At 69.5% G+C, this 114344-nt stretch carries 100 protein-coding genes and 1 pseudogene (1 of these 101 running past the window's edge); 56 read left to right on the top strand and 45 right to left on the bottom strand.

Annotation, left to right across the window (positions count from 1 at the left end; translation table 11 throughout):
- The 3 genes from OK345_RS14725 to OK345_RS17775 form a co-directional block, all read right to left on the bottom strand.
- A protein-coding gene (locus tag OK345_RS14725; protein WP_265128741.1) for a ribonuclease H-like domain-containing protein crosses the window boundary here: on the bottom strand, positions 1-512 show its beginning. The gene continues 745 nt to the left of window position 1, outside the view; 512 of the gene's 1257 nt are visible here — the first part of the coding sequence; it begins with the start codon at positions 510-512; the stop codon falls past the left edge of the window.
- A complete protein-coding gene (locus OK345_RS14720; RefSeq protein WP_265128740.1) occupies positions 509-3007 on the bottom strand; it encodes a DEAD/DEAH box helicase in 2499 nt (832 codons plus the stop codon). Before OK345_RS14720 ends, OK345_RS14725 begins: the two co-directional genes overlap by 4 nt.
- 134 nt (positions 3008-3141) lie before the next feature.
- The gene (locus OK345_RS17775; RefSeq protein WP_265155134.1) at positions 3142-3369 is read right to left on the bottom strand and encodes a hypothetical protein; all 228 of its coding nucleotides are present in this window, start codon (positions 3367-3369) and stop codon (positions 3142-3144) included.
- A gap of 359 nt (positions 3370-3728) precedes the next feature.
- On the opposite strand from OK345_RS17775, the gene OK345_RS14715 reads away from it, so the two are divergent.
- On the top strand, positions 3729-4160 hold the full coding sequence (locus OK345_RS14715) for a hypothetical protein (RefSeq protein WP_265128757.1): 432 nt from the start codon (positions 3729-3731) through the stop codon (positions 4158-4160).
- Between the two features lie 251 nt (positions 4161-4411).
- Here the strand turns inward: OK345_RS14715 and OK345_RS14710 are convergent, their stop codons facing one another.
- The 3 genes from OK345_RS14710 to OK345_RS14700 all read right to left on the bottom strand — a co-directional run bounded on the left by OK345_RS14710 (position 4412) and on the right by OK345_RS14700 (position 6396).
- Positions 4412-5122 (bottom strand): hypothetical protein, encoded by a 711-nt coding sequence (locus OK345_RS14710; protein ID WP_265128739.1) that lies wholly within the window; start codon positions 5120-5122, stop codon positions 4412-4414.
- A 249-nt stretch (positions 5123-5371) separates the two neighbouring features.
- Positions 5372-5860, bottom strand: coding sequence for a hypothetical protein (locus OK345_RS14705; RefSeq protein ID WP_265128738.1), 489 nt, complete (start codon positions 5858-5860; stop codon positions 5372-5374).
- A 35-nt stretch (positions 5861-5895) separates the two neighbouring features.
- Positions 5896-6396 (bottom strand): hypothetical protein, encoded by a 501-nt coding sequence (locus OK345_RS14700; RefSeq protein ID WP_265128737.1) that lies wholly within the window; start codon positions 6394-6396, stop codon positions 5896-5898.
- 638 nt (positions 6397-7034) lie between these two features.
- Here OK345_RS14700 and OK345_RS14695 point away from each other — a divergent pair.
- The gene (locus OK345_RS14695) at positions 7035-7403 is read left to right on the top strand and encodes a hypothetical protein (RefSeq protein WP_265128736.1); all 369 of its coding nucleotides are present in this window, start codon (positions 7035-7037) and stop codon (positions 7401-7403) included.
- A 99-nt stretch (positions 7404-7502) separates the two neighbouring features.
- On the opposite strand, the gene OK345_RS14690 is transcribed toward OK345_RS14695, so the two are convergent.
- Positions 7503-8924, bottom strand: coding sequence for a short-chain fatty acid transporter (locus OK345_RS14690; protein WP_265128735.1), 1422 nt, complete (start codon positions 8922-8924; stop codon positions 7503-7505).
- A 576-nt stretch (positions 8925-9500) separates the two neighbouring features.
- Here OK345_RS14690 and OK345_RS14685 point away from each other — a divergent pair.
- Positions 9501-11375 (top strand): XVIPCD domain-containing protein, encoded by a 1875-nt coding sequence (locus tag OK345_RS14685; protein WP_265128734.1) that lies wholly within the window; start codon positions 9501-9503, stop codon positions 11373-11375.
- 386 nt (positions 11376-11761) lie between these two features.
- Here OK345_RS14685 and OK345_RS14680 read toward each other — a convergent pair whose 3' ends face one another.
- Positions 11762-13735 (bottom strand): N-acetylmuramoyl-L-alanine amidase, encoded by a 1974-nt coding sequence (locus OK345_RS14680; RefSeq protein ID WP_265128733.1) that lies wholly within the window; start codon positions 13733-13735, stop codon positions 11762-11764.
- 359 nt (positions 13736-14094) lie between these two features.
- Complete coding sequence (locus tag OK345_RS14675) at positions 14095-16491, bottom strand: Tle-like phospholipase domain-containing protein (RefSeq protein ID WP_265128732.1); 2397 nt, start codon at positions 16489-16491, stop codon at positions 14095-14097.
- A gap of 112 nt (positions 16492-16603) precedes the next feature.
- Between OK345_RS14675 and OK345_RS14670 the strand changes: the two genes are divergently transcribed.
- A complete protein-coding gene (locus OK345_RS14670) occupies positions 16604-17521 on the top strand; it encodes an ankyrin repeat domain-containing protein (protein WP_265128731.1) in 918 nt (305 codons plus the stop codon).
- Positions 17522-17563: 42 nt separating this feature from the next.
- On the top strand, positions 17564-18478 hold the full coding sequence (locus OK345_RS14665; protein ID WP_265128730.1) for an ankyrin repeat domain-containing protein: 915 nt from the start codon (positions 17564-17566) through the stop codon (positions 18476-18478).
- Positions 18479-18713: 235 nt separating this feature from the next.
- On the opposite strand, the gene OK345_RS14660 is transcribed toward OK345_RS14665, so the two are convergent.
- The 9 genes from OK345_RS14660 to OK345_RS14620 all read right to left on the bottom strand — a co-directional run bounded on the left by OK345_RS14660 (position 18714) and on the right by OK345_RS14620 (position 31607).
- Positions 18714-20489, bottom strand: a complete 1776-nt coding sequence (locus OK345_RS14660) for a hypothetical protein (RefSeq protein ID WP_265128729.1) — start codon at positions 20487-20489, stop codon at positions 18714-18716.
- Complete coding sequence (locus tag OK345_RS14655) at positions 20486-22636, bottom strand: DUF4175 domain-containing protein (protein ID WP_265128728.1); 2151 nt, start codon at positions 22634-22636, stop codon at positions 20486-20488. The genes OK345_RS14660 and OK345_RS14655 overlap by 4 nt, the downstream gene beginning before the upstream one ends.
- Positions 22633-23859, bottom strand: a complete 1227-nt coding sequence (locus tag OK345_RS14650) for a BatA domain-containing protein (protein WP_265128727.1) — start codon at positions 23857-23859, stop codon at positions 22633-22635. Before OK345_RS14650 ends, OK345_RS14655 begins: the two co-directional genes overlap by 4 nt.
- Positions 23856-24752, bottom strand: a complete 897-nt coding sequence (locus tag OK345_RS14645) for a DUF58 domain-containing protein (RefSeq protein ID WP_265128726.1) — start codon at positions 24750-24752, stop codon at positions 23856-23858. The genes OK345_RS14650 and OK345_RS14645 overlap by 4 nt, the downstream gene beginning before the upstream one ends.
- Positions 24753-24772: 20 nt before the next feature.
- Positions 24773-25765, bottom strand: a complete 993-nt coding sequence (locus OK345_RS14640; RefSeq protein WP_265128725.1) for an AAA family ATPase — start codon at positions 25763-25765, stop codon at positions 24773-24775.
- A gap of 21 nt (positions 25766-25786) precedes the next feature.
- Positions 25787-26461 carry a DUF4159 domain-containing protein gene (locus OK345_RS14635; protein ID WP_306332101.1) on the bottom strand — a complete coding sequence of 225 codons (675 nt, stop codon included), beginning with the start codon at positions 26459-26461 and terminating at the stop codon, positions 25787-25789.
- A 189-nt stretch (positions 26462-26650) separates the two neighbouring features.
- A complete protein-coding gene (locus OK345_RS14630; RefSeq protein ID WP_265128723.1) occupies positions 26651-27985 on the bottom strand; it encodes a TldD/PmbA family protein in 1335 nt (444 codons plus the stop codon).
- A 99-nt stretch (positions 27986-28084) separates the two neighbouring features.
- Positions 28085-29719 (bottom strand): TldD/PmbA family protein, encoded by a 1635-nt coding sequence (locus OK345_RS14625; protein ID WP_265128722.1) that lies wholly within the window; start codon positions 29717-29719, stop codon positions 28085-28087.
- Between the two features lie 259 nt (positions 29720-29978).
- Positions 29979-31607, bottom strand: coding sequence for a TldD/PmbA family protein (locus OK345_RS14620; RefSeq protein ID WP_265128721.1), 1629 nt, complete (start codon positions 31605-31607; stop codon positions 29979-29981).
- A gap of 145 nt (positions 31608-31752) precedes the next feature.
- Here OK345_RS14620 and OK345_RS14615 point away from each other — a divergent pair.
- Positions 31753-32367, top strand: a pseudogene (locus OK345_RS14615) (DUF938 domain-containing protein); the annotation flags it as partial.
- A 6-nt stretch (positions 32368-32373) separates the two neighbouring features.
- Here OK345_RS14615 and OK345_RS14610 read toward each other — a convergent pair.
- The 3 genes from OK345_RS14610 to OK345_RS14600 all read right to left on the bottom strand — a co-directional run bounded on the left by OK345_RS14610 (position 32374) and on the right by OK345_RS14600 (position 37824).
- Positions 32374-33699, bottom strand: a complete 1326-nt coding sequence (locus tag OK345_RS14610; RefSeq protein WP_265128720.1) for a type II toxin-antitoxin system HipA family toxin — start codon at positions 33697-33699, stop codon at positions 32374-32376.
- Between the two features lie 2 nt (positions 33700-33701).
- Positions 33702-33962 carry a helix-turn-helix domain-containing protein gene (locus OK345_RS14605; protein WP_265128719.1) on the bottom strand — a complete coding sequence of 87 codons (261 nt, stop codon included), beginning with the start codon at positions 33960-33962 and terminating at the stop codon, positions 33702-33704.
- A gap of 148 nt (positions 33963-34110) precedes the next feature.
- Positions 34111-37824, bottom strand: coding sequence for an indolepyruvate ferredoxin oxidoreductase family protein (locus tag OK345_RS14600; protein ID WP_265128718.1), 3714 nt, complete (start codon positions 37822-37824; stop codon positions 34111-34113).
- 169 nt (positions 37825-37993) lie between these two features.
- Between OK345_RS14600 and OK345_RS14595 the strand changes: the two genes are divergently transcribed.
- The 3 genes from OK345_RS14595 to OK345_RS14585 all read left to right on the top strand — a co-directional run bounded on the left by OK345_RS14595 (position 37994) and on the right by OK345_RS14585 (position 41007).
- Positions 37994-38629, top strand: coding sequence for a tetratricopeptide repeat protein (locus tag OK345_RS14595; RefSeq protein ID WP_265128717.1), 636 nt, complete (start codon positions 37994-37996; stop codon positions 38627-38629).
- Between the two features lie 352 nt (positions 38630-38981).
- Positions 38982-39896: an AEC family transporter gene (locus tag OK345_RS14590; RefSeq protein ID WP_265128716.1), complete on the top strand. Its 915-nt coding sequence runs from the start codon at positions 38982-38984 to the stop codon at positions 39894-39896.
- 199 nt (positions 39897-40095) lie between these two features.
- Complete coding sequence (locus OK345_RS14585) at positions 40096-41007, top strand: hypothetical protein (protein ID WP_265128715.1); 912 nt, start codon at positions 40096-40098, stop codon at positions 41005-41007.
- A gap of 216 nt (positions 41008-41223) precedes the next feature.
- Here OK345_RS14585 and OK345_RS14580 read toward each other — a convergent pair whose 3' ends face one another.
- A complete protein-coding gene (locus tag OK345_RS14580) occupies positions 41224-42705 on the bottom strand; it encodes an AAA family ATPase (protein ID WP_265128714.1) in 1482 nt (493 codons plus the stop codon).
- A gap of 134 nt (positions 42706-42839) precedes the next feature.
- Here OK345_RS14580 and OK345_RS14575 point away from each other — a divergent pair, with 134 nt between their 5' ends.
- From OK345_RS14575 to OK345_RS14535, 9 genes are all read left to right on the top strand, one after another.
- The gene (locus OK345_RS14575; RefSeq protein WP_265128713.1) at positions 42840-43472 is read left to right on the top strand and encodes a nucleotide-binding protein; all 633 of its coding nucleotides are present in this window, start codon (positions 42840-42842) and stop codon (positions 43470-43472) included.
- Between the two features lie 18 nt (positions 43473-43490).
- The gene (locus OK345_RS14570; RefSeq protein ID WP_265128712.1) at positions 43491-43967 is read left to right on the top strand and encodes a SixA phosphatase family protein; all 477 of its coding nucleotides are present in this window, start codon (positions 43491-43493) and stop codon (positions 43965-43967) included.
- 39 nt (positions 43968-44006) lie between these two features.
- Positions 44007-44576, top strand: coding sequence for a YceI family protein (locus OK345_RS14565; RefSeq protein ID WP_265128711.1), 570 nt, complete (start codon positions 44007-44009; stop codon positions 44574-44576).
- The gene (locus tag OK345_RS14560) at positions 44573-46540 is read left to right on the top strand and encodes a phospholipase D family protein (RefSeq protein WP_265128710.1); all 1968 of its coding nucleotides are present in this window, start codon (positions 44573-44575) and stop codon (positions 46538-46540) included. The genes OK345_RS14565 and OK345_RS14560 overlap by 4 nt, the downstream gene beginning before the upstream one ends.
- A 43-nt stretch (positions 46541-46583) precedes the next feature.
- Positions 46584-47021: a hotdog fold thioesterase gene (locus OK345_RS14555; protein ID WP_265128709.1), complete on the top strand. Its 438-nt coding sequence runs from the start codon at positions 46584-46586 to the stop codon at positions 47019-47021.
- 156 nt (positions 47022-47177) lie between these two features.
- Positions 47178-47969 carry a lysophospholipid acyltransferase family protein gene (locus OK345_RS14550; protein ID WP_265128708.1) on the top strand — a complete coding sequence of 264 codons (792 nt, stop codon included), beginning with the start codon at positions 47178-47180 and terminating at the stop codon, positions 47967-47969.
- 57 nt (positions 47970-48026) lie between these two features.
- On the top strand, positions 48027-49016 hold the full coding sequence (locus OK345_RS14545; protein WP_265128756.1) for a YheT family hydrolase: 990 nt from the start codon (positions 48027-48029) through the stop codon (positions 49014-49016).
- 58 nt (positions 49017-49074) lie between these two features.
- Positions 49075-51144 carry a tetratricopeptide repeat protein gene (locus OK345_RS14540; protein ID WP_265128707.1) on the top strand — a complete coding sequence of 690 codons (2070 nt, stop codon included), beginning with the start codon at positions 49075-49077 and terminating at the stop codon, positions 51142-51144.
- A 17-nt stretch (positions 51145-51161) separates the two neighbouring features.
- Entirely contained in the window at positions 51162-51773 is a 612-nt protein-coding gene (locus OK345_RS14535; RefSeq protein WP_265128706.1) for a YbhB/YbcL family Raf kinase inhibitor-like protein, read from the top strand.
- 386 nt (positions 51774-52159) lie between these two features.
- On the opposite strand, the gene OK345_RS14530 is transcribed toward OK345_RS14535, so the two are convergent.
- A complete protein-coding gene (locus OK345_RS14530; RefSeq protein WP_265128705.1) occupies positions 52160-52975 on the bottom strand; it encodes an META and DUF4377 domain-containing protein in 816 nt (271 codons plus the stop codon).
- Positions 52976-53048: 73 nt separating this feature from the next.
- Positions 53049-53843, bottom strand: coding sequence for an undecaprenyl-diphosphate phosphatase (locus tag OK345_RS14525; RefSeq protein ID WP_265128704.1), 795 nt, complete (start codon positions 53841-53843; stop codon positions 53049-53051).
- A 215-nt stretch (positions 53844-54058) separates the two neighbouring features.
- Here OK345_RS14525 and glnA point away from each other — a divergent pair, with 215 nt between their 5' ends.
- From glnA to OK345_RS14485, 8 genes are all read left to right on the top strand, one after another.
- A complete protein-coding gene (gene glnA / locus OK345_RS14520; protein WP_265128703.1) occupies positions 54059-55468 on the top strand; it encodes a type I glutamate--ammonia ligase in 1410 nt (469 codons plus the stop codon).
- A 368-nt stretch (positions 55469-55836) separates the two neighbouring features.
- The gene (locus OK345_RS14515; protein WP_265128702.1) at positions 55837-56175 is read left to right on the top strand and encodes a P-II family nitrogen regulator; all 339 of its coding nucleotides are present in this window, start codon (positions 55837-55839) and stop codon (positions 56173-56175) included.
- A gap of 19 nt (positions 56176-56194) precedes the next feature.
- Complete coding sequence (locus tag OK345_RS14510) at positions 56195-57586, top strand: ammonium transporter (protein WP_265128701.1); 1392 nt, start codon at positions 56195-56197, stop codon at positions 57584-57586.
- Between the two features lie 220 nt (positions 57587-57806).
- A complete protein-coding gene (locus tag OK345_RS14505; RefSeq protein WP_265128700.1) occupies positions 57807-58541 on the top strand; it encodes an N-acetylmuramoyl-L-alanine amidase in 735 nt (244 codons plus the stop codon).
- Positions 58542-58578: 37 nt separating this feature from the next.
- Positions 58579-59634 (top strand): two-component system sensor histidine kinase NtrB, encoded by a 1056-nt coding sequence (locus OK345_RS14500; protein ID WP_265128699.1) that lies wholly within the window; start codon positions 58579-58581, stop codon positions 59632-59634.
- Entirely contained in the window at positions 59627-61066 is a 1440-nt protein-coding gene (gene ntrC / locus OK345_RS14495) for a nitrogen regulation protein NR(I) (protein WP_265128698.1), read from the top strand. The genes OK345_RS14500 and ntrC overlap by 8 nt, the downstream gene beginning before the upstream one ends.
- 87 nt (positions 61067-61153) lie before the next feature.
- Positions 61154-61729 (top strand): superoxide dismutase family protein, encoded by a 576-nt coding sequence (locus OK345_RS14490; RefSeq protein WP_265128697.1) that lies wholly within the window; start codon positions 61154-61156, stop codon positions 61727-61729.
- A 35-nt stretch (positions 61730-61764) separates the two neighbouring features.
- A complete protein-coding gene (locus tag OK345_RS14485) occupies positions 61765-62352 on the top strand; it encodes a superoxide dismutase family protein (protein ID WP_265128696.1) in 588 nt (195 codons plus the stop codon).
- 214 nt (positions 62353-62566) lie between these two features.
- On the opposite strand, the gene OK345_RS14480 is transcribed toward OK345_RS14485, so the two are convergent.
- Positions 62567-62992, bottom strand: a complete 426-nt coding sequence (locus OK345_RS14480) for a VOC family protein (RefSeq protein ID WP_265128695.1) — start codon at positions 62990-62992, stop codon at positions 62567-62569.
- Positions 62993-63441: 449 nt separating this feature from the next.
- Positions 63442-64329 carry a hypothetical protein gene (locus tag OK345_RS14475; protein ID WP_265128694.1) on the bottom strand — a complete coding sequence of 296 codons (888 nt, stop codon included), beginning with the start codon at positions 64327-64329 and terminating at the stop codon, positions 63442-63444.
- Between the two features lie 107 nt (positions 64330-64436).
- Here OK345_RS14475 and OK345_RS14470 point away from each other — a divergent pair, with 107 nt between their 5' ends.
- Both OK345_RS14470 and OK345_RS14465 read left to right on the top strand, forming a co-directional pair.
- Positions 64437-65717 carry an acetyl-CoA C-acetyltransferase gene (locus OK345_RS14470; protein ID WP_265128693.1) on the top strand — a complete coding sequence of 427 codons (1281 nt, stop codon included), beginning with the start codon at positions 64437-64439 and terminating at the stop codon, positions 65715-65717.
- A gap of 128 nt (positions 65718-65845) precedes the next feature.
- Positions 65846-66511, top strand: coding sequence for an SGNH/GDSL hydrolase family protein (locus OK345_RS14465; protein ID WP_265128692.1), 666 nt, complete (start codon positions 65846-65848; stop codon positions 66509-66511).
- A 111-nt stretch (positions 66512-66622) separates the two neighbouring features.
- Here OK345_RS14465 and OK345_RS14460 read toward each other — a convergent pair whose 3' ends face one another.
- From OK345_RS14460 to OK345_RS14450, 3 genes are all read right to left on the bottom strand, one after another.
- Entirely contained in the window at positions 66623-67885 is a 1263-nt protein-coding gene (locus tag OK345_RS14460) for a heme biosynthesis protein HemY (RefSeq protein ID WP_265128691.1), read from the bottom strand.
- The gene (locus OK345_RS14455; RefSeq protein ID WP_265128690.1) at positions 67882-68856 is read right to left on the bottom strand and encodes a uroporphyrinogen-III C-methyltransferase; all 975 of its coding nucleotides are present in this window, start codon (positions 68854-68856) and stop codon (positions 67882-67884) included. Before OK345_RS14455 ends, OK345_RS14460 begins: the two co-directional genes overlap by 4 nt.
- 115 nt (positions 68857-68971) lie before the next feature.
- Positions 68972-69769 carry a uroporphyrinogen-III synthase gene (locus OK345_RS14450; RefSeq protein ID WP_425510976.1) on the bottom strand — a complete coding sequence of 266 codons (798 nt, stop codon included), beginning with the start codon at positions 69767-69769 and terminating at the stop codon, positions 68972-68974.
- A 34-nt stretch (positions 69770-69803) separates the two neighbouring features.
- On the opposite strand from OK345_RS14450, the gene OK345_RS14445 reads away from it, so the two are divergent.
- The 5 genes from OK345_RS14445 (at position 69804) to OK345_RS14425 (ending at position 73123) form a co-directional block, all read left to right on the top strand.
- Positions 69804-70277, top strand: coding sequence for a YiiD C-terminal domain-containing protein (locus tag OK345_RS14445; protein ID WP_265128688.1), 474 nt, complete (start codon positions 69804-69806; stop codon positions 70275-70277).
- 27 nt (positions 70278-70304) lie between these two features.
- Entirely contained in the window at positions 70305-70733 is a 429-nt protein-coding gene (locus OK345_RS14440) for a hypothetical protein (protein WP_265128687.1), read from the top strand.
- A gap of 283 nt (positions 70734-71016) precedes the next feature.
- On the top strand, positions 71017-71454 hold the full coding sequence (locus OK345_RS14435) for a rhodanese-like domain-containing protein (RefSeq protein WP_265128686.1): 438 nt from the start codon (positions 71017-71019) through the stop codon (positions 71452-71454).
- A gap of 102 nt (positions 71455-71556) precedes the next feature.
- The gene (gene secB / locus OK345_RS14430; protein WP_265128685.1) at positions 71557-72075 is read left to right on the top strand and encodes a protein-export chaperone SecB; all 519 of its coding nucleotides are present in this window, start codon (positions 71557-71559) and stop codon (positions 72073-72075) included.
- Positions 72076-72097: 22 nt separating this feature from the next.
- Positions 72098-73123, top strand: a complete 1026-nt coding sequence (locus OK345_RS14425; protein ID WP_265128684.1) for an NAD(P)H-dependent glycerol-3-phosphate dehydrogenase — start codon at positions 72098-72100, stop codon at positions 73121-73123.
- A 66-nt stretch (positions 73124-73189) separates the two neighbouring features.
- On the opposite strand, the gene OK345_RS14420 is transcribed toward OK345_RS14425, so the two are convergent.
- From OK345_RS14420 to OK345_RS14400, 5 genes are all read right to left on the bottom strand, one after another.
- Positions 73190-73690, bottom strand: a complete 501-nt coding sequence (locus OK345_RS14420) for a hypothetical protein (RefSeq protein ID WP_265128683.1) — start codon at positions 73688-73690, stop codon at positions 73190-73192.
- A gap of 166 nt (positions 73691-73856) precedes the next feature.
- Positions 73857-74429 (bottom strand): OmpO family porin, encoded by a 573-nt coding sequence (locus OK345_RS14415; protein ID WP_265128682.1) that lies wholly within the window; start codon positions 74427-74429, stop codon positions 73857-73859.
- Positions 74430-74674: 245 nt separating this feature from the next.
- On the bottom strand, positions 74675-75067 hold the full coding sequence (locus OK345_RS14410) for a c-type cytochrome (protein ID WP_265128681.1): 393 nt from the start codon (positions 75065-75067) through the stop codon (positions 74675-74677).
- Between the two features lie 396 nt (positions 75068-75463).
- Positions 75464-77143 carry an electron transfer flavoprotein-ubiquinone oxidoreductase gene (locus tag OK345_RS14405; protein WP_265128680.1) on the bottom strand — a complete coding sequence of 560 codons (1680 nt, stop codon included), beginning with the start codon at positions 77141-77143 and terminating at the stop codon, positions 75464-75466.
- 253 nt (positions 77144-77396) lie between these two features.
- Positions 77397-77897, bottom strand: a complete 501-nt coding sequence (locus tag OK345_RS14400) for a GNAT family N-acetyltransferase (protein WP_265128679.1) — start codon at positions 77895-77897, stop codon at positions 77397-77399.
- Between the two features lie 119 nt (positions 77898-78016).
- On the opposite strand from OK345_RS14400, the gene OK345_RS14395 reads away from it, so the two are divergent.
- Positions 78017-79180: an acyl-CoA dehydrogenase family protein gene (locus tag OK345_RS14395; RefSeq protein ID WP_265128678.1), complete on the top strand. Its 1164-nt coding sequence runs from the start codon at positions 78017-78019 to the stop codon at positions 79178-79180.
- Positions 79181-79231: 51 nt separating this feature from the next.
- Here OK345_RS14395 and OK345_RS14390 read toward each other — a convergent pair whose 3' ends face one another.
- From OK345_RS14390 to OK345_RS14380, 3 genes are all read right to left on the bottom strand, one after another.
- Positions 79232-79972, bottom strand: coding sequence for a GntR family transcriptional regulator (locus OK345_RS14390; protein WP_265128677.1), 741 nt, complete (start codon positions 79970-79972; stop codon positions 79232-79234).
- Positions 79973-80199: 227 nt separating this feature from the next.
- Positions 80200-80679, bottom strand: coding sequence for a tRNA (uridine(34)/cytosine(34)/5-carboxymethylaminomethyluridine(34)-2'-O)-methyltransferase TrmL (gene trmL, locus OK345_RS14385; protein WP_265128676.1), 480 nt, complete (start codon positions 80677-80679; stop codon positions 80200-80202).
- A 53-nt stretch (positions 80680-80732) separates the two neighbouring features.
- Positions 80733-81191: an XAC0231 family protein gene (locus tag OK345_RS14380; RefSeq protein WP_265128675.1), complete on the bottom strand. Its 459-nt coding sequence runs from the start codon at positions 81189-81191 to the stop codon at positions 80733-80735.
- Between the two features lie 394 nt (positions 81192-81585).
- Here OK345_RS14380 and OK345_RS14375 point away from each other — a divergent pair, with 394 nt between their 5' ends.
- From OK345_RS14375 to OK345_RS14345, 7 genes are all read left to right on the top strand, one after another.
- Positions 81586-84441, top strand: a complete 2856-nt coding sequence (locus OK345_RS14375) for a M16 family metallopeptidase (protein ID WP_265128674.1) — start codon at positions 81586-81588, stop codon at positions 84439-84441.
- A 99-nt stretch (positions 84442-84540) separates the two neighbouring features.
- On the top strand, positions 84541-84858 hold the full coding sequence (locus OK345_RS14370; RefSeq protein WP_265128673.1) for a DUF4156 domain-containing protein: 318 nt from the start codon (positions 84541-84543) through the stop codon (positions 84856-84858).
- A gap of 101 nt (positions 84859-84959) precedes the next feature.
- The gene (locus OK345_RS14365) at positions 84960-85976 is read left to right on the top strand and encodes a 3-oxoacyl-ACP synthase III (protein ID WP_265128672.1); all 1017 of its coding nucleotides are present in this window, start codon (positions 84960-84962) and stop codon (positions 85974-85976) included.
- Between the two features lie 276 nt (positions 85977-86252).
- Positions 86253-87413, top strand: a complete 1161-nt coding sequence (locus OK345_RS14360; RefSeq protein ID WP_265128671.1) for a Fic family protein — start codon at positions 86253-86255, stop codon at positions 87411-87413.
- Positions 87414-87439: 26 nt separating this feature from the next.
- Positions 87440-89200: a site-specific DNA-methyltransferase gene (locus OK345_RS14355; protein WP_265128755.1), complete on the top strand. Its 1761-nt coding sequence runs from the start codon at positions 87440-87442 to the stop codon at positions 89198-89200.
- Position 89201: 1 nt separating this feature from the next.
- Positions 89202-91709, top strand: a complete 2508-nt coding sequence (locus tag OK345_RS14350) for a DEAD/DEAH box helicase family protein (protein ID WP_265128670.1) — start codon at positions 89202-89204, stop codon at positions 91707-91709.
- A 681-nt stretch (positions 91710-92390) separates the two neighbouring features.
- The gene (locus tag OK345_RS14345; protein ID WP_265128669.1) at positions 92391-93281 is read left to right on the top strand and encodes an alpha/beta fold hydrolase; all 891 of its coding nucleotides are present in this window, start codon (positions 92391-92393) and stop codon (positions 93279-93281) included.
- A 95-nt stretch (positions 93282-93376) separates the two neighbouring features.
- Here the strand turns inward: OK345_RS14345 and OK345_RS14340 are convergent, their stop codons facing one another.
- Positions 93377-93808, bottom strand: coding sequence for a YkgJ family cysteine cluster protein (locus OK345_RS14340; RefSeq protein ID WP_265128668.1), 432 nt, complete (start codon positions 93806-93808; stop codon positions 93377-93379).
- 102 nt (positions 93809-93910) lie between these two features.
- Between OK345_RS14340 and oleC the strand changes: the two genes are divergently transcribed.
- The 3 genes from oleC to OK345_RS14325 all read left to right on the top strand — a co-directional run bounded on the left by oleC (position 93911) and on the right by OK345_RS14325 (position 96793).
- Positions 93911-95566, top strand: a complete 1656-nt coding sequence (gene oleC, locus OK345_RS14335; RefSeq protein WP_265128667.1) for an olefin beta-lactone synthetase — start codon at positions 93911-93913, stop codon at positions 95564-95566.
- The gene (gene oleD / locus OK345_RS14330; RefSeq protein WP_265128666.1) at positions 95563-96573 is read left to right on the top strand and encodes a 2-alkyl-3-oxoalkanoate reductase; all 1011 of its coding nucleotides are present in this window, start codon (positions 95563-95565) and stop codon (positions 96571-96573) included. Before oleC ends, oleD begins: the two co-directional genes overlap by 4 nt.
- Positions 96574-96637: 64 nt before the next feature.
- Positions 96638-96793 (top strand): DUF1328 domain-containing protein, encoded by a 156-nt coding sequence (locus OK345_RS14325; protein WP_265128665.1) that lies wholly within the window; start codon positions 96638-96640, stop codon positions 96791-96793.
- Positions 96794-96908: 115 nt separating this feature from the next.
- Here the strand turns inward: OK345_RS14325 and ddlA are convergent, their stop codons facing one another.
- Positions 96909-98009, bottom strand: coding sequence for a D-alanine--D-alanine ligase (gene ddlA, locus OK345_RS14320; RefSeq protein WP_265128664.1), 1101 nt, complete (start codon positions 98007-98009; stop codon positions 96909-96911).
- Between the two features lie 184 nt (positions 98010-98193).
- On the opposite strand from ddlA, the gene OK345_RS14315 reads away from it, so the two are divergent.
- The 4 genes from OK345_RS14315 (at position 98194) to OK345_RS14300 (ending at position 102360) form a co-directional block, all read left to right on the top strand.
- A complete protein-coding gene (locus OK345_RS14315) occupies positions 98194-98841 on the top strand; it encodes a ubiquinone biosynthesis accessory factor UbiJ (RefSeq protein ID WP_265128663.1) in 648 nt (215 codons plus the stop codon).
- Positions 98838-100496 (top strand): ubiquinone biosynthesis regulatory protein kinase UbiB, encoded by a 1659-nt coding sequence (ubiB, locus tag OK345_RS14310; protein WP_265128662.1) that lies wholly within the window; start codon positions 98838-98840, stop codon positions 100494-100496. Before OK345_RS14315 ends, ubiB begins: the two co-directional genes overlap by 4 nt.
- Before the next feature lie 260 nt (positions 100497-100756).
- Complete coding sequence (locus OK345_RS14305; protein ID WP_265128661.1) at positions 100757-101218, top strand: GNAT family N-acetyltransferase; 462 nt, start codon at positions 100757-100759, stop codon at positions 101216-101218.
- A 59-nt stretch (positions 101219-101277) separates the two neighbouring features.
- Positions 101278-102360 carry an MBL fold metallo-hydrolase gene (locus OK345_RS14300; RefSeq protein WP_265128660.1) on the top strand — a complete coding sequence of 361 codons (1083 nt, stop codon included), beginning with the start codon at positions 101278-101280 and terminating at the stop codon, positions 102358-102360.
- On the opposite strand, the gene OK345_RS14295 is transcribed toward OK345_RS14300, so the two are convergent.
- Both OK345_RS14295 and OK345_RS14290 read right to left on the bottom strand, forming a co-directional pair.
- Positions 102323-103702, bottom strand: a complete 1380-nt coding sequence (locus OK345_RS14295; RefSeq protein WP_265128659.1) for an ATP-binding protein — start codon at positions 103700-103702, stop codon at positions 102323-102325. The two genes, OK345_RS14300 and OK345_RS14295, sit on opposite strands and share 38 nt — an antisense overlap.
- A gap of 1 nt (position 103703) precedes the next feature.
- Complete coding sequence (locus OK345_RS14290) at positions 103704-104360, bottom strand: response regulator transcription factor (protein WP_265128658.1); 657 nt, start codon at positions 104358-104360, stop codon at positions 103704-103706.
- A gap of 60 nt (positions 104361-104420) precedes the next feature.
- Here OK345_RS14290 and OK345_RS14285 point away from each other — a divergent pair, with 60 nt between their 5' ends.
- Positions 104421-105188, top strand: coding sequence for a pseudouridine synthase (locus tag OK345_RS14285; protein WP_306332100.1), 768 nt, complete (start codon positions 104421-104423; stop codon positions 105186-105188).
- 260 nt (positions 105189-105448) lie between these two features.
- Here OK345_RS14285 and OK345_RS14280 read toward each other — a convergent pair whose 3' ends face one another.
- The 3 genes from OK345_RS14280 to OK345_RS14270 form a co-directional block, all read right to left on the bottom strand.
- Positions 105449-105886, bottom strand: a complete 438-nt coding sequence (locus OK345_RS14280; RefSeq protein ID WP_265128656.1) for a VOC family protein — start codon at positions 105884-105886, stop codon at positions 105449-105451.
- Positions 105883-106227: a hypothetical protein gene (locus OK345_RS14275; protein ID WP_265128655.1), complete on the bottom strand. Its 345-nt coding sequence runs from the start codon at positions 106225-106227 to the stop codon at positions 105883-105885. The genes OK345_RS14280 and OK345_RS14275 overlap by 4 nt, the downstream gene beginning before the upstream one ends.
- Before the next feature lie 89 nt (positions 106228-106316).
- Positions 106317-106847 carry a DUF2059 domain-containing protein gene (locus OK345_RS14270; protein ID WP_265128654.1) on the bottom strand — a complete coding sequence of 177 codons (531 nt, stop codon included), beginning with the start codon at positions 106845-106847 and terminating at the stop codon, positions 106317-106319.
- A gap of 75 nt (positions 106848-106922) precedes the next feature.
- Between OK345_RS14270 and arfB the strand changes: the two genes are divergently transcribed.
- The 5 genes from arfB to lepB all read left to right on the top strand — a co-directional run bounded on the left by arfB (position 106923) and on the right by lepB (position 111906).
- The gene (gene arfB / locus OK345_RS14265) at positions 106923-107354 is read left to right on the top strand and encodes an alternative ribosome rescue aminoacyl-tRNA hydrolase ArfB (protein ID WP_265128653.1); all 432 of its coding nucleotides are present in this window, start codon (positions 106923-106925) and stop codon (positions 107352-107354) included.
- A 4-nt stretch (positions 107355-107358) separates the two neighbouring features.
- Positions 107359-107961 carry a lysophospholipid acyltransferase family protein gene (locus OK345_RS14260; protein WP_425510975.1) on the top strand — a complete coding sequence of 201 codons (603 nt, stop codon included), beginning with the start codon at positions 107359-107361 and terminating at the stop codon, positions 107959-107961.
- Positions 107962-108128: 167 nt separating this feature from the next.
- Entirely contained in the window at positions 108129-110300 is a 2172-nt protein-coding gene (gene dcp, locus OK345_RS14255; protein WP_265128652.1) for a peptidyl-dipeptidase Dcp, read from the top strand.
- 239 nt (positions 110301-110539) lie between these two features.
- Positions 110540-111205 (top strand): hypothetical protein, encoded by a 666-nt coding sequence (locus OK345_RS14250; protein ID WP_265128651.1) that lies wholly within the window; start codon positions 110540-110542, stop codon positions 111203-111205.
- Positions 111206-111285: 80 nt separating this feature from the next.
- Positions 111286-111906, top strand: a complete 621-nt coding sequence (gene lepB, locus OK345_RS14245) for a signal peptidase I (RefSeq protein ID WP_265128650.1) — start codon at positions 111286-111288, stop codon at positions 111904-111906.
- A gap of 27 nt (positions 111907-111933) precedes the next feature.
- Here lepB and OK345_RS14240 read toward each other — a convergent pair whose 3' ends face one another.
- On the bottom strand, positions 111934-112830 hold the full coding sequence (locus tag OK345_RS14240; RefSeq protein WP_265128649.1) for a LysR substrate-binding domain-containing protein: 897 nt from the start codon (positions 112828-112830) through the stop codon (positions 111934-111936).
- A gap of 114 nt (positions 112831-112944) precedes the next feature.
- On the opposite strand from OK345_RS14240, the gene OK345_RS14235 reads away from it, so the two are divergent.
- Entirely contained in the window at positions 112945-113547 is a 603-nt protein-coding gene (locus OK345_RS14235) for a LysE family translocator (protein ID WP_265128648.1), read from the top strand.
- A gap of 36 nt (positions 113548-113583) precedes the next feature.
- A complete protein-coding gene (locus OK345_RS14230) occupies positions 113584-114171 on the top strand; it encodes an NADPH-dependent FMN reductase (RefSeq protein ID WP_265128647.1) in 588 nt (195 codons plus the stop codon).
- The last annotated feature ends 173 nt before the right edge of the window (positions 114172-114344 follow it).

Below are 114344 nucleotides of genomic sequence, written 5' to 3'. Positions count from 1 at the left end.
GACGCCGGTGCCACCGCGCGGTTGCGCGTGGCCAACAGGCGCCGCAACGCGTCGCCATCGTGCACGCGGCGGGTGGGACGCGCGGCCGGTACGGGTGCAGGTGTCGCTGTCTTATGTTGTATCTGCTCGACCCAGCCGAATACCGAATTCTCGCGGATGGGTTCGACCGTTCGCGGGATGGGGCGGCCACCTTGTAGGAGCGACGTCAGTCGCGAAGCCGCAGATGCTTCCGCAGCCGGCAAAGAACCGGACGTAGCCGAAGGCAATGCCTCGACATCCGCCCGCGCCGGCTTCGCGACTGACGTCGCTCCTACAACGGCTGGATCATGCGCAGGCGCGAACGGTACGGGTCGCGAAAGCGCAGGGGCATCCGAAGCGGCAGAACCTGCTGCATCCGAAACCCGCGCATCCTCGTTCGAAGGCGCCGGTATCGCGCTCGAAGGTTTTGCCGTCGCATCCGCATGTCCGGCCTGCTTCCGCAGCGCCTTCAACTTGTCCAGGCTGATGCTCATGGCAGCAGGTCGAGCGCCTCTTCGGCCGGCGCCGGCGCCACGCTCTGGCAACGCTCGTCGGACAGCAGCGACAGCACCTTCAACGCCAGCGAACGCGGCGTCTCGCCACCGCCTTCTTCCTGTGCCGCCAGCACCGGGCCAACGCAGGCCGGGCAGCCGGCGCTGCAGTCGCAGCGCTCCACCAGTTCCAGCGCGCGCTGTACCAGTTCGCCCTGGCGCTGCCACAGCGGCTCGCTCAAACCCACGCCACCGGGGAAGTTGTCGTACAGATAGACGGTGGGCACGAAGCTCTGCATCAGCTCCACCGTACCTTCGCCGCCCTCGTTGCCGCGCAGCTGGCCGCGTCCGCTCTGGTCGGCCACCGCGAACCACGCGCCGTCGCCGTTGCCCACTGCTTTTTGCAAATCGCGCGCATCGGCCATCACCGCCACGGTGGCGACGATGTGCAGCGCATAGGCCGCGCCGAGGAAGCCATCCAGCGCGTCCTGCTTCTGCGCGAAGCTGCGCAGCAGCGTGGCCTGCGGCAGCTGCCACCACACCGCGGTGGTGTGCAGTTCCTGGTCGGGCAGGTTGACCGGGCCGTAGCCGATGTTCTCGTGGGTGTAGTAGCGGATCTTCTTGTAGCCGGCCACGCGCCGCACCACGTGCACCTCGCCGTGGTGCGAATCGCCGCGCCCGGCGCCGTTGCCGTCGAAGCGGTCCAGCACCTTGAGCTTGGTGAAGTCGATGCTGTCGGTGTAGTAGTCCACGTGGGTGCGGGTGACGTAGGCCTTGCGGCCTTCCCAGTCCAACCGCTCAACTTGATATGGCGTGCTCTGCACCATGTGGATCGCGCCTTCGTACAAGGTGAGCGCGGCAGCGGAATAGTCCACCTCGGCGATGATCTGCTGCTTGCCGTCGCTGCGGTCCACCACCACGAAGTTGCCGTCGGCCACCGCGCGCAGGCTCACCGCGTTGGCCGGGTAGCTGTCGGCGATCCATTCCCAGCGGTCGCCTTCCTGGTGGATCACCTCGGTTTCGGCCAGCGCCTGCAGGAACACCAGCGGGTCGATCGGCCCGAACGGCTCGCCGCTCAGGAACGGCAGTTCGAACGCGGCGCAGCGGATGTGGTCGAACAGGATCAGCGGCTGGTCGGGCGCGGTACGCGCGTGTTCCGGCGTGGCGTTGGCGAAGAAGTCCGGGTGCCGCACCACGTACTGGTCCAGCGGCTGGCTGCTGGCAACCATCACCCCGAGCGCGGCCTGCTGGCGGCGGCCGGCGCGGCCGAAGCGCTGCCAGGTCGCCGCCACACTGCCGGGATAGCCGTTGAGCACCACCACGTCGAGCGCGCCGATATCCACGCCCAGTTCCAGCGCCGAGGTACTGACGATGCCGTCGATGTTGCCGGCCCGCATCGCCCGCTCCACCTCGCGGCGCTCGGTGGGCAGGTAGCCGCCGCGGTAGGCGCGGATGCGCGCCGGCTTGCGCGGGTCGTTGTCGAAGATGTCCTTCAGATACTTGGTCAGCACCTCGACCATCAGCCGGGTCTGCGCGAACACCAGCGTTTTCAAGCCGGATTTGATCGCGATGCGGGCGATGCGGTTGGCCTGCGAACGCGCCGAGGCACGCAGGCCCAGGTCCGGATTGATGACCGGCGGGTTCCACAACAGCACGTGCTTCGGCCCGCTGGGTGCGCCGGATTCGGTGATCGCATGCACGCGCTCCTCGACCAGCGCCTGCGCATGCGCGTGCGGGTTGCCGATGGTGGCCGAGCACAGGATGAACTGCGGTTGCACGCCGTAGAACGCGCAGATGCGCTTGAGCCGGCGGATCACGTTGGTGACGTGGCTGCCGAACACGCCGCGATAGGTGTGGATCTCGTCGATCACCACGTAGCGCAGGTTCTCGAAGAACTGCGCCCACTTGGTGTGGTGCGGCAGGATCGCCTGGTGCAGCATGTCCGGGTTGCTGACCACGATGTCGCCGTGCAGGCGGATCGCCTGCCGCGCATCGCCCGGCGTATCGCCGTCGAAGGTGAAGGCCTTTACGCCCAGCTCGCCGGCGCGGTTGAGTTCCAGCAGCTCGGCCACCTGGTCCTGCGCCAGCGCCTTGGTCGGGAACAGGAAGAGTGCCTTTGAAGCCGGCGCCCCGGCCTTGCCCTGCATCGCCGCGCTCACCACCGGCAGCGTGTAGCACAGCGACTTGCCCGAGGCGGTGGGGGTGACGATGGCGACGTTCTCGCCGCGCTGCGTCGCCGCCCACGCCTCGGCCTGGTGCGAATACAACTGCTCGATGCCGCGTGCCTGCAGCGCCGCCTTCAGCGCGTCGGGCACGTCGTCGGGGATCGGCGCGTAGCTGCCCTCGCGGCCGGGAATGGTGAAGCTGCCGGTGATCCGGTCGCGGTAGCGCCGCGCCAGCCGCTGGCCGAGCAGCGCACCATCGCGCGAGGGCAGGCCATCGGTGGTCGCCAGCGCCCGTTCGCTGGCTTCGGTGCGGGGAGCGAGGGAAAACGCCATGCGCGTACTGCCGATCAAAGGGCGACATGGAAGCACATCGGCGTCTCAACCCATGAGACAGGACAGGATGGGATTCCACCGCATCGTCCCGTCCCGCGCTGCGGGACAGGGAGCGGGCAATGCCCCGTCCCGGTTCAGGCCGGAAGTTCCGGCGGCAAAGCCTTGCCGTTGCCGCAGCCCAGGCAGCTGTCCTGCTGGGCCGGGTTGGCGTTGCCACAGCCATCGCATCTCCACGGCGAGACCGCCGCCAGGATCTGCTCCCGGGAGTAGCCCAGTACCGAGTCGTTGAACCGGCTGTCGCAGCTTCCGCATTGCATGTGGGTGGACAGCGTTTCTGTCGGAAACAGCGGTATGAAGTGCAAGGTGAAATACCGCGACTACTTGACCTGGGTGCAGCTCCGGTCGTCCCGGCATTCCGGGCAGAAGAACGAACCGGTCTCGCCCTTGCTCTGCCGGGCCTTCGGTCCCCAAATAATCAAGACGCCTCTCCTTTCGTTGGTGTACGGATACGGCTTCGTATGCCTGGCCGTTCCTTGCCATGGAGAGGCTTGGTGTCCCCGATTCCCCCGGGGCAGCGTGTGTCCACGCGCCGCAACATTATCAACCGCCGGTAATGGACGTCACTGCGCGATCAACGAAAATTGAAGGAGCGATGCGTAAGCTGCCGCTCCCGGGTAATCGCCAAGGTCGGGCAGTGACAAAGTACGGATGGCTGGGGGTAATGGCGGTCGGCCTGATGCCGACCGGTCCGGTACAGGCACAGGAAGCGCTACCGGCGTTGGAGTTGCCGGATACGGCCGGGGACGAGGTCAAGACCCTGGACGAAGTGCGTGCGCTCAAGCCCGAGGACGACCAGCCGCTGGACCTGTATCGTTTCAGGAATCCGATCCGGGTGGAGTCCAACCGCTTCAGCCGCTCGTGGAGCGAGCCGCCCACGCCCGAGCAGGTCAGCATGAGCGGCGGCTACATCTTCCTTGGCATCAACTACGGGCTGATGGCCGCCGGCAAGGGCGTGCACAAGCTCACCGGCGGCCGCGACCAGATCCAGTCCGCGCTTGCCCGGCCGCCGCCGCTCAGCGAGGACCAGTTGCGGCGGGCGGCGGAGAACTGCGAGGGGCCGGATTGCGACGTGGATCGGCAGGGAGAGGAGTGAGGCTCGCCGCGCCGCGGCGGCCTTGTCAGCGACTCTCGGGCTTGTTCCGGGGCTTGTCCTGCGGGACCTGCTCCCGCTTCTGCCGGGGGGGGTCGGAAGTGTCCTTCTTCTCGCGGCGTAGGCCGCCGGCGCCTCTTAAGCTGGCGAAGACATATTCGACCAAGCCTCTGAGCTTTTCGGCCAAGGAGGATTTCGGTCGCTGCGCTCCCGGATGCATCGTACTCATGCCACGCTCCTGGTGAGTCTTGTCGTCAGTTGTCCGACCGGGCGTTCTCCATGGGGGGCGGATCGCCCTGTGGTCGGCTTTCCGGTGGGGCCGGCATCCGGTGGCCATGGTTTGCGCTGCCATCCTCGTCGGGTCGTTGAGGGGCGGGTACGGGAACCGGATCTCCGGCGGATGGCTTTTCAGCTGCGGAAACGGGCTCGGAGGGGAGCAGCGGCGCCTGTGGCGGGCGGTGGGTCGAATATGCGATTACCCCACCCAGTACCGCCGATAGGCTTGCGCCGATCAGGAACAGCACATTCGCGGCAAGATCGAGTCTCTTGAGGCGGGCATCGTCCATTCCGCCGTCGTCCTCATCGGGGGAGTCCTCGCTCCTGATGATCCGTTCCAGATAGGACTTGTTGACGTGATAGATCCGCAGCACCAGCAGGATGGTCAATAGGAACGCGATCATCCCACCGACCAGCAGCCAGAATGGCAGCATGCCCCCCGCTGCCCTGGACGACATGAAACCGACAAGCAGTCCGATGCCGGCAGTGGACAAGGTCAGCAGACTCTTGTCGTGCTCCATCGCCGATGCGTACCACGCCGAAAGGGTGGCGCCATAGAAGATTCCACGCTCCGGATCGACGGGTGGAGAGGGGGGAGGAGCATCCAGGCGAACGTTCACCTGCGGCCTGGATCGTGCAAGGGCGACGATGGATAGCAGTACCGCGAACGTGGCCGGAATTCCCTTCATGCGGATCACCGTGGCTGGTGGGGTTCCAGTTGAGGAGCCGAATGCCGCAAGCCCGCACATTGGCGGCGACTGCTGGATGATGCACCGCGAAAAGCATTGACGGAAGGTGGGTTGGCCACCTTCCGTCATCGGCCGCCATCTCCGCCCCCGATTGGGCGACAACCGAGGTCCACGGCTATGGAAGGGTCGGCCTGGCCTCCTGCCTTGCTGGTCGGATCCTTCCTTGCAGCGGGGGTAGTGCCTTGCGCGTCATTGCGCCCGATGGATCGTCGCCTCGTCGCCCCGGCCTTCCACCAGGATGCGATCGCCCACCTTCATGCCGCTGATCTGCCCGCTCAGCTGGGGCAGCGACATCACCCGGCCGCTGTCCAGCCGCACCTTGACCATGTAGCGGACGCTTTCGCCGGGGCCCGCGACTTTGGCGCCCAGTTCCTCGCCGGCTTGCGCCGCATAGGTCGGGGCCGCCCGCACGACGGAACTGGCCACGACATTGTCGCCGGCACCGGATTTGGCCACTCCGGCATTCGCCAGCACGCCGGCTGCCGATCCGGTGACCCGACCAATGGCACGTCCGAATTTCGTCTTCCTGCCCTCGTCATCGCCCTTGTTCTCGATGGGCTGGATGTCCTCGATCACACCCGGCCGGGATTTGCTCTGGGCGTGCAGGGAGGGAGCCGCGAGCATGAAGAGCGCGGCGAACGAAAGGGCAAGGAATTTCTTGGCAGCAGTGTCGAGCATGTGAGTGTCCTTACAGGTGGATTGGGTGATGTGCGTTACTTCGCCTTGGGCTTGTCGATATCGTTGGCGCACCGGGAACCGGTATAGCGCCAGCTGCGAATGATCCCCTCCATGTCCGCGATGAAGGTGATGTTGCAGCGGTGGGTGGCGGGGTGATGGGTCTTCACCGTTGTGCCTTGTCCGAAGATCGGGGTCGACGGCCCGCCCTTGGCCCCCGGGGTCATGCCGATCACATCGCCCTGGTAGGTGGTGGTTTCCGTCCAGGCGGGGTTCCAGGTCGACCACGTGTACCGGGTCTCGCCCTTCTCGTCGTCTTCCTCGATGTTGACGCGGCCGCCGTCAACGCGCATCTGCAGCAGCAGTTCGCTGGCGTCCCGTCCTATCCAGGCATCGGCCTTGCGATCGGCCCGTTTGTCGCCTTCCGATGCCAGCGCCGTGCCGGTCATGAGGGCCATCAGTACGAGCAGGGATGAAAGGGTGCTGCGGGAAATCCCCTGGAAATACCTGCGTGCGATTGCATCGATCATGAATGCCATCAACCTCCGTCGCTGTGAACTGTCCTTGAGGGCGATCTCGAAGGCTCCATGACAAGGAGCATGCCGGGTCGACCCGGGCCTATCATATCGCCATGCGTGCCGATGCATGGCCTCGCCGTATGGGTCGTTGCCTGAAGTTCGTTCGACCGTTCTTGAGTGAGGGCTCAGGCGGAAGAAATGGCAACCAGCGGCCGACCGAAGGGAAAAGCCGGGGTCAGATTCACGGCCGGTGATGCCTTGGCAGCCAGTGGCCTGGCACCGAGCCCAACCCACCGCGGCCGGATGCGCCGGACTCGAGGGCTTATTGGGAAGTACAGCAGGACAAGATAGACATCGTGCTTGGCATGAATAGCGAGCAGACGCACATTGTCCAGATTTCCATCCGCCAACGCTAAAGCTCATACCTTGCGCAGCGCACATAGGGGTACGGCTCGATGGGTAACCTTGAGGCAAAACCCGCCCCGGTATCGGGGCATGGCACACCTGCTGCAACCGCCGCGCGAGCGGCAAATCCTCTCAGCGATCCTACGTTAACCCCACTGCTGGGGAAGTCGCCAACGCTACGTCGGGATCTGGAGCAGTTGCGTCGCGATGGGGTCAGCGTCGAATGGGGAGCCGTCGGCGGTGGAACCTAACGGGTGCCGTGGCTGCGCAGCACGGGCCGGTTGCCAGAGGCGCTTACCGAACAGCAGGATCCGGATCACGGGCATCCGGCAGCCCCGATGTTCAAGGCCATCCGTGACCAATTCCCTAATGATGTTTCCGATGCGCATGTGCTGGATGCGGCAGCGAAGGCGCATGCTGAAGGCATCCGCCCGGACCAGGCCAAGGTGCTGATACAGGAAGACCGTGCTTGGGTAGCTTCCACCCAAGTACCGGGCTTTCGCGTGCATGTGGGTCTTTCGGCAGCTGCACCGGCGCTCGTTGATTCATTGGAACGCAGTAACCAACTCGAAACCCAGCAGCAAGAACAACAGCGGCACGATACGCTGGCGATGGGGCGCTGAGGCGAGCCAGAACCGGCAGCTCTCCTTATCCCGGGAGGCATGCAGAGACGCCACACAAGTGTGGTGTCCCCCAGTGTGACTTGGGTTCCGTTGTAATCATCACGGCATCACTGGCGGCACATACGCCAGCGTGGTGCCCAGCAGCCACAGCAGGATCAGCACCAGCGGGGTGTGCACCAGCAGCTGCACGAAGGTGAAGCCGATCAGGTCGCGCGCCTTCAGCCCCAGCACGCCGAGCAGCGGCAGCATGTAGAACGGGTTGATCAGGTTCGGCAGCGCCTCGGCGGCGTTGTAGATCTGCACCGCCCAGCCCAGGTGGTACTGCAGGTCGTTGGCCACCAGCATCACGTAGGGCGCCTCGATGATCCACTTGCCGCCGCCGGACGGGATGAAGAAACCCAGTACCGCCGAATAGCTGCCCATCAGCAGGGCATAGGTGTCGTGGCTGGCCACGGTGGTGAACGCATGGGAGATCAGGTGCGCCACGCTGTGGCCGTCGTTGCCGGTGACGTTGGTCATGATCGCGGCGATGGAGCCGTACAGCGGGAACTGGATCAGCACGCCGGCGGTGGACGGCACCGCGCGCGACACCGCGTCCAGGAAGCTGCGCGGGCGCCAGTGCAGCAGGGCGCCGGCCATCAGGAACAGCAGGTTGTAGGTGTTGAGGCCGGAGATGGCCTGGATGGCCGGCTTGGTGGAGAACTCGTGCACCAGCCAGCCGCCGGCCAGCGCCACCAGCATCAGGATCAGCAACGGGCTGTATTCCAGCCATTCGCCCGGACGCGACGCCTTCCTGGCGGCCGGTACCGCCGTGGGCTGCACGTCCACGCCGCAGTCGGCCGCGCTTTTGGCCGAGGCCTCGCTGGGCGCGGTGACATAGGCCACGATCAGCGAGGCCACGATCAGCGCGCCCAGCAGCACGCCGGACTGCCACAGGAAGATGGTCTCGGTGAAAGGGATGACGCCGGTGATCGACAGGATCGAAGGCGGCAGGCTGGCCGGGTTGGCCTGCAGCTGCGCGGCCGAAGACGACAGGCCCAGGGCCCAGGTCGCGCCCAGGCCCAGATAGCCGGCGGCACCGGCGGCGCGGTAGTCCATCTTCAGGTCGGTGCGCCGCGCCAGTGCGCGTACCAGCAGGCCGGCGAACACCAGGCTCAGGCCCCAGTTGAGCAGCGAGGAGATCATCGACACCGCCGCCACCCAGCACACCGCGCTGCGGCCGGTCCGGGGCATGCGTGCCAGCCGGTCGATCAGTTTCGACGCCGGTCCGGAACTGGCCACCACGTAGCCGCCGATCACCACGAACGCCATCTGCATGGTGAAGGGGATCAGGCTCCAGAAGCCGTCACCGAAGGCCTTGGCCGTTTCCGTCGGCGCGCCGCCGTTGATCATCGCCGCCGCGCTGACCACGCCCAGCGCCAGCGCCGCGAATACCCAGGAATCGGGAAACCAGCGTTCGGAGAAGCGGGCGCAGCGCAGCGCGAAGCGCGCGGAAAGGCTGTCTTGGGGGGAGTGGTTCATGCGGGACGACCGTGGGGAAAGCAATCTGCGACGGTAGCAATCCCGTACCCGCGCCAACACTGTACTTTTGTAGGGAGTGGCGGTGGCTGGAAGCGGAAGAACCGCCATCGGCGACGCGTCCGGCCTGCTTCGCCCACCGGCGGAAACGGGAAGCCGCGGGCCGGCCCGTACTGTTCTTCCGGCGACACGGGCAGGCGCGCGCCGCCCTTCCGGCATGGACCGGCGGGCCACCCGTCATGGGGACGGGAGAGCGTGGCCGGGCGGACGGCCCCGGCCTGCCCCGGCGATGGCGTGCCGACGTCCAGCCCGCAGCCACGACGGCGGCTGCGGGCGCACCCGTTGCCGTGGCGGGAAGCCGCCGGCCCTGTCGCGGCGTGCCGGTCGGCGCCGTTGTCGAAATCCCCCGGATCCCGTCGATTGCGGTCAAGGCCGTGGCCGTACGCCGGGCAGGTTCCCGAGCGGCCTCGGCCACCGCCTGGACCGGGTGGCCCGATGGTCGGAATCGCACACCGGTGCCCGGTTTGGCCCGGGGGGCACAGTTACAATCGCTGCGTTCAAGCTCAGGGAGGTCATGGCATGAATGCCCAGGTCAGGGAAGCAGGCGCGGACGCCATCGCACGGCACCGCAATGCGGCGGAAGTCGCGTTCAATCCGGATTACGGTTCGTCCAGCAGCGAGTACCGCGCCGCCCTCGGCGGCCGCTCGATCACCTGGAACCCCGGCGATGGTTCGGTCCGGGGCACGAGCCAGCAGGACGTGCTGAAGGCCGGCGGTACCTCGCTGTTCCAGGCGCGTTCGGTGACCTTCGCCAGCAGCAGCGCCGACGGCCTGGTGAACTACCAGGTCGGGATGGAGCTGGCCTCCGGCATGCGGCTCGAGCGCGAGGGCCGTGCCGGGCGTGCCGGCGCGTTCGAGGCCTCCGCCAGCGGCGGCGTACGTGGCCGCTACCAGGTCGGCCTGCCCGCCGGCGGCGACGCGGCCGATGCGGCACGGGTCAATCCGTTCGATCCCACCACGATCCCGGTGGGCGGGCGCGTCACCCTCGATGCCCAGGCCTTCCAGGGCACCGCGATGGAAGGCAGCTTCCGCCACATCGCCATGCAGACCCAGACCAACGAGGCGGCCGGTGTCAGCTACCGGGTGGACCGCATCGACGCCGAGCGGGTGCGGGTGACGATGGGGCCGAACGAGGCGGTGTCCGCGTTCAATGGCGTGGGCGTGTCCACCGGCCTGGCCACCGCGATGCTCGGCCGCCAGGACGCGCTGGGGCAGTCCACGGTGCGCACGGCGACGTTCGACCTGGGCAATGCCGACGGCCAGGCGGCCTATGCGCATTTCGTCGGTACCGGCGAGATCGCGGCGCAGACGCCGGGGGTCGAGGCGGTGGCCACGGTGGAGCGGCTGGGCATGAGTTCGCAGACGCGGCTGCGGCTGGGCGTCGGCGAAACCGCCGGCGTGGACCTGGCCGGCGCGCGCAATGCCGGCGAGGTGGTGCGCACGCGCTTCGAGGACGGCAGCTACGTCGATGCCCGGCGCGTGGAGTACAGCGGCAACGTGCCGATGACGCGGCTCAGCGTCCACGATGCCGACGGCCGCGAGAACGTCGACGCGCGCCGCTACGAGTTCCAGTTCGACCTGCGCAACGAACAGCATGGCGAGCAGATCGCCGGGATGCTCAACACCGCATTGGCCGGCGATCCGGGCGCGCAGCGGCAGGGACCGGTGCAGGCGGGCGACAACTTCACCCTGAGCTTCAGCGAGCCGCAGATGCGCGCGCTGATGCAGCAGACCCAGGCCATGGTGCAGGCCAATCCGATGATGGATACCCGCTGGCGCCTGCTGGCCGAGGATGGCCGCGGCCAGCCGCAGCAGGACGTGGACGCCTTCGCCGCGACGCTGGCGCGGATGCAGGGGCAGTCCGCCTACGGCATGGCCGAGCGGATGTTCCGCATTTCCAGTTCGGCCGATGGCGACCCGCGGCAGGGTTTCGAACCGATCGGCGCCAGCGTGGACAGTCCGCGCCTGCGCAACCTGCCGCCGCCTTCGCCGCTGCTGCCGCAGGATCCGCGCCATTCCGGCAACCCCGATCACGGCCTGCTGCTGCAGAGCCAGGCGGCGGTATGCCGGCTGGACGAAAGCATGGGGCGCCAGCCCGACGCGATGAGCGAGCGCCTGGGCATGGGCCTGCTGGTGGCGGCGCGGCGCGAGGGATTGCAGCGCATCGACCAGGCGGTGCTGGGCAACGAAGGGCGATACGCCTTCGCGGTGCAGGGCGAAGCGCATTCGCCGGACCGGCAGATCGCGCGCACGGACACGGCCGAGGCCGTGGCGACGCCGGTCAGCGGCCACGTCCGCGCGCTGCAGGAAGTGGTCGAGCGGACACCGGCGCCGGTGCCGCAGCCGGACGAGCCCGCGCAGGAGCAGGCCCGGACCCAGGCGATGATGCGCTGACGGATCTGCTTGGTTCTTCCGGGGCGCCGATTTGGGGGCGGGTCCTCTCCCTGTCAGGAGACGCTGCCCCGGGGATTGGATGAGGGGATGGGCCAGGCTTCGCCTTGCCGAACATCGCAAGGTGCTGTCCCCGGTGGCCCCGCCCTGGCCCGTTCCGCAGCACCGTCCTTGCAAAGGTATTCGAAGGGCCGCGAACCGGGGGTTCGTCGCCCCCTTGTCCCGCGCCAGGGGAACATGAAAGCCGGAACCCGACATTGGTCGGGGTCCGGCCAGGGGCGCGGCCATCCGCGGGCATTCCCGCTGCCGTTTCCCCAGGGGCGTCGTATTCGTTGCGCGACCCGAGGCGCAACGGGGGTACCCGTACCGGACGGGTACCCCGGCCTTGCTCAGTTCCGGACCTGCACGTCGTCGATGTAGACGTTGACGTCGTAGGCGGTGTTGGCGCGGTACAGCCAGATGGCGTCGAGGGTGACGGTGCCGGCGGTGATGGCGCCGTTGCCGTTGACCCAGGCGTTCCACTGCGCCGCGTCGGTGAGCGACCACGACACGTAGGTCCAGGTATTGGCGGCGATGGCCTTGCTGGTGGAGCGCTCGGTGCCGTCGCTGTCGTCGATGCCCACGCCCACGCTCATGCCGGTGCCGCCGGTCCACACCCAGAAGCCGATGCTGCCGTTGGCGCGGGTGAGGGCGGTGTTGCTGCCCGGATTGCCGGTGCCCGACAGCAGGCGCACCGCCCAGCTGGCGGTGGTGGCGGTGTTGTCCTTGAGCAGCACGCGCAGCGAGCAGTTGCCGTTGCGGCGGGTGCCGCAGTCGCGGGTGGCGGTGGAGGCGGTGGAGATGCCGGTGGTGCTGCCGGAATAGGCCGGGCTGGTGTTGAAGTGGCCGACGCTGCTTTCGAAGCTGTCCAGGATCCGGGTGGTGCCGCCGCCGCCGCCCGGGTTGAGCAGGTTGTAGTAGCTGGCCCAGTTCCAGTTGATGCCGGGGTCGGTGTGGGTCTGGCCGCTGAAGTGCTGGTGGCCCTTGATCTTGACGCTGTCGGGCAGCACGTTGATGCCGCTGCTGGGCGCGCCCTTGTAGGCGCTGGCGCAGGAGATGGCGCTGTACTTGGCGCAGAAGTGGCGCACCAGCGCGGCCGAGGCGTTGTACATCGCGCTGGTGTACCAGGAGCTGTTGTTGACGTAGCCCTCGTGCTCGATGCCCAGGGTGTAGCTGTTCTGGTTGCCCACGTGCCAGGCGGTGTGGGCGTCGCGCACCATCTGCGTCACCTGGCCGTCGGAGCTGCGGATCACGTAATGCGCGCTGACCCGCGCGCTGGCGTTCTTGAACCAGGAGATGGTGCCGGCATAGCTGCCCTGCGCGGTATGGATGGTGACCGCGCTCACCGCCGCGCTGCGCGAGGCGGTGTAGTTGGAGGTCGACGCCGGGTCCCAGATGGCCGGGCCGTAGTCGGTGCTCTGGACCGTGGCATCGGTGGCAGGCGCGGCATCGCCGGCAATGGTCGCGGTCCCGGCGCCCGGTACGGTACGCGCCTGCAGTGTTTCGCTGACCGGGTCGATCACGTAGGCATCGGTTTCGACGCGGTCGTTGGCCACGTCCAGCCGCAGCATCGGCGCGCGCAGCTGTACCAGCTGCCGGGCGTCGAACGCGTCTTCCCAGGCGATGGCACGCTCGGGGACGACGATGCCGCGGTCGTCGACGCCGCGGTCCTGCGCCAGCAGCACGTCATAGGCGAAGCTGGTGCGGGCGTAGTCGCCGACGGCGCTGGCGCGTGCGGCCTCCACCGGCGACGGCGAGAAGCCGGCATAGCGCATCAGCGCCGGGCGGATCGCCTCGGGCGTGGCGATGGCAGCCTTGCCGAGGCGGTCGGCCTTGCCGGCGACCGGCAGGTCCCCGCGGATCTCAGCGTCCAGCAGCGCCGCGGCGGCCAGCACGTTGGTGAGCGGATCGTTGCGGACCCGTTCGGCGGTCGTGCCCAGCAGGCGGGCGCCCTCGCTCACCTGGTCGGCGAAGCCGTCGCCGGCATACAGGCCCATCACGCCGTGGGCGGCGGGCATGTGGTGGTGGGCTTCGCCCTGCATCTCCTGTGGATCGGGCTGCAGATGCTGCCAGCGCGACTGCACGAAGGCGATGGCCTCCAGCGTGCCGGCGGGGATGGACGGGTAGCGGGCATAGGCCTGGCGGAAATGGCGCTGGAAGGCCTGGCGTTGCGGCCGCAGTTCGGCCTCTTCCTGCTGCAGGTGCGTTGCGAGCGCGTCCTGGGCGGTGAGGGCGGCGGTGTCCTGCACCTGCCCGGCGAAGACGGGCGAGGCCAATAGCGCGACGATCACGGCAGCCGGGGCTGCCACGGTGCGACGTTTCATGTTCTGCGGTCCCTACAGTCGGAGTGCCCCCTGCAGCGCGGTTCTACGCCAATGCCGCTGGCGTCGGAGGAGCGATGTACCGATGTGTGACGGGGATGGCGGGGGAAGCGCGATGGCGGTCTTTGCCATCCGTATTCATGGAAGTGAATACGAGGTTCGGGAACGGTGGAAAACGGTGCGAATGCGCTGGTTTCGCAGTGGGAAGTTGATCAGGTAATCCCGGGTGTCATGTCGAGGCCTGCCGACCCCGGCAAACTTGCTTCATCGACGGGCATGACGGTGCCGGTGCCGACCTGCTCCAAGCGTGGAGGCGTCCATGCCGGAAAGCGATGGCCATCTGCGGGCAGCGCGCGTCCATCTCAGGCCATCCGCATGGCGTTGCTGCGGACCTGTTCCTGATCCTGCAGCTGCTGCGAGATCGCATCGGCCTGGGGCTGCAGCGATGCAGCCACCCGCTCGCTGCTCTGTTCCAGTGGAGTCTGCATGGCGGTGACGGTATCGACGCTCACCCTCAGGTTTCCGGGGTCCTCCAGCCTGCCTTGGACGCCGAAGATGCGACTGGCGTCATTGCCGAGCACCACATGATCGACCCGCTGTCCTCCGGCCATGGCCATTTCGGCGGCGATGGCGCCTGCGATCTGGCGACTGTGCAGATCCGGCGTGCGTGCGACCTGGGCGTCGATCGCGAACACGCCGCGTTCGCAGTCGCAATAAAGGGGAAACAACGGATGGCGTGCGTCATCCAGCTGAAGCGCCTGGGGTGGTGCGTTGACATCGTGCGCCGGGAACCGGGATCGGGCTTCCTGCAGGCTCCTGATCGCGTTCTGTTCGAGTGCACGGGTTTCGGCGTCCATCGAAGGCTCCACCGAATACTCCTGGCTGTGGCGGAAGGCGGCTTCCGCACCTCCTTCCTTCGCAAGGACCGCGCCTGCAAGGACCCCCGGTTGGGCGGTAGCCAGGGATGCGGACGTGCCGCCTGCCAGCCCCACCGAAGCGCCGGCAAGCGGTGCCTTGGCGGTGATGCCACGCACGGCATCCCCGGCTTCCGCGTAGGCCGAGCCGATGGCCTCGCCGGTCTGGCGGCTGGCGTCCTGGAGGCGGTCGCCGATAGCTGCGCCGGTTGCGGCGATGCGCGCTTCGAGCGTGGTACCCATCTGCCGCACACGGGCGGCATCTACAGCGGCATCGTCCCGTGCATCCTGCGCGTTCGCCCTATGCAGCGATACGGCTTCCTCGTTGTGCCTGTGCCGCGAGTCAGCCCAGTTGTCCAGGCCGCCAAGTCCCGGAAGCTTCGCGACACCGTGGGCCAACGAACGGGAAAGGTCGTTGTTCCATGACAGGAGGGTGGCCTGCAGTTCTTCGCTGCCCGCCTTCAGTCGCCCATGGGCCAGGCGGGCGCCGGCAATGACCTCGCCCTGGTAGCGTACGACTGCGCCGGAAATCTGGCCCGCATTGCGTGCTCCCGCATTGGCGACGTTGCCGGTGATCTCCCAGGTTGCACGCGATGCTTCCCCGGCGGCCTGCAATGCACGATCCACCTGGGTGCCGGCTGCGGCCACGACCTCGCCCCCGCGCTTTCCGGCAACACCCATCGTCGTGGCAGTGGCCGCCGCCGCGATCAGCGGTGCAGCGGCAAGGCTGCTGGCTGCCAGGTCGGGGCGCGCCGGACGATCGACCAGTTCGCCCTCGGCGTTGCGGCTCTTGGGATCGAGCGCGATCAATTGCTCGCTGCCTGCATGCCCGGGGATCTGCTGCAGGGTACCGGCGCGGCTGTGCTGAGCGAGATGATCCAGCAGGTTGACCGCCCCCTCCCGCATCTTCGGGTCGTAGGAAAAGGCGGTTTCAAGGCTTTTGATGATCTGTTCCCGGGCTTCGGGAATCTGCGAAAGCTCGCCGGCATTGCGCAGCAGCGTGGTCACCTGCGTCGCTTGCGCCTTGCCCATGCCATGCATCAGGTTGATGCCGTCGTGAAGCACCTCGCCCTTGACGTAGTAACCATTGGACAGATGATCGATGTCGTACACCTGCCCGCCGTTCTTCTCTGCGTAGTGGAGCGCGGTTTTCGGGTGCAGGGTTGCCGCATTGAAGGTGAAGGCGGATTGCCCGGTGACCGCCGCCGCCGCCAACGCCTTTCCGCCGCCCTTGGAATGCCCGTTGGTCTCGAAACTGCTTTTGAAATCATCTTGGAATGCGGTGGCGAGCCTCATCGCGCGATTGTAGTGGTCGCTCTCCAGCCCCAACCCCTGGCGGAAGTTCTCGATCCAGTCGGAAGCGGCGGATTCGCGCAGATGGCGCATACCGTTTTCGTCGTAAGCGACAACAGGCCCATTGGAGCCCTTGAAGGAAATCACCGGCTTTCTGTCGGGGCCGAAAACGGCAGGGTCCGGGAGATAGATCTCGGCGCGGAAATCGGAATCGTCCGGTTTCAGGAATTCCTGTACATCGTCGTCGCTCCAGGTGGCGCCCAGGGCACGCAGCTTTTCCGGGTGTTCGCTGGCGCGGAAATAGCCCAGCGATGGCGACGCCGGCTCCCCGGCTGCGGAGCGGTAGACATCGCCGGCGAGGCGGGCGTGGTCGGCGGCGTGATACTGCTCGGCCAGCGCCTGCGCTTCCGCCAGCAGTTCGGGGGCGCCGAGTTCGCGGGCGGATGCGGTGAGGGTGGCGACCAAAGCCCGTTGATCCCGGACCTGCTCCATCCGGGCCTGCCGGGAATGCACGTTCTGTTCGGGCAGCTTTATCTCGTTGCTGTCACGCATGGCGGTACCCCTGTCCCTGGAGCCGATCGTGTGCGGCCAAGAGTAACGGAAATCACGGTCCTGCCTGAGAATGCCGACTAGACTCAAGTGCGATGGAGTTCAAGGATTGAATATGAACAGGCTATTCCTGCTGTGCAGTCTTGCCCTGTGTGCCATCGGCAGCCCACTGCTGGCGGGATGCCAGGCTCCGGAATCCGCGGGTAGGCTGGGTTTCAACGCCCGTCACTACTACCAGGGCAAGGCGCTCGAGCTGGCACGGGCGGTGGACCGGAAGGACGCCGCCGCCATCCAGCGGTTGATCAAGGAGGAGGGGGTCGACCCGGACACGCTGTTCGACGGGAAAGGCATGCCCCTGGTGGCGTGGCCGCTGGTGACCCACAACCTGGAGGGACTACGCCTGCTGCTGGAAGCCGGTGCGGACCCGAATGCGCGCCACCGGCCGGTGGTGCGGGACGATCTGCCGGGGGCGAACAATGCGATGGTATTCGCGGCGGGGATGGAGGACCGGCGCTACCTGGAACTGCTGCTGGATCACGGCGGCGATCCCAACACGCGCACCATGGGAAGGAATCCGCTGACCTATGCCGCCTGGCTGGCCAATCGTTGGCCGAATGTCCAGTTGCTGATCGAGCGTGGCGCGGATGTGAATTATCGGAAGCAGGGGAACAAGAACAACAGGCCGATCGACTGGTACGCCGGCTTGGGAAATTTCGAGCAGGTGTACTGGTTGTTGCAGCATGGGGCCGACCCCACGACGGCGACGGAATCTTCGGAGTACCTCCAGGGCGATGCGACCAGCCCCACGTTGCTGCACATCTTCTACAAGCCGGTACAGGACTGGGCGCGTCCCTGGCAGGAAAAGTGCCAGGTCTGGGTGCTGGAGCGGGGGATAAAGCGGCCCCCGATGCTGGAATACATCCGCGAGAATCGCGAACAGTTGGGCCTGCCGACGCGGGAGGAGGACATTCCGCTGCCGGCGTATGAGCTGCTGCCCGAATTCGCGGCGGAGCCAACGGCCGTGCACAACTGAACCCCTTGGGGCGGATCGCGGTTTCGACACAGGGTTCAGAATGTGAACAGATTTTTCCTGCTGTGCTGCATTGCCTCGTGTGCGCTGGCCTGTTTACTGCTGGCGGGATGCCAGGCTCCGGAATCCGCGGGTAGGCTGGGTTTCAACGCCCGTCACTACTACCAGGGCAAGGCGCTCGAGCTGGCACGGGCGGTGGACCGGAAGGACGCCGCCGCCATCCAGCGGTTGATCAAGGAGGAGGGGGTCGACCCGGACACGCTGTTCGACGGGAAAGGCATGCCCCTGGTGGCGTGGCCGCTGGTGACCCACAACCTGGAGGGACTACGCCTGCTGCTGGAAGCCGGTGCGGACCCGAATGCGCGCCACCGGCCGGTGGTGCGGGACGATCTGCCGGGGGCGAACAATGCGATGGTATTCGCGGCGGGGATGGAGGACCGGCGCTACCTGGAACTGCTGCTGGATCACGGCGGCGATCCCAACACGCGCACCATGGGAGATAGCCCGCTGACTTATGCCGCGCGATTGAGTGATTGGTGGCCGAATGTCCAGTTGCTGATCGAGCGTGGCGCGGATGTGAACCATCGGATGTATGGGAACAAGAACAACAAGCCGATCGACTGGTACGCCGGTTTGGGGAACTTCGAGCAGGTGTACTGGCTGTTGCAGCATGGGGCCGATCCCACGACGGCGATAGAAGCACCGGGTTTTCCCCAGGATGGTACGTTGCCGACCTTGCAGGACATCTTCTACAAGCCGGTACAGGACTGGGCGCGCCCCTGGCAGGAAAAGTGCCAGGTCTGGGTGCTGGAGCGGGGGATAAAGCGGCCCCCGATGCTGGAGTACATCCGTAAGGATCGGGAGCAGTTGGGCCTGCCGACGCGGGAGGAGGACATTCCGCTGCCGGCGTACGAGTTGCTGCCCGAATTCGGGGCGGAGCCAACGGCCGCGCACAACTGAACCCCTTGGGGCGGATCGCGGTTTCGATCCGGAAGCAGGCTCTGCCTTCGTACTGGACGGGCCACGGCGCGGTTGCACTTCGCAGTTGCCGATGTCGACGACAGAGATAGCGCCAGGAGTTTCCGGAACGTACCGCAACGACCATACGGCAGGGCGGTACCTCGTCCTGTTGCAAAGCAGGTTGGTGCGCGAAGCGGTCGCCGCACGACCTGCACTTCGGCATCGATGCGGAGGGCTACACCGGGTTTGCGGGACGCCGCCGCTCCAGCCACCACAACAGGCCTGCGACCAGCGCGAACGCCAGCAGCCACGGCCAGCGCCGGCCCGGCACGCCGGGAGCGGTGGCGGGTGAAGCGGTCGCGCGCTGCGCCAGTGCGGCGGTGGCGCGGGCGGTGTCGGCGCGGTGCAGGGTGGCCGCGGAGGAGGGATCGAAGACGAAGAACGCGCTGCCGTCGTCGCGTACCTGCCAGCCGGCCAGCGCGGGCCACAGCGCGGCGCAGCCGGGCGCGGCCGGGTCCGCGCGCAGGGTGGACAGGCTGTTGTCCGGCGCGGCGAGGGTGGCGCCGTCCTCCACGCCGCACAGCACGGTGCGTTCGCCGGCCCACGCGCGTTCGAGCGGCTGCAGGGTGCCGGCGTCGTCGTCGCGGGGACGGGCCAGCGTGGCCAGCGCCTCGCTCCACAGTGTGGCGTGCAGGTCGTCGCGGCCGCCGAGCACCAGCCGGAAGCTGTCGCTGACGGCGAGCAGGCCGACCCGGCCCTGGCCGAGCGCGCGCCAGTGACCCAGCGCGTTGCCGGCGGCATCGTGCAGCAGCGGCACGGTAGCGGCATCGGCGCTGTCCAGTTGCAGCCGTTCCAGCGCCGGCGCGGTCTCCGCGTTGCCGGCGCGCGCGCGCGGGCCGCGCAGGGCGGCCAGTCGTTGCGGATCGGTCTTGCCCGACTCCATCGATATGACCCTGACCTGCGCGTTGCCGCGGACCGGCAGGCCCAGCTGCGCCAGCGCGGCGCGGGCGCCGGCATCGGGGGCGGCGGACAGCCGCACCAGCACGCCCAGCCCCTGCTCGATGGCCTGGCGCAGCGTCGCGCGCTGGCCGGCACCGAGCGCGGCCAGGCTGCGTTCGTCGAGCAGCAGCAGGTCGGTCCGCGCCAGTGTGGCGGCGGTCACCGCGCGCGGTGCATCGCCCAGCACGATGCCACCGCCGGTGCCGACCTGGCTGTGCACGGACAGCCCTGCGTCCTGCGCCCAGCGCTGCAGGTACTTGGTCTCGGGGTTGGGCGCGCTGCCCAGCAGCCACAGCCGCGGTGCGGCGGCATCGACCACCTGCACCGGCACCGGCACGGTTTCCACCGGTGCCTGCGCCGCATCGTGCAGCCGCAGCTGGAACAGGGTTCGGCCGGCGCCGCGCGCGCTGCCATGCAGCCGGAAGTAACCGCGGGCGCCGGCGCCGGTGCTGTCCACCACGCGCCCGGCCGGGTCCAGCAGTGCCAGCTGCGCATCGTCGATGCCCTGCACCCGGCCGCCGACGGCGAAGCGGTTGCCGGGCGCGACCGCGTGCGGCGGCTGCAGTTCGACCAGGCCGCGCAGCGCGGGGGCGCGGTAGTCCAGCGCCAGGCCGGCGATGTCGCGGTCGCGGGTGGGCAGGCCGTCGCCGATCAGCTGCGCGGTGGCCAGTTGCGGATGCCGGCGCAGGGCGGTGGCCAGATCGACGACCGGCTGCGCATCGGCCACCGCTGGCGCCTCGGGCAGTCGCAGCAGGCGTTGGCCGCGCACGCGGGCGGCGTCGATGGCGTCCGCGTCCGCGCCGGGGCCGATCAGTGCGTATTCCACCGCCGGGGCCGGACGCTGCGGCGGATGCAGGCCGAGATAGAGCAGCGCGCCGGCGCCGGCCTGCAGCACCAGCAGCAGGGCGAGCCGCCACGGCGCGCGCCGCTGCGCCGGTTGCCGCAGCCAGCGCAGGCTGCCCAGCAGCACGGCCAGGACGAGGATCGCCGCGGGCAGTTGCGCGATGGTCATGGCGATGGCTCCCGCAGGGCGTCCAGATAGCGGCGGCCGTCGGCGTCGGCGGGGGAACGGCGTTCGACCGCGGCCGCCGGCCGGGCCAGCGCCACCCACAGCGCCGCGCGCAGGCGGGCGCGGCAGTCGCCGCAGTCCGGGGCCGCGCGCAGCTCCTCGATGGCCGCGGCCAGCGCCAGCGGGTCGCCCAGTTCGCTTTCGTGCTGGCCCAGCCAGCGGGTCAGTGCGGCCAGGTCGGGTTCGCCGGCCGGCTCGCCCAGCGCCTGCCAGGCCTGCAGCGCGGTGTCGTCGCCGGCGCTGCGTGGCGGCACCGCCAGCCGCCGCGAGGCGATGCCTTCGCGCTTGCCGGCCATGCGCCGGGCCGGGTCGATCGGCGGCAGCTCCGGCCCCAGCCGCGCCAGGTAGATGCGTTCGGCCTGCTGCACCTGCTTGATGTAGCCCAGCGCCTTGTAGGCGTAGGGCAGCGCCCTGTCGGGATGGCCCTGGCGCAGCTCGCCTTCGGACAGCCACATCTGGTCCAGCGCGGCCTTGAGCGTGGCCCGGGTCTGCGGATCGAGCAGGGTCGCGGCCTCGGCATGGTCGTGGGTGTGGCCGTACTCGGCCAGCACGTCGCTGGCCGAGCCGAACACCGGCGTGGCTTCGCTGCCGGGTTCGCCGCCATGGTCGTGCCCGTGGTCGTGGCCATGCTCCGTGGAGGCGTGGTCATGATCGTCGTGGTCGTCGTCGTGTCCGCCGGCATCGGCGGTCGGCGGCGGCTTGGCGCCGCCCTCGGCCTCCTCGCCGAGGAACTGGCCGTAGCGCAGGCGCAGGATGCGCTGGTCCGCGCCGATGGCGTCGGAGCGCTTGACGAAGCCGTCGGCATCGAGCGCGCGGCGCTGCTTCAGCAACGCCTCGGCGTCGATGATGATCTGCCGCTGGCTGCGGAAATAGGCCGGCATGACCTTCTTGATCGCGCCTTCCAGGTCGCTGGCCTGTTGCTGCTGTTCGGTCGGCATGCGCAGGATCAGGCTGGCGCTGCGCGCGGACTGCGGCGTCGGCGCGCGGTTGTCGTGCACGGTGAGCTGGGCGATCAGGTCGTCGCCGGGGCCGACGCCGAACGCCGCCAGCTCCAGGGTGCGGGCGAAGCGGCGCGCGTTGGCCGGGCCGCTGCCGGACAGCTCGAAGCGCTGTTCGCGGAAGCGGATGTTCTCGCCGCTGCCCTGGGCCACGGTGACCCGCAGCTGCGCGGTGGCGGCCACGCCGTAGTCGTCGCTGGCCTCGAACTGCAGCGCCCATTGCCGTTGTCCGGGGCGGCCCGGGGTGAGCGTCTGTTCCGGCTGCAAAACCTGCACCTGCGGCGGCAGGTCGGGGATCGCGTCGAGCCGGTGCAGGGCGCTGTCGGCCAGCGCCGGCTCGGTGACGATGCGGTACAGCGTCGAGCGTTCCAGCACGGTATCGGCCTGCCAGCGGTCGCCGTCGCGCGCCAGCGCCCGCGTGCGGCCATCGTGGAACTGCAGCGACACCGCCTGCGGTTGCGGGTCGAAGCGCAGCTGCCAGCGCAGGCGGCTGCCCTGCGGCGCCTTGGCGTCGAGCGCGTCCTGCGTGCGCGGCGCCTGCCCGGTATAGGCCGGGGCGTCGATCGCCAGCGTGGCCGCGCCCAGCACGGGGGCGCCGGGCGCGACGCGGGCGGTATCGGCGGAACCGTGCGACGGCGGGGGCGCGGTGGACGTCGTCGCCGGCCATTCCAGCAGCGCGGCCGCGAGCGCCAGCGCGACGGCCCAGGTCGCCAGCAGCCGGCGCCAGCGCCACGCCGGGCGCAGGTCCGGCGGCTGCCGTTGCAGCACCTGGCCCACGTATGCCTGCTGGCGCCGCTGCAGTGGATTGAGGCCGTGGCTGTCGGCCAGCAACAGGTCGGCGCTGTCCTGCAGCGGCCGATGGGCGTTGAGCGCGCCGACCAGCCAGCGCCGGTCCAGCCGCCGCGCATGGGCGGTGGCGATGCCCGCGGCGGCGAGCAGGGCGAGCGTGACGGCGACGACACAGGCGTCGATGCCGCCCCAGCGCCATGCGGCGACGGCAGCGACCGGCAGCGCGGCCAGCACGAGTACCAGCGTGGCCGCGAACCGGCGCCGTCGCGCGCGCCGCCACAGCGGATGCAGCGTCGCGCTCATGCCGCTGCCTGCCGCCGCGGGCGGGTGGCCAGCCAGCGTTCCAGCGCGAACAGCAGCGCGATCGCCAGGATCAGCCACGGCGCCAGTTCGATCGGCGCGGGGGGCGGCAAGGCCGCTCCGGTCCGTGGGGCATGGTCGACGGCATCGGCCACGCGCGGCACCGGTGGCGGTTGCAGCAGGGTGCGCAGCCGATGCGGAAACGAAGGGTCGAGCAGCAGCGGCGCCGCGGCCGGCTGCAGCGGGGCGGTGAAGCGCAGGCGCAGGCCAGTCGTGCCCGCGGTGTCCTGCTGTTCGATCAGCGCGCTGCCGCGCGCGTCGTGCAGGCGCGGCAGTGCCGGGACGTTTTCGTCGTGCGGCTGGCGCGCGTCCAGCACGACGCTGCCGCCAGCGTGCAGGTGCTGCAACGCCGCGGCCGGCAGCGGCGCCGCCGACAGCCATACCAGCACCTGATCCCGCCGCAGGGCGGGCAGCGGCATGCTGTCCGCCGCCACGTCGGCCTCGTGGCCGGGGGTCCACGCGCGCTGCACCGCGCGCAGGTAGCGCACGCCCCCGGCGCCTTCGTCGTCGTGGCGGATCACCAGCGCGGGGGCGGCGTCGGTGGCCTGTCCACGGATGCTGCCGGACGTGTCGCCATCGCAGTCGTCGCGATCCGGACCGCTTCCGCAATCGTTGCCGGGATGGAGGCCCGGGTCGGGCAGCACCTGCCAGTCCACCGCGCGCGCCAATCGCGGCACCTCGCCGTCGGTGCCGGACAGCCGCGCCGGCACCATCACGGTCAGCGACGTGCCGGCCGGCAGCTGCGCGTCGAGTTCGCGCAGCAGGCTGGACAGCGGCTGTGCGCGGCCGGGTGCGGGGCCTTCATCGACACTGGGGAAGCCCGGCGCCAGCCACACGCGGCGGGCAGCGGGCGGCGTCGCCGGCAGCGTGGAGGCTTCCAGCCCGGGGGCGACGGCGACGACCGGAGTGGTGTCCGGCTTCCCGCCCAGCAATTGCGGCCGCGCCAGCAGCAGCGCCAGCAGCGCGAACAGCAGCAGGCGGACGAGCAGCAGCGGCCATTCGGACAGGCGGATGCGCCGGCGCGGGCGGGCGTGCATCCGCAGCCAGCGCAGCGCGGCGAACGGCAACGGCGCGTGCTCCTCGCGCCGCGCCAGGTGGACCAGCAGCGGCAACAGCAGTGCGGCCAGGGCTGCCAGTGCGGCGGGAAACAGCAGCGTCAGGCTCATGCGCCGCTCCGACGGCCGTACAGCGCCTGCAGCGCGGTATCGATCGGCTGGTCGAGATACGCCGTGGCCCGGGCGATGCCGGCCGCGTGCAGCCGCGCGTGCAGCTGCTGCTGGGCCGCGGCGAAACGCTGCAGGTAGTCGCGGCGCAGGGCGCGGCCATCGCCGAGCAGCTCGGTGCCGGTTTCCGGGTCGATGAAGCGGTGGCCGCCATCGAACGGGAAGTCGCGTTCCTCCGCGGTCAGCAGCTGCGCGAACACCACCTCGCGGCGCGCCGCCGCCAGCCGTTCCAGCAGGGTGATGGCGCCGTCGTCGAAACCGTCGCCGATGGCGAACACCAGGTCGCCGGCGGCCACGCGTTCCCACAGCGGCCGCAGCCGTTCCGGCGTCGGCCACTGGCCGCCGGCGCGCAGGCGCCGCAGCTGCAGGTGCAGCAGGTCGCGCTGGCGCAGGCCATGGCCGGTGGGAAGCAGCGACAGGCCGTCGCCGCCCGCCGCCACCAGCCCGAAACGGTCGCCCTGGGCCAGCGCCAGTTCGGCCACGCAGGCGGCCAGCGAACGCGCGGCATCGAGCCGGCTCCAGTCCGCGCGCGCGCGGTCGCTCTGCTGCATCGAGGCGCTGGTGTCGAGCAGCAGCCACACGGTGACCGGGCTCTCGCGTTCGGACTCGCGCACGAAGAAGCGGTCCGAGCGCGCGTACAGCTTCCAGTCCACCTGGCGCAGTTCGTCGCCGGGTTCGTAGGCGCGGTACTGGGCGAACTCCAGCCCGCTGCCACGGCTGCGGCTGGCATGCTGGCCGATGCCGTGCTGGCCGGTCGCGCGCCGCGGCAGCAGCCGCAGCTGCCCGAGACGGTTGCGCACGTCCGGCGGGATCAGCGGGGGCAGGGCGGCAGCCATGAGGGAGGGCGGATGTCCGCTCAGGCCGGATAGGGCACGGCGGCCAGCAGCGCGGCGACCACGTCGTCGGCCGAGGCCTGTTCGGCTTCGGCGTTGAACGAGAGCAGCAGGCGGTGGCGCATCACCGGCGCGGCCAGCGCGACGACGTCCTCGCGGGTGGCGGCAAAGCGCCCGGCCAGCAGTGCGCGCGCCTTGGCCGCCAGCACCAGCGACTGCCCGGCACGGGGACCGGCGCCCCACTTGACCCAGTGGTTGATCGCCGGCGGCGCGGCTTCGCCGGGGCGGCTGGCGCGCACCAGCCGGGTGATCCAGGCGAGCAGGTCGGGGCCGACGTGCACCTGCCGCACCGCGGCCTGCAGAGTCTTCACCGCATCGGCGTCCATCACCTGCGGCACCGTGCCGCCGCCGCTGCCGGTGGTTTGCAGCAGGATGTCCTGCTCTTCCTGTTCGCTGGGATAGCCCACGCGCACGTGCAGCAGGAAGCGGTCCAGCTGCGCCTCGGGCAGCGGATAGGTGCCGGCCTGTTCGATCGGATTCTGCGTGGCCAGCACGAAGAACGGCGACGGCAGCGGGTAGGTGGTGCCGGCATAGCTCACCGTGCGCTCGGCCATCGCCTCCAGCAGCGCGGCCTGGGTCTTGGGCGGGGTGCGGTTGAGCTCGTCGGCCAGCAGCAGGTTGGTGAACACCGGGCCCTGCTGGAAGCGGAAATGGCGGTGGCCGGTGCCGTGGTCCTCCTCCAGCAGTTCGGTGCCGAGGATGTCGCTGGGCATCAGGTCCGGGGTGAACTGCACGCGCCGGAACTGCAGTTCCAGCGCCTGCCCGAGCGAGCGCACCAGCAGCGTCTTGCCCAGCCCGGGCGCGCCTTCGAGCAGGCAGTGGCCGCCGGCCAGCAGGCCGATCAGCAACTGCTCGACCACCTCGGCCTGGCCGACCACGGCCTGGGCCAGCGCGCTGCGCAGCTCGCCCAGCCGCGGCAGCAGGGCATCGAGGTCGTCGGAAATGGGGGCATTCATGCGGTCACCTGTGGGGGAAGGTCAGTGGGTCAGCGCGTACATCACGATGTTCACGCCGAACTTCGTGTTGTCCTCGGCCAGGAAGCGCTTGTTGCGCCAGTCGTAGTCCCATTCGCAGCCGTAGTCCTTGTTGCTGTAGAGCACGCCCAGCCGGCCGTCGATGGCGATGCCCTTGAGGTAGTCGTGGACCAGGTCGTCGCCCCAGCCGTTGAGCTCGAAGCCGGTGGCCGGCGGGCCGTCGGGGAAATGGAAGAAGCTGCGGTACAGGGCATGGTCGTTGGGCAGCTTCTTCAGCGCGTCCCTGCCGAAGATCGAGGCCATCTGCGCCTCGAACGAGGTAGCGAACAGGCCGTCGATGTCGTGGTTGCAGTCGTCGACGAAGACGAAACCGCCGTTGCGCACGTAGCGCTCGAAGTTGCGGCGCTCGTCCGGGTTGAATTCCACCAGCTTGTGCCCGGCCAGGTAGCAGAACGGCGCGCCGAGCATCTTCGGGTCGGCCAGTGCGACGACGTGTTCGTCGGGGTCCACGCGCAGCGTGGTGTAGTCGATCAGCGAGGTGATCAGGTTGGACGGCATGCGCGCGTCCACGTCCCAGTCGCCGGAGTCGTATTTGAGGCGGGTGAACCAGAAGTCGTAGCGCGAGGCCTGCGCGCGCGCGGGCCAGGGCAACGCGGCGGCGGCGGCGCTGCCGAGCAGCAGCTTCAGGAAATCTGCACGCGTTAGCTGACGACTGGACAAGGACCTGTGTGCTTCAGGGTTGGAGCCCCCCCCTGGATGAAGAGGGCACTGCAGAACCGCGGGAAACCGGAAAGCCCGGAGCCGGGGCCCAGGGTTCTGCAGGCAGAACCCTGGGGAGTGATCGTGCGCAACGGGAACGCCGTATTGCTACACCGCATCCGACAACGAGGTGAAGGTGAAATCGCGCAGCCGCATCGGCGGGATCATCATCACGAAGTTGGATTCGTCGCCGGCCACGCGCACCGGCTTGCCCAGCTCGTCGATGTTGTTGAGCATGATCACCGGCGATTCGTTGAAGCGGAAGTTCTTCACCGGGTGCCTGATCTGGCCGTTCTCGATGTAGAAGGTGCCGTCGCGGGTCAGGCCGGTCAGCAGCACGGTCTGCGGATCGACCATGCGGATGTACCAGGTGCGGGTGACCAGGATGCCCTTCTGGGTGCCGCGCACCAGTTCGGCGGTGGACTTGTCGCCGCCGGCCATCAGCAGGTTGCCGGGCCGCGCGGTGGCGGTCTTGCCCTGCTTCTGCGCCCAGTAGCGCGAATAGTCGAGGTTGGCGACCTTGCCGTTCTCGATGATGGCCAGGCGCTCGCGCGGCAGGCCCTCGCCGTCCCACGGCAGCACCGGCGCCTCCGGGTGCCAGGGGTCGGCGATGAGGTTCACGCGCGGGTCGTACACCTGTTCGCCGAGCTTGTTGCCGCCGCCCTTCTTCGACAGGAAGCTGCGGCCCTCGTCGGCGGAGCGGGCATCGAAGAACCGCATCATGAAGCTGATCAGGCCGGCGGCCGCGGCCGGCTCCAGGATCACCGTGTACTTGCCCGGCTCCAGTGCCTTGGCCTCGGCCGACTCGGTGGCCTTGCGCATCGCCACCTGGATGTCGTCGCCGGCGTCGAACTCGGATGCGTCCTTCAGGTTGCGGCCGACCCAGCCCGAACCGCGGCCGTCCTCGGTGCGCACGGTGCAGGTGTAGTTGAAGTTGGTGGACTTCTGGTAGCCGAAGTTGCCGTTGCTGTTGGCGGTGGCGAAGAAGCTGTGGCCGTCGTCGAGGAAGCCGGCGGCGATCAGGCCCTTGTCGCGGCAGGGGCCGATCGAGTCGGCCGCCACCTTGGCGCGGAAGTCCGGGTCGATGGCGGCGGTGGATGCGCTGAAGGTCGGGCTGGCGCGGTAGGTCTGCTTGCCGATGGCCGGCATGAATTCCGGGTTCTCCGGCGCCAGCCGCGCCAGGTCCTCGGCGCGGCGCACCACGCGCTCGAGCGAGGCGTCGTCGAACTCGTTGATCGAGGCGGTGCCCACGCGCTTGCCGAAGGCCACCTGCACGGCCAGTTCGGCGTTGCTGACGATGCCGCTGGTGGAAACGTTGTTCAGCGCGAAGCGGATGTTGCCGTCGACCGAGCCGGCCAGCGTGGCGGTGCATTCATCGGCCTTGGACAGCGCGATGACCTTGTCCAGGATGGCCTTGGCTTCCTGTTCGGTGAAGATGCTCATGAGGTGGTTCTCCCGGTAGAGCGGGGCTTGCCCCGCTGCTCTGTCTTTGTATTGGCGAACACGGTCCGAAGCAGCCGGGCGGGCCCGGCTCTACAGGTATCAGCCGAGGCTGCGGGCGGTGTTGATGACGTTGATGCCGTTGAAACGGGCGGTGGACGAACCGTGCGAGACCGCCGAGACCTGGCCCGGCTGGCCCTTGCCGTCGAAGAACGAGCCGCCCAGGCGGTAGTCGCGCTCGTCGGCCACGGCCACGCAGGCGTTCCAGAACTCCGGGGTGCGGATCTGGTAGGCCACGTCCTCGAGCATGCCGGTGATCTTGCCGTCCTTGATCTCGTAGAACAGCTGGCCGCCGAACTGGGCGTTGTAGCGCTGCTGGTCGATCGAGAACGAGCCGTCGCCGATGATGTAGATGCCGTTCTCCACGTCCTTGATCAGGTCGGCCACGCTCAGCGGGGCCTTGCCCGGCGCCAGCGAGACGTTGGCCATGCGCTGGAACTGCACGCTGGACCACGAGTCGGCGTAGCAGCAGCCGTCGGACTCGGTCTTGCCGAGGATGTGCGCCTGGTCGCGGATGGTCTGGTAGTCCACCAGCTTGCCTTCGCGGATCAGGTCCCAGCGCTTGCACTTGACGCCTTCGTCGTCGTAGGCGACCGCGCCGAGGCTGCCGGGCTGGGTCTTGTCGGCGAAGATGTTGACGTGTTCGCTGCCGTACTGGAACTGCTGCTCGCGCTTGTCCAGGGTGGCGAAGCTGGTGCCGGCGTAGTTGGCCTCGTAGCCGAGCACGCGGTCCAGCTCCAGCGGGTGGCCGACCGATTCGTGGATGGTCAGCCAGGTGTGCGACGGGTCCAGCACCAGGTCGTACTTGCCCGGCTTCACGGAAGGTGCCTTGAGCTTCTCCTGTGCCTGCCGGGCTGCGGCGATGGCGTCTTCGGTCATGTCGTAGGACGAGCTGTAGTTGACCACGCCGTTGGGGGTGACCACCTTGCCGGCGCTGTCGCCGTCCAGGTACTCGAAGCCCAGCCCCATCGGCGCCGACAGGCCGTCGCGGGTGCGGAACTTGCCGGTGGCCTTGTCGATCGCGGTGACCGTCATCGGCGCCCAGATGCGGTGCACGTCCTGGTCGATGTAGGAACCGTCGGTGGAGGCGAAGTACTTCTGCTCGTTGACCAGGAACAGCATCGAGTTGACGAAGCTGGCCCCGGCGTTGATCGCCGCGGCGTTGACGCCCAGCAGCAGGTCGGCCTTGTCCTTGAGCGGCACCGCCATCGCGTTCTTGCGGATCGGCGTCTTCCATGACACCTCGCCGTATCCCGGCGCCTTGGCCAGCCGCACCGGCTCGGTCTGGATCTTCGCGTTGGCGCGGGCGATGGCGGCGGCCTGCTGCGCGGCCTTGACCACGCCGGCACTGCTGAGCTCGTTGGTGGCGGCGAAGCCCCACGCACCGTCGACGATCACGCGGATGCCGGCGCCGGTGGATTCGGTGTTCACCACGTTCTGCACCTTGTCTTCGCGGGTGATCACGAACTGGCGCAGGTAGCGGCCGATGCGCACGTCGCAGTAGCTGGCGCCGGCCTGGCGCGCGGCGGTCAGGGCGGTATCGGCCAGGGTCTTCTTCAGTGCCGGGTCGAGCACCGTCTGCAGCTGCTCGGCGGCGATCGCCCTGCCGAAGAACGACGGCACCAGCAGGCCGCCCGCGGTGAGCCCGGTCAGGGCGAGGAAGTCACGTCTTTGCAAGGCAGCTCTCCACATGGCAATGCCCGCGGGCGGGCAAGGGGCAGGAAACGGCGAGGATTCCGCGGTGCTTTGCGAACTTCCCGATTCTTGCGGCGGTGTCGATCCAGCGTCAAATGACTTTAGGCATAGAAACGCGACGGAATGCCCGAATATCGAGACTGTAGGAGCGACGTCAGTCGCGACGCTTTTGCCTGCCGGTGGGGATAAAGCAAAAAAGCGTCGCGACTGACGTCGCTCCTACAAGTGCCTTGGGGGCGGGTCAGCCCAGGCTGCGTGCGGTGTTGATGATGTTGATGCCGTCGAAGCGGGTGGTGGCCGAGCCGTGCGAGACCGCCGACACCTGCGCCGGCTGGCCCTTGCCGTCGAAGAACGAGCCGCCGAGGCGGAAATCGCGCTCGTCGCAGATCGCGCTGCAGGCGTTCCAGAACTCCGGCGTGCGGATCTGGTAGGCGGCGTCCTCGACCATGCCGGCGATCTCGCCATTCCTGATCTGGTAGTACAGCTGCCCGCCGAACTGGGCGTTGTAGCGCTGCTGGTCGATCGAGTACGAGCCGCGGCCATGGATGTAGATGCCGTTCTCCACGTCCTTGATCATCTGCGCCGGGGTCAGCGGCGCCTTGCCCGGCGCCAGCGAGACGTTGGCCATGCGCTGGAACTGCACGCTGGACCACGAATCGGCGTAGCTGCAGCCGTGCGAGGCGTCCTCGCCGAGGATGTGCACCTCGTCGCGGGTGGCCTGGTAGTTGACCAGGATGCCGTCCTTGACCAGGTCCCAGCGCCGCGTCTTCACGCCCTCGTCGTCGTAGCCGACCGCGCCCAGGCTGCCGGGCTGGGTCTTGTCGGCGAAGAAGTTGACGATCCCGCTGCCCCACTGGAAGCCGGCGTCGCGCTTGTCCAGGGTGGCGAAGCTGGTGCCGGCGTAGTTGGCCTCGTAGCCGAGCACGCGATCCAGCTCCAACGGGTGGCCGACGTTCTCGTGGATGGTCAGGAACAGGTTGGACGGGTCCAGCACCAGGTCGTACTTGCCCGGCTTGACCGATGGTGCGGCGAGCTTCTCGCGCGCCTGCTTCGCCGCGGCGACCGCATCGGCGACCGGGTCGTAGGAACGGCCATAGCCGATCACGCCGCCGGGCAGTTCGTAGCGGCCCGCCGGGTCGGCATCGAGGAACTCCCAGCCCATGCCCATCGGCGCCGCCAACCCGGCGCGGGTGCGGAACTTGCCGCTGGCCTTGTCGATGGCGGTGGCGGTGAACGGCAGCCAGATCCGGTGCACGTCCTGGTCGATCCAGGAACCGTCGGAGGAGGCGAAGTACTTCTGCTCGTTGACCAGGAACAGCTGCGAGTTGATGAAGTCGGCGCCGGCGTCGAGCGCCGCGGCGTTGACCGCCAGCAGCAGCTCGACCTTGTCCTTGACCGGTATCGCCATCGCGTTCTTGCGGATCGGCGTCTTCCACGACACCTCGCCGGTGCCGGCGACCGGCGCCAGCTGCACCGGCCGGGTCTGGATCTTGGCGTTGGCGCGGGCGATGGCCACGGCCTGGGCGACGGCAGCGACCACCGCGTCGGTGGCCGGACGATGGGTGGCGGCGAAGCCCCAGGCACCGTCGACGATCACGCGGACGCCGACGCCGGCCGATTCGCTGTTGGCGACGTTCTGGACCTTGTCCTCGCGGGTGACGATGGCCTGGTTGAGGTAGCGGCCGATACGCACGTCGCAGTAGCTGGCGCCGGCCTGGCGCGCGGCAGCCAGCGCGGCATCGGCCAGTGCCTTCTTGCCGGCCACGTCGGCGGGCGCCAGCAGTTCCTCGGCGGCGATCAGGCGCGAATGCGGCAGCATCAGCCCGGCCAGACCCAGGCCGGAAAGCGTCAGGAACTCACGGCGTTGCACAGCGGACGACCCCCGTTGTTGGCAGCGGCCTTGCGCGCGCTGCGATGGACGATCCCCGACTGTCGGCGTTGCCGCCGGTGCATGCAAGTGACTGCGGTCATGGTCGCTTGCGGGCACAATCGGTGCCATCCCACGGTGGTTCCCGATGAGCGACAAACGTCATTCCGAGGCCTGCGAGCGCAACCGCGGGCCGATCCTGGCGGTGCTGCGGCGGCAGCTGGCCGGGGCCCGCCTGGTGCTGGAGATCGGCAGCGGCAGCGGCCAGCATGCGGTGCATTTCGCCGCGGCGATGCCATGGCTGAATTGGCAGGCCAGCGATCATCCGGATTGCCTGCCCGGCATCGCGCAATGGATCGCAGAGGCGGCATTGCCGAACACGCCGTCGCCGCTGCCATTGCAGGCGGTGCTGCAACCGCGGCCGGGGCTGGCGCCGTTGCCGGTCGCTGCCGGCCGCTACGACGCGGTGTTCTCCGCCAACACCCTGCACATCATGAGCTGGATGCACGTGCAGGCGCTGTTCGCCGGCCTGCCGCAGGTGCTGGCGCCCGAGGCATTGCTGTGCGTCTACGGACCGTTCAACTACGGCGGCCGCCACACCAGCGACAGCAACCGCCAGTTCGACGCCTGGTTGAAGGCGCGCGATCCCGCATCGGCCATCCGCGACTTCGAAGCGGTCGATGCGCTGGCACGGGAACAGGGTTTCGCGCTGCGCGACGACGTGGCGATGCCGGCCAACAATCGCTTGCTGGTGTGGCGGCGGAACTTATCAGGCGTCGACCGGCATCGCCGCGATGCGGTCCCGGGCCCTTCGCAGTCCGGTGAATATGGATTCGGCGACGTGGTCGGGAAAGTCGGGGGGCAGCGTCGGCTGCACGCTGGCGATGGCCGGCTCCACCTTGTCCAGCAGTTCGCCGATCCAGGGCTCGGCACCGGCCGCGATCCCGCAGATGCGCGCGGTCTCGTTCCAGTGACGGCGGCGTATGCGCTGCAACCGGCGGTGGCGGTTTTTCCCGAGGACCGACATGGCGAGTTGTGCACTGAACGGACTCAGCTGCTGTGGCCCTCGTCCCAGAATCGGGTAGACGGACAACACGTCGTAGATCGGCGTCAGGCGAAAGCGCCCGGCCGGCTCGATGTGCAGGCTGAAGTTCTTGGCGTGCCCGTCGGTCGCCGCCAGCATCCAGAACAGGAGCTGGGTCTTGAAGAAGATCGCGCGGTCCTCGGTCCGTTCGGATTGCCGCAACAGCTCCATGATCCGCACGATGCCGGGACCGCCGTCGCTTTCGTACTTCTTCGATGCGGGCAGCCCGAAGACCTGGCACATGTCTTCCTGCGGAAGGCGCAACCACCACCGGCCGTCCCGGGCCAGCCGGCGATCGAATCGCTCCACGATCAGGGCGCGCTGGTCCTCGAAGCGACCCATGCTGGTGTTCGCCACCGGGATACCGAACGCCCCCAGCAGTTGCATGCACAACCACTCGTTCTCCACCGACTGGTGCATGTCCGCGCGCATGTTGCCGACGAGCCCCAGCGGCAGCTTGAAGATATGCGTACTGGGGGTACTGCCGGCCGGGATGCACCATTGTCCCCGATGCCTGAGCAGGCCCGTCTTTTCCTGCGCGCCGGCGATGGAAATGCGGAACTCCTCCGTCCGGCGGGCAGTGGTTCCGGGCATGGGAGTCGCAGTGACGCCGCGCAGCAGGTCTGCGACTTCCGCGTCGGTCAGGGCACGGTACCGGATGCTGTGCACATCGTCGGGAACCACGCCCTTGGGCAATAGCTGGACGGCGCCGACGCAATCGCGCCCTATGGCCTGCAGCAGGTCGAAAGTCCCGGTGGATCGCGTGCCGAACCGGTCGCGGATGCGATTGCGGATGCTGTCGTTGTCCGGCAGGAGATTGTCGAAATAATCGGCAACGACCTGTCCGCGGTGGCTTTCGCCTGCCGGCAGGAGCGGCAGCGACAGCGACAGCGGGCGTGGCAGCGGGGATTCCAGCCACGAGGGGAGGTATGTCAGCCGCGAGGTCGTGTGGGGGCCTTCCTCCCAGGAAGCGACCTCCACGCCGTTCATCCAGACCTGTAATTCCGCCACGGCTACCACTCCAGCGGGGTGGCGGCTGCGGTGTCATGTCCGTTGTGCCGCAGGGAGACTTCCAGGCCGAGGACGGCCCATACCTTCATCAGCCTCTCGAAGGTAGCGGCTTCGGGCTCGCGCTCCAGCGCGGTTATCGCCTGGCGCGAGATGCCCAGTTGTTCGGCCAGTTGTGCCTGGCTGAGTCCGGCCTGCTTGCGGAATGCGCGCATCAGCGGTGCCAGCTGTTGCGGGGTGCGGACGGTGTAGGTGGCGCTTTCCATACCGAATCCCTCTCTTGACGCTCCGCAATGTATACGTTGCATGCTGGAAATGCACACTATAGATTGCATTTCCGAAATGCAACCTATGACTTGCATTCTGGGAGTGCAACCTATAGGTTGCTCTTGGCCGCAATCTGCTTGCAAGGCATCACGCCGCCTGCACGATATGCAGCGCCTTCGGGTTGCGCCATTGCGCCAGCAGGGCCGCCTCGCGGGCCTTGGCGGCGTGCAGGTGCTTTTCCTTGACGTGGCCGTAGCCGCGGATGTGCTCGGGAATGCTGGCGATCTCCACCGCCAGCGACAGCCGCTCGCCGGACAGGCCCTCCAGCAGCAGCTGCACGGTCCGCTCGTAGTCGGCGATCAGCTGGCGTTCGCCGCGGCGCTCGACGGTGTAGCCGAAGACGTCGAAGCGGCCGCCGCGCAGGAACTTCAGCCTGGCCAGCAGCCCGAACGCCTTGAGCACCCACGGGCCGTATTCCTTCTTGAGCAGCCGGCCCTGTTCGTCCTTTTTGGCGAACAGCGGCGGCGCCAGGTGGAAGCGCAGGGTGTAGTCGCCCTCGAACTGCTGCTGCAGGCGGCGCTGGAATTCGCCGCTGGTATACAGCCGCGCCACTTCGTACTCGTCCTTGTAGGCCAGCAGCTTGAAGTAGTAGCGCGCCACCGCCTCGGTGAGCGCGGTGCAGCCGGGGGCATGGCGCTGCTCGGCCTCGCGCACCTTCGCCACCAGCGCGCGGTAGCGCTCGGCATAGGCGGCGTCCTGGTAGCCGGTGAGGAACGCGGCGCGGCGCGCGACCAGTTCGTCCAGCGAGCGCGACAGGCGCGCGTCGTCCAGCGGCAGGAAGGCGACGTCGCCCTCGTGGCGGCTGCCGGCATCGGGCAGGCCACGCAGCTCGCGCTCGTCGCCGGTATCGCGCGGCGCGGTGTTGGCGCCCCATTCGTGGCCCTCCCACTCGCCGGGCGGCAGGTCGCGCAACGGGCCGGGGGTGCTTTCGGCATCGGTGGGGACGTTGTGGACCAGCCCGGCGGCCTGCTGCACCGCCTGCGGATCGATCGCGGCCAGCCGGCCCCAGGCGAATGCCTGCTTGTTCATCTCGATGGCGGCGCCGTTGAGCTCGACCGCGCGCATCAGCGCCTCGAACGAGACCGGCACCAGTCCCTGCTGCCAGGCGTAGCCGAGGATGAACAGGTTGGCGGCGATGGCGTCGCCCAGCAGCGCGGTGGCCAGCTGGGTGGCGTCGAGCAGCAGCGGTTCGCGCCCGCCCAGCGCCTTGCGCACGCCGGCGACGATGTCGGCGGCCGGGAACTGCATGTCCGGGTGCATGGTGAAGGTGCCGGGCATGGCCTGGTAGGTGTTGAGCACCACCTGCGAGCGTTCGCCGCGCACCTTGGACAGCGCCCAGTAGTCGTTGACCACCACCATGTCGCAACCCAGCACCAGGTCGGCCTCGCCGGCGGCGATGCGCACGGCATGGATGTCGGCGGGCGTGCGCGCGATGCGGATGTGGGTGGTGACCGCGCCGCCCTTCTGCGCCAGGCCGGTCTGGTCGAGCACGGTCGCGCCCTTGCCTTCCAGGTGCCCGGCCATGCCCAGCAGCGCGCCGATGGTGACCACGCCGGTGCCGCCGACGCCGGTGATCAGGATGTTCCAGGGCTGCTCCAGCGCGCTGCGGAACTGCGGCGCCGGCAGGTCGTCGAGCAGGCTGGCGGCGTCGCTGCGGCGGCCCTTGCGTGGCTTGCCGCCGTGCACGGTGACGAAGCTCGGGCAGAACCCGGTGGTGCAGGTGAAGTCCTTGTTGCAGTTGGACTGGTCGATCTCGCGCTTGCGGCCGAACTCGGTCTCCTTCGGCAGCACCGACACGCAGAAGCTCTTCTCGCCGCAGTCGCCGCAGCCCTCGCACACCAGCGAGTTGATCATGGTGCGCTTGGGCGGGTCGATCAGCTTGCCGCGCTTGCGGCGGCGGCGCTTCTCGGTGGCGCAGGTCTGCTCGTAGATCAGGATGCTGGTGCCCTTCACCTTGCGCAGCTGCTTCTGCACGGCCTCCAGCTCGGCGCGGTCGTGGAATTCGACGTCGGACGGGAACAGGTGGCGTTGCGCGGTCCATTTGCCGATGTCGTCGGACACCAGCACGATCGTGTACACGCCCTCGGCGCGCATCTGCTGGGCGATCTGCGGCACGCTCAGGGTACCGTCCACCGGCTGGCCGCCGGTCATCGCCACCGCGTCGTTGTAGAGGATCTTGTAGGTGATGTTGACCCCGGCGGCGATCGCCTGGCGGATCGCCAGCGAACCGCTGTGGAAGTAGGTGCCGTCGCCCAGGTTCTGGAACACGTGCTCGGTGTCGGTGAACGCCGCCTGCCCGGCCCAGGTGACGCCTTCGCCGCCCATGTGGGTGAAGGTGTCGGTGCTGCGGTCCATCCACGTCACCATGTAGTGGCAGCCGATGCCGGCCAGCGCGCGCGAGCCGTCGGGCACCTTGGTCGAGGTGTTGTGCGGGCAGCCGGAGCAGTAGTGCGGCACCCGCGGGAAGCTGGCGCGCGGCAATGCCAGCTCGGCTTCCTTCTCGTCCATCCAGCGCAGCCGCTGCTCGATCGATTCGTTGCTGAAGAAACGCTGGATGCGGCGGCCGATCACGCCGGCGATGGTGGCCGGGGTCAGTTCGCCGGTGGAGGGCAGGATCCATTCGCCGGCCTCGTCGTACTTGCCGACGATGGATGGGCGCGGACCGGCGCTGGCCGGCCAGTTGTAGAACTGCTCCTTCATCTGCCGCTCGATGAAGGCGCGCTTCTCCTCCACCACCACGATGTCTTCCAGTCCGCGCGCGAAGTTGGCGATGCCCACCGGCTCCAGCGGCCAGGTCATGCCGACCTTGTACACGCGGATGCCGATGTCGGCGCAGGCCTGCTCGTCCAGGCCCAGGTATTCCAGCGCCTGCAGCACGTCCAGGTAGCTCTTGCCGGTGGTGACGATGCCCAGCCGCGCGCGCGGCGAGTCCAGCACCACGCGGTCGATGCCGTTGGCGCGGGCGAACGCCTGCGCGGCCTTGACCGCATAGCGGTGCAGGCGCATCTCCTGCTCCAGCGGCGGGTCCGGCCAGCGGATGTTGAGGCCGGCCGGCGGCATCTCGAAGTCTTCGGGCAGCACGATCCGGCGTGCGAACGGGTCCACGTCCACCGAGGCCGAGGACTCCACCGTCTCGGCGATCGTCTTGAAGCCGATCCAGCGCCCGGTGTAGCGGCTCATCGCCCAGCCGACCAGGCCCAGGTCGAGGATGTCCTGCACCCCGGCCGGGTTCAGCACCGGCATCATCGCGCTGACGAATTCGTCTTCCGACCCATGCGGCAGGGTCGAGCTGCGGCAGGCGTGGTCGTCGGCGGCCAGCGCCAGCACGCCGCCGTGCCTGGAGGTGCCGGCGGCGTTGGCGTGCTTGAACACGTCGCCGCAGCGGTCCACGCCCGGACCCTTGCCGTACCACATGCCGAACACGCCATCGACCTTTGCCCCGGGGAACAGGTTGGTCTGCTGGGTGCCCCAGACCATGGTCGCGCCCAGGTCCTCGTTCAGGCCGGGGACGAACTTCACCTGCGCCGCTTCCAGGTGCCTGCGCGCGCGCCACAGCTCCAGGTCGAAGCCGCCCAGCGGGCTGCCGCGGTAGCCGCTGACGAAGCCGGCGCTGTCGATGCCCTCGGCCTGGTCGCGCAGCCGCTGCATCAGCGGCAGCCGCACCAGCGCCTGGACCCCGCTCAGGTAGATGCGGCCGTCGGTGCGGGTGTACTTGTGCTCCAGGGTGTAGTCGTTGTCCCTGACCCCGATCGATGGCGTGTTGGCGGAGGAGGGGGAGGTGAGTTCGGCGGTGCTGGTCATGGCTGGCCCGGAAAAGTCGGCTGGCAGCGCTGCCGGCAGACCCGGGCGCGCGGAGGGGGCGGATTGTAGCAGCGGGGCCTCAAGGCCCCTGTTTGCTCGCCCCGCGGGCGGCGAGCGGTTACGATCTGTGACGGGAGGCACTGCGGCAGAACCCAAGGGGGAAAAGTTCATGGCAGTAAGATATGTATTGGCCGGCGTATTGCTGTTGGCTGGTCTGGGCGCTTTCGGGGCACAGGCGCAAAGCCTGCCGAAGATCGAAGAGTTCTATTTCGACAGCGACAGCGCGGCCGCACCGCTGGTCGCGATCCAGGGCGAAGGCGACGGGCTGGTAGACCAGCTGATGAAGCAGCGCGAGCGCGGCCGCAAGGCGATCGAAGCGACCTCGCAGCTGGCCAGCCTGGCCGTGGCCCAGGGGCGGGGCGACCTCGGCAGGACCCTGCACCAGGAAGCCATTGCCGCCGGGCCGGCGAGCACGGTGGTGGGGCGCGCGGCGCGCTGGAACTATGCGTGGGACCTGTACCGGCTGGGCGAGCCCGAGGCGGCGCTGGAGCAGTGGAAGATGGTCCAGGCCAGCATGCGCGGCAACCCCGGATGGGTTCCGCCGACCTATGCGCTGGCGCTGTGGACCTTGGGCCGCAAGGCCGAGGCCGTGCAGTGGTACGCGGCGGCGGTGCGTACCGAGCCGCAACTGTGGCGCAATGCCGACAACTACCCGCAGCTGTTGCCGACCTGGCGCGAGCAGGATCGCGCGGCCCTGGCCGAAGTCCTGCAGGCCTGGTCGGCCGATCCGCCGGCCTGGCCCTAAGCGGCGGGCAAAGCCGGGACCGGAGTCGTTCCGGCGACCTGTTCATGACCCGGCCGGCGCCTTGCCGGCCGTCGTGTTGCGGCGCACAATCAGGGCGTGACCGCTCGTTCCATCCCCGCGTTGACCCCGTCCCGGCCCTGCATGCGCCGACCCGAAGGCGGCAAGTCGCCCGTCCCCAGGGTCCGCGCACAGGATGGCGCCGCCCGGTTACACGCCGATGTCAGTGCGGCCGCCCGTCGCCGGCACCCCGCGCCGTCCGCCCGGTGCAGCCGGCCCCGGACCTGCGTTCGTCCCGGCACCCGGATGCTTCGGCCACATCCTGCGACACCTTGGAAACCGGCAGCGGCCACCCATGGCATTTGATGCCTTCGCGCTGATCCTGGCCATGCTCGCGCTGGGCATGCTGTTCGCCCGCCTGCGCGCGCTGCCCGACAGCGCCGCCGAGGTGCTCAACAAGGTGGTGCTGTACGTCTGCCTGCCGGCGGCAGTGCTCATTTACGTGCCGCGGTTGCGGCTGGACGTGGCGCTGATCGGGCTGGTGGCCACGCCGTGGCTGCTGATGCTGGCCACGCTGGCGCTGGTGAGCCTGGCCACGCGCCTGCTCGGCTTCAGCCGGCAGGTGCATGCAGTGCTGCTGCTGTGCGTGGCGCTGTGCAATTCCAGCTTCATCGGCTACCCGATGGTGCGCGCGCTGCTGGGCGACCACGCCCTGCCGTACGCGGTGGTGTACGACCAGTTCGGCACCTTCGTGCTGCTGTCCACCTTCGGCCTGTACGTGCTGGCCCGCTACAGCGGCGACACCCCTCCGAACGTGCGCCAGATGGGAGCGCGCATCGCCCGCTTCCCGCCGCTGTGGGCGCTGGTGTTCGCGCTGGCGGTGATGCCGGAACAGCCGCCGCACTGGATCGGCGCGGCGCTCAAGAGCCTGTCCGACGCGATGCTGCCGCTGGTGATGCTGGCGGTGGGGCTGTCGATCCAGTTGCGGCTGCCGCGCGAGGAGCTGGCGCCGCTGGGCGTGGGCCTGCTGCTGAAGCTGGTGCTGATGCCGGCGCTGGCGTTGCCGCTGTCGTGGATGTTCGGGCTGCAGGGCGAGATGCTGCAGGCCAACGTGCTCGAATCGGCGATGCCGACCATGGTCACGGCCGCGGCGCTGGCGATCTCGCACCGGCTGGCGCCACGGCTGGCGGCCGCGCTGGTCGGCTACGGCATCCTGCTGTCGCTGGTGACGTTGCCGGCGTGGATGTGGGTGTTGCAGCGGCTGAGCTGATTGGAAGCCGGTCGGCGCCTGTGGCAGAGTCGACCCTCCAACGGCAGCAAGGATGAATGCGATGACCCGGATCCGGATACTGGGATGTGCATGGGCGATGCTGGCGGGTAGTGCCCTTGCGGCACCTGCCGCGCCAACGCCTTCCGCACCGAGCATCGAAGCGCAGGAGCGCGCGTGGCAGCAGGGGTACCGGCAGGCCATGGCGACGCATCTGCAGCGGCTGGCCGCCAGCGGCGATCCGCGCCAGCTCTATGCCGCGGCGCTGCTGGTGCCGGTGGCGCTGCAGGACGCGGACGACGAGCGCACCGCGGAACTGGATGGCTGGCGGCAGGAGTGGTTGGACGCTGCGTTGCGGCGGGGAGCGGACAATCCGCTGCTCGCCCGGGCGGCGGTGGCCCGGTGCCTTTCGGCGGACCCGTGTGATGCCTCGGAGGCAGTGCGTACCCTGCAGGAGGCGGCACAGGCAGACCTGGCCGCACAGCTGCAGCTGATGGTCTATGGCCAGCGCCACATGCGGACGGAACTGGCCGACCAGGCCTGGCAGGCTGCGGCGCGCGCGACCCGCTATGGGGACGGCTTCAGCGAAGTGTTGGCGCTGCTGAATGCGGCCACTGCCGATGTCGAACTGCCGCCGATGACGCCGGAGCTGGCCGTTGCCCTGAAGCAGGGTGAGGACCCGGCCACGCCGCAAGGTGTCCTGCAGGTTCACCTGTTCGCCATCGCCGCCGCCCACTGGAACCCCGGGCTGAAGACGGCACTGGACGCCTGCCCGGACTCGCGCATGGACGACGACCCGGTACTGGCGCGGCAATGCCGCGCAGTATTCGGGCTGATGGCTGAAAGCGGTTCGTTGCTGGGGTCTAGGCTGGGCACCAACAAGATGATCGGGCTTGCCGCCGACGAGGCCGGGCAGGCGCGGTGGCTGCACCGGCAACGCGAGCTGCAATGGCTCACCCAGCAGACACTGGCGATCCTGCAGCGGCAGGCCGTGCCACCGGGTTACCTGCAGTGGGTGGCCGAAGCCGGGGAAGTCGGGGCGATGCGGCAGCTGCTGGCGCAGCATGGCATCGCCCCCAAGCCGGCCGCCGACTGGTCGCCGCCGGCGGGATAAGGCAGCCAGCAGCTTGCCGCCGTTATCGCGGCGGTCCCGATCCGCTCCACGCCGGGCGATTCCAGCGGCAGATCCGCCAGTCGTGGCCCGACCCACCACGCAGCCGACGTTTCGGGCCGGTTGCGAGGCGCTGCTGGCGGACACGCTTCCGGCGTGGACGCGTCCCACCCGGTATCGGAAACGCTGCGCGTGGCCATGCCGTCGCGCCGTCGCGGGTCACTCCGCCGGCACCGTGCGTTCGCGCGCCCAGTCGCGCAGGGCGTGGACCTGCTCGGCCATCAGCACCGACAGCGGGCGGGTGGTGCGGATCTCGGCCATCAGCAGCTCGGTATCCAGCGGCCGTTGCTCGGCGTGGGCGGCGTACAGCCCGGCGACCACCGCCTGCTCGATCTCGGCGCCGGAAAAGCCGTCGCCGGCCGCCGCCAGCGCCGGCAGCGCGAAGTCGTCGGCATTGAGCCCGCGCTTGCCCAGGTGCAGCCGCAGCAGTTCCACCCGGGTGTCGGGCGAGGGCAGGTCGACGAAGAAGATCTCGTCGAAGCGGCCCTTGCGTAGCAGTTCGGCCGGCAGCTCGTGCACCTGGTTGGCGGTGGCGACGATGAACACCGCGCCCTTGCGCTCGGCCATCCAGGTCAGCAGGTAGCCCAGCACCCGGCGCGAGACGCCGCCGTCCTCGCCGCCGCTGGCCAGGCCCTTCTCGATCTCGTCGATCCACAGCACGCACGGCGCCAGCTGCTCGGCCGAGGCCAGCGCGTCGCGCAGGTTCTTCTCGGTCTCGCCGTGGTATTTGTTGTACAGCGTGCCGAAGTCCAGCCGCAGCAGCGGCACGCCGAAGCCGGCGGCGGTGGCCTTGGCCAGCATCGACTTGCCGCAACCCTGCACGCCCAGCAGCAGCATGCCCTTGGGCGGGTCCAGCCCGGGCGGGGCGTTGCCGGAGACGAACACCGCGCGGCGCTGGTTGATCCAGCGCTTGAGCCGGTTGGCGCCGGCCACGTCGCCGAAGCGCGCGCTGTCGTATTCGTAGTGCAGGTGGCCGCTGCGGTTGAGCAGCTCGAACTTCAGCTTCGCCAGCTGCGGCAGGTCGTCCTGGCCCAGCGCGCCGTCGGCGTAGATCAACTGGCGGGCGATGCGGCGGGCGTCGGTCAGGCTCAGGCCCTGCAGGTTTCGCAGGATCTGCTGCACCGCCTCGCTGTCCACCTCCACGCGCTTGCCGCCATGCTCGCGGGCATAGCCGGCCGCTTCCTCGCGCAGCATCTTCAGCAGCGCGTTGGCGTCGGGCAGGCGCGGGTTGAAGCGGGTGGCCAGCGCTTCCAGCTCGGCCGGCAGCTCGACCTTGGCGCCGACCAGCACCAGCACGTGCGGCTGGCTGTGGCGGCGCTGGATCAGGTCGCGCAACAGCCGCTGGTGGCTGGCGTAGCCCAGGTAGGGATGGAAGTCGAGCAACAGGTAGATGCCGCGCTGGTCGGCCTCCTGGATCATGCGCAGCGCGGCGCTGGCATCGGGCGGGCCGACGGCATCGTCCTCGCGGTCCATGTCGATGCGGCGCAGGCCCTCGGTGATCGACCAGCGGTAGAGCGCGCGCCATACGTGCATCAACGCCTGCCGGAACAGCTCGATGATGCGCGCCTCGTCCTGGGTCTCGACCACGATCAGCGGCGTGTTGGCGCGGATCAGCGCGGTCAGGTCCTGCAGTTCGCTCATGGCTGTTCCATCGCGTGGGGGCGCCACGATAGCAAAGCCGCTGCGGCTCCCGGCAGGGGGCGCGGCACCGCCGGCTACCTGTTGCGGCGCGGCGCGGTGTACGCTGCGACCGTTCCCGCGGAAACGAGGCGTGCATGAAGACGATCCTGGTGGCCGGTTCCAAGGGCGGTGTGGGCAAGACCACCATCGCCACCCATCTGGCGGCGCATTCGGCGCTCGAGGGCAAGGCGACGGTGCTGGCCGATGCCGATCCACAGGGGTCCAGCACGCGCTGGGCGCAGCGCCGCTCGGTGCTGGCCAGCGCGGTATTGCCGATCGATGCGTACCGCAAGCGGTCCTGGGAGAAGCAGCTGCCCGGCGGCACCGAGCGGGTGATCATCGATGCCCCGGCCGGCGCCTATGCCGACGATCTGGGCTCTTTCCTCGACGTTGCCGACGCGGTGGTGGTGCCGGTGTTGCCCTCGGCGCTGGACATCGAGGCCATCGTCGGCTTCCTCAACAGCCTGTCCAAGGTGCCGCGGGTGCATTCGCGCAAGCTGCCGGTGGGGCTGGTGCTCAACCGCACCAAGGCCTGGACCCAGACCTCGCAGCAGGCGCAGCAGATGCTGTCGCAATGGCCCTACGAGGTGGTGGCGCAGCTGCGCGACAGCCAGGGCTACGTGGTGATGGTGGGGCTGGGCCGCAGCCTGTTCGACTACCACTCGGCCCAGGTGCGCGAGCACCAGCAGGACTGGGAACCGTTGCTCAAATGGCTCAAGAAAGCCTGACAGGAGTAGAAGCCGACCATGCGTGAACTGATCCTGCTGCGCCATGCCCATGCCGAACCGGCCGATACCGGCCAGGCCGATATCGACCGGCCGCTGTCCCCGCACGGACTGGCCGAAGCCGAGGCCGCCGGCCGCTGGCTGATGGAGCAGCGGCTGATACCGGACCGGGTGCTGTGCTCGCCGGCACGGCGCGCGCGCGAGACCCTGGAGGCGGTGCTGGAGCTGACCGGCTACGTCGAACAACGGCTGGAGGGGCGCATCTACGACGCCACCCCGGGCACCCTGGCGGCGCTGGTGGACGACCACCGCGAGGTCGAACGGCTGCTGCTGGTGGGCCACAACCCCGGCCTGGAGCGGCTGGCGGCGTTGATGCACAGCGGCCAGACCGGCGACTACCGCGGCATGCCCACCGCCTCGGTGGCGCTGCTCGCATTGCCGATGACCGCGGCCATCGAGCCGGGGATCGCGCGCCTGACCGCCTTCTGGTGGCCGTAGCCATGCCACCGGTTGCCGGCTAGGGCGCGTCCCGGTCCCATGTCCGCGATCCGAGGCGGGCTGCTGCTGGTCCTGCTGCTGGCATTGGCGCCGGCCGGCGCGCAGTCGCACTACCCGCTGGACCCGGCGCATTCGCGCTTCGGCTTCGAGATCCGTACCCGCTTCGGCCAGCGGATCGAAGGCCTGTTCCCGCATTTCGAGGGCCGCATCGAGGTGTTGCCCGACGGCCGCCACCAGGTGCGGTTGCGGATGTTCAGCGAATACGTCGAAATCCCCGACAAGCCGCGCTATACCGCCTGGATGCGCGGCGAGGACTTCTTCGACGTGCGCCGCTATCCGGTGGTGGAATTCGACTCGCTGCCCTATGTGCCGGGACTGGTGGAGCGCGGTGGCGACCTCGAGGGCACCTTGACCCTGCGCGGTATCAGCCACCGCGAGACGCTGCGGGTGATGCCGCCGCAATGCGCCCGTCCCGGCTATGATTGCGACGTGATCAGCCGCGGTACCGTCCTGCGAGGGCGCTATGGCATGGACGGCTGGCAAATAGCCCTGAGTGATCGAGTGACTTTTGTATTGCGTGGACGCCTGAGCGGGGCGCCGACACCGTGAATCCGTTGTTGCGTTTGCTGGTACTGGCGATGCTGGTGCTGGGCAGTGGCTGCGCGTCGCTGTCCAATATCGAGCGCGACCGCGCCACGGCCATCGCCGTGCAGGCGCGCGACAGCGCGGTCGACTGCCGGCAGCCGGACCGCTGCGCGCTGGATTCGCCGCTGCGCGCGCTCGGCGGCCGCGCCTTCGCCGAATCCACGGAAACGGCGCCGCAGCACTACGCCACCATCCTCGACGAGGGCGAGCTGTCGCTGGTGGCGCGGCTGAACCTGATCCGCAGCGCCACCCGCAGCATCGACCTGCAGACCTACATCTTCGACAAGGACGACAGCGCGCGGCTGGTCATCGACGAACTGCTGGCCGCCGCCCGCCGCGGGGTGCGGGTGCGGGTGCTGATCGACCAGCTGTCGGCGATCTCGGACCTGCAGATCCTCGGCGCGCTGGCCGGCGCCCACGAGAACTTCGCGTTGCGCGTGTACAACCCCACCTTCGGCAAGGCGCGGCTGAACTACTTCGACTACGCCGGCAGCGTGCTGTGCTGCTTCCGCCGCTTCAACCAGCGCATGCACAACAAGCTGCTGGTGATCGACGACGCGCTGGGCGTGGTCGGCGGGCGCAACTACCAGGACGACTATTACGACTGGGACAGCGAATACAACTTCCGCGACCGCGACGTGGTGGTGGCCGGGCCGGAGGTGCGGCAGATGGCCGCCAGCTTCGACGCGTTCTGGGAGGCGCGGCGCAGCGTGCCGGCCGAGCGCCTGAACGACGTTGGCCGGGTCCTGCTGCGCGAGGGCGTACCGGCGCTGCCGGCACCGGCGTTCCTGCGCCCGGAGCGGATCGAGCGGGTCAGCGCCGAGGCCAGCGACAGCGCGTTCGTCGAGCGCGCGTTCGTCGATACCGCGCTGCCGGTGCGCTCGGTCAACTACATCGCCGACCCGCCGCGCAAGCACCGGCGCGACCGCTCGGCGGTGCCGGCCGGATCGCAGGACATGGAACTGCGGCTGGATGCGCTGATCGCCGGCGCCGAGCAGGAAGTGCTGCTGCAGACCCCGTACCTGGTGTTGTCCAAGGCCGCCCAGCAGCTGTTCCGCGACCTGCGCCAGCGCCCCGAGCCGCCGCGGGTGGTGGTGTCGACCAACAGCCTGGCCGCCACCGACAACCCGATCGTCTACGCGCTGTCCTACAAGTACAAGCGCCGCAACATGCGCGAGCTGGGCTTCAACATCTACGAATACAAACCGTTCCCGCTGGACGCGCCGGTGGACTACGCCAACCTGCTGCCGGCGCCGCTGGCCGCCGAGGGCGGCGGCGACGGCAGGCGCAACCGGCTGATCGGCGGCAGCGCGGCCGGCAGCAACGCCCATGGCAGCGGCAGCGGGCGCCGGCCCGGCGGCAGCGAGGTCGAGCGCGACGTGCTGCGCACCGAGACCCGGCCTTCGTTCCTGGGCAGCAAGGCGGTCAACCGGCCGCTGCCGGTGACGCGCAAGGGCGCGCGCATGGGCCTGCACGCCAAGTCGCTGGTGGTGGACCGGCGGGTCGGCGTGATCGGCACCCACAACTTCGACCCGCGCAGCGAGAACTACAACACCGAGGGCATGGTGGTCATCGACGACCCGGCCTTCGCCGAGGCGCTGGCGCGCAGCATCGAGCGCGACATCGCCCCGGAGAACTCGTGGACGGTGGCGCCGCGGCAGAAGCCACCGGTGCTGTCGGGCCTGAACTACAGCGTCGGCAAAGCCTCCGAAGCGCTGCCGGTGCTGGACTTCTGGCCGTGGCGCTACGCCACCGACTACGAATTCCAGCCCGGCGAGGACTGCCCCGAGCCGCTGCGGCGGCAGGATCCGGGTTTCTTCAAGTGCTACACCGCGGTCGGCGATTTCCCCGAGGTCAACCTCGGCCCCAAGTGGCTGCTGGTGCGGATGCTGACCGCGTTCGGCGCCGGCCTGGTGCCGATCCTCTAGCCGCCGTCCGCCCCGCCCTCCTTTTTTCCTGCGAGTTCCCGCCATGTCCCAGGTCTTCCGCCAGCCCGTCGATATCGATTCGCTCAACGCGCTCGGCCGCGGCACCCTGATCGAGCACCTGGGCATCGTCTTCACCGGTGCCGGCGACGACTGGCTGCGGGCGACGATGCCGGTGGATGCGCGCACCCGGCAGCCCTACGGCCTGCTGCATGGCGGCGCCTCGGTGGTGCTGGCCGAGACCCTGGGCAGCAGCGCCGGCAACCTGTGCGTGGACCCGGCCAGCCACGTCTGCGTGGGACTGGAGATCAATGCCAACCACCTGCGTGCGGTGCGCGCCGGCGTGGTCGTGGGCACCGCGCGCGCGCTGCACGTGGGCCGCAGCACCCAGGTGTGGGAGATCGGCATCGAGAACGAAGCCGGCAAGCCGGTCTGCGTCTCGCGCCTGACCCTGGCCGTGGTGCCGCTGGCGGTGGGCAGCTGAGCTCCGCCTGGGCGCCGGCCGGGCGGCCCTTCGTGCCGTGCGGGCATGGCCGGCGACGGCACCGGCATGGTGCCTTGCGCGCCGGCTGGCGATGACGCCGGGACGGCATCATCGCGCCGCTAGCCGGCAAGGCGGAGCATCCGGTATCGTGCGCGGATGACTTCCCCCTCTCCCGCCTCCCGTGGCGGCGTGGCGCGTGTGTTCCGCTACCTGTACCGCGTTCCGCTGTTGCTGATCCACCTCCTGCTGTTCCTGCCGTTGACCCTGCTGGCGATGCTGCCGCCGTGGGGCGGAATGCGCGTGGCCGGCGAACGGCTGGAGTACCGCGCGGTGCGCTGCTGGTCCGGCGGACTGATGTGGATCTTCGGCTTCCGCCTGCACCGCTACGGCCGGCCGCTGGACGGGGCGGTGCTGTTCGTCGCCAACCATGTCAGCTGGGTCGACATCGAGATGCTGCACAGCCAGAAGATGATGGGCTTCGTCGCCAAGCGCGAGATCGCCGGCTGGCCGGTGGTCGGCTGGCTGGCCGCGCGCGGACAGACCATCTTCCACCAGCGCGGCAGCACCGAATCGCTGGGCGGGGTGCTGCAGGAGATGCTGGTGCGCCTGCGCGAAGGCAAGGCGGTAGGGGTGTTCCCGGAAGGCCGCACCCGCGGCGGCCACGAGGTCGGCCCGTTCCATGCGCGGATCTTCCAGGCCGCGGTCGAGGCCGGGGTGCCGGTGCAGCCGGTGGCGCTGCGCTACGGCGAACGCGGCGCCGCCCAGACCGTGGTCGCGTTCGGCCCCGGCGAAAGCTTCTTCGGCAACTTCCTGCGCCTGCTGGGCGAGCCGGCCCGCCGTGCCGAAGTGCATTTTCTCGAGCCGATCGCCAGCCACGATCTGGAAGGCCGCCGCCGTATCGCCGAGACCTCGCGCGCGCGCATCGTCGCCGCCATGACCGGCGGGTGAGGCGATGGCGGTTCTTCACGCCCTCGCCCGAACCGCGCGCGGAGCATGCCGCCCATGCTGACCGCCGCCGACTACCGCCCGCCGCGCTGGCTGCGCAATCCGCACCTGCAGTCGATGCTGGGTTCCAGCGCGGTGCGCCGGCGCCGCGGCGAACGCCTGCTGGCCGATAGCGGCGCGATCACTTCCGAACTGATCCTGGACGGCGGCGACGGCGTGCGCCTGCAGGGCTGGCACAGCCGCGTCGACGGCCGCGACCCGCGGGGCATGGCACTGCTGCTGCACGGCTGGGAAGGCAGCGCCGAATCCAGCTACATGCGCATGACCGCGGCGCAGATGCTGGCGCGCGGCTTCGACGTGGTGCGGCTGAACTTCCGCGACCATGGCGATACCCACCACCTCAACCCCGGCATCTTCCACTCCAACCGCATCGACGAAGTGGTGCATGCCGCCGGCGACGTGGCCCGGCGCTTCCCGCAGTTGCCGCTGCTGGCGGCCGGCTATTCGCTGGGCGGCAACTTCGCGCTGCGGCTGGCGCTGCGCGCGCCGGCCGCCGGGGTGCCGCTGCAGAAGGTGGCCTCGGTATGCCCGGTGCTGGACCCGGCGGTGACGATGGACAGCATCGAGCGCGGGCCGGCGATGTACGACTGGTATTTCCGCCGCAAGTGGGCCGGCTCGCTGCGGCGCAAGCGCGAGCTGTTCCCGGAACTGGCCGAGTGCGACGACGCGGTGCTCAGGCTCGACATCCGCGCGCTGACCGGCTGGCTGGTCGAGCGGCACACCGAGTTCGAATCGCTGCAGGCCTACTTCGACGGCTATTCGATCGCCGGCGAACGCCTGGCCGGCCTGCAGGTGCCGGCCGACATCCTGATGGCGCAGGACGATCCGGTGATCCCGTTCGCCACCTTCGAGAATTGGCGCCTGCCGGACGATGCGCGGCTGGAGATCGCGCCCTGGGGCGGGCACTGCGGCTTCCTGGAGAACGCCCGCGGCGACGGTTTCGCCGAGCGCTGGGTGGCCGAGCGGCTGGCGGCGGTGGTCGCGCGCTGACGCCGGCACTCCCCGGTGCGGCGGCTACAATGCCGGTTTGCCCTGAAGCCGGACCGCCATGCAAGACAAGATCATCGAAGCCCTGCGTCGCAATGCAGCCGAAGACGCCGTGACGCTGGCCCGCCAGTGGGTCGAGACGGAACCGCAGCTGCCGCAGGCGCATCGCTGGCTGGCGCTGGCATTGCAGCAGCAGGGCCAGCACCCGGCGGCACTGGCCAGCCTCGAGCAGGCGCTGGCGCTGGCCCCGGAAGACGCCGACCTGCACCTGCAGCGCGCCGGCCTGCTGCTGGCCGCACGCCAGCTGCAGGACGCCGATTCGGCGCTGGCGCGCAGCACCGAGCTGGACCCCAACCAGTTCAGCGCCTACCTGATGCAGGCGCACCTGGCGCTGGCCCGCGGCGACCTGGAGGAGGCCGAGCGGCTCAGCCGCACCGCCGCCCGGCTCGAACCCGACCATGCCCAGCTGGCCACCATCGACGGCCTGCTGGCGCTGCGCCGCGGCGATGCCGACCGTGCGCTGGCGCTGCTGTCGGCGGCCAGCGAGCAGCTGCCCGACGACCCGCGCGTGCTGTACGCGCTCGGCTTCGCCTACCTGCACAAGCAGCACCTGGCCTTCGCCGAGCGCGCCTTCCGCCGCGTGATCGAACTGGCGCCGGTGGCCGCGACCACGCTGTGGGCGCTGGTCGCGCAGCTGGCGCAGCGCCAGGGCCACATCGAAGAAGCCATCGAGGCGATGGGCCACGTGCTGGCCGATCCGGCCGGCGACGTCCCGGCGATGCGGCGGCTGGCCGGCGAGTTCCAGCTGCAGGCCGGGCGTCCGGCCGAAGCGCTGGAGCATCTGCGGCCGGTACTGGCGGCAGCGCCGGAGGATCGCCGCAGCCTGCAGGCCGCGTTGATCGCCTGGGAGCGCCTGGGCGCGGCCGACGATGCCCGCGGCACCCTGGATGCGGCGCTGGCGACCACGACCGACGTGCACGAGCTGTGGCTGGCGCGGCTGGCGGTGGAGCCGGTCGGCAGCGAACAGGCGCTGGCGGTGATCGAACGCTGGGTGGCGGCGATGCCCGAGCACCTGCCGGCGCTGGAAGCGCAGATGCGCATCAGCGACATGCGCGACGACCCCGCCGCCGCCGAAGCGGTGGCGCGGCGCATCGTCGCGCTGGAGCCGGGCCGCATCAGCGGCGAACAGCGCATCGTCGATGCGCTGCTGCTGCGCGACCCGCCGGCCGCGGTCAAGCATGTGGAGAAGCTGATCGAGGCCGCGCCGGAGCAGGTGCGGCCGGAACTGCAGCAGTGGCTGGGGCTGGTACAGGACCGCGCCGGGTGCCAGTCCGAGGCGGTCAGCAGCTGGCTGGCGTTCCACCGCGAGCAGGCGCCCAACCGCTTGCCGCTGCCGCCGCAGGGACAAGCGGCGCAGGAATGGCCGCCGCTGGCCGAGGTCGGCGAGCAGATGCAGACCCGGCCGCTGCTGCTGTGGGGCGCCCCCGGTGCCGGCGTCGAACGGGTGGCGGCGGTGCTGGGCGTCAGCCCGCGCTTCCGTGCCGACCGCTTCGGCCCGAATCCGCCGGACGATGCCTTCCAGAAATACACCACGGTCGATGCGCTGGCGTCCGGCACGCTGGAGCCGGCCACGCTGGTGGCGCAGTGGCGCGAGCGCATGCCCGCCCGCGGCCTGGACAACGACAACATGATCGACTGGCTGCTGTGGTGGGACAACACCCTGCTGCAGGCGCTGCGTCCGCAGCTGCCCGAAGGCCGGCTGCTGATCGCGCTGCGCGACCCGCGCGACATGCTGCTGGACTGGCTGGCCTACGGTGCGCCGATGCCGCTGGCGGTGACCTCGGTCAACGACGCGGCCAACTGGCTGGCCGGCGTGCTGGCGCAGGTGGCGGTGCTGCACGAGCAGGACCTGTACCCGCACCGGCTGGTGCGCCTGGACGGCATCGAAAGCGATCCGCAGGCGGTGGCCCAGGCCGTGGGCCAGGCGCTCGGCTTCACCGTGCAGGTGCCGCCCTCGGTCGGCCTGCCGCGCCTGGCTTCCGGGCGCTGGCGCCACTTTGCGCAGGTGCTGGCGATGCCGTTCTCGCGGCTGGCGCCGGTGGCCGTGCGGCTGGGTTATCCCGAAGTCTGATCCGCAGGAGAGCATCGATGGAACTGAGCAGCCAGAGTTTCCAGAACGGGCAGCCGATCGCGGCCGCCTTCGCCGCCGGCGACGCCAACGGCTTTGCCGGCAACCGCAATCCGCAGCTGGCCTGGAGCGCGGTGCCGGAAGGCACCCGCTCGTTCGCGCTGCTGTGCGTGGACCCGGACGTGCCGACCGTGCCGGAACTGGTGGGTCGCGACGACGTGACCATCCCGCGCGACCAGCCGCGCTGCGACTTCTCGCACTGGGTGATGGTCGACATTCCCGGCGACGTGCGCGAGATCGCCGCCGGCAGCTGCAGCGACGGCTTCACCGTACGCGGCAAGCAGCAGCCGGCCGGCCCGGCCGGTTCGCGCCAGGGCAGCAACGACTACACCGGCTGGTTCGCCGGCAACCCGGACATGGCCGGCGACTACCTCGGTTACGACGGCCCGTACCCGCCGTTCAACGACGAGCGCCTGCACCGCTATTTCTTCCGGTTGTTCGCGCTGGACGTGGACAGGCTGGAGCTGCCGCCGCGCTTCACCGCCGCCGACGTGCACCGGGCGATGCAGGGCCATGTGCTGGCCGAGGCGGGCATCCACGGCACCTATACGCTCAACCCCGCGCTGGGTTGAGCCGTCCGGCCGGTTCGCCCGCGCCTGCGCGCGGGCGATGTCGCGGGCGTCGAACAGGTGGGTATCAAAAGGCTCTTCGCCCATCTGCGGGGGGAATACATTCCAGAGACCTGATCCGGAAAGCTCGCGACTGACGTCGCTCCCACGGTAGGAGCGACGTCAGTCGCGAGCTTTCCGGACCGCAGCAAGGCCCTGTCCCTCCCGCAGATGGGCGAAGAACCTGTCGAAAGCGGGGCTGGGGGCCGCGGACGGGCCCCGTGGCGGGAGCATCCAGCATGCGCGGCCGGCGGCGGCCGGTCCTTGATCCAGACCGGCTGCCGGCGCATCGGCCGCCCCGGCGCAGCGCATGCGCGGCACGGGGCCGCAGCCCGTGCCGGGCGGCCTCGTTACTTCACCGTTTCCGATTCCACCACCATGTCCAGCACCCAGGCGTTGGACGAGCCATCGGCCGGCGGATTGGCGATGGTGTAGCGCTTGACCCGCAGCACGTTGCGCACGCCGTCCTCGTGGCTGTAGCCCTCGATGTCGTCGTAGAAGTGCTCGAAGGCGCCGTCGCTGCCCTGCTTGATGCCGTTGTCGTCGTAGCGGAGCTGGCGGGTCTGCAGGCATTGCTTGTCGCCGATCAACGGGTGCGGGCAGGGCTTGGTCTGCGCGGCGACCTCGATGAACACGGTTTCGCCTTCGCCGCCGTAGCGGGTTTCGGCGGTGGGCTCGGGAGCGAATACCAGCACGTCGCCCCGTGCGTTGCGCAGGGTGAGCGGACCGTCGCCGGCCAGCTCCACCTTGGAGGTGCCGACCAGCACGCGCTTGGCGGCTTCTTCCTGTTCGCCGCGCGCGTCCATGCAGCCGATCAGGGTCTGCATCGGCTGTTCGAAGGTGATCTCGCCGTCCTTCAGCGCGTAACGGCCGCTGGCGCTGTTGCACAGGTTCAACAGGCCGAAACGGTCGCCGCGGAACGTCAGGCTCAGTGGCGGCTGGCCTTCCACGAACAGGGCCTCCAGGCGCTTGCCGTCCGCATCGGCGGCCTCGGACAGGCGCCAGTACTGGCCCTCCAGGTGCTGTGCGTCCAGGTCGGCGAGGGCCGGTTGCGTGGCGGCCGGCGCCGGGGCGTGGTCATCGTCGCCAGCGCTGGGGGCGGGGGTGTTGCTGCATGCGGCGGCCAGCAGCGCCAGCGGAAGCAGCAGGGTGAGCTTGCGGTTCATGCGGATCTCCTTGGGGAACCGGGGGAAAAACGGCGGAGCGTCGGGAACGGGGTTGCGGCGGCGGTGGCGCCGTTCAGTTGCTGGCCGGCAACCACAGCAGCAGCGCCGCGCCCAGCGCGATGCGGTAGAACGCGAACGCGGTGAAACGGTGCGACTTGATGTAGCCCAGCAGCCACTTCACTACGACGAAGCCGGTGACGACCGCGGCAACGAAGGCCACCGCCACGTCCGTCCAGTTCTCGCTGGCCAGCCCGCCGTCCCTGGCCAGTTCCAGGAAGGCGTAGCCGCTGGCGGCGAACATGGTCGGGATGCCGACCAGGAACACGAATTCGGTCGCCGCGCCGCGCCGGCTCAGCCCCAGCAGCATGGCCAGGAAGATCGCCGAGGCCGAGCGCGAGGTGCCGGGGAACACGCCGGCCACCACCTGCGCCAGGCCCACGCCGATGGCCACCGTCCAGGTCACCCGGTCGCGGTCGGGCAGGCGCGCGGTATGGGCCTCCACCAGCAGCATCCAGATGCCGCCGATGATCAGCGCCCAGGCCACCGGGGTGACGGTTTCCGGCAGCTCCCAGCCGGCCAGCCGGACGGGGAGGCCGACCACCGCGGTGACCAGGAAGGCGACGCCCAGCTTGAGCACGTAGTCGCGGTTGTCGCGCTGGTCCAGGCCGGTGGCCAGCGACCACAGCCGCTGCCGGAACACCAGGGTGATGGCCAGGATCGCGCCGGCCTGGATGACGATGTTGAAGAAGTCCGAGCGCGCGCCCAGCCAGTGCTGGGCGATCAGCAGGTGGCCGGTGCTGGAAACGGGGAGGAATTCGGTGAGGCCTTCGAGGATGCCCAGCAGCAGGGCGGAAAGCAGGTCGGACATCGGGCGGCGGGCCGGAAAGAGGGCGTGGCAAGGATAAGGCATCGCTGCGCGCACCTGTCTGGTGCGACCGCATGGAAATGCACCATACAGGTGCGTGCGATTCCAGGGAATTTGCCCTGCTCCCTTGGCGAATCAATGGGTTGCGGGTTGCGTGAAGTTGGCATGACGTTTGCTCCCTACCTCGCACGCAATCACCATCCTCCGAGGTTCACCCGATGTCCGTGGAAAACGTTGAGAAGCTGATCAAGGACAACCAGGTCGAGTTCGTCGACCTGCGATTCGTCGATATGCGCGGCGTGGAACAGCACGTCACCTTCCCGGCCCGCATCGTCGAGCCGTCGCTGTTCGAGGAAGGCAAGATGTTCGACGGCAGCTCGATCGCCGGCTGGAAGGGCATCAACGAGTCGGACATGGTGCTGCTGCCGGATCCGGACACCGCCTACCTCGATCCGTTCATGGCCGACCCGACCCTGGTCATCACCTGCGACGTGCTCGACCCGGCCACCATGCAGGGCTACGGCCGCTGCCCGCGCGGCATCGCCAAGCGCGCCGAGGCCTACCTCAAGTCCAGCGGCATCGCCGACCAGGCGTTCTTCGGCCCGGAGCCGGAATTCTTCATCTTCGACTCGGTCCGCTTCGCCAACGAGATGGGCAACACCTTCTTCAAGGTCGAATCCGAAGAGGCGGCCTGGAACAGCGGCGCCAAGTACGACGGCGCCAACAGCGGCTACCGCCCGGGCGTGAAGGGCGGCTACTTCCCGGTGCCGCCGACCGACTCGCTGCACGACCTGCGCGCGGAAATGTGCAAGGTGCTCGAGCAGGTGGGCATCGAGGTGGAGGTGCACCACCACGAGGTGGCCACCGCCGGCCAGTGCGAGATCGGCACCAAGTTCAACTCGCTGGTGAGGAAGGCCGACGAACTGGCGATGACCAAGTACGTCGTCCGCAACGTCGCCCACCGCAACGGCAAGACCGTCACCTTCATGCCCAAGCCGATCGTCGGCGACAACGGCAGCGGCATGCACGTGCACCAGTCGCTGTCCAAGGGCGGGGTGAACCTGTTCTCCGGCGACGGCTACGGCGGCCTGTCGCAGCTGGCGCTGTGGTACATCGGCGGCATCTTCAAGCACGCCCGCGCCATCAACGCGTTCGCCAACTCCGGCACCAACAGCTACAAGCGCCTGGTGCCGGGCTTCGAGGCGCCGGTGATGCTGGCCTACTCGGCGCGCAACCGCTCGGCCTCGTGCCGCATCCCGTACGTCTCCAACCCGAAGGCGCGCCGCATCGAGATGCGCTTCCCCGATCCGCTGCAGTCCGGCTACCTGACCTTCACCGCGCTGATGATGGCCGGCCTGGACGGCATCAAGAACCAGATCGACCCGGGCGCTCCTTCCGACAAGGACCTGTACGACCTGCCGCCGGAAGAAGAGAAGCTGATCCCGCAGGTGTGCTCCAGCCTGGACCAGGCGCTGGAAGCGCTGGACAAGGACCGCGAGTTCCTCAAGGCCGGCGGCGTGATGAGCGACGACTTCATCGACGGCTACATCGCGCTGAAGATGCAGGAGGTGACCAAGTTCCGCGCGGCCACCCACCCGCTGGAGTACCAGCTGTACTACGGCAACTGAGCAAGCGCGGCGATGACGAAGGACCTCCCTCCCACCTTCGTCATCGCCGCGCGCTGCGGTGGCATCGATGCACCGCGGCGATGACTGCGTCGCCACGCGCCCGCGACCCGGCATGGTCGACGGGCGTGCGCATCGCGGCTGGGGAGCCGCGGTGACGGCAGGCGGCAAGGGGCAACACCAGGGGCAAGAGAGACCGGACGCGCCATGGGCCAGCCCTCCCTCCCGCGTCACCGCAGTCCCGGCCGCTCGCCGGGGCTGTGGCGGACCCATGGATCGTTCGGTGCGACAACCGCGGAGCCGTCGGCCGCGGTTGGCATGAGCCCGGCCGGCAATCGCCGGCCGGTTCCATCCACCATCGGGATATGCGCATGAAACTGATCTCCGCCATCATCCGGCCGTTCAAGCTCGACGAGGTCCGCGAGGCCCTCTCCGAAGCGGGCGTGTCGGGCATCACCGTGACCGAAGTGAAAGGCTTCGGTCGGCAGAAGGGCCATACCGAGCTGTACCGCGGCGCCGAATACGTCGTCGACTTCCTGCCCAAGATCAAGATCGAAACCGCCGTGACCGACGAGCGTCTGGACGCGGTGGTCGAAGCCATCCGCACCGCCGCCGGCACCGGCAAGATCGGCGACGGCAAGATCTTCGTCACCGCGGTCGAACAGGTCATCCGCATCCGCACCGGTGAAATCGGCGCAGACGCGCTCTAACCCCCACTCGGAGCCCACAATGAAGACTCGATTTTTCACCGGGTGGCAAGCCCGGTTTCATGGCGTGTGCCTGTTGATGCTGCTCAGCGCGCTGGCCGTCGGAGTGTTGCCCGGCGCGGCGCAGGCGCAGGAAACCGCGGCCGCGGCGGCCGAGGTGGTGGAACAAGTGGCGGAGGCGGCGGAAACCGCCGCGCCGGCCTTCGACAGCGGCAACGTCGCGTGGATGCTCACCTCCACCCTGCTGGTGCTGCTGATGGTGGTGCCGGGCCTGGCGCTGTTCTACGGCGGCATGGTGCGCGCCAAGAACGTGCTGTCGGTACTGATGCAGGTGCTGGTGGTGTTCTCGGCCGTGGTCATCCTGTGGGTGTGCTACGGCTACAGCGCCGCGTTCACCGACGGCAACGCGTTCTTCGGCTCGTTCACCGAGAAGGCGTTCCTCAAGGGCATCACCGCCGACACCGACGCCGATGGCCTGCCGGAATTCCTGTTCATCGTGTTCCAGTCGACCTTCGCCGGCATCACCACCGCGCTGATCGTCGGCGCCTTCGCCGAGCGCATCAAGTTCACCGCGGCGCTGCTGTTCTCGCTGATCTGGGTCACCTTCTCCTACCTGCCGATGGTGCACATGGTGTGGAGCGGCGAGGCGGGCTTCCTGGCGCACAAGGGCGTGATCGACTTCGCCGGCGGCACCGTGGTGCACATCAACGCCGGCGTCGCCGGCCTGGTCGCCGCCTGGTTCGTCGGCAAGCGCCTGGGCTACGGCAAGGAGGCGCTGAAGCCGCACAGCGTGCCGTTCACCTTCATCGGCGCCTCGCTGCTGTGGGTCGGCTGGTTCGGCTTCAACGCCGGCTCGGCGCTGGCCGCCGACGCCTCGGCGTCGCTGGCGATGATCAACACGATGGTGGCCACGTCCGCCGGCGTGGTGGCCTGGAGCCTGGTCGAGGCGATCGCCCGCGGCCGTCCCTCGGCGCTGGGCGCGGCGTCCGGCGCGGTGGCGGGCCTGGTCGGCATCACCCCGGCCGCCGGCAGCGTCGGCCCGATGGGCGCACTGGTGATCGGCCTGGCCGCCGGCGCGATCTGCGTGTGGGGCGTGACCGGGTTGAAGAAGCTGCTGCGGGTGGACGACACCGCCGACGTGTTCGGCGTGCATGCCATCGGCGGCATCGTCGGTGCGGTGCTGACCGGCGTGTTCAGCGATGCCTCGCTGGGCGGTACCGGCATCGACATGTCGATCGGTGCGCAGGTCTGGGCGCAGACCTTCAGCGTGCTGTTCACCATCGGCTGGTGCGCGGTGGTGACCGCGGTCGCGATCCTGGTCACCAAGGTCGTGGTCGGCCTGCGCGTGAGCGAAGAGGCCGAGCGCGAGGGCTTGGACATCACCTCGCACGGCGAATCGGCCTACGAGAGCTGATCCCGCATCGCCCGGCGGCCCGGTGGCCGCCGGGCAGGACCGGTCCGCAGGTTGCGGCCGGTCCGCTCGCCGGTAGCGCCGGGCGCCGCGGCCGCGCAGGCCCGGGGCACCCGGCAGGAGACCCGCCGCATGCACTCCCGTTCCGCATCCGCGCCGTTGCGCATCGCGCAATGGCCTGGCGCAGGCTTGCAATGCCAGGCCGCTGCCGCTGCAATGGGCCATGACCCTGCGATTCCCGATCACGCTGGCGCTGGTCGCCGCGCTCGCCGCCTGCACCCACACGGCCCGCAACCCGCTGGCGCAGTGGGTGCCTTCGCCCAACCACAACGAGCGCAAGCCGATGGTGATCGTGCTGCACCACACCGACCAGGATTCGGTGCAGCAGAGCCTGGACACCCTGCGCAGCGCCAACAGCGGCGGCAAGGTCAGCGCGCACTACCTGGTCGGCGCGGATGGCGCGCTCTACCAGCTGGTGGCCGACGAGCGCCGCGCCTGGCATGCCGGGCCGGGCCGCTGGGGCACGATCAGCGACCTCAACTCGGCCTCGATCGGCATCGAGATCGACAACGATGGCGACAGTCCGTTCGCGCCGGCGCAGATCGACGGGTTGCTGCGGCTGCTCGAGGACCTGTGCACGCGGCTGGGCATCCCGCGCCGGCAGATCATCGCCCACGCCGACCTGGCGCCGTCGCGCAAGCAGGACCCGAGCCGCTTCTTCCCCTGGCAGCAGCTGGCCGCCGCCGGTTTCGGCGAATGGCCGGACCCGGCCCACGGCCCGGCACCGGAGGGTTTCGACGCCTGGCTGGCATTGCAGGCGTTCGGCTACCCGATGGAGGCGCCGCAGGATGCGGTGCGCGCCTTCCACCGCCGCTTCCGCGGCAGCGACGAACTGCCCGCCGAGCTCGACGCCGAGGACGCGCGCATCCTACATTCGCTGCTGCTGCAGCGCCGCTGAGGCAGCGTTTGCGAGCGCTTTGCACTACATTGGTGCAATGACCATGACTGCAGCGCCCCCCTCGCTCGACATGCTCGGCACCCCGGTGGCCTGGGCCGGTCCGGACGGACGCATCCAGGGCGCCAACCCGGCATTCGCGCGCTGGCTGGGGGTCAGCGTGCGGCGGTTGCTCGGGCAGCCGCTGGCCTCGCTGGAAGCGCAGGGCGCGGCGCTGGCGCATTTCCTGGAAAAGGACGAGCGTGACGAACTGCGCCTGCACCGGCTGGCGATGGCATTGCCGGGCGAGGCGTCGCGCTTCGCCGAAGGCTGGCTGAGCCGGCTCGATGGTGGCGGCTGGTTGCTGGAGGCCTACCCGGTCGATGAATTCCCGGTATCGGACCCGGCCCAGGCCTTGCCCGGCGCGCTCAGCGCCGCGCTCAAGGGACTGGCGCACGAACTGCGCAATCCGCTGGCCGGGCTGAAGGGCGCCGCGCAGCTGCTGGCGCGCCGCGCCGGCCAGCGCGATGCCGACGAGCGCGAGCTGATCGACCTGATCGGCGCCGAGATCGAACGCCTCAACGCGCTGCTGGAACAACTGCTGTCGCCGGCGCCGGCGCGCCCGCACGCGCTGTTGAACATCCATGCGTCGCTGGAGCGGGTGCTGCGGCTGGCCGAGAACGAGGCCGGCTGGTCGGTGCGGCTGCAGCGCGACTACGACCCCAGCATTCCCGAATTCCCGGGCGACGCCGACCGCCTGACCCAGGCCGCCTGGAACCTGGTGCGCAACGCGATCCAGGCCGGCGCGGTCAGCGTCACCCTGCGTACCCGGGTCGAGCACGGTCTGCGCATCGCCGACCAGGTGCATACCCTGGCGCTGCGGCTGGAGATCGTCGACGACGGCCGCGGCGTGCCCGAGGAACTGGCCGAGCACCTGTTCCTGCCGCTGGTCAGCGGCCGCGCCGAGGGCACCGGCCTGGGCCTGGCGCTGGCGCAGCAGGTGGCGCGCGAGCACCGCGGCAACCTGACTTACCGTTCGCGCCCGGGCCACACCGTTTTCACCCTGCTGCTGCCGTTGCCGGCCGGCGAGCCGGAACCGGAGCTGCGCGATGGCTGATAACCGCGATCCTTCCCACCGCGTCTGGGTGGTCGACGACGACCGTTCGGTGCGCTTCGTGCTGTCCACCGCGTTGCGCGACGCCGGTTACGCGGTGGAGGGCTTCGACAGCGCCGCCGCCGCGCTGCAGGCGCTGGCGCAGCGGCCGGCGCCGGACCTGCTGTTCACGGACGTGCGCATGCCCGGCGACGACGGCCTGGTGCTGCTGGAAAAGCTCAAGAGCGCCCAGCCGCAGCTGCCGGTGATCGTGATGTCGGCCTACACCGACGTGGCCAGCACCGCCGGCGCGTTCCGCGGCGGCGCCCACGAGTTCCTGTCCAAGCCGTTCGACCTGGACGATGCGGTGGAACTGGCGCGGCGCGCGCTGCCCGAAGCCGACGCCGACGGCACCGAAGATGCGCTGCCGGTAGCGCCGGGCAAGGCCGCCGACAGCCCGCAACTGATCGGCGATACCCCGGCGATGCGCGCGCTGTTCCGCGCCATCGGGCGGCTGGCGCAGGCGCCGCTGTCGGTGCTGATCAACGGCGAGACCGGCACCGGCAAGGAACTGGTGGCCAATGCGCTGCACCGCGAATCGCCGCGCGCCAAGGGGCCGTTCGTGGCGCTCAACACCGCCGCGATTCCGGCCGAACTGCTGGAAAGCGAGCTGTTCGGGCACGAGGCCGGCGCCTTCACCGGCGCCCAGCGCCGCCACGTCGGCCGCTTCGAACAGGCCAACGGCGGCACCTTGTTCCTGGACGAGATCGGCGACATGCCGTTGCCGCTGCAGACGCGGTTGCTGCGGGTGCTGGCCGAAGGCGAATTCTTCCGCGTCGGCGGCCGCGAACTGATCCGGGTCGACGTGCGGGTGATCGCCGCCACCCACCAGGACCTGGAAACGCTGGTGGAGCAGGGGCGTTTCCGCGCCGACCTGCTGCACCGGCTGGACGTGGTGCGGCTGCAGCTGCCGCCGCTGCGCGAGCGCCGCGCCGACGTGCCGCGACTGGCCGAGAACTTCCTGGCGACGGCCGCGCGCAAGCTTGACACTCCCCCCAAGCGGCTCACCCCGGCGGCACTGCAGGCGCTGCGCGAGCACGACTGGCCGGGCAACGTGCGCGAACTGGAGAACGTGTGCTGGCGGCTGGCGGCACTGGCGGTGGCCGACACCATCGATGCGGCCGATGTCGCCATGGCGTTGGCCCGCGGCGGCCGCAGTGTCCGCCGCGCGGTCGATCCCGGCCATTGGGACCAGCAACTGGCGGCGTGGGCGCGGCAGCGCCTGGCCACGGGCGCCGAGGGCCTGCATGCCGAGGCGCGCGAGCGGCTGGATGCGGTGCTGCTGGAAGCGGCGCTGCAGTTCACCCACGGCCGTCGTGCCGAAGCCGCCGCACGGCTGGGGCTGGGCCGCAACACCGTGACCCGCAAGCTGGGACCGGGCCGCCGCCGCAGCTGATACTGTCCGCCGACCGCGGTGCCGCGCCGGCTTCATGGCGCGTGGACACCGCCGCGGTTAGCGTCCCCCCGTTACATGGAGCCATCGATGCGTCGTTCTTCGTCATTCCTGCTGCCGCTGTCGTCCGTGCTGCTGGTGCTGGGAGCGTGCAGCTCGGCGCCACCGCCGGCGCCGCCCGCACCGCCGCCGCCGGTCGCCGTCAGCACCGCGCAGCAGGCCGAAGCCAATCTCGCCCCGGCCTCGGCCAGCCTGGTCAGCGGCCGCCTGGTGCTGGTGCCCGTGGTCGGCGGCGTGCGCATCAGCGGCGTGGTCGGCGGCCTGCAACCACACCGGCTGGCCGCCTTCCACGTGCACGAGCGTGGCGACTGCAGCGCCATCGACGCCGCCAGCGCCGGCGACCACTTCAATCCCACGGCGATGCCGCACGGCCGCGCCGGCAGCGGCGCCCACCATGCCGGCGACATGGACAACCTGGTCGTCGATGGCGAAGGCGTGGCCAACGTCGACGTGCAACTGCGCGGCGTCACCCTCGGCGGCGGCGCGGCCAACGACATCGCCGGCCGTGCGCTGGTGGTGCATGCGCAGGCCGACGACTACCGCAGCCAGCCGGCCGGCAACGCCGGCGCGCGGATCGCCTGCGGCGTGATCCGGGTCACCCGTTGATATCCCCACACAGACAACACACCAAGGAGTTTCCGATGCGTTCGATCCATACCCCGCTGTTCGCCGCCATCGCCGTGCTGGGCCTGGGCGCCTGCCAGCCGCAGGACACCACCCCGGCGCCGGAGGCCGCGGCGCCGGCCCCGACGGCCGAGGCCGAACCCGCCGCAGTGGTGGCACGCGCCACCCTGGCACCGCTGGGCGACAGCCAGGTCAGCGGCCAGGTCGAGTTCACCGTGGTGGACGGCCGCCTGCATGCCAGCGGCCAGGTCAGCGGCCTGCAGCCGGACAGCGAGCACGGCTTCCACATCCACGAGAAGGGCGACTGCAGCGCGGCGGACGGCAGCAGCGCCGGCGGTCACTTCAACCCGGCGCAGGTCGAGCACGGCAGCGTGACCGGCGAGGTCCACCACGGCGGCGACATGCCCAACATCGCCGCCGACGCGCAGGGCAACGCCCGCATCGACGGCCCGGTGTCGGCCAACGTCAACGTCGGCAACGGCGACGATTTCGACATCATCGGCCGCGGCCTGATCGTGCATGCCGATCCGGACGACTACACCAGCCAGCCCACCGGCAATGCCGGCGGCCGCCTGGCCTGCGCGGTGATCGAACGCGCCGAGTGAGGCCGCGCGCGGCGACGGCAGGCGCCGTTGCCGCGACCGCGGGGACAGAACCGGAACGGCTGACAGAACCGTTAGGCGGGAGAAGCTTCACGGCGGTGCAAGGCGCCGGTCCCCGGAGGCGTTCGCCTGGATCCCCGCCCAGAACATTGGGTGAGCGGTCGTTCGCCTGTTGAAAAGCGCCTCGTTGGGGGCTGGCGTGTTCTGTCGGATGCTTTCAGTAGTTGTGCCACAGCCCCGGCGTGGCCAGCTCCAGCAGGTGCCGGTCCGGATCGCGGAAATACAGGCTGTGGCCCCCGGCCGGCCAGTCGGTGCGGCCTTCGATGGCGACGCCGTGGCCGGCAAGGCGGCGTTCCCAGCCCGCCAGCGCATCGCTGGCGATGGCGAAGGCGATGTGCTGCTCGCCACTGCCGCCATGCGCCGGGATGGTGCCGAACGGCAGCCGCACGGTCTGCTCGCTGCCGCCGCGCTGGAACAGCAGCAGCACCTGCGCCGGCGCCAGCGGGTAGGCCAGCAGCCGCGCGTCGGCATGCATCGGCGCCAGGCCCAGCACGTCTTCGTAGAAGCGCCCGGCGGTCGCCAGGTCGGCGACGTACAGCGCGGTTTCCAGGATGCCCTGCAGATGCGGCGGGGATGGCGGCATGGACGGCTCCGGCGTGGGTCCATGCCGAGTCTGCCCGCCGTCGCGTGTAGCGCCGATGAGGCGCCGGTCGCAGCGCCGGGTAGCCGGAGTTACCGGGGGCGGCTCAGGGCCGGTGGCATCCCGGGCCGCGACTCACCTCGCTCCTACAACGCCTGTTTGCTGCTGGTAGGAGCGATGTCAGTCGCGAGCTTTCGAGTGGCAACAATGCAGCCTGGAGGGGTGCCTGGAAAGGAAGAATTTCCGTCGCGGCCCTGCCGGTGGGCGGCACCAGCCGGCTGACAGCTGACCGGGTCGCACATCCCCCGACGATGGTCCAAGGCCACGCAGCGTCGCAGGGATACGTTGCAGGAGCGACGTCAGTCGCGAGCTTTTCGAGCGGCAACGAGGCAGCCCGGGAAGGCTGCCTGGAAGGGAGGAATTTCCGTGGCGGCCCTGCCCGCCGGGCGGCGTCAGCCGGCCAGCAGCTGCCTGGGGTCCTGGCCGGGCTCGCAGTGCACGTACAGCACCGGCACGCCATGGGCTTCCAGCACCGCGGCCAGCTGCCGCTGGCGCATCAGGTACTGGTCGTACACCCGCTGCAGGCGCTGGCAGTCGTTCTTGTCGTGGGCGTAGTACGCGCACCAGCCGGCCGGGTCGAACAGCGCCATGCGCACTTCGCCGCCGGCGTAGCGCAGCAGCGGTTCGGGGGCGGCCTGCAGCCATTCCTCGTCCGCCGGCGCCAGCAACGCGGCTTCCAGCAGCGGCCACAGCACGGCCAGCCCCTGGTTGTCGTACTGCATCGACATCATCGCCAGCAGGTCGTTGATCGTCAGGTAACGGGCGTGCTCGATCTGCGCGCCGAACGCCTGCTGCGCCAGCAGTGCGGTGTCGGCATGGGCCATGCCCTGCGCCAGCAGCACCTCTTCCAGCGCCTCGGTCACCGCCTGCAGCGGTTGCGGGTCGTCGCCGGCCAGCAGGAACGGCAGCACCCGCAGGCCGCCGCCGGTCAGCGTGGCATCGGCCTGCAGCGGCAGCGGGATCTCGCCCTTGGCGTCGCTGCCGAACGCCAGCAGGCGCGGGCCCTGGTGGCGGCCGGGCGCGCGCTGGTGCAGTTCCTGCAGCCGCCGGTGGATCGGCCAGCCCGGACGCAGCACCTCGGCCGGGTCGAAATGGGCACCGGCCAGGACCAGTTCCATCTCGCCGACCTGCGGCACCAGCTTGGCCAGGTCGCGGCCGATGCGCTCGGCCAGCTGCCCGGCCTGTTCGGAGGACAGCGCGGCGTGCTGCGGGGTCGCGCCGCCGGCCAGTTCCAGTGCCAGTACGCCGAGGGCATTCATGCCGGGGAAGGGATTGCTCATGTTTCGCGGTTGGCCCGTCACGGGGTCGAAGCTACACTTTGCCCCATTATGCCTGCCCGTTGCGTGCAGGTTGCGTTGCAGCCCCTCCCTCCCTGTCAGGTATCCGCATGTCCAGCGCTCGTCCCGTCGCCATCCTCGGTGGTGTCCGCATTCCGTTCTGCCGCCAGAACACGGCCTATTCGGACGTCGGCAACCTCGGAATGTCGGTGCGCACGCTCGGCGCGCTGGTCGAGCGTTTCGGCCTGCACGGCCAGCAGCTGGGCGAAGTGGCGATGGGCGCGGTGATCAAGCATCCCAGCGACTGGAACCTGGGCCGCGAGGCCGCGCTGTCCTCCGGGCTGTCGCCGCTGACCCCGGGCATCACCCTGCAGCGCGCCTGCGGCACCTCGCTGGACACGCTCATCACCGTCGCCAACAAGATCGCGCTGGGGCAGATCGAATCGGGCATCGGCGGCGGCTCGGACACCACTTCCGACGTGCCGATCGTCTACGGCAAGAAGCTGCGCGCGCGCCTGCTGGCGGCCAACCGCGCCAAGAGCACCGGCGACAAGCTCAAGGCGCTGGTGTCCGGCTTCAGGTTCTCCGAGCTCAAGCCCGAGTTCCCCGGCGTGGCCGAGCCGCGCACCGGCAAGAGCATGGGCGACCACTGCGAGGACATGGCCAAGCAGTGGAACATCTCGCGCGACTCGCAGGACGAGTGGGCGGTGTCCTCGCACAAGAAGCTGGCCGCGGCCTACGAGCGCGGTTTCTTCACCGACCTGATCGCGCCGTTCCGCGGCGTGGAGCGCGACAACATCCTGCGTGCGGACACCTCGCTGGAAAAGCTGGCCACGCTGAAGCCGGCCTTCGACAAGACCTCCGGGCGCGGCACCCTGACCGCCGCCAACTCGACCCCGCTGACCGACGGCGCCTCGGCGGTGCTGCTGGCGTCTGACGAGTGGGCGCGTGCGCACGGCCACGAACCGCTGGCGTACCTGCGCGATTCGCAGGTCGCCGCGGTCGACTTCGTGCACGGCGAAGGCCTGCTGATGGCCCCGACCGTGGCGGTGGCGGAAATCCTCAAGCGCAACAACCTGGCCCTGCAGGATTTCGACATCTACGAGATCCACGAGGCGTTCGCCGCGCAGGTGCTGTGCACGCTGCGCGCGTGGGAGAGCGAGGACTACTGCCGCAGCCGCCTGGGCCTGGACGCGCCGCTGGGCCGGATCGATCCGGAGAAGATCAACCCGGTCGGTTCCTCGCTGGCCACCGGCCATCCGTTCGCCGCCACCGGCGCGCGGGTGATCGCCACCGCCGCCAAGCAGCTGGCCGAACGCGGCGGCGGCCGTGCGCTGGTGTCGATCTGCACCGCCGGCGGCATGGGCGTGGTGGCGATCGTCGAGCGCTGATGGCCACCGGGCCGGCAGCAGGGAACGCTGGCCGGCCATCGATCCGCGCCTGGCTGTGGCGGCTGGCGGGTTGCGCACTCCTGCTGTGGCCGGCTGTGCGTCCGGCATGGGCGCAGCAGGAGCCGCCGTTGCGGGTGCTGCTGGTGGGCAACAGCTACCTCTACAGCAACGACCTGCCGCGCGAACTGACCCGGCAGGCGACCGGCCGGCACGCACGGCTGGAGGTGACCCTGCTGGCGAAGCCGGACTACGCGCTGTCCGACCACCTGCGCGACGGCCGCCTGCAGCGCCTGCTCGGCCAGCGTTGGGACTGGGTGGTGCTGCAGCAGGGGCCATCGGCATTGCCGGCCAGCCGCGACGCGCTGCGCGCCAGCGTGCAGCGCATCGACCGGCTGTTGCCGGCCACCTCGCACACGCGGCTGGTACTGCTCTCGGCATGGCCGCAACGGCAGCATGCGCATAGGTCGAAGGAGGCCGAAACCAGCTACCGGCTGGCGGCGCAGGCGGTGGGCGCATGCGTGGCCCCGGTCGCCAGCGCCTGGCGGCTGGCGCGGGAACAGGCGCCGGAAACCCCGCTGTACCAGCGCGACGGCATGCACCCGACCCGGCTGGGAACGCAGTTGGTGGCGATGACGCTGCTCGATGCACTGGCCATCGGCAGCGCCCGGCCGCCTGCGCCGCTGCAAGGAAAGGCCGACGCACCCGCGCTGGAAGACTGGTCGAGCGCGGCAGTCGCCGGAGAAGCCGCCAGCTGCGTCTCCGTGCCGCAGGCACGGCCCTGGCCGGCGGGATGATTCCCGTAGGAGCGACGTCAGTCGCGACAGGGCCGTGCCGATGAACCTAGCCGGTGGGATTTCGCGGGCGAGCCCCTGTCGCGACTGACGTCGCTCCTACGGGGTTCGCCTTCAATCCGGCAACCGCGGCAAGCCGTGCTCGTCGCGTTCTTCCGGCACCGCCTGGTCGTGGATCTGCTGCTGCAGGTCGCGGCCGCCCAGCGCGTCCACCGGTTCGCCGCGGCGCAGGCGCAGCGCGTTGAGCAGGCATTGGCGGGCCAGCGCGTCGTCGCCGTTGGCCGCAAATCCCTCGCCCAGTTCCTCCCAGGCATCGGCGCCGGCATCCTGGGCGATGGCCCGGTGCAGGAACTCCTCGGCCTGCGCCCATTGCCCCTGCCGCCGCGCCAGCCGCGCGAGGGTCAGCAGCAGCGCCGGGCTGGCCGGATGGGCCTGCAGCCAGCGCTGGGCACTGGCCCGGCGCGAATCGAACCGCTCCACCGGCAGCGTGCCGTACAACGCGGCCAGCGATTCGTCCCAGCGCGCCTCCAGTGCCTGTTCCAGGCTGCGCAATGCCGGCTCTTCCCAGTTCAGCGCCACGGCGCGCCGCGCGTAGACGGAAACCACCGCCGGATCGTGGCGCAAGGCCTTGGGCAGCACTTCCCAGTGCGCGGCCAGGGCGTTGACGTCGTCGGCCTCGGCCAGCGCCTGCGCGGCCAGGCGGGTTTCCAGCGCGGCCAGTGCGTCGGCGGTGAGCGCCTGCTGCTGGCGCAGGGCGCCGAGCTGGCCGTAGGCTTCGGCGGCGCGGCCGGCCTGCGCCAGCGCTTCGGTGCGCAGCCACAACCCGCGCGGCGGCAGCGGCTGGATGCCGGCCACGTCCAGCGCGTTGATCGCCTCCAGCGGGCGCTGCTGCGCCAGCCAGCGTTCGGCGCTGTGCAGCGCATGGCTGGTCGCGTCGACGGCGCCGAGCTGCTGCAGGTACTGGCCGGCGGCCGCGGTATCGCCGCGCGCCTCGGCGGCGCGGATGGCTGCGGCCAGCGCGACCGTGCCGACTTCCGGATCCTTGGCTGCCGCCTGCAGCAGCCGTTCGGCGCGCTGCCACTGGCCCTGTTCCAGCGCCTGCAGGCCTTCGAAGAGCCGGGTCCGGCCCTGGCGGCGCCGGTAGCGGGCCCAGGCGCGGAACGGCGCACTGGCCAGCGTCCACAGCAGCCACAGCAGCAGCACGGCGATCAGCAGGGCCAGCGCGGCCTGCGGCAGGGTGGCGACGTAGTCGTTGCCGCCGACCTGGACGATGACCTCGCCCAGGTCGCGCAGCTGCTGCTGGGCCAGCCATTGCGCGCCGAGGATGCCCAGCGCGGCGACCAGCAGCAGGATCAGCAGGGAGCGGAACGGTTTCATGGCGAGGTCCTCCCGTCGCGCATCGCGCGCAGTTGCTGCAGGGTGCTGCCCAGTTCCGGCAGCGTCGGCTTCAACTCGGTGTCGCGCAGGGCGTCCAGCTCCGCCCGGTGTTGCCGCCGTGCCGGGGAATCGGGCCACAGCCGCAGCAGCCAGCCGTCGACCCGCGTCAACGCGCGCCGGTAGCTGCCGCTGTCGCCGCGCGCCAGCGCCGCCCGCGCCAGACTCAGTTCGACCTGCAGCGAATCCTGCGCGGCGATGCGTTCGGAGCGGGACACCAGCACGTCGCCCTGGGTGGGGCGGATCTGCACCAGCGGCGACAGCAACTGGTGCCACCATGGGCCGGCGTCGCCGTTGGCCGGCGCCTGGTCGGGCAGCTGTTGCAGGGCGTCGGCGAACTGCAGCAGCTTCGCGTCCAGCGCGGGCACGATGCCCGGGCCCAGCGCGTCGAGCGCGTTGCGCTCCTGCATCAGCGCCTGGCGCAGGTCGAGGTAGCCGGGCAGGTCGATGCTTTCCAGCGCCCCGGCGGCCAATGCATACAGCCGCCGGGCGCCTTCCACGTCGCCGGCGAATTCCAGCCGCTGCTGGGCCTGGCTCAGCAGCAGCTCGGCCTCCTCCCGGCGCAGCGAGGGCACGTTGCTGCGCGAACTGTCGGCCAGCTGCGCCAGGTTGGCCTCCAGCAACGCGTTGCGTTGGCCCAGGCCGAGTATTTCGTCGCGCAGCACGCGGTTGGTGGCGGCCGCATCCTGGATGGCGCGGGCATTGGCGCGCTGGTCGCGGCGCAGGGCGTCGACGCTCCGCTGCAATGCCGCCAGCTGCTGCGCGGCGGCGGCACGGGCTTCCGCGGCCTCGGCCGCGCGGGCCTGCCATTGCCGGTGGCCGAACCAGATCGCGGCCGTTGCCAGCACGATCAGGACAATCACGGCGATCCAGCGCCATCTGCGGCGCGGAGAGGACGGAAGCGATTCGTTCATGGGGGACTGCGTCCTTGTCGGTCACGCCATCGTCGCGCACGTCGCGGCGGTCGGCGATGCCCGGCAAGGATCACCTGTCGCGCGGTGGTGCTGCAAGCGTGATCGCGCGCACGGTTCAGCCCTGCATTGCCTCGATCGCGGCACGCGCGGCGTCGGCCAGCTGCCGCGGCATCGGCCCGGCGGCCGTGTGCACGCGGGAGAAACCCGACTGCCGGGCGTGGTCGGCCAGGCGCGGTCCGGCGGCGACCACCGGCATCCGCCGCCAACGCGCCAGCAGCTCCGGCGTCAGCTGCGGCAGCACCCGCTCCAGCGCCTCGCCACTGCTCAGCGCCAGCACCGCCGGCGCGCGCAGGTGGGCCAGGCGATGCAGGCTGGCCGCCGGCAGCGGTACCGCGATGCGTTCGTAGACATCGGCGCGGATCAGGGTCGCGCCGCGCGCCTGCAGTTGCGCGGCGATCAGGCCACGGCCGCCGGGGGCGGTGACCAGCCCGGCGCGCAGGCCGTGCAGTGCCGCCAGCGCCGGCAACGCCAGCAGTCCCTCGCTGTCCATCCGCGAGGGTGCCAGTACCTGGCCGGCGCCATGCCGGTGCAGGGCACCGGCGGTGCCGGCGCCGACCGCCAGCAGCGTGCCGCCGGCGGTGGCCCGCAGCGGCGCCAGCGCGGCCGCCGCACGCACCGCCGCCGGGCTGGTGAAGATGATGCGCTCGGCGTCCAGCGCCAGCGCCAGTTGCCGGCGGGTGAGGTCATCGTCGCGTGGCTGCAGCCGCCACGGCGACAGTGCGAGCACGCGGCCCCCGACCCGGGTCGCTGCGCGCCGCATCGCCGCGTGGCCACCGCGCGGCCGCAGCGAAAGCAGATACCAGGGCGGACAATGCGCTGCCGTATTTTCGCAACTGTCATTCATTGCGGGCATTATGCGGGCCCTTTGTCGTTGCGCAGCGAGTCCGATGTCCGAAGTCCGTTCTTCCCCGCAGCCGTTGCTGGACCGCCTGCAGGCGACGCTGTGCGCCATGCCGCCGGTGGCGGCGATGGGCATCCGCCTCGATGGTTATGGCGACGGTCGGCTGCGCCTGCATGCGCCGCTGGCGGCCAACGTCAACGACAAGGGCAACGCCTTCGGCGGCAGCCTGGCGTCGGTGATGACCCTGGCCGGCTGGGCGCTGGTGACGCTGCGCCTGCAGTTGGCCGGGTTCGATGCCGAGGTATATGTCGCCGACAGCCATATCCGCTACCGCGCGCCGGTCTACGACGACCTGCAGGCCAGCGCGGGCGCGCTGGAGGATGCCGACTGGGAAACCTTCCTCGCCACCTTCTCCCGGCGCGGTCGCGCCCGCATCGGGGTGGGGGCCTGGCTGGGCGGCGAAGCCGGCGCCGCGGCGGCCGAACTGGATGGACGTTTCGTCGCCATCGCCAAGGGTTAGGATGGGCGACCGTACCCGGGGAAAGACATGCGCCACGCCTTCCAGATTGTCCTGCTGATCCTGCTGGTGGCCTGCACCGGCCTGGCCGCCGCCGCCGGTCCCAGCCGCAGCCAGCGCGCCAAGCTGGTCCAGACCCAGGACGCCTACACGGCGGCGATCCGCTGGAGCGACTTCGACAGCGCGCAGGAATATCTGGATCCGGAGTACCGCCTGGCGCACCCGATGACCGACCTGGAGCGCGAGCGCTATCGCCAGCTGCAGGTGTCCGGCTACCGCGTGCGCGGTAGCGGCCAGCTGGCCGACGGCTCCATCGAGCGCCGCGTCGAACTGGGCGTGGTCAACCGCAATACCCAGGCCGAGCGCATCGTGCAGGGTCGCGAGCGCTGGCGCTGGGACCCGCAGGCCAAGCGCTGGTGGCAGGCGGAAGGACTGCCGGACCTGTGGCAGGGCCAGTAGCGCCGGCCACCGACCCATCGCCGGTCGCCGCCGCGGTTGCCTGCGGCGGAGCCTGAACCCGCGCCGGAAGGGACGCCCGCCTGCGCCGGGGTGACCACGCGGCGAGGGACATGCATGGCTGCGGTCGCGCCGATCCGCTCCGGAACCGGCCGTGCAACCGCGGTGGGCGCCCGGCTGAACCTGCGTGGCGCTCCGGGAGCCGGCACCGCACCCGGGCCCGCGCTGGTCGCCGCCCGGCCGGCTTGTGCGACAATCGCCGCCCGCTTATCGACCCGTGACCTGAGTGAACTACGAAGAGTTGCTGGCCTTCGCTGGCCGAAACCCGATGCTGTCGCTGGCCCTGGTGGGCCTGACCGTCGCCCTGATCGCCACCGAGATCGCACGCCTGTTCCGCGGCTACAAGTCGCTCAAGCCGGCCGAACTGACCCGGCTGATCAACAGCGGCGACGCCATCGTGATCGACCTGTCGGCCGCCGCCGAATTCGAGAAGGGCCACATCGCCGGCAGCCGCAACGTGCTGCCGAGCCAGCTCAATCCCGGGCACAAGCTGCTGGCCTCGGCCAGGCAGTCGCCGGTGGTGCTGGTGTGTCGCAGCGGCAACGCCTCCAACACGGCCGCCAAGTCGTTGAAGAAGGCCGGTTTCGAGCAGGTGCATGTGCTCGAAGGCGGCATTCCCGCCTGGCAGGCGGCCGAGCTGCCGCTGGTCAAGGGCCGCGGCTGAGCGTTGTTTTCGCGTTAAGGCCTTGTGCAGGCAACGTCCTGCCCCCATCGCTTGGCATGTAACAATCCCAATCATCTGAAATTCGTTCTGGAGTCCTGAGAAATGTCCGAAGAGAACACCAACGGCGCCGTTGCCCCGGCAGAAGCCGCCACCGGTCCCGCGTTCACCATCGAGAAGATCTACGTCAAGGACGTTTCTTTCGAATCCCCGAACTCGCCGGCCGTGTTCAACGAAGCCGTGCAGCCGGAACTGCAGCTCAACCTCAACCAGCGCGTGCAGCGCCTGGCCGAGAATGCGTTCGAGGTGGTGCTGGCGGTGACCCTGACCTGCAAGGCCGGCGACAAGACCGCCTACGTGGCCGAAGTGCAGCAGGCCGGCGTGTTCGGCCTGGTCGGCCTGGAGCCGCAGGCGATCGACGTGCTGCTCGGCACCCAGTGCCCGAGCATCCTGTTCCCGTACGTGCGCTCGCTGGTCAGCGACCTGATCCAGGCCGGCGGCTTCCCGCCGTTCTACCTGCAGCCGATCAACTTCGAAGGCCTGTACGCCGAGACCCTGCGCCAGCGTCAGCAGCAGGCCGAAGGCGCCTCGCTGGCCGATTCCGAGCCGGCCGGCAACGCCTGATCGGCGCCGCCTTTTGCAACGGATGAGCAGCAGTCCGGAAAAGATCGCCGTCCTCGGTGCCGGTTCCTGGGGCACCGCGCTGGCATCGCTGGTCGCCCGGCACGGTCATCCGACCGTGCTGTGGGGGCGCGATCCGGCGATGGTGGAAGCCATCGACCGGCGGCACGAGAACACCCGCTACCTGCCGGGCATTCCGCTGCCCGAATCGTTGCGTGCGACCACCGAGCTGGCCGCCGCAGTCGAGGGGGCGGCCTGGATCCTGGTGGTGGTGCCTTCGCATGCCTTCGCCGAGACGGTGCGCGCGCTGGCGCCGCTGCGTCCGGCCGCGGCCGGGGTGGCGTGGGCGACCAAGGGTTTCGAGCCCGGTTCGGGCCGTTTCCTGCACGAGGTCGCCCGCGAGGTGCTGGGCCCGGAGGTGCCGCTGGCGGTGGTCACCGGGCCTTCGTTCGCCAAGGAAGTCACCCAGGGCCTGCCGACGGCGCTCACCGTGCACGGTGACGACGCCGGATTCGCCCAGCAGGTGGCCGAGGCCCTGCACGGTCCGGCGTTCCGTGCCTATACCGGCGACGACATGGTCGGCGCCGAGCTGGGCGGGGCGATGAAGAACGTGCTGGCGGTGGCCACCGGCGTGGCCGACGGCATGCAGCTGGGCCTCAACGCCCGCGCCGGCCTGATCACCCGCGGCCTGAACGAAATGCTGCGGCTGGCCGCGGCGATCGGCGCCAAGCCGGAAACCCTGATGGGGCTGGCCGGCCTGGGCGACCTGGTGCTGACCTGCACCGGCGACCTGTCGCGCAACCGCCGGCTGGGGTTGGCGCTGGGACGTGGCCAAAGCCTGCCGGAGGCGGTGAAGGAAATCGGCCAGGTGGTGGAATCGGTACAGACGGCCGACGAGGTCATGCGCCAGGCCGAGCGCCACGGCATCGACCTGCCGATCTCCAACGCGGTGCGCGCCGTCCTGCACGGCGAGCTGAGCCCGGCCGACGGCCTGCAGCAACTGCTGGCACGCGAACAGAAACCGGAATACCCGGACACGCTGTTCAAGTAGGCACCGGCGGGAATGGCCGGAGTCGAAACCAGGAGCCCGGCATTGCCGGGCTCTTTCATGTGCCGACTATCGTTCCGGACCCGGTGAGGCGCCTTCGGGTTGCTGCAGCCTGGAGATGGTGGTCATGCCCTGGTGCAGCAGGTACCAGAAGTAGACGCTGAAACCGAAGAATCCGGCATAGCTGACCAGGTCGAAGGCGCGCCCGGGGTCGCGGAAGGTCACGTGGTCGAAAAGCGTGGCGGCATTGAAGTGCAGGGCGAGGCCCAGGACCAGGCTGAGCGCGAATACCCTGACGCCGCAGGGGACCGAGAGGCAGACGATGCGCAGGGCGAAATCCCTGCCGTTGCCGGCGCTCCCGCATTGGACGCAGCCGATGCAGGCGATCGTGGCCAGGGCCAGCAACTCGAAATGGAACAGCCAGCCCGAGCGTGGTCCCCACCAGAGCGCGTAATGCGTCTGCGCGAGGATCAGCAACGTGGATGCCAGGAAGTAGTGCATCGCCTTGCGGTCGGTCACGCGCCCGGAGGCCAGTTCTCCGGCAAGTGCAGGGATCGACCAGAAGTGCATGGGATCTGCCTGTTGGCTGGATGATCGCGCAGTGTAGGCGTGGAACGGGGCCGCGGTCGCGATGCCGCCGTTTTCCGCGCCCCGGAAAAAGAAGAAGCCCGGTCGGGGGACCGGGCTTCGGTGGCGCGGGGGGAGAGAGAACGCGCGCCGGTGAAACGTCTTGCCTTTACCAGGTGAAGCGCGGGCCGACGAACCACTCCTTGTCGCCGCCCTTGGCCAGCTTGACCTCGCCGCTCACGCCCCAGTTGGCGTTGAACTTGGCCAGGCCACCGACGCGACCGTAGAACTCGCCGTCCGGGTTGATGCCGTGCTTCTTGCTGTAGTCCTCGTAGCCGGCCAGCGCGTAGCCTTCGAACATCGGGGTGAAGGCGGTGCGCACGCCGACCTCGGCGCTGTAGCCGTTGAAGTCGGGGCCGTACTGCGGGTCGAACTTCTGGTACGCGGCGCGGGCCAGCAGGTCGGTGCTGGCGCCGATGCCGTGGTTGTAGCCCACGCCCAGGCGCCACTGGTCGACGTCGATGTTGTTGCGGTCGGTTTCCTGGGCGGTGTAGTCACCGAAGACATGGAAGTTCGGCGCCACGGCGACCGAGCCCTTCACACCCCAGCCGTCGGCGTCGCCGCCCTTGGCATCGGTGTTCACGTAACCGCCTTCCACGTAGTTGTAGGACAGGCCGTCGGCAGCGGAAGCGGCGAACGGCAGTGCAGCCAACAGACCCAGGGCAAGCAGGGAAGTCTTCATAATCGGGATACCTTTTTTATTGGTTTGATCGATGCGGCGTGGATCCGGTGCCGTTCGACAGTTGTGAATTATCCGTTAGCCAACGGAATCAGCCCTGAATATCAAACTGACCGGTACATAAATTGAGCGGCGGGTTGGGGAACTTGTGGCACCGGCAACGCAATCGATGTGCGCCCCTCGAACGCGGCCGCGGGTTCTCCTCGATGGGAGGCGTCGGGTGCCTGCGGTTCCGGGGCTTCAAGCGCTCATTGCTGCCGCTCGAGGTATTCGATGGCGGCCTTGCGCCGTTGCGGATCGGAAGTGGCGTTGAGCATCTTCGTGCCGGGCAGGTAGCGCTGCGGCGAGGCGAGGAAGGCTTCCAGCGTCTGCGCATCCCAGACGATGTCGCTGTCGCGCAGCGCATCGGAATAGCGGTAGCCCGGCGCGCTGCCGGCCTTGCGGCCGAGAACGCCGTGCAGGTTGGGGCCGACGCGGTGGCCCAGGTCGGCGCGGGTGTCGTGGCAGCCGGCGCAGACCGCGAAGGCGCGTTGCAGCTCGCGCTGGTGCGGGTCCAGGTCCGCGGAGGAGTTGAACGCGTCGCGTTGGCCGCAGGCGCACGACAGCAGCAGCAAAAGGCCCGGCAACAGCCAGCGCGACATCGGGTTTCTCGTTGCGATCCGCCGCACATGCGGCGGGCGCCATGATCGGGGTTGTCCCGGCAACGCGCAAAGCCGGCCGCGGGACTTTGACGGCGATCGGCGATCGGTGGGTGGACGCCGTCGTAGATCGCGTGGGTCGTCTCCCGCTGTTCCTTCGGTGTCGGAACCCGGGTGGCTTCCAGCGACGCCGTCCGCCGATACGTCCGCGCGCCGCGGCGCACAGCAGCGTGCAGGCCACGGGGCGGCCATCGTTCTTTCCGCCGAAGGGAACTTCCGATGACGTCGATTGCCGATCCGCTGCGAACCGCGGCAAACGTCGTGCGCCGACCCGGCGCGCGGATCGATCCTGCCCGCGGCCGTGCGCATCGCGGAGGACACGCACGCGCCGAAGGCGGCTCACATCGCCGGGTAGTTCGGTCCGCCGCCGCCCTGCGGGGTCACCCACACGATGTTCTGGGTCGGGTCCTTGATGTCGCAGGTCTTGCAGTGCACGCAGTTCTGCGCGTTGATCTGCAGGCGGGTATCGTTGCCTTCGCCGACGAACTCGTACACGCCTGCCGGGCAGTAGCGCGCTTCCGGGCCGGCGTATTCGGCCAGGTTGATCCGCACCGGCACGCTCGGATCCTTCAGCGTCAGGTGGCTGGGCTGGTCTTCCTCGTGGTTGGTCGAGGACAGGAACACCGAGCTCAAGCGGTCGAACGTCAGCACGTTGTCGGGCTTGGGATAGGTGATCTTCGGCTGGCTGGCGGCCGGCTCCAGGCACTCATGGTCGGCCTTGGTGCGGTGGATCGTCCACGGCGGGTTGCGGATGCCCAGCTTGGGCAGCAGCCACTGCTCGATGCCGGTCATCAGCGTGGCGATGTTGCGGCCCTTCTTGAACCATTGCTTGAAGTTCTTGGACTGCAGCAGCTCGGCCTTCAGCCAGCTGGCTTCGAACGCTTCCGGGTAGGCAGTCAGCTCGTCGCGCGAGCGACCGGCAGCCAGTGCGTCGAATGCGGCCTCGGCGGCCAGCATGCCGGTCTTGATCGCGGCGTGGCTGCCCTTGATGCGCGAGGCATTGAGGTAGCCGGCCTCGCAGCCGACCAGCGCGCCACCCGGGAACACCGTCCTGGGCAGCGAGAGGATGCCGCCGGCGGTGATCGCGCGCGCGCCGTAGGCGATGCGCTTGCCGCCCTCCAGGTGCTTGCGGATCGCCGGATGGGTCTTGAAGCGCTGGAACTCCTCGAACGGGCTCAGCCACGGGTTGCTGTAGTCCAGCCCGATAACGAAGCCGATGGCGACCTTGCCGCCGTCGGCGTGGTACAGGAACGAGCCGCCGTAGGTGTCGCTGTCCAGCGGCCAGCCGGCGGTATGCACCACCAGCCCCGGCTCGTGCCTGGCCGGGTCGATCTGCCACAGCTCCTTGATGCCGATGCCGTAGGCCTGCGGGTCGCGGCCTTCATCGAGCTTGAAGCGTTCGATCAGCTGGCGGCCGAGGTGGCCGCGCGAGCCCTCGGCGAAGATGGTGTATTTGGCGTGCAGCTCCATGCCGCGCTCGAAGTTCGGGCCCGGGGTGCCGTCCTTGTGGATGCCCATGTCGCCGGTGGCCACGCCCATCACCGCGCCGTTCCCGTCGTACAGCACCTCGGCGGCGGCAAAGCCGGGGAAGATCGCCACTTCCAGCGCCTCGGCCTGCTGCGCCAGCCAGCGGGTCACTTCGCCGAGGCTGACGATGAAGTTGCCCTTGTTGTGGAAGCACTCGGGCAGCAGCGCGTTCGGGGTGCTCCTGGCGCCGGTTTCGCCCAGGAACAGGAATTCGTCGCGGGTGACGGCCTGCTTCAACGGCGCGCCGCGCTCGGCCCAGTCCGGGAACAGCTCGGTCAGGGCGCGCGGGTCCATGATCGCGCCGGACAGGATGTGCGCGCCCGGCTCGGAGCCCTTCTCCAGCACGCATACCGACAGTTCCTGGCCCTTCTCGACCGCCAGCTGGCGCAGGCGGATGGCGGTGGCCAGGCCGGCGGGACCGGCACCGACGATGACGACGTCGAACTCCATCGCTTCGCGGGGGGACAGGGTGGCGGGGGAATCTGCACTCATGGGCGTAACTCTTGGGTAGTGCCATCGCGGCGTGGGCCGGAGGCGGTTGCCTGAGAATCGCGCGTGGGCGACACGGCGACGCTGGATCAAACCACGCAGGTTACCGGGCCGCAGCGTTTACGCCTAGTTCGCCGACGTTGACCGCCGTGTTGGCGCAGTCCGGGGCAATCTGCGTGGGCGTGGCGGGCGTCCGTGCGGTCGCGTGATTTATTGCACTGCAGCAATCCGCTCGTGGGTCCTGGCGTATGGAGCCTCAGGGCCGGGTATCGAACCCGCGGTGGTAGCGCACGTCCGCCGCCGGCAACGGGCCGCGCAGCGGCAGCGCCTGGAAATACCCGTCGGGCACGCCCGGCAAGCGCAGCCGCGGGTCGGCGGCGAAGCCGAAGCGCCGGTAGTAGCCCGGATCGCCCAGCACCACGCAACCGGATGCACCGTGCGCCTCCAGCGCGGCAAGGGCGGCCCGCACCAGTGCCGTGCCGATGCCCTGGCGTTGATGGTCCGGTGCGACGGCGAGCGGTCCCAGGCCGAACCAGCCGGGCGTCCCATCGTCCAGTTCCACCGGCGAGATCGCCACGTGGCCGACGATGGCGCCTTGTCGTTCGGCCAGCAGCGAGACGGACAGCGCACCGGCCGCACGCAGCGCATCGACGATATGCGGCTCGGTGCCGCTGCGGTGCGGCGCGGTGGCGAAGGCCTCGCGCACCAGCCGATGGATGGCGGCGGCGTCTTCTACCCGTTCGGCGCGGATCTGCATGGGTGTCTGCAAGGGCGGCGGTGGCCGGCCATTGTAGGTGCGTCCCCCGGTCACTTGGCCCGCCATGCCGCAGCGATGACAATGACGTTCCGATTCGTCGCCACGCTGCGCGGGATGCCATGACCCTCAATCCGTTCGATCTGTTCGATGTCCGTTCCCTGCTCAGCGAGGAGGAGCGCGCGGTACAGGAAAGCGTCGCCCGCTTCACCGACGAGCGGGTGCTGCCGATCATCGGCGACTGTTTCGACCAGGCGCGCTTCCCGGCCGAGCTGGTGCCGGAGATCGCCGAGCTGGGGCTGCTCGGCGCGTCGCTGCCGGAGCAGTACGGCGGCGCCGGATTGAACGGGGTCAGCTACGGCCTGATCTGCCAGGAGCTGGAGCGCGGCGATTCGGGCATCCGCAGTTTCGTCAGCGTGCAGTCCTCGCTGTGCATGTATCCGATCTACGCCTACGGTTCGGAGGAGCAGCGCCTGCGCTGGCTGCCGGACATGGCCCGCGGCAAGGTGATCGGTTGCTTCGGCCTGACCGAGGCCCACGGCGGCTCCGATCCGGCGAACATGAAGACCCGCGCGGTCCGCGACGGCAGCGACTGGGTGATCGATGGCTCCAAGATGTGGATCACCAACGGCTCCGTGGCCGACATCGCCATCGTCTGGGCGCAGACCGACGACGGCGTGCAGGGTTTCGTGGTGGAGAAGGGCACGCCGGGTTTCACCGCGCAGGAGATCAAGCACAAGATGAGCCTGCGCGCCTCGGTGACCGGGGCGCTGTTCTTCGACAACGTGCGCGTGCCCGACGGCAACCGCCTGCCCGGGGTGAAGGGCCTGAAGGGGCCGCTGGGCTGCCTGACGCAGGCCCGCTACGGCATCAGCTGGGGACCGGTCGGCGCCGCCATCGCCTGCCTGCAGGAAGCGCTGGCCTACAGCAAGGAGCGCGTCCTGTTCGGCCGCCCGGTGGCCGCCACCCAGAGCGCGCAGATCAAGCTGGCCGACATGGCCCGCCGCATCACCACCGCGCAGCTGCTGGTACTGCAGCTCGGCCGCCTCAAGGACGCCGGGCGGATGGCGCCGCAGCAGGTCAGCCTGGCCAAGTGGAACAACTGCCGGCTGGCCATCGACATCGCCCGCGAGTGCCGCGACCTGCTCGGCGGCGCCGGCATCACCACCGAGCACCACGCCATCCGGCATGCGTTGAACCTGGAGTCGGTGATCACCTACGAGGGCACCGAGACCGTGCACCAGCTGGTGATCGGGCGCGAACTGACCGGCATCAGCGCGTTCTGAGCGCACGTCGCCGGCCGGCCGCAGCGGGCCGTTCCCGGCCCGCGCGCGCCTTCAGCGATGGCCGCGCGAGAGCACCGTGCGGTAGGCGAAACGGCCCGGGGGATGCAGGCTGGTAGCCATCATCAGCAGCGCGCCATGGGCGTCGCGGTAGCGGCGCACCACGCGCAGCGCCGGCTTGTTCTTCCCGATTTCCAGCACCCTGGCGGCCTGCGCGTCGAACGAGGCGGCGTCGAACACCTGCTCCACCTGCGACAACCGCGCCGGGTTGAGGTATTCGGCGATGGCCGACGCGACGCGGGCCGGATCGAGCAGCGCTTTGGTCGCCAGTCCCGGCCGTATCGGCACCAGCATCTCGATCAGCGCGATCGGTGGATGCGAGGGGGCTTCCAGGCGCAGGGCGGTCAGCTGCAGGTAGTCGTCGCCAGCGTCGATCTCCAGCAGCCGCGCCATGTCCGTGCCGGCCTGCAGGCGTTGGCCCGAAAGCAGTTCCAGCCGGGTGCTGCTGGCGTACTGCATCAGCAGTTCCATGGAATCGATCCCGTGCTCGTAGCGGATCGCCGGGTTCTGCGCGATCACCCGGGTGCCGACGCCGGGACGGCGCTGCACCAGCCCGGCGCTGATCAGCCGGGCCAGTGCCGCGCGCGCGGTGTGGCGGCTGACGTCGAAGCGTTCGCACAGTTCCATCTCGGTGGGCAGCAACGCGCCCACCGCGTAGTCGCCGCGTTCGATGGCCGATTGCAGCAGATCGCCGAGTTCCGCATAGCGGGGCGTGGTGCGTCGCGTACCGGTCATTGCACGGAATTCCTTGTCTGGGGTCTGCGCGGGAAGTGGCGCCAGCCGGGAACGCGGTGTCCTCCGGCGGTGCGGATCGCATGCCGCACGCACCATGGTCGCCGACCGCACTGGCGCTGTCGATGCGCGCCGGTGGCGGTGCGGCCGCTTCCGGCGGCACACGATGCGGCAAATGGATGGCGGTGCGCGATCGGTGCGGGCGCGCCGCGATGCGCGGACCTTGCCGGTTACTGGCCGCCGGCGAAGCCCAGCTGGCGCCAGGCCTCGAACACCACCACCGCCACGGTGTTGGACAGGTTGAGGCTGCGGTTGTCCGGGCGCATCGGCAGCCGCAGGCGGCGACCGTCCGGCAGCGCGTCGAGCAGCTCCTGCGGCAGGCCGCGGGTTTCCGGGCCGAACAGGAAGGCATCGCCGTCCTCGAAGCGGACGCTGTCGTAGCGCACGCTGCCGCGCGTGCTCAGCGCGAACAGGCGCCGCGGCGCGAGGCGTTGCAGGGCGGTATCCAGGTCGGGATGGACCTGCACCCGCGCGTACTCGTGGTAGTCCAGGCCGGCGCGCTTGAGCTGCCTGTCGCTGAGGTCGAAGCCCAGCGGCTCGATCAGGTGCAGCCGCGCGCCGGTGTTCGCGCAGAGGCGGATGACATTGCCGGTATTCGGCGGGATTTCAGGTTGGAACAGCAGGACATCGAACGTGGGTGCGGCGGTCATCGGCGCAGTTTACGCCGTGCCGGCGCACCGTTCCCCCGAGGGGGAACGGCGGCTTACTGGCGGACCAGGCCGGCGGCGACGTCGATGGCCAGTGCCTGCAGCTCGGCCGGGGTGGGGCGCACGTAGAGGGTCGGCAGCGAAATGGCCAGCTGGCCCATGGCGGTGGCCACGGCCATCGCGGTGGCGTTGCGGTCGTTGTCCTGCGCGGTCTCGGCGGCCAGCGCCTGGCGCTGTTCGTGCGAGGGACGCACCTGCACCGCCGCCAGCGTGACCACCGACTGGCTGGCCGCCAGTTCGGCATTGCGCTCGACGATCTGGCCGGCGGTCGGGCGCACCTGCACGGCGGCCAGGGTCGGGATGTCGCTGCGCAGTTCGTGCTGCTGCTGGGCGATCTGCTCGGCCGAGGGACGGACCTGCACGGTCTCCAGGGTGACGATGTTGTTGGCGGCCTGCGCGGTCGAACCCAGTCCGGCGGCGATGGCGATGGCGATGGCGAGAGACTTGGCGTTCATGGCGGTACCTATTTAGTGTTGGTGAGCAGTGGTGTGGTAGTAAGGTAGTACACCGAAACTGGGGATGCAAGAAAAATCTGCACTTCAATCATTTCGTTCAGCCCTTGGTCATGTTTCGTTGGAACCGGGCTTTCACGCCGGTAAGCAACGCATGACTCGTGCCAACTTCAAGCTATTGAAATTGCTTGATATTTTTCCGGACGGTCGGTGTCCGCTGTCCGCCCCGCCGTCCGCCGCAGGGCTGGCGGACACTGTCTGGACGGTTCCGGGCGGGCTCGAAGAGGCGCCGCCGCCCCGGTCACCGGCCCGCGTGCCGGCCATGACTGCTGGCGGATGTGTTCGCAGGCGCCGCCGGCTACGATCGCTTTCACATTCATTACTCAAGGAAAGTGGAATGACCGTCGTCCGTCCCGCCCTGCTCGCCGTTGCCCTGTCCGCCGCGCTCGGCGGTCTCGCGTTCGCGCCCACGCAGGCACTGGCCCGGCCGGCGGCTGCGGCCAAGGTCGATATCCCGTTCGAACAGTTCACCCTGCCCAACGGCCTGCGGGTGGTGGTGCACACCGACCGCAAGGCGCCGGTGGTGGCGGTCAACATCTGGTACCACGTCGGCGCCAAGGACGAGCCGGCCGGCCGCACCGGCTTCGCCCACCTGTTCGAGCACCTGATGTTCCAGGGCAGCGAGAACCACGACGGCGAGTTCTTCGAGCCGTTCAAGCAGGTGGGCGTGACCAACCAGAACGGCACCACCAACACCGACCGCACCAACTACTTCCAGAACGTGCCGACCACCGCGCTGGACATGGCGCTGTGGATGGAATCCGACCGCATGGGCCACCTGCTCGGCGCGATCGACCAGGCCGCGCTCGACGAGCAGCGCGGCGTGGTGCAGAACGAGAAGCGCCAGGGCGAGAACCAGCCCTATGGCCAGGTATGGGACAAGCTGACCCGTGCGCTGTACCCGGCCGGGCACCCGTACCACCACGGCGTGATCGGCTCGATGAACGACCTCAACGCCGCCTCGCTGGACGACGTGAAGCAGTGGTTCCGCACCTGGTACGGCCCCAACAACGCGGTGCTGGTGCTGGCCGGCGACATCGACCTGGCCACCGCCAAGGAGAAGGTGGCGCGCTACTTCGGCGACATCCCGGCCGGTCCGAGCATGGCGCAGCCGGAAGTGAACGTGGCCCGGCGCGCCGAGTCCACCCGCGAGGTGATGACCGACAAGGTGCCGCAGGCGCGCATCTACCGCGTCTGGAACGTGGCCCAGACCGGCACCGTCGACATCGACCAGCTGCAGGTGTTCGCGCGCGTGCTCGGCGGCAGCAAGTCCTCGCGCCTGGACCAGCGCCTGCTGCACCAGGACAAGCTGGTGGACAGCATCAGCGCCGGCGCCTGGGCCTCGCAGCTGGGTTCCAACTTCGGCATCGTCGCCACCGTCAAGCAGGGCGTGGATGCGGCCAAGGTCGAGGCGATCATCGACGAGGAGCTCAAGCGGCTGATCGCCGAAGGCCCGAGCGCCGACGAGCTGGCGCGCGCCAAGACCGCGTTCCGCGCCGGCTTCATCCGCGGCATCGAGCGCATCGGCGGCTTCGGCGGCAAGGCCGACGCGCTGGCCGAGTGCGCGGTGTACGAGGGCGACCCCGGCTGCTTCCGCACCTCGCTGGCCAACATCGACAAGGCCACCGCCGGCGATCTCCAGGCGGTGGCCGGCAAGTGGCTGGGCAAGGGCGACCACACCATCGTGGTCGAGCCGGGCGAGCGCGTGGCGCTGGAGGAACTGCCCTCGGCCAAGCCGGCGCCGTTCCAGCTGCCGGCGGTGGACCCGAAGTACTCGACCCTGCCCAGCGACGTCGACCGCAGTGCCGGCGTGCCGGTCACCAAGACCTTCCCGGAACTGAAGTTCCCGGCCCTGCAGCGGACCACGCTGAAGAACGGCACCCGGGTGATCCTGGCCGAGCGCCACGACATCCCGGTGGTGCAGTTCAGCTACGAGTTCCCGGGCGGCTACAGCGCCGACCAGGGCCGCAAGCCCGGCACCGCCAGCTTCACCATGAGCATGCTCGACGAAGGCGCGGGCGAGCGAGGTTCGCTGGCCTTCGCCGACGCTGCCGACGCGCTGGGCGCGCAGCTGGGTGCCGGCGCTTCGCTGGACGGCGGCAACGTGTTCCTGTCGGCACTGAAGGAGAACCTGGAGCCGTCGCTGGCGCTGTACGCGGACATGCTGCGCCGGCCGCGCTTCGACCCGGCCGAGATCGAGCGCATCAAGGCCACCTGGATCGCCGGGATCAAGCAGGAGAAGGTCAACCCGAGCGCGGTGGCGATGCGGGTGCTGCCGCCGCTGCTGTACGGCGAGGGCCATCCGTACGCGATCCCGTTCACCGGCAGCGGCAGCGAGGAGGCCATCGCCGCGCTGACCCGCGAGGACCTGGTCGACTTCCACAACGACTGGCTGCGCCCGGAGCAGGGCACCCTGATCGTGGTCGGCGCCACCACCCTGAAGGAGATCGTGCCGCTGCTCAACCGCCACTTCGGCGACTGGAAGAGCAGCGGCAGCGCGCCGCGGATCGAGCCGCCGGCGGAAGTGGCGCGCCCGTCCGCTGCCCGCGTCTACCTGATCGACCAGCCCGGCGCGGTGCAGGCCAACCTGTTCGCCGGCCAGCTGGTGCCTTCGACCATGGACGACGGCGCCACCCGCTTCGACATCGCCAACGGCGTGCTCGGCGGCGACTTCACCTCGCGCCTGAACATGAACCTGCGCGAGGACAAGCACTGGTCCTACGGCGCCCGCTCGATGGCCAGCGGCGCCCTCGGCCAGCGGCCGTGGATGGCGATCGCGCCGGTGCAGATCGACAAGACCGCCGATGCGCTGGGCGAGATGCAGAAGGAGATCAGCGCCTTCGCCAGCGGCCAGCGGCCGCCGAGCGAGGCCGAGGTGAGCCGCATCCGCAACATCCAGACCCTGAGCCTGCCCGGCGCCTACGAGACCGCCAACGCGGTGATGAACACCATCGGCGGGATCGTCCGCTACCAGCGCCCGGACGACTACGTGTTCAAGCGCAAGGCCGAGATCGAGGCCCTGACCCCGGCCCAGGTGCAGCAGGCCGCGACCACCCTGGACCCGGCCGCGCTGACCTGGGTGGTGGTGGGCGACCTCAAGCAGACCGAGGCGCCGGTGCGCGCGCTCGGCCTGGGCGAGGTGATCGTGGTCGACGCCGACGGCAAGCCGGTCGACGCCACCCCTGCCCGGTAAGGCGCCGGTCGTCGCCCTCCCGTTGCGGGAGGGCGGCGATCACGGTCGATTCAGTCCACCGCGGCACAATCATCCCGCTCATCCACAAAGGTCCAGCCCATGCGCGTCCTGCTCCTGTCCGTCCTGATCGCCAGCACCGCCGCCTGCACCTGGGTGCCGATCGAGTCGTCCGGCAAGACGGTGCGGGTGCTGCCCGCCGGGCCGTTGCCGGCCGGCTGCCAGCACAAGGGCGAGATCGTGGTCACGGTCAAGAACAAGGTCGGCTTCTACAACCGCAACCCGCTGCGGGTGCAGGAAGAACTGGAAACCCTGGCGCGCAACGAGGCGCCCAGCGCCGGCGCCAACGCCGTGCAGGCGGCCGGGTTGCCGGCCGATGGCAGCCAGCGCTACCAGGCGTACCAGTGCCCGCCCCGCTGAATGCGCGTTTCCATACGCTGCGGCGGCATTTTGTAAAGATGCGGTGAAGGCAGGCAGGCGCTAGAATAGCGCCCCCTTCGCCGACCCTTGGCGCTATCCCGATGCTTTTCAAGAATGTCTCGATCGCGGGACTGGCGCACATCGATGCGCCGCATACGCTGACTTCCAAGGAAATCAACGAGCGGTTGCAGCCCACGCTGGACCGGCTCGGCATCCGCACCGACGTGCTCGGCGACATCGCCGGCATCCACGCGCGCCGCCTGTGGGACGCCGACGTGCAGGCCTCCGACGCCGCCACCCTGGCCGCGCGCAAGGCGCTGGAAGACGCCGGCATCGGCGCCGACCGGATCGGCCTGCTGGTCAACACCTCGGTCAGCCGCGACTACCTGGAGCCGTCCACCGCCAGCATCGTCTCCGGCAACCTCGGCACCGGCGAAGAGTGCATGACCTTCGACATCGCCAACGCCTGCCTGGCCTTCATCAACGGCATGGACGTGGCCGCGCGCATGCTCGAGCGCGGCGAGATCGACTACGCGCTGATCGTCGACGGCGAGACCTCCAACCTGGTCTACGAAAAGACCCTGGAGCGCATGACCGCCCCGGACGTCACCGCCGAGGCCTTCCGCAACGAACTGGCGGCGCTGACCACCGGTTCCGGCGCGGCGGCGATGGTGATGGCGCGCTCGGAACTGGTGCCCGAGGCCCCGCGCTACAAGGGCGGCGTGACCCGTTCGGCCAACCAGTGGAACAAGCTGTGCCTGGGCAACCTGGACCGCATGGTCACCGACACCCGGCTGCTGCTGATCGAAGGCATCAAGCTGGCGCAGAAGACCTTCATCGCCGCCAAGGCCGGCCTCGGCTGGGCGGTGGAGGAACTGGACCAGTTCGTCATCCACCAGGTCAGCCAGCCGCATACCAACGCCTTCATCAAGTCGTTCGGCATCGACCCGAAGAAGGTGATGACCATCTTCGGCGAGCACGGCAACATCGGCCCGGCCAGCGTGCCGATCGTGCTGAGCAAGCTGCGCCAGCTGGGCAAGCTCAAGAAGGGCGACCGCATCGCGCTGATGGGCATCGGCTCGGGCCTGAACTGCTCGATGGCCGAAGTGGTCTGGTAACACGACTCAAGTGCCATCCTGCAATATCGCAAACGCTCGCGGGTTTTCCTCGCGGACGTTTTGTGCCGCTGACGATATGTGACGGATTTCTTCACAAGGGCAGGAATGAACTGTTGGAGCGTTGCTGCCGGAGAGAGGCCTCGGTTTCTCCCAGACCGGCGTAAGCGTTACTTAGCAGGAAAGTGGTTCGGCTAAGTAACGCAACGGGAGTAAGTTGACGACATCCTCTATCTAAGTAACGATTTGGCCGAAAATCGTCCCTGACAAGGAATGTTTGTGGCCAGAACGACCGGCACATATGTCACCAGTTCTCTGAACGGGTTGCCGTACAAGGCATTCATCCCTGCGCCGTTGCCTCCGGCACCCCCGCTGCAACTGGATCAGGACCTTGCCACTCGTCGCGACCGGGCGTTGGTTGCGCTGGGGGAACTCAAGGGCATCACCCGCATCCTGCCGGATGCGCGCCTGTTCCTGTACCAGTATGTGCGCAAGGAAGCGCTGCTGTCCTCGCAGATCGAGGGCACGCAATCCTCGTTGTCGGATCTGTTGCTGTACGAACTGGACCAGGCTCCCGGCGTTCCGCTGGATGACGTCCGGGAAGTTTCCAACTATGTCGATGCCCTCGAGCATGGCCTGATGCGGCTGCGAGGAGGCTTCCCGCTGTCACTGCGTTTGCTGCGAGAAATGCATGAGCACCTGTTGCGGCGGGGGCGCGGAAACGCCAAGGCCCCGGGAGAGTTTCGCCGGACGCCGGTATGGCTGGGTGGCCCCAGTCCAGACCGCGCCCAATTCGTGCCTCCGCCGGCGGATCACCTGCAAGCGTGCCTGGGTGCGCTGGAGCAATTCCTGCATGCCACCGAAGACGGCATCTCGCCGCTGGCACGGGCCGCGCTTGCGCATGTGCAGTTCGAAACCATACACCCCTTCCTCGATGGCAACGGGCGTCTGGGGCGGCTGCTGATCGTCCTGATGCTGTGTGACGCGGGGCTGCTGGAAGAGCCGTCGCTGTACCTGAGCCTGTACTTCAAGTCACGACGGGAGGAGTACTACCAGAGGCTGGATGCCGTGCGCACCAGGGGTGATTGGGAAGGGTGGCTGCGCTTCTTCTTCGATGGCGTAACCGCAACATCGGGGCAGGCGGTGGATACGGCGCAGCGCCTGCTGCAACTGTTCCAGGGGGATCGGGAGCGCCTGCGCGGCAGTGGACGCATTGCCGGCACTGCCCTCCAACTGCACGAGGCATTCACCCGCAACCCCTTGCGCACGATCCCGCTGCTGGTGAAGGAAACCGGCTTGTCCAAACCGGCGGTCGCGCGTGGCCTGGAGGTGATGGGCAAGGACGGGATCATTGCCGAAATCACCGGCAAGCAGCGTTACAAGATTTTTGCCTACCAGCCATACATGGATATCCTCGGCGAGGGCGCACAGCCGTTGTGATGGATTTCATGACGATGAAGGAAGCCATGAACAAGCAATACGACCATCTCGACCGCGACACCTTGATCCGCCTGCTCCAGCGGCGCGACGCCGAGCGTCAGTTGGGGCTGGTGTGGGAACGCGACGAGATCGAGGCCGAGCGGGCGCTCAATGACGACTATGTTGCGCTGACGCTGGAACCTGGCCTCAGCTTCAGCGCCCGGCAGGCCGAGGGCCGAGGGCCGAGGGCCGAGGGCCGAGGGCCGAGGGCCGAGGGCCGAGGGCCGAGGGCCGAGGGCCGAGGGCCGAGGGCCGAGGGCCGAGGGCCGAGGGCCGAGGGCCGAGATGATTTTGATGCACATTTCGAGGGTTGGCGCAATCTCATAATCGAGGGTGACAACTACGATGCGCTGCGTGCGTTGCGGATGAGCCACAAGGGCGCGATCCGTTGCATCTACATCGACCCGCCGTACAACACCGGCAACCGCGACTTCGTTTACAACGACCGTTTCATCGACAAGACGCATCGCTTTCGCCACTCGCTGTGGCTGGAGTTCATGTACCGGCGCTTGCAGTTGGCGAAGGAGCTGCTGGCCGACGACGGCGTGATCTTCGTCAGCATCGACGACAACGAACTGTTCCGGCTCGGGATGCTGATGGATCGGGTATTTGGGGAGAACAACTTTGTCGCCAACGTGATCTGGCAAAAGGCATATGCTCCGAAAAATTCTGCAAAGCATTTTTCTGATGATCACGAGTACATTATCGTTTTTGCAAAAAGCGCACCACAGTGGAAACCAAATTATTTGCCTCGGACACCTGGGCAGGATAGTGCGTATAAGAATCCTGATAACGATCCGCGAGGCCTTTGGCGCGCTGATGGAATGTCGGCTCGCAACTACTACAGTAAAGGTACTTATCCAGTAACGTGTCCTTCGGGTCGAGTTGTCATAGGGCCTCCCTCGGGTCGCTATTGGGTCTACTCCGAAGAAAAATTCAAAGAACTGGACCGGGATCAGCGTATTTGGTGGGGTACGGATGGAGATAACAATCCGGCAGTCAAACGGTTTCTCTCTGAAGTGAAGCAAGGTGTCGTGCCGCAGACGCTGTGGATCTATTCGGAAGTCGGTCACACGCAGGATGCCAAAAAGCAGTTGCTCGACACCTTGCAATTCGAATCGTCAGGCGATGTTTTCTCCACGCCAAAACCTGTGCAATTGATGGAGAGAATCCTGCGGATCGCCACCAGTCCAGGCGACACCGTGCTGGACTTTTTCGCAGGCTCCGGCACGTTAGCGCAAGCGGTCGCCAAGCTAAACGCCGAAGACGGTGGCAACCGCAGGTTCATCCTCGTCAGCAGTACCGAGGCCACCGAGGACCAGCCGGACAAGAACCTGTGCCGCGACGTCTGCGCCGAGCGCGTGCGCAAGGTGCTGGGTGGCTATGTCAACGCGAAGGGGCAAGCTGTCGAGGGACTGGGCGGCGATTTCGCCTACCTGCGCGCGCGACGTGTCCCGCGGCATCGCCTCGGCTTGAAGCTGGAACACGCAGAGGTCTGGAATGCCTTGCAGTTGATCCACGACCAGCCACTGTCGGTGTGGCCTGCCGAGGGCTTTGCCCATGCCGATGGCATGGCGTATCTGGCGGACTTCCGCGCTTCCTCGCTGGAGCGGCTGCGCGCTTGGCTGCCGCACGCCGTTCCCGGTGCGGCGCTGTACTGCTGGTCGCCGGAGCGGCTGCGCGGCATCGCAGCGGAACTCGACCTCCGCCCCATTCCGCACTATCTGCGCGAACGCTTCGGACGCTGACATGCCGGCAACACTCAAAGATTTCCAGAACGAAGTCCGCGCCGGGATCAACGCCCGCATCGACAATGTGCGCGATCTATACGCGCACATCGCCGCCGACACGCCGGAACGCATCGAGCAGGCTAGGCGCAACGACGGGGCGGTGGTGCTGCAGGCCCCTACCGGTGCGGGGAAAACCCTGGTCGCGGTGGAGGCCATGCGCGAAGCCTCGCGTGCCGAGCGCATCCTGTGGTTCTGGTTCGCCCCTTTCACCGGTCTGGTGGAACAGTCGCGCAAGGTGATCGCGGCGCAGGCGCCGGAACTTGCGTTGTTCGATCTTGGCAGTGACCGGCAATTCGATACCGTTCGTGGTGGCGGTGTGTTCGTGGTCACCTGGGCCTCGTTGGCCGCCCGCAGCGCCGAAAGCCGGCGCGCGCGCCAGTCCGGTGATGCCGGTCTGGCCATCGACGAGCTGATCGCACTGGCACGCAGCGAAGGTGTACGCATCGGCTGCGTGGTGGACGAGGCGCACCATGGGTTCCAGCGCGCCACGCAGGCGCGCGGCTTCTTCAGTGACGTACTCAAGCCTGACTATGCGCTGCTGATGACGGCTACCCCGCGCGATGCCGACATGCCGGCATTCGAGCGCGCCACCGGCTACACCGTGGGCGAGCCTGCGGATTGGGCCTCGGTGAGTCGCCATGATGCCGTGCAGGCAGGCCTGCTGAAGGACGGCGTGCGCATGGTGCGGTTCATCGCCCGTGATGGTGACATCGCGCAACTCGTGGATTTCGAGCACTTGGCTTTGCGCGAATGCACGGCCATGCACCGACGCATCCGGGAGGAACTGCTGGCGTCCGCGGTGGCATTGACACCACTGATGCTGGTGCAAGTGCCTGATGGCAAGGCGGCGCAGGAGGCTGCACGCCGTCATCTGGTCGAGGAGCTGGGATTCGATGCATCCGCCGTGCGTGTGCATACCGCCGATGAACCGGATCCGGACCTGTTGGTACTGGCCAATGATCCGAACGTCGAAGTCCTGGTTTTCAAGATGGCCGTGGCGTTGGGATTTGATGCACCACGTGCGTTCACGCTGGCTGCCTTGCGCGGTGCACGGGATGTGGGATTCGGCACCCAGTTGATTGGCCGCATCGTCCGCCGCCACGCCCTGCTCCAGATGCGCGACGACTTGTCGCCGATGTTGAACCAGGGCTATGTGTTCCTGGCCAATTCCGAATCGCAGGAGGGGTTGCTGGAGGCGGCGGCGCAGATCAATGCCTTGACGACCCAGGCACCGGAGGTGGGGACGCAGACCGTGGTCACGGTGATCGGTGACATGGCACAGGTGCAGGTGGCGCGCAGCGGCGAGCCGATGAGCCTGCTGGTATCGCCCTCCGGTGCCAGCATCGTGGACAGCCGCGATCCGGCAAACGCGGTAGCGGTGGCAGGCGAAAGCGCGGCGGAACTGGATGTGGTGTTGGCGGCAGCGGGATTGGCGGGTTTTGGCCAGGCGACCCAGGCTGTACTGGCGATGCAGGGCGGAGCCGGGGGCGCTGTCCGGCCACTGGATCAGATCATGGCCTCGTATGCGCAGGCGGCTTCCCGGCCGCTTGAGTACCTGCGTCGAAGCGATGCGCCGGCGACGTTGCGTGGCGAGAAGTTGCCGCCTTTGGCGGAGGATTTCGAAGCGGGAGTGGCCGCGCATATGGACTTCTCGCCGGCAGTGCTGGTGGATCGCCACCGCAACCGGGTTCAGGTGCAGCGGGCCGAAACCGACCTGTTTGCCGCGGGCAGCGTGATTGCCGAGGCCACCGAGGACGTCTGGGCCACCATGTCCGCAGAGGCGCTTGCCGGGCGTGCGGAGCAGATCCGCCTGCGTCTGGGTGAAGCCAATGATCGCGAACTGCAACGACGCCTGCTGGAGCGTTTCGAACGTGCCATCGTCGATCTGGGGGCCGAACCACCGGCCGATGAAGAGGCGTTGGCGCAGCAACTGGATTTGGTGCTCGCCCGGCGACCGCAACTCCTGCGCGATGCCTACAAATCACTTCGGCTTCAACGGGTGATGGACATCGATGTGTCGCTTCCCGCCGGCATTGCGGCGGGGCAACGCTTGCCTGTGGCCAGCCGGAATCTCTATGGCGTCTTTCCCCCTGGTCTCAACCCGGATGAAATGGCGGTGGCGCAGTTGCTCGATGCCAGTCCGCTGGTGAAGTGGTGGCACCGTAATCCACCGAAGGTGGGAGTGGGGCTGTACCGCTGGGACGAGGGGGAAGGCTATTACCCGGATTTCGTGGTCTGCCTGGAAGCGCGCCAAGGTGCGGGAATCGCCCTGCTGGAGGTCAAGGGTGAATTCCTTGCCGGCAAGGACAGCGAGGTGGACAAGGCGACCGCAGAGCATCCGGAATACGGGCGCGTTTACATGGTGGGTCGCAAACGCGGCGAGCGCGACTTCTTCTTCCTGAGGGCGCTGGGAGGGAAGCTGCAGAGTGCGGGTGCGTTCAGTGTGGAGCAACTGCAGTTTCCGTGACGGAATATTCAGGGCGCGGTGTGGTTCGCAGAACCTCCGCCACCTGCCATCGCAACGCCGGTAACAGCTCGCCCTCGAGCCACGGGTTATGCGCCAGCCACAGCCGGTTGCGTGGGCTGGGGTCGCCGTGTTGCAGGTGCCGCCATGCCTGCGCCGTGTCGGTGAGGGTGCGCCCACGCCGTTCGGCCAGCAGGCCGGCCTGACCGTATTGGCCGACGGCCAGCGTTAGTCGCAGTTGTTGCAACCGTGGGAGCAACTGCGGGTGCCGGGTGGGGCACATTCGGGTCATGGTGGCAGGTCGCCGCTCCTGTCAGTAGCGGGGAAGCAAAAGCCCATCGGCACGATGATGATCCTGTCCGCGTCATAGAACGTGGCCTTGTCGATCCAAGCCAGTCGCGCAGGCGGCCGCCGCTGGAGTCATTGAACTCGTGTACCTTGCGTCCTGGCGCTGGCTGACGATCAGCAGGAGCGCGCGGCGCTTGCAGCACCGGTCGGCAGCCGCGGCAGATGGGTTTCGTACAGATGACAGGCGCGGATACGCGCCATCAGAGTGTCGAAGGGCTCGGTCACACGCGCTCCTTTGTCGGCAGCGACCATTGTGCCACCAGGGTGCCGGGGGCGGCCCATGTGGCGTATTGGCCTACAATGCGCGCCCAGTCCGCAATTGCGTGAACCCGCCCGATGCAATTCCCCGGCTACCCTGCTGCCCCCCACCGCTTCGAAGTACGCCCCGGGCTGTCGATGAACTACCTCGACGAAGGCCCGCGCGACGGCGAGGTGGTGGTGATGGTCCACGGCAACCCGTCGTGGAGCTACCTGTGGCGGCATCTGCTCAACGGGCTGAGCGACAGGTACCGCTGCATCGTCCCGGACCACATCGGCATGGGCCTGTCGGACAAGCCGGACGACAGCCGCTACGAGTACACCCTGCAGTCGCGGGTGGACGACCTCGACGCGCTGCTGCGCCACCTGGGCATCGACGGCCCGGTGACGCTGGCGGTGCACGACTGGGGCGGCATGATCGGCTTCGGCTGGGCGCTGTCGCACCACGAACAGGTCAGGCGGCTGGTCATCACCAACACCGCCGCGTTCCCGCTGCCGGCGGAAAAGCCGATGCCGTGGCAGATCGCCATGGGCCGGCACTGGTGCCTGGGCGAGTGGTTCATCCGCACCTTCAACGCGTTCTCGGCCGGCGCCTCGTGGCTGGGCGTGTCGCGGCGGATGCCGAGCGATGTGCGCCGTGCCTACGTGGCGCCCTACGACAGCTGGGACAACCGCATCGCCACCATCCGCTTCATGCAGGACATCCCGCTGTCGCCGGCCGACAAGGCGTGGTCGCTGCTGGAGCGCGCGGCGCAGGCGCTGCCGTCCTTCGCCGACCGCCCCGCCTTCATCGGCTGGGGGCTGCGCGACATCTGTTTCGACCACCACTTCCTGGCTGGTTTCCGCAAGGCGCTGCCGCAGGCCGAGGTGATGGCCTTCGACGACGCCAACCACTACGTGCTGGAAGACAAGCACGAGGTGCTGGTGCCGGCGATCCGCGCCTTCCTGGAGCGCAACCCGATCCGCTGAAGCCGGGCGCGGCCCCTGTAGGAGCGACGTCAGTCGCGATGTGGCTTTATCGGTAAGGCCCGGTCGCGACTGACGTCGCTCCTACAGGAAAGCGGTCATGCGGCGATCGGCGTGGTCGGCGGCGACGAGGGACTGTTGCCGTTGTCGTCGGGGTGGTCGCCGTCGTTGTCGGCCGCGTCGCGCCAGCGCCAGTCGGCCAGGGTCAGCGCCGGCATGCCGTGGGCGATGCGCGCCTTGTCGCATTGCGGGCTGGCCTTGCCGTATTCCCACGAGGCATCGACCTCGCGGCAGACGCTGGGGCGGTTGGGGTGGATGCTGCAGCGCGAATACACGCCGATGTCCGCATCCAGCGCCACGCAGCGGATCGGGTCGGAATAGGTGCCGCGCATGCACAGCCGGTGCGGGTCCAGCCGTTCGGTGAGCTGGTGCGGCACGCCGCCTTCGGTGACCTCGTCCGATTCCATCCAGTGGAAGGCCACCCGGTACTGGGTGCAGCAGGCGCCGCAGGTGAGGCAGGGATGGGGCATGGGGCACCGGCCTTGGGCGGCAGCGAGCGGAAGGGGAGGGGGCGAATTTTCCACGCGATGGCCGGGCGCGCAAGAATTTTCTGCAGCGGCGACAATAGAAAGATGAACGAACCTTGCAACATCGCCGCGCGGCTGCCGGAGCTGGCACGCGAGCGGCCCGACCAGATCGCCATCCGCTGCCCCGGCCGCCGCGCCGCCGGCAACGGACTGGCCGGCTACGACGTCACCCTGGACTACCGCACCCTGGACGCGCGCAGCGACGCCATCGCCGCCGGACTGGCCGGCTACGGCATCGGCCGCGGAGTGCGCGCGGTGGTGATGGTGCGGCCGTCGCCGGAGTTCTTCCTGCTGATGTTCGCGCTGTTCAAGGTCGGTGCGGTGCCGGTGCTGGTCGACCCGGGCATCGACAAGCGCGCGCTGAAGCAATGCCTGGACGAGGCGCAGCCGCAGGCGTTCATCGGCATCCCGCTGGCGCATCTGGCGCGCCGGCTGCTGGGCTGGTCGAAATCGGCCACGCGGCTGGTCACGGTGGGCCGGCGCTGGGCCTGGGGCGGCACCACGCTGGCGCGGATCGAGGCGTCCGGCGCCGGCGCCGGCAGCCAGCTGGCGGCCACCGCGGCGGACGAGGTGGCGGCGATCCTGTTCACCAGCGGCTCCACCGGCGTGCCCAAGGGCGTGGTCTACCGCCATCGCCATTTCGTCGGCCAGATCGAACTGCTGCGCAACGCCTTCGGCATGCAGCCCGGCGGCGTCGACCTGCCGACCTTCCCGCCGTTCGCGCTGTTCGACCCGGCATTGGGCCTGACCTCGGTGATCCCGGACATGGACCCGACCCGGCCGGCCAGCGCCGATCCGCGCCGGCTGCACGACGCCATCGCCCGCTTCGGCGTGACCCAGCTGTTCGGTTCGCCGGCGCTGATGCGGGTGCTGGCCGAGCATGGCCGACCGCTGCCGGGCGTGACCCGCGTAACCTCGGCCGGTGCGCCGGTGCCGGCGGACGTGGTGGCGAAGATGCGCGCGCTGCTGCCGGCCGACGCCCAGTTCTGGACGCCCTACGGCGCCACCGAGTGCCTGCCGGTGGCGGTGATCGAGGGCCGCGAGCTGGAGGCCACCCGCGCCGCGACCGAGGCCGGCGCCGGCACCTGCGTGGGGGCGGTGGTGGCGCCGAACGTGGTGCGCATCATCGCCATCGACGACGCACCGATCGCCGACTGGTCCGGCGTGCGCGAACTGCCGGCCGGGCAGGTGGGCGAGATCACCGTGGCCGGGCCGACCACCACCGACAGCTACTTCAACCGCGACGCGGCCACCGCCGCGGCCAAGATCCGCGAACGCCTGGACGATGGCGGCGAGCGCATCGTCCATCGCATGGGCGACGTCGGCTGGTTCGACGAACAGGGCCGGCTGTGGTTCTGCGGGCGCAAGACCCAGCGCGTGGAAACCGCCGCCGGGCCGCTGTATACCGAACAGGTCGAGCCGTTGTTCAACAGCGTGCCCGGCATCCGCCGCAGCGCGCTGGTCGGCGTCGGCGAACTGGGCCGGCAGCTGCCGGTGCTGTGCTACGAACTGCAGCCGGGCAGTACCGCGCCGGACATCGAGGCCAACCTGCGCGAACGCGCGCAGGCACATGCCCATACCGCCGGCATCGCGCATTTCCTGCGCCATCCCGGGTTCCCGGTCGACATCCGCCACAACGCCAAGATCGGCCGCGAGAAACTGGCCGCATGGGCATCGGCGCAATTGAAGGAACACGCATGAAGATCCTCGTCACCGGCGGCGGCGGTTTCCTCGGGCAGGCGCTGTGCCGCGGGCTGGTCGAGCGCGGCCACCAGGTGCTCAGCTTCAACCGCGGGCACTATCCCGAACTGCAGGCGCTGGGCGTGGGCCAGATCCGCGGCGACCTGGCCGATGCCGGCGCCGTGCGCCACGCCGTGGCCGGGGTCGACGCGGTGTTCCACAACGCCGCCAAGGCCGGCGCCTGGGGCGGCTACGACAGCTACCACCAGGCCAACGTGGTCGGCACCGAAAACGTGCTGGCCGCCTGTCGCGAACACGGCATCGGCCGGCTGGTCTACACCTCCACCCCCAGCGTGACCCATCGCGCCACCCATCCGGTGGAGGGGTTGGGTGCGGACCAGGTGCCCTACGGCGAGGACTTCCAGGCTCCGTACGCGGCGACCAAGGCGATCGCCGAACGCGCGGTGCTGGCGGCCAACGATGCGCGGCTGGCGACCGTGGCGTTGCGTCCGCGATTGATCTGGGGGCCGGGCGACAACCAGCTGCTGCCGCGGCTGGCGCAGCGCGCCCATGCCGGGCGCCTGCGCTTCGTCGGCGACGGCCTGAACAAGGTGGACACCACCTACATCGACAACGCCGCGCAGGCGCATTTCGACGCGTTCGAGCACCTGGCGCCGGGCGCGGCCTGCGCCGGCAAGGCGTACTTCATCTCCAACGGCGAGCCGCTGCCGATGCGCGAGCTGCTCAACAAGCTGCTGGCCGCGGTCGGCGCGCCGGCGGTGGAGAAGTCGATCAGCTTCAAGGCGGCCTACCGCATCGGCGCGGTGTGCGAACGGCTGTGGCCGCTGCTGCGCCTGCGCGGCGAGCCGCCGATGACGCGCTTCCTGGCCGAGCAGCTGTGCACGCCGCACTGGTATTCGATGGAGCCGGCGCGGCGCGACTTCGGCTACGTGCCGCGCGTTTCCATTGACGAGGGGCTCACAAGGCTGAAGGCGTCGTGGCCGCAGGCCGCTGCCGTCACCCGCTGACGACCGCCGGCTGCCGAAGATGAGTGCGCGCCAATCCGGCACGACACGTCATTCGGACTTCGCCATGCTGCATTACGCCGTCATCTTCTTCGTCATCGCCATCATCGCCGCGGTGCTGGGTTTCAGCGGTATCGCCGGCGCCGCCGGCAACATCGCCTGGATCCTGTTCGTGGTGTTCCTGATCCTGGCGGTGGTCTCGCTGTTCCGCCGCAAGGCCTGACCGGCCGTTCTTCGTAGGAGCGGCACCAGTCGCGACGGGGCGTTATCGGGAAGGCCCGGTCGCGACTGATGGCCCGAGGCCACCCGGCGTCGCTCCTGCAGGGGCGCTGCGGGGGTTACGGCGTCAGCGAACTGCGCAGCGCGCGGTCGGCCTGGTGCCGTTCCAGCGCCAGTTCGACCAGCCGCGTGATCAGCGCGGTATAGCCCACGCCGCTGGCTTCCCACAGCTTGGGATACATGCTGATGCGGGTGAAGCCGGGCAGGGTGTTGACCTCGTTGATCACCACCTCGCCGGCGGGCGTGAGGAACACGTCCACCCGCGCCAGCCCGGCGCAGTCCAGCGCGCGGTAGGCGCGCACGGCGATCCCGCGGATGCGTTCCTGCGCTTCGGCGGGAATATCGGCCGGCACCACGATGTCGGCGCCGGTCTCGCTGATGTACTTGGTGTCGTACGAATAGAAGTCGTCGTGCACCACCACCTCGCCGCAGACGCTGGCCTCGGGGCGCTCGTTGCCCAGCACCGCGCATTCGATCTCGCGGCCGGCGATGGCTGCCTCGACCAGCACCTTGTGGTCGAACGACAGCGCCAGTGCCAGCGCGTCGCGGAACTCGCGTTCGTCGCGCACCTTGCTCACGCCCACCGACGAGCCCTGGTTGGCCGGCTTCACGAACAGCGGCGAGCCGAGCTCTTCCACCAGCGCCGCATGGTCGGCACCGGCCGCGGTCGCGCGGTTGAAGCAGGCGAACGGCGCCACCGCCAGCCCGGCATCGCGCAGCAGGCGCTTGGCCACGTCCTTGTCCATCGCCACCGCCGAGCCGAGCACGCCCGAGCCCACGAACGGCAGGTTGGCCATGCGCAGCAGGCCCTGCAGCGAGCCGTCCTCGCCCAGCGTGCCGTGCACGATCGGGAACACCACGTCGATCTGCTGCAGCGCCTGGGCCGGCTGCACCGGTACCAACTGCTGCCGGTCCTTGCCCGGCAGCACCGCGATCCCGTTGCCGGAACGGTTCAGCGCGATCCGCGCCGGATCGTCGGCGTTGAGCAGGAACGCCGCGGGATCGCTGAGGTGCCATTGGCCCTGCTTGTCGATGCCGATCAGGGCCACGTCGAAACGCTGCTTGTCCAGCGCATCGACGATGTTCTTCGCCGATTGCAACGAGACCTCGTGTTCGGCCGAACGACCGCCGAAGATGATGCCTACCCGGGTCTTGCGCATCCGCAACCGCTCCAAAGCAAAGGGGGCGATAGCATGCGCTCTGGCAGCGCCGCGGGGAAAGGGCATCGGCCCCCGCCCTTGTAGGAGCGACGTCAGTCGCGACCAGGCTTTACCGGGCAAGCCCGGTCGCGACTGACGTCGCTCCTACAGGAACCCCGGGGCCGGCTGCCGGTAGAATGCGCGCATGCCTGCATCCCCCTTCAACGCCCTCAAGCCGCTGGCCGGTCGCGCCCTGGAAGTGGCGCTCAACCGTGCGCTGGCACTGGACCCGGACACCCGCGACGCGCTGCGGCCGCTGGACGGCCAGCGCATCGCGCTGACCCTGGAGTCGCCCGCGCTGGCGATGCAGATCGGGGTCAGCGGGCAGCGGCTGACCGTGGGCCCGGTGGACCATGCCAGCGAGCCGGACCTGGCGGTGCGCAGCACCCTGGGCGGGGTACTGGCGCAGTTGCCGTTCATGGCCAACGCGCGCCGCAACGCCGGCGCCCCGGGCGGGCGCATGAAGGTGTCCGGCGACGCCGAACTGGCGCGCCGCCTGCAGCAGCTCGCCAGCCGCTTCGATCCGGACTGGCAGCAGCCGTTCGTGGCCGTGTTCGGCGAGGTGCTGGGGGTGCAGGTCGCGCAGACCCTGCGCACGGCGCTGTCCCAGGCCCGGCGCAGCGCGGTGGACCTGGCCCAGACCGCCGCCGAGTACGTCACCGAGGAGTCGCGCGACGTGGTGCCGCGCGCCGAACTGGACGCCTTCCACGACGACGTCGACGTGCTGCGCGACGACGTCGAGCGCGTCGCCGCGCGCATCCAGCGCCTGCGCCAGCGCGAGGTGCGGGCATGAAGGCGCTGCTGCGTGCCAGCCGCATCGGCCGCGTGATCCTGCGCTACCGCCTGGACGACCTGCTCGACGACACCCCGGCCGGACGCTGGCTGCGGCTGGCCAGGCCGTTCGTGCCGCGCGCCTCGGCCGACATCGCCGCGCAGTCGCGCGGCGCGCGGCTGCGGCTGGCGCTGCAGGACCTGGGGCCGATCTTCGTCAAGTTCGGGCAGATCCTGTCCACCCGCCGCGACCTGATCCCGCCGGATGTGGCCGCCGAGCTGACCCTGCTGCAGGACCGGGTCAAGCCGTTCGACGGCGACAGCGCCCGGCGCATCGTCGAGCAGGCGCTGGGGCGTCCGGTCGGCGAGGCCTTCGCCCGCTTCGACACCGAGCCGCTGGCCTCGGCCTCGATCGCCCAGGTGCACGCCGCGACCCTGGACGACGGCCGCGAGGTGGTGGTCAAGGTGCTGCGCCCGGACATCGAGCGGCAGATCGCCGCCGACATCGCCCTGCTGCAGTCGCTGGCCGCGCTGGTCGAGCGCACCCATCCGCGCGCCGACAAGATCCGCCCGCGCGAGGTGGTGGCCGAGGTCGAGAACACCCTGGCCGCCGAGCTGGACCTGCAGCGCGAGGGCGCCAACGCCAGCGTGCTGCGCCGTTTCTGGCTGGACTCCGACGACCTGTACGTGCCGGAGGTGATCTGGAGCCACACCGCCGAGCGCGCGCTGACCCTGGAGCGGGTGTGGGGCATTCCCTCGGACGACATCGCCGCGCTCGACGCCGCCGGCATCGACCGCCCGGCGCTGGCGGCCAAGGGCGTGCGCGTGTTCTACACCCAGGTGTTCCGCGACAACTTCTTCCACGCCGACGCCCACGCCGGCAACATCTGGGTCGATACCGACCCGGCCCGGCGCGACAACCCGCGCTTCATCGCGTTGGACTTCGGCATCATGGGCCAGCTCTCGCAGGAGGACCAGTACTACCTCGCCGAGAACTTCATGGCCATCTTCAACAAGGACTACCGGCGCATGGCCGAGCTGCACGTGGAGGCCGGCTGGATGCCGTCCAACGTGCGCATCGACGAGCTGGAGGCGGCCGCGCGCTCGGTGTGCGAGCCGTACTTCACCCGGCCGCTGTCGCAGATATCGCTGGCCGAAGTGCTGATGAAGCTGTTCCGGGTCGCCCAGCGCTACCAGCTGACCCTGCAGCCGCAGCTGATCCTGCTGCAGAAGACCCTGCTCAACATCGAGGGCGTGGGCCGCCAGCTCGATCCGCAGATCGACATCTGGGCGGTGGCGCGGCCGGTGCTCGAACGCATCCTGCGCGAGCGCTACAGCCCGCGCCGCGCGCTGAAGGAACTGCGCAAGCGGCTGCCGGAGATCATGACCCACGCCCCGGACATGCCGGCACTGGTGCACCAGTGGCTGCAGCAGCAGGTGGAAGGGCGGCAGCAGCTGTCGATGCGTTCGCAGGACCTGGCCGAGCTCAACGCCACCCTGCAGCGGATGCAGCGGCGCGTGGTCACCGCCATCGGCGGCGCCGGCCTGGTGGTGGTGGCCGCGGTGCTGTACGGCTTGCAGGCCGGCGGCCCGCAACTGGCCTCGGTGCCGCTGTGGTCGTGGCTGACCGGGCTGGTGGGCGCCGCTGCGCTGGCCTCGGCCTGGCTGCGGCGTTGAGGCCGGGCTGCGGCCTCCCACGATTCCCCTTATTCCCCTGCAGGAGCGACGTCAGTCGCGACGAGGCTTTCATCGGAAGGCCCGGTCGCGACTGACGTCGCTCCTACGGGGGGTGGGAGGCGCTTAAAGAGTTCTTAAAAGCGGCGGCGCACGCTGGCGCTCCCTGGGCGGATGCCGCCCGCCGCGGAGAACACCCCCATGCGCCTGCCCAGTCCCGTCAATGCCGCCGCACGCGCGCGGCAGCTTCCGGAGCACGCGGCATGATCGCGCTGGCCCCGCCGCCGCGCCCGGTCGCCGCACCGCTGCCGCTGGCGCCGACGCTGCGCCGCGCGTTCCACGGCGATGCGCAACGGTTGTGGTCGCTGTGCCGGGAGGCCGCCGGCGGCTCGGGCATGTGCGTGCCGCCGGAGCCGCCGCTGCCGTTGCGCGAAGCGCTGTTCGAGACCCCGTGCCGCGGCTGGGCATGGCTGGCCGAGATCGGCGGCGAGACGGTCGGCACGGTCGTGGCCAGCGTCGGCCTGGCGCTGCCGCAGGGCGGCTACTGCCTGGCGATCGACGCGCTGTACGTGCGCCCCGGCTGGCGCGGGCGCGGCATCGGCTCGCGCCTGCAGGCGCACGCGCTGGCGATGGCGGCCGAGCTGGGCTGCCGGCAGCTGCGCCTGGCCGACGGCGCGCGGCTGTCCACGGACCTGTCGGCGCCCGGCGGCGGGGTGGCCGGGTGAAGCGCCGTCGCCGTCTTCTGGTGGTCCTGCTGACCTTCTTCCTGGTTGGAATCTCCTGCATGTTCCTCGCTTCCGGTCGTACCCCCGAATACCCCGCCTCGCCGCAGTACCACGACGGCGGTTTCCGCAATCCCATCGCGCCGAAGGTGCCGCAGGGCCGCGAAACGATCACGCTGTGGTGGAAGTTCATGACCGGCAAACGCCCGTCCACGCGTCCGTCCGCACCGCCGCCGGTGCAGCCGCTGACCGCGCGGATGCTGGCGGAGGCGCCGGACAACCGGATCTACCGGCTCGGCCACTCCACCGTGCTGGTCAAGCTCGATGGCGGCTGGTGGCTGACCGATCCGGTGTTCTCCAAGCGCGCCTCGCCGCTTTCCTGGGCCGGGCCGAGCCGCTTCCAGGCGCCGCCGATCGCGCTGGAGCAGTTGCCGCCGCTGCGCGGGGTGATCCTCTCGCACGACCACTACGACCATCTCGACAAGGCCACGATCCGCGCGCTGGCCGCGCGTACCGGCTGGTTCGTGGCGCCGCTGGGCGTCGGCGACCTGCTGGTGCGCTGGGGCGTGGACCCCGACAAGGTGGTGCAGCTGGACTGGTGGCAATCGGTGCGGATCGGCGCGGTGGACCTGACCGCGGCGCCGGCGCAGCACTTTTCCGGGCGCGGCCTGTTCGGGCGCAATTCCACGCTGTGGGCGTCGTGGGCGATCCACGCGCCGGGTTTGAGCCTGTTCTTCAGCGGCGACAGCGGCTATTCCCCCGGCTTCGCCGAGATCGGCGAGCGGCTCGGGCCGTTCGACCTGACCCTGATCGAGTGCGGCGCCTACGATCCGCTCTGGGAAGGCGTGCACATGCTGCCGGAGCAGACCGTGCAGGCGCACCTGGACGTCGGCGGGCGCTGGCTGCTGCCGATCCACAACGGCACCTTCGACCTGGCCTTCCACGACTGGGACGAACCGATGGAACGGGTGCTGGCGGCGGCGCAGGCGCGTGGCGTGGCGATCTCCACGCCGCTGCTCGGGCAGGCGGTGGATGCGTCGCAACCGCCGCCGGTCGAGCGCTGGTGGCGGTTGCCGGCGGCGGCCGACAAGCCGCCGTCGCGCGCGGTCAGCGCGGCAGGTCCAGCAGGGGAAATGCCACGCTGATGCCCAGGCCGCGGCCGCCGATGCCGTCGCCGACCCGCAGCGTGGCGCGGTGGCGGCCGGCGATGCGCGCCACCAGCGACAGGCCGATGCCGCTGCCGCGCTCGCCGTTGCCGTTGCTGCCGCGGAAGAAGCGCTCGAAGATCCGTTCGCGTTCGGCCTCGACCACGCCGGGGCCGTTGTCGCGCACGCACAGCAGCGCGTGGCCGCCGGCGACGGCGTGGCAGTCGATCTCGATGCGGGCGCCGTCGCCGGCATGGCGCACGGCGTTGTCGACCAGGTTGCGCACCAGGATGCCGAGGTCGTCCAGGTTGCCGCATACCGGCGTCTCGCTGGCGGTCACTGCCAGGGTCTGGCGCCGGCGCGAGGCCATGCCCTCGAATTCGCGGGCGACCATCGTCGCCACTTCGGCCAGTTCCACCGGCGTCTCGTCGCGGCTGCGCTGCGAGGCTTCCAGCCGCGCCGAATCGAGCAGCTGCTGGGCCAGCCGCGAGGTGCGCTCGATGCCGCCGGCCAGCCGCTGCAGCGCCCGTTGCGCATCGGCGCCGGCGTCGGCGCGCAGCGCCAGTTCGGCCTGGGTCAGCAGCGCCGCCAGCGGGGTGCGGATCTCGTGCGCGGCGTCGGCCAGGAACTGGCGCTCGGCCTGCATCGCCTCGCCCAGGCGGGCGAGCAGGGCGTTGAAGGACTCGACCAGCGGCAGGATCTCGCGGGTGATGCCGACGGTGGGCAGCGGGGTCAGGTCGAGCGGCTCGCGCCGGCCCATGTCGCCGCGCAGGCGGTCGATCGGGCGCAGGCTCCAGTGCACCGCCAGCCAGATCGCCCCGGCCAGCGCCAGCAGCGCGCCGAGCGCGTAGACCAGGCCGGCCTTGACCCAGTAGCCCAGCTCGGCCTGCATCTGCGACTGCGCCAGCCCGGCCTGCACCTGTACCCGGCCTTCGGCGTCGCTGACCGCGTAGACGCGCCACTGCTCGTCGGCGCTGCGGCTGTGGCCGAAGCCGGGCTGGAAGTCCGGCTTCAGCGCCGCCGCCGGCGCCCGCTGCGAGGCGACCACGCGCTCGCGGCTGGCCAGGCTCCACACCTGGAACTGGAGCTTGTCGAACTTGTGCAGCGCCGCGGCCGGCCGGTCCGCCGGCAGCTGCAGATGGCCGGAGCTGGCGACGCCGGCGATGTCGCGCGGCATCGACAGCAGGATCTGCTCGGCGACCTCGCGCAGCATCAGGTCGCCGTGCCGGCTCTGCTGGCGCGACAGCTGCAGGTGCTCGCAGACCAGCCAGGTCAGCCAGCCGAGCAGCAGGATCGCCATGATGGTCTTGAGCAGCTTGAGCTTGAGCGAGTGGTTGCGCATGTCAGCCGATCCGGTAGCCGATGCCGTGCACGGTGACAATGAACTCCTCGCCGAGCTTGCGCCGCAGCTGGTGCACGTACACCGCGATGGTATTGCTCTCGATGGTGCCGTCGCCGCCGTATACCAGGGTTTCGAGTGTCTCGCGCGGGACCACGCGGCCGCGCCGCTCCATCAGCGCCAGCAGGGTGCGGTACTCGTTGGTGCCGAGCCGGACCGGCTCGCCGTCGCGGCTGACCGTGCGCGAGCCCGGGTCCACCAGGACGTTGCGCCAGGCCAGCTGCGGCGTCACCCGGCCCTGCGCGCGGCGCACCAGCGCGCGCAGCCGCGCGCACAGCTCGTCGCTCTGGAACGGCTTGACCAGATAGTCGTCGGCGCCGGCATCCAGGCCGCTGACGCGGTCGCTGAGGCGGTCGCGCGCGGTGACGATCAGCACCGGGGTGGCGTCGTAGCGCTGGCGCAGGCCGCGCAGCACGTCCAGCCCGGAGCCGTGCGGCAGCCCCAGGTCCAGCAGCACCGCGGCGTAGCCGTGTTCGACCAGCGCCAGGCGCGCGGCCGCCGCATCCCCGGCGCGGTCCACCTGCCAGCCATCGCGGGCCAGCGCGTCGGCGACCGCGTCGCCGAGCATGAGGTCGTCTTCGACGAGCAGGACCTGGGACAAGGCAGGGTTTCCGGAAGATGCAGCCGGCGATGGTAGGCCGCGGGCTTTAAGAAGTTCTTAATCGCACCGGCACGGCTGTCGCCGCCGCCGGCCAGCACCGATAATGCCGCGGTGAGCGAATCCCCCGAACTGCTGCAGATCCTGTACCTCGATCAATCCCTGGCCGTGGTCGACAAGCCGGCCGGACTGATGGTCCACGACAGCAAGCTGGCCCGTGGCGAGGACGACTTCCTGGCCGACCGCCTGCGCGAGCAGCTGGGCCGTCCGATCTTCCTGGTGCACCGGCTCGACCGCGCCACCAGCGGCTGCCTGCTGCTGGCGTTCGACCGCGAGTCGGCCAGCAGCCTGGGCAAGGCGCTGATGGGCGGCGCGGTGGAAAAGGATTACCTGGCGGTGTGTCGCGGCTGGCCGGCCGAGGAAGCGTTCACGGTCGACCACGACCTGGACGGCGGCCCCGGCAAGCCGCTCAAGAAGCCGGCGGTCACGCACTTCCAGCGGCTGCTCACCGGCGAGTTGCCGGTGCCGTCCAACGGCTTTGCGACCTCGCGCTACGCGCTGCTGCGCTGCCAGCCGCAGACCGGGCGCTTCCGCCAGATCCGCCGCCACCTCAAGCACGTGTTCCACCACCTGATCGGCGACACCAGCCACGGCGACGGCCGCCACAACCGCAGCTTCCGCATGCAGGGCGTGCACCGCATGCTGCTGCACGCCGAGCGCCTGCGTTTCCCGCATCCGCACAGCGGACAGATCATCGACGTGGCCGCACCGCTGGACGTGCAGTTCCGCAAGGCCTGCGCTCTGTTCGGCTGGGAGCCGGCATCGCTGTAGGAGCGACGCAAGCCGCGGTGGGCGCCCCTGCCGGCGCTCCATCGCCCGACCCAGCCACCCCGCGAAGCGGCGTCGGCCCGATGGATTGTCGGGCGTTATCCGATGCGGCCCGCGGGCGAAGGCTGACGGCAGCGCGAGCGATGGCCCGAAGAGCGAGGCTCATGCGCGTGAATCCGTGCCCGGATCGCGTCGGATAGGCCGGTGGCGCCCGGTGCATGAACCGAGCCGACCCACGAAGCGGGCCCGGCTTGAACGCATCGCTAGGGCCGGCCAGCGGCTGCCGCAATCGACGGGCCCTTGAGTTCAATCACATTGCCATCGGGATCGGAAAAATAGAGCGACGGGCCTTCGCCCTCTGCGCCAAAGCGGATCCCGGCGTCGCCCAGCGGCGCAAGGCCGCTGTCGTTGAGATGCGCAACGAGGTCGGACTCGTTGAAGGGGTCGATGCGCAGGCACAGGTGATCTACGTTCCTCGCTTCCCTGCCGGGGGCCGCGCCGCCAGGCGCCCCCAGCTTTCCGTCCACGCTTACGAGATCGATCATCGAAGCGCCGGCCCGCAGATGGACGAGCCCCAGGTGCTCGCGCTGCCGGACAACCTCGCATCCGAGGACAGTGCGATAGAACTCGACGCTTCTGTCCAGGTCGCCGACCCGAAGGACGATATGGTCGATGTGCTGTATGGAAAAAGGCTGTGTCATTGGGGACTCCGCAGGTCTTCCGCCGGCCCTGACGCCTGAATCAAGCCGTGCCGCGAGGTGGTGGCGGCTTGAATGAATTGTTGGGGCTCAGCCAGCTTTGGGAGCCAGTTGGACCGATATGGATCTACTCCCGACTCGGCAAGCCGTTGCTGAAGAGCCGCAAGCACCATAGATACGCCTTCCTGGCCTGATTCCATCAAGGTCAGATCAGCTGTGGAAATCTCGTCCTCCCGCCAGGCGACTTGGTGGGCACCAGCGTCATGACGCACAAAGTAGTGGCCGGATCGCTCAACGATCTCAAAGGCTTGCTCGTCTAACACGCCGAAAATGATCTTTTCCATGAGGCCCAACACGGCTTACGTCGCTCCCAAGAGAAACACCACCGGGCAGCCCCGGTTCCGGCGGGCCTTGCCGGCCCGCGCCCTCAAGGCTATTCCTGCGCCGGCTCGTTGAGGATCTGCTCCAGGTCCTTCTGCAGGTCGACCAGCAGCGGCTGCATCTTCTGCTGGATCGCCACCATCAGGTTCTGCATCAGCAGCGGGGTCTTGTCGAGCAGGCTCTGACCGGCCGGGCTCTCGTAGAACTCGGCCATCGCCAGCACGTCCTCCTTGGAGAACGACTGCTTGTACAGCTCCACGTACATCGGCCGCATCTGCGACCAGGCCAGCGCCTGGCGCAGGGTCTGGTTGGTGCGCTGCTCGATCCGCTGCACCTGCGCCAGCTGTCCGGGGCTGAGCTGCTGCTGCTGGGTGAGTTCGGCGAACTGCTGCCGCTGCATCGCTTCCATCTGCGGCAGCATGCTGTCGAGCATGGTCTGCGCGCGCGAGGCGGCGAGCAGGCGGTTGATGTCGCCGTCGCTGGGCGGTACGGCCAGGGCCGGCGTGGCGGCGGCCAGCGCCAGGCCCAGCGACAGCAGCAGTCGCGGCAGGCGGCGGTGGCCGATGATGCGGTCAAGGTTCATGGAGGCGTCCTGCTTGCATGGTGAAAGCGGAGCATACCCGGCAACGCGGCGGTGGCGACGATTACAATGCCGGCCATGGGGAGCGGCCCGATCGAAATCACGGACCAGCTGGCGATACCGGAAACGGAGATCGTCGAGCGTTTCGTGCGCGCCAGCGGCGCCGGTGGGCAGAACGTGAACAAGGTCTCGACCGCGGTGGAGCTGCGTTTCGACGTGGCCGGCTCGCCCTCGCTGCCCGAGCCGCTGCGCGCGCGCCTGCTGGCCCGCCGCGACCGGCGCATGACCGGCGAGGGCGTGCTGGTGATCGATGCCCAGCGTTTCCGCACCCAGGACCGCAACCGCGAGGACGCGCGCGCGCGGCTGGCCGGGTTCATCCGCGCCGGGCTGGAAGTGCCCAAGCCGCGCGTGGCCACCAAGCCGACCTACGGGTCGAAACTGCGTCGTCTGGACGCCAAGCGCGAACGCTCGCAGGTCAAGCGCGGGCGCACGCAACGCAACTGGGAGTGACCGCTTGAACGACCCGACGCCGTTGCTGCCGGCCATCCCGCCGAACATGCCGCAGGTCAAACCCAACGCCTTCACCCGCTGGCTCGGACGTACCGTGCTGCGGCTGGGGGGCTGGCGCGTGGTCGGCACGATTCCCGACCTCCCGCGGCTGGTGCTGATCGCCGCGCCGCATTCGTCCAACTGGGACGGGTACTGGGGCATGGCCGCCAAGATCGCGCTCGGGCTGGAGGTGCGGGTACTGGGCAAGGCGCAGCTGTTCTGGTGGCCGCTGGGCCCGCTGCTGCGCCGGCTGGGGGTGGTGCCGCTGGACCGCAGCTCGCCGCAGGGCACGGTGGACCAGGCGGTGGCGCTGATCCGCAATTCCGAGCGGATGTGGTACGCGCTGACCCCGGAGGGCACCCGCAAGGCGGTCAAGGAATGGAAGGCCGGTTTCCTGAAGATCGCGCGGCTGGCCGACGTGCCGATCCTGGCGGCCTATTTCCACTACCCCGAGAAGATCATCGGCGTCGGCCCGCTGTTCCACCCCAGCGGCGACGATGCCGCCGACATGGCCGCCATCCGCCAGTGGTACCGGCCCTGGCAGGGCAAGACCCGCGGCACTTTCTGAGGAGCTGTTCCCCGGTTCCGCCAGTGCAGTGACGGTCGCAGGCGGGCTTCCGGGAGCGGCTGGACGCCGCCAGCCGCACAGCCACACGCCACGTCCGGCACATGCCGGCCCGCGGGTTTGGGAGTAGCGTGGAGGGCTGCCGCAATCCGCCGCAAGGAGCCTGTTTCATGTCGCGTACCGTCGTTCTGGCCGCCGCCATCAGCCTGGCGCTGGCCGCCTGTTCCGGCAAGGAGTCCACCCCCGTGTCCGAGTCCCAGACCGCCCCGGCATCGCAGCCGGCCGATGCTTCCGCCAATCCGCTGCTGAGTGCCAGCACGCTGCCGTTCCAGGCGCCGCCGTTCGACAGGATCAAGGACAGCGATTACCTGCCGGCGTTCGAAGAGGGCATGCGCCAGCACCTGGCCGAGGTCCGCGCGATCGCCGGCAGCGCCGAGCCGCCCACCTTCGCCAACACCATCGAGGCGCTGGAACGTTCCGGCCAGACCCTGGGCCGGGTATCGCGCATCTTCTTCGGCCTGGTGCAGGCCGATACCAACGATGCGCGGCAGAAGATCCAGGAAGAAGTGGCGCCGAAGCTGGCCGCGCACGAGGACGAGATCAACCTCGACCCGAAGCTGTTCGCGCGGGTGAAGGACCTCTACGACCGCCGCGACGCGCTGCAGCTGGACCCGGTGCAGAAGCGCCTGGTCGAGCGCTACCACGAAGGTTTCGTGCGCGCCGGCGCGCAGCTGTCCGACGCCGACAAGGATGCCCTGCGCAAGCTCAACGTGGAGGAGACCACGCTGTCCACCGCGTTCCACACCAAACTGGTGGCGGCCAGTGCCGCCGGTGCGGTGGTGGTGGACGACAAGGCGAGGCTGGCCGGGCTGGACGAGGGCGACATCGCCGCCGCGGCCGAGGACGCCAAGGCGCGCAAGCTCGACGGCAAGTACCTGCTGGCGCTGCAGAACACCACCCAGCAGCCGGTGCTGGGCGCGTTGAGCGACCGCGCGCTGCGCGCCGAGGTGCTTGCCGCCTCGCAGACCCGCGCCGAGAAGGGCGACGCCAACGACACCCGCCAGACCGTGCAGCGGCTGGCCCAGCTGCGCGCGCAGAAGGCCCGCCTGCTGGGCTTCGAGAACTATGCCGCCTACAGCCTGGGCGACCAGATGGCGCGCACGCCGGCGGCGGCGCTGAAGCTGCTCACCGACACCGTGCCGGCGGCCACCGCCAAGGCGCGCGGCGAGATCGCGCAGATGCAGAAGGTGATCGACGCGCAGCATTCCGACGCGAAGACGGACGGCTTCCAGCTCGCCGCCTCGGACTGGGACTTCTACGCCGAGCAGGTGCGCAAGGCGCAGTACGACCTGGACGAATCGCAGATCAAGCCGTACTTCGAGCTGGACAACGTGCTCGAGAACGGCGTGTTCTACGCCGCCACCCAGCTGTACGGCATCACCTTCAAGCCGCGCGCCGACATCCCCACCTACCACCCGGACATGAAGGTGTACGAGGTGTTCGACAAGGACGGCAGCCCGCTGGCGCTGTTCTACACCGACTACTTCAAGCGCGACAGCAAGTCCGGCGGCGCGTGGATGGACGTGTTCGTCGAGCAGGACGGCCTGTCCGGCACCCGGCCGGTGGTCTACAACGTCTGCAACTTCACCAAGCCGGCGCCGGGCCAGCCGGCGCTGCTCAGCTTCGACGACGTCACCACCTTGTTCCACGAGTTCGGCCATGCGCTGCACGGCATGTTCTCCGACGTGAAGTACCCGTCGATCGCCGGCACCAGCACCTCGCGCGATTTCGTCGAGTTCCCGTCGCAGTTCAACGAGCACTGGGCGCTGGACCCGAAGGTGTTCGCCAACTACGCCAGGCACCACAAGACCGGCGAGCCGATGCCGCAGGCGCTGGTGGACAAGATCGTCAAGGCGCGCACCTTCAACCAGGGCTACGCCACCACCGAGTACCTGTCGGCCGCGCTGCTGGACCTGGCCTGGCACACCCAGCCGGCCGACGCGCCGCTGCAGGACGTGGACGCGTTCGAGGCCGCCGCGCTGAAGCGGTTCAAGGTCGACCTGCCGCAGGTGCCGCCGCGCTACCGCACCACCTACTTCGACCACATCTGGGGCGGCGGCTACTCGGCCGGCTACTACGCCTACTTCTGGGCCGAGGTGCTGGACCACGACGCCTTCGAGTGGTTCAAGGAGCATGGCGGCCTGACCGCGGAGAACGGCCAGGCATTCCGCGACGGGATCCTCTCGCGCGGCAACAGCGTGGAGCTGGCCGACCTGTACCGCGGGTTCCGCGGCAAGGATCCGAGCGTGGAGCCGCTGCTGAAGAACCGCGGGCTGAAATAGCGGCCGAGCGACCGCATGGAACGCGAAACGGCAGGGGCAACCCTGCCGTTCTTGTCTGCGCGCTGAACGCGCGGGGCGGCAACGACAGATCGTTCCATCTTTACGGTTTTCAAACATTTCCCGTTGCCGATAATGGCGCCCACGCGATGGCCCGCCGTGCCTGCCCATGTGGCAGAGGGGCAATGCCCGGCCATCCGCTCCGTATTCCGCAAGGCGCCGTCGTCCGGCGCGGGTGTCCCGTGAACAAAGACCTCAAGATCCTGCTGGCCCATCTCGGCCGTACCGCGCTGTTCGGGCTGATGGTGTCGCTGCCGGCATTGCTGCTCTACTGCGACATCCACTGGCTCAAGGATGCGGTGGGCGAATGGTCGCTGGTGGAGCTGACCCAGGAGGGCTTCCTGCTGGCCAGCGTGCTGGCGTTCGCGCGGCTGGCGCTGCGCCGCCGCGACGACCACCGTTTCGCCGTGCTCGCCGCCGGCTTCTTCGCCTGCATGTTCATCCGCGAGATGGACGCGGTGCTGGACCTGCTGGTGCATGGCCTGTGGAAGTACCTGGTATTGCCGATCAGCGTCGGCTGCGTGCTGTACGCCGCGCGCGACTGGCGCTCGTCGCTGTCGGGGCTGGTGCGCTTCATGGCGTCGCGGCCGGGCACGGTGATGGTGATCGGGCTGGTGCTGCTGCTGTTCTACTCGCGCCTGATCGGCATGACCTCGCTGTGGAACGGCCTGCTGGCCGACCACTACGTCCGCGTGTTCAAGAACGCGGTCGAGGAAACCACCGAGCTGCTGGGCTACACCTTCATCCTGGCCGCCAGCCTGGGCTATGCCGCCCAGCGCATCCGCGAGCCGGCCCGGTTCGCGCATCCGGCGGCCGTGCCCGGACCCTCCGCGCAGCGTTCGCTCTGAATATTCCGCCGGGCTGCGGCCGCGGCGGAACTTCGACCGCAACAGGGAGTCTGACGGCCACTTCCCGCCGGAGAGACGCCATGAGCCGTGATGCGATGCCCGCGCAACCCCAGCGTGTCCTGGCCTGGCTGCGGAAGGAGCTGGTGCCGCTGCTGGTGGCGCTGGCGTTGCTGATGGCCGCGCGCGATACGCTGGCCAACCACTACCAGGTGCCCAGCGGTTCCATGCAGCCTGCGCTGATGCCGGGCGACCGGGTGGTGGTGGACATGCGCGCCTACGGAGTGCGGCTTCCCTTCACCGGCCGCACGTTGCTGGCGACCGGCCAACCGCAGCGCGGCGACGTGGCGGTATTCGATTCGCCGGCCGACGGCACCCGCCTGATCAAGCGCGTGGTGGCGGTGGCCGGCGACCGGGTGGAACTGCACGACGGCCATCTGCGCCTCAACGGCCGGCCGCTGCAGCTGGCCGCCGCCGAAGAAGCGTCCGGCGGCAAGCGCGTGCGGCTGGAACTCGATGCCGGCGGCGGCCCCGACATCGCCGGGCTCACGATCCCACCGGGCAAGCTGCTGGTGCTGGGCGACCATCGCGGCAACAGCGTGGACGGCCGTTTCTTCGGCCTGGTCGATGCCGACGACCTCTACGGCAAGGCGGTGGCGGTGTACTGGCGCCGCGGCGAGGGGCCGCGCTGGCTCCGGCTGTAGCCCGGCCGCCGCCCATGCGGCGGCCCGTCACGCTTGCAGCGCGGCCTCGCGCCGCAGCCAGCCGATGAGCGTCCGGGTGGCATGGCGCAGGCCGCGGCCCGCCGGCGTCACCAGCCAGTAGGCCCGTTCCAGCACGATCTGGCGCTCGCCGAACGGGCGCACCAGCGTGCCGGCGGCCAGTTCGTCGCCGACCAGCCGGTGCCGCGCCAGTGCGACGCCCATGCCCTGCGCGGCGGCGCGCAGCACCAGGTCGGTCGAGGCCAGCCGCGGCCCGGGCCGCACGTCGAGGTCGGCCGGGCCGAACGCCTGCCGCCACAGCTGCCAGCTGGCGGCCGCATCGCGATCGTGCAGCAGCCGCAGCCGCGCCAGTTCCGCCGGATCGGCCGGACATCCGGCGGCCTCCCAGTAGCCGTGGCTCGCGACCGGATACAGCCGGTCGTCCATCAGCGGCTGCGCATCCATGCCGGGCCAGTCGCCGTCGCCGCTGCGGATGGCCAGGTCGCTGCTGCGAGTGCCCGGATCGTCCACCCGCTGGTCGACCACCACCGAGATCTCCAGCTGCGGATGCGCGCGCTCCAGCGCCGGCAGGCGCGGCAGCAGCCAGCGGGCGGCGAACGACGGCGTGGTCGAGATCGTCACCGCATGCGGCGAGCGCCGCTCGCGCACCGCGTCCACCGCCTGGCCGATGTCCTGCAGCGAGGCCAGCACCACGGCGGCCAGGCGTTCTCCCTGCGGGGTGACGACGATGCCGCGCTGGCCTTCGCCGGGTTCGGTCAGCGGTACGCCCAGCCAGCGCTCCAGCTCGGACAGGTGGCGGCTGACGGCCGAATGGGAGACCGCCAGTTCGCGTGCGGCGGCGCGCACGCCGCCGTGGCGGACGACCAGGGCGAAGGCGCGCAGGGCATTCAGCGGGATCGATTCCATGGTTACAAAATTAGACCGGAAGCCCGGCGCATGTCACCAGCGCCGTCGGCCATCCTGCGCAGGCCGGATGCACGGGCGCCCCCGGCCGCCATCAATCCTTCCGCCGGAGAGCCGATGAATCCGATCTGGGTGAGCGCAGCGCTGATCTTCGTCTCGGTGGCCACGCCGGGGCCGAACAACCTGCTGGTGCTGCGCCAGTCCATGGCCCACGGCATCGTTTCGGTGGCGGCGCCGATCGCCAGCATCGTGCTCGGTGGCGGGTTGCTGCTGGCGGCAGCGCTGGCCGGGATGGGAGCGTTGCTGGAGCGCTGGCCGCGGCTGGGCGGCGCGGTGGTGGCGGCCGGTTGCGGCTACCTGTTCTGGCTCGGGCTGCGGCTCGCGCTGCGGCCGCAGGAAGCGCCGGAAGCGGGCGCCGCCCCGGCCGCCGGGCGGAACGGCATCGGCCTGTTCGCGCTGCAGTTCGCCAACCCCAAGGGCTGGACGCTGGCGATCGCGGTTGCCGGCGCCTGGCGGGCCGCTTCCGCCGGTGGCGCGATGGCGGCGCTGACGCCGCTGCTGCTGTTCGCCGCGCTGTCCGGCGCCTGCCTGCTGGGCTGGGCGCTGCTCGGACGGTTGCTGGCCCGCGCGCTGCAGGCGCCCCGCACGCGGCGATGGTTCGACCGCGGCATGGGCGTGGTACTGATGCTGTCGGCGGCGCTGCTGCCGTTCACCCCCTGATTTCAATCCCGACCGGGACCTTTCGGAGCCTTGCCAATGGATCCAGCCGCTTCCTTTCCGCCTCGCCGAGTGCTGGCCATCGCCGGCAGCCTGCGCCGCGATTCCTTCAACCGCCGCCTGCTGCGGGCCGCCGCGACCCTCGCGCCCGCGGGCATGCAGGTGCAGGTCCACGATGGGCTCGCCGCGCTGCCGATGTTCGACGAGGACATCGAAGGCGCGATGCAGCCCACCGACGCCGTGCCGTCGCTGTGGCGGGAAGTGGCGCAGGCCGACGCGCTGCTGATCGCCACGCCGGAATACAACCAATCGCTGCCGGGCGTGCTGAAAAACGCGATCGACTGGATCTCGCGCTCGCGGCCGTCGGTGCTCGCCGGCAAGCCGGTGGCGGTGGTCGGCGCCACCAGCGGCCGCTGGGGCACGCGGCTGGCGCAGGCCGCGCTGCGGCAGGTGCTGGTGGCCTGCCAGTCGCGCGTCGTTCCCGGCCCGTCGTTGTTCCTGGCCGATGCCGGCGCCGCGTTCGACGGCGAAGGCCGGCTGCTGGACGCGGCGGCGCGCCAGGCGATGCAGCGGTTGCTGGCGGCGCTGGATGCGGAGATCGCGCAGGCGGCCGCCTGCCGGCGTTGATGCGGAGCGCGATGGTGCGCGGATGCCTGGCGTGCGCCGGTCATGCCGCCGCGACCGCCTAGCTGTGATCTCTCAGTAGGTTGTTCATCCGGGGCATCTCTGGAAGATGGAGGTTGCGAAGCCAACCCAGCCCCCAGGAGCCCCGGATGAACCTGCATAAACATGCCCGTCTT

It is taken from the genome of Xanthomonas chitinilytica (assembly GCF_026107455.2).
Classification (GTDB): Bacteria; Pseudomonadota; Gammaproteobacteria; order Xanthomonadales; family Xanthomonadaceae; genus Stenotrophomonas; species Stenotrophomonas chitinilytica.
Note: the sequence above shows the minus strand (reverse complement) of the source record. Positions and strands in the feature narration are given on the sequence as shown.

Coding starts and splice junctions, on each gene's coding strand:
- OK345_RS14720 (WP_265128740.1), bottom strand. CDS start 3,007: ATGGCGTTTTCCCTCGCTCCCCGCACCGAAGCCAGCGAACGGGCGCTG.
- OK345_RS14715 (WP_265128757.1), top strand. CDS start 3,729: ATGGCGGTCGGCCTGATGCCGACCGGTCCGGTACAGGCACAGGAAGCG.
- OK345_RS14710 (WP_265128739.1), bottom strand. CDS start 5,122: ATGAAGGGAATTCCGGCCACGTTCGCGGTACTGCTATCCATCGTCGCC.
- OK345_RS14705 (WP_265128738.1), bottom strand. CDS start 5,860: ATGCTCGACACTGCTGCCAAGAAATTCCTTGCCCTTTCGTTCGCCGCG.
- OK345_RS14700 (WP_265128737.1), bottom strand. CDS start 6,396: ATGGCATTCATGATCGATGCAATCGCACGCAGGTATTTCCAGGGGATT.
- OK345_RS14690 (WP_265128735.1), bottom strand. CDS start 8,924: ATGAACCACTCCCCCCAAGACAGCCTTTCCGCGCGCTTCGCGCTGCGC.
- OK345_RS14685 (WP_265128734.1), top strand. CDS start 9,501: ATGAATGCCCAGGTCAGGGAAGCAGGCGCGGACGCCATCGCACGGCAC.
- OK345_RS14680 (WP_265128733.1), bottom strand. CDS start 13,735: ATGAAACGTCGCACCGTGGCAGCCCCGGCTGCCGTGATCGTCGCGCTA.
- OK345_RS14675 (WP_265128732.1), bottom strand. CDS start 16,491: ATGCGTGACAGCAACGAGATAAAGCTGCCCGAACAGAACGTGCATTCC.
- OK345_RS14670 (WP_265128731.1), top strand. CDS start 16,604: ATGAACAGGCTATTCCTGCTGTGCAGTCTTGCCCTGTGTGCCATCGGC.
- OK345_RS14660 (WP_265128729.1), bottom strand. CDS start 20,489: ATGACCATCGCGCAACTGCCCGCGGCGATCCTCGTCCTGGCCGTGCTG.
- OK345_RS14655 (WP_265128728.1), bottom strand. CDS start 22,636: ATGAGCGCGACGCTGCATCCGCTGTGGCGGCGCGCGCGACGGCGCCGG.
- OK345_RS14650 (WP_265128727.1), bottom strand. CDS start 23,859: ATGAGCCTGACGCTGCTGTTTCCCGCCGCACTGGCAGCCCTGGCCGCA.
- OK345_RS14645 (WP_265128726.1), bottom strand. CDS start 24,752: ATGGCTGCCGCCCTGCCCCCGCTGATCCCGCCGGACGTGCGCAACCGT.
- OK345_RS14640 (WP_265128725.1), bottom strand. CDS start 25,765: ATGAATGCCCCCATTTCCGACGACCTCGATGCCCTGCTGCCGCGGCTG.
- OK345_RS14630 (WP_265128723.1), bottom strand. CDS start 27,985: ATGAGCATCTTCACCGAACAGGAAGCCAAGGCCATCCTGGACAAGGTC.
- OK345_RS14605 (WP_265128719.1), bottom strand. CDS start 33,962: ATGGAAAGCGCCACCTACACCGTCCGCACCCCGCAACAGCTGGCACCG.
- OK345_RS14600 (WP_265128718.1), bottom strand. CDS start 37,824: ATGACCAGCACCGCCGAACTCACCTCCCCCTCCTCCGCCAACACGCCA.
- OK345_RS14595 (WP_265128717.1), top strand. CDS start 37,994: ATGGCAGTAAGATATGTATTGGCCGGCGTATTGCTGTTGGCTGGTCTG.
- OK345_RS14590 (WP_265128716.1), top strand. CDS start 38,982: ATGGCATTTGATGCCTTCGCGCTGATCCTGGCCATGCTCGCGCTGGGC.
- OK345_RS14585 (WP_265128715.1), top strand. CDS start 40,096: ATGGCGACGCATCTGCAGCGGCTGGCCGCCAGCGGCGATCCGCGCCAG.
- OK345_RS14580 (WP_265128714.1), bottom strand. CDS start 42,705: ATGAGCGAACTGCAGGACCTGACCGCGCTGATCCGCGCCAACACGCCG.
- OK345_RS14575 (WP_265128713.1), top strand. CDS start 42,840: ATGAAGACGATCCTGGTGGCCGGTTCCAAGGGCGGTGTGGGCAAGACC.
- OK345_RS14570 (WP_265128712.1), top strand. CDS start 43,491: ATGCGTGAACTGATCCTGCTGCGCCATGCCCATGCCGAACCGGCCGAT.
- OK345_RS14565 (WP_265128711.1), top strand. CDS start 44,007: ATGTCCGCGATCCGAGGCGGGCTGCTGCTGGTCCTGCTGCTGGCATTG.
- OK345_RS14555 (WP_265128709.1), top strand. CDS start 46,584: ATGTCCCAGGTCTTCCGCCAGCCCGTCGATATCGATTCGCTCAACGCG.
- OK345_RS14550 (WP_265128708.1), top strand. CDS start 47,178: ATGACTTCCCCCTCTCCCGCCTCCCGTGGCGGCGTGGCGCGTGTGTTC.
- OK345_RS14540 (WP_265128707.1), top strand. CDS start 49,075: ATGCAAGACAAGATCATCGAAGCCCTGCGTCGCAATGCAGCCGAAGAC.
- OK345_RS14535 (WP_265128706.1), top strand. CDS start 51,162: ATGGAACTGAGCAGCCAGAGTTTCCAGAACGGGCAGCCGATCGCGGCC.
- OK345_RS14530 (WP_265128705.1), bottom strand. CDS start 52,975: ATGAACCGCAAGCTCACCCTGCTGCTTCCGCTGGCGCTGCTGGCCGCC.
- OK345_RS14525 (WP_265128704.1), bottom strand. CDS start 53,843: ATGTCCGACCTGCTTTCCGCCCTGCTGCTGGGCATCCTCGAAGGCCTC.
- glnA (WP_265128703.1), top strand. CDS start 54,059: ATGTCCGTGGAAAACGTTGAGAAGCTGATCAAGGACAACCAGGTCGAG.
- OK345_RS14515 (WP_265128702.1), top strand. CDS start 55,837: ATGAAACTGATCTCCGCCATCATCCGGCCGTTCAAGCTCGACGAGGTC.
- OK345_RS14510 (WP_265128701.1), top strand. CDS start 56,195: ATGAAGACTCGATTTTTCACCGGGTGGCAAGCCCGGTTTCATGGCGTG.
- OK345_RS14505 (WP_265128700.1), top strand. CDS start 57,807: ATGACCCTGCGATTCCCGATCACGCTGGCGCTGGTCGCCGCGCTCGCC.
- OK345_RS14500 (WP_265128699.1), top strand. CDS start 58,579: ATGACCATGACTGCAGCGCCCCCCTCGCTCGACATGCTCGGCACCCCG.
- ntrC (WP_265128698.1), top strand. CDS start 59,627: ATGGCTGATAACCGCGATCCTTCCCACCGCGTCTGGGTGGTCGACGAC.
- OK345_RS14490 (WP_265128697.1), top strand. CDS start 61,154: ATGCGTCGTTCTTCGTCATTCCTGCTGCCGCTGTCGTCCGTGCTGCTG.
- OK345_RS14485 (WP_265128696.1), top strand. CDS start 61,765: ATGCGTTCGATCCATACCCCGCTGTTCGCCGCCATCGCCGTGCTGGGC.
- OK345_RS14480 (WP_265128695.1), bottom strand. CDS start 62,992: ATGCCGCCATCCCCGCCGCATCTGCAGGGCATCCTGGAAACCGCGCTG.
- OK345_RS14475 (WP_265128694.1), bottom strand. CDS start 64,329: ATGAGCAATCCCTTCCCCGGCATGAATGCCCTCGGCGTACTGGCACTG.
- OK345_RS14470 (WP_265128693.1), top strand. CDS start 64,437: ATGTCCAGCGCTCGTCCCGTCGCCATCCTCGGTGGTGTCCGCATTCCG.
- OK345_RS14460 (WP_265128691.1), bottom strand. CDS start 67,885: ATGAAACCGTTCCGCTCCCTGCTGATCCTGCTGCTGGTCGCCGCGCTG.
- OK345_RS14455 (WP_265128690.1), bottom strand. CDS start 68,856: ATGAACGAATCGCTTCCGTCCTCTCCGCGCCGCAGATGGCGCTGGATC.
- OK345_RS14450 (WP_425510976.1), bottom strand. CDS start 69,769: ATGCCCGCAATGAATGACAGTTGCGAAAATACGGCAGCGCATTGTCCG.
- OK345_RS14445 (WP_265128688.1), top strand. CDS start 69,804: ATGTCCGAAGTCCGTTCTTCCCCGCAGCCGTTGCTGGACCGCCTGCAG.
- OK345_RS14440 (WP_265128687.1), top strand. CDS start 70,305: ATGCGCCACGCCTTCCAGATTGTCCTGCTGATCCTGCTGGTGGCCTGC.
- secB (WP_265128685.1), top strand. CDS start 71,557: ATGTCCGAAGAGAACACCAACGGCGCCGTTGCCCCGGCAGAAGCCGCC.
- OK345_RS14425 (WP_265128684.1), top strand. CDS start 72,098: ATGAGCAGCAGTCCGGAAAAGATCGCCGTCCTCGGTGCCGGTTCCTGG.
- OK345_RS14420 (WP_265128683.1), bottom strand. CDS start 73,690: ATGCACTTCTGGTCGATCCCTGCACTTGCCGGAGAACTGGCCTCCGGG.
- OK345_RS14415 (WP_265128682.1), bottom strand. CDS start 74,429: ATGAAGACTTCCCTGCTTGCCCTGGGTCTGTTGGCTGCACTGCCGTTC.
- OK345_RS14410 (WP_265128681.1), bottom strand. CDS start 75,067: ATGTCGCGCTGGCTGTTGCCGGGCCTTTTGCTGCTGCTGTCGTGCGCC.
- OK345_RS14405 (WP_265128680.1), bottom strand. CDS start 77,143: ATGAGTGCAGATTCCCCCGCCACCCTGTCCCCCCGCGAAGCGATGGAG.
- OK345_RS14400 (WP_265128679.1), bottom strand. CDS start 77,897: ATGCAGATCCGCGCCGAACGGGTAGAAGACGCCGCCGCCATCCATCGG.
- OK345_RS14395 (WP_265128678.1), top strand. CDS start 78,017: ATGACCCTCAATCCGTTCGATCTGTTCGATGTCCGTTCCCTGCTCAGC.
- OK345_RS14390 (WP_265128677.1), bottom strand. CDS start 79,972: ATGACCGGTACGCGACGCACCACGCCCCGCTATGCGGAACTCGGCGAT.
- trmL (WP_265128676.1), bottom strand. CDS start 80,679: ATGACCGCCGCACCCACGTTCGATGTCCTGCTGTTCCAACCTGAAATC.
- OK345_RS14380 (WP_265128675.1), bottom strand. CDS start 81,191: ATGAACGCCAAGTCTCTCGCCATCGCCATCGCCATCGCCGCCGGACTG.
- OK345_RS14375 (WP_265128674.1), top strand. CDS start 81,586: ATGACCGTCGTCCGTCCCGCCCTGCTCGCCGTTGCCCTGTCCGCCGCG.
- OK345_RS14370 (WP_265128673.1), top strand. CDS start 84,541: ATGCGCGTCCTGCTCCTGTCCGTCCTGATCGCCAGCACCGCCGCCTGC.
- OK345_RS14365 (WP_265128672.1), top strand. CDS start 84,960: ATGCTTTTCAAGAATGTCTCGATCGCGGGACTGGCGCACATCGATGCG.
- OK345_RS14355 (WP_265128755.1), top strand. CDS start 87,440: ATGAACAAGCAATACGACCATCTCGACCGCGACACCTTGATCCGCCTG.
- OK345_RS14350 (WP_265128670.1), top strand. CDS start 89,202: ATGCCGGCAACACTCAAAGATTTCCAGAACGAAGTCCGCGCCGGGATC.
- OK345_RS14345 (WP_265128669.1), top strand. CDS start 92,391: ATGCAATTCCCCGGCTACCCTGCTGCCCCCCACCGCTTCGAAGTACGC.
- OK345_RS14340 (WP_265128668.1), bottom strand. CDS start 93,808: ATGCCCCATCCCTGCCTCACCTGCGGCGCCTGCTGCACCCAGTACCGG.
- oleC (WP_265128667.1), top strand. CDS start 93,911: ATGAACGAACCTTGCAACATCGCCGCGCGGCTGCCGGAGCTGGCACGC.
- oleD (WP_265128666.1), top strand. CDS start 95,563: ATGAAGATCCTCGTCACCGGCGGCGGCGGTTTCCTCGGGCAGGCGCTG.
- OK345_RS14325 (WP_265128665.1), top strand. CDS start 96,638: ATGCTGCATTACGCCGTCATCTTCTTCGTCATCGCCATCATCGCCGCG.
- ddlA (WP_265128664.1), bottom strand. CDS start 98,009: ATGCGCAAGACCCGGGTAGGCATCATCTTCGGCGGTCGTTCGGCCGAA.
- OK345_RS14315 (WP_265128663.1), top strand. CDS start 98,194: ATGCCTGCATCCCCCTTCAACGCCCTCAAGCCGCTGGCCGGTCGCGCC.
- ubiB (WP_265128662.1), top strand. CDS start 98,838: ATGAAGGCGCTGCTGCGTGCCAGCCGCATCGGCCGCGTGATCCTGCGC.
- OK345_RS14305 (WP_265128661.1), top strand. CDS start 100,757: ATGATCGCGCTGGCCCCGCCGCCGCGCCCGGTCGCCGCACCGCTGCCG.
- OK345_RS14300 (WP_265128660.1), top strand. CDS start 101,278: ATGTTCCTCGCTTCCGGTCGTACCCCCGAATACCCCGCCTCGCCGCAG.
- OK345_RS14295 (WP_265128659.1), bottom strand. CDS start 103,702: ATGCGCAACCACTCGCTCAAGCTCAAGCTGCTCAAGACCATCATGGCG.
- OK345_RS14280 (WP_265128656.1), bottom strand. CDS start 105,886: ATGACACAGCCTTTTTCCATACAGCACATCGACCATATCGTCCTTCGG.
- OK345_RS14275 (WP_265128655.1), bottom strand. CDS start 106,227: ATGGAAAAGATCATTTTCGGCGTGTTAGACGAGCAAGCCTTTGAGATC.
- OK345_RS14270 (WP_265128654.1), bottom strand. CDS start 106,847: ATGAACCTTGACCGCATCATCGGCCACCGCCGCCTGCCGCGACTGCTG.
- arfB (WP_265128653.1), top strand. CDS start 106,923: ATGGGGAGCGGCCCGATCGAAATCACGGACCAGCTGGCGATACCGGAA.
- dcp (WP_265128652.1), top strand. CDS start 108,129: ATGTCGCGTACCGTCGTTCTGGCCGCCGCCATCAGCCTGGCGCTGGCC.
- lepB (WP_265128650.1), top strand. CDS start 111,286: ATGAGCCGTGATGCGATGCCCGCGCAACCCCAGCGTGTCCTGGCCTGG.
- OK345_RS14240 (WP_265128649.1), bottom strand. CDS start 112,830: ATGGAATCGATCCCGCTGAATGCCCTGCGCGCCTTCGCCCTGGTCGTC.
- OK345_RS14235 (WP_265128648.1), top strand. CDS start 112,945: ATGAATCCGATCTGGGTGAGCGCAGCGCTGATCTTCGTCTCGGTGGCC.
- OK345_RS14230 (WP_265128647.1), top strand. CDS start 113,584: ATGGATCCAGCCGCTTCCTTTCCGCCTCGCCGAGTGCTGGCCATCGCC.